This is a genomic window from Galbibacter pacificus, from assembly GCF_029603165.1.
GTDB classification, from domain to species: domain Bacteria; phylum Bacteroidota; class Bacteroidia; order Flavobacteriales; family Flavobacteriaceae; genus Galbibacter; species Galbibacter pacificus.
This window is the reverse complement of record NZ_JAQSVC010000006.1, coordinates 115,343-230,685: the sequence shown is the minus strand read 5'-3', so window position 1 is coordinate 230,685 and position 115,343 is coordinate 115,343. Positions and strand designations below refer to the sequence as shown.

Sequence of the window (115,343 nt, the reverse complement as noted above, 5' to 3'; positions counted from 1 at the left end):
AGGAAATAGTTGCATTATTGGCCCCGGCGGTCATATTTGGAAAGGTCCCGTTGAAAATAAAGAAACTATTATTTACTGTGATATTCTTATCAAGAATATAATCGAAGGCAAACGTATGTTCGACGTTGCGGGTAATTATTCCCGTCCCGATGTATTTAAATTTTCGGTCAAAGAAGATGAAAAATAAAGCCATAAACTATGGTAAATGCCATATTTTATAATTAAGAAGTATCTGGTGGTTTTTATTGATGATTTATTAGATATTTCTGATATGGATGAAAATTATAATTTTTTAAAAAATATCATACGCTTTTAATTTAAATGTCTTTTTACAGTATTTTCTCTACTACTCTTAATCAATTCTACATTTTTTATGCTTGCTTCATATAGAAAATCAATTTTTTAATATTCTCTTCCAAATAATTTATTGAACTCATTTTAATAAATTCACTTAAGGTTGTAAAATATTTCCACTTCTTCCGACATATCGTCCTAAATAATATAAGTAATTTTATATTTTTTTGGAACTCCTTCCAGTTTTATAAAATGACTGCAAACTTTTTAAACAGATGAAACGGATACTCATCTTATATATTTTTGCCAATTTGGGCATATGTACAAATGTAAATGCTCAACAAAATTATCAGCTTCCAGATAATGCTACCAGATGGCAAATGCTAAAATATGATACGGGAAGTATCTTTAAGGGCATTCTATATTCGTACAGTAGGCCTTTTCATTGGGAACAAAAACAATGGCTAGAATTTGGCGGTGTGGTTGCAGGAACTTCTGTTCTTTACATTTTTGACGATCAAACAAGTAAATATTTTAGGGATCAAAGCAATGATATCCCTCAACCCGTTAAGGATTATGGTTGGTATTATGGGAGCCCGCAAAATAATTATATGCTTACCGGAGCAGTATATTTAACAGGGCTGACCTTAAAAAACGAAAAGCTAAGGCGTACCGGAGTCCTTCTAATTGCCTCCGCCTCGGCTGCGGGGCTATTACAACAAACCAGCAAGTACATTTTTGGAAGGGCCCGTCCCAGAAGCGGGGACGATAAAAATACTTTCTATCCTTTTACTACCGATAAAGATTACCATTCGTTTCCTTCAGGGCATGCCATTTTGGCCTTTACCAATGCATATGCTATAGCCAAACAATTTAAAAGTCCGTGGATAAAAGGAGGGCTGTATACCATAGGCCTTGTTCCCGGGGTTTCAAGGCTATGGGAAGGAGCCCATTGGTTAACCGATGTTGTGGTGGGCGTTGCCATTAGTATTGCTACCGTTGAAGCCATTGACAAATATTTGGACAGCCGTTATGATGAAAAATACAATCAAAAGAACAAACAATATTCTTGGAACCTATCTTTTCCCCCTGGTAGATTAGGAGTTACAATAGTTTTTTAAGTCCGGCAATTAAAAAAGTAGTCCATCAGTTTTGGATTGCTAACGGAGCAGCTTCCAAATATGTTAAATATTTTTCATAATACAACTGTATTTCAGACATTTGCACCTTCACACTGTACATAGTGTATACCAACTACACTTTTCAAATTCGGAAAAACTGGCATCAGCTAGTTGTTACTTAGGGATTCCGAATGTAAAGAGCACAGTATTACCAACTTCATATAATAATCTATACTTATAATAATTAAATATGTTCTGTATACATATTCTACATTGGATATGGGGAAGTGTATCTTGAGTATTATTTAATAATCAACTTAGAATAATGTTTTGTTTGATTTTTTAATGTAAAAGTTGAGTTATGATTATTTTTATTATGTTAGTTTTTGGTTTAACCATTGGTTTGTTAGTTAGTACCGCTGTATTGGCCCTAATTAAAAAAGTTAGCCTTATTCAAGTTAAACACAGGTCTGATAATTAAAAGACACCTGCACTTTTAATGCGTTTATTAAAACTTCGGAAGTTTTTTATGCCGGTTTCAATAAGTTTACCGCAATAAGCATTGTGGGTATATCGCTATGTCTGTATTTCAAGGATTTATCCAAAATATTTTTTTCTGGTGTTCTTCTCTAAGCAGGTAGTTCTTGCGCAATTCCTTAACATTTTTTAGGGTTAAGGTCGTTGCCAGAGCTGTTTTGTCTATTGATGATTCACTGCCACAGGCAATAATGAGATAATTGATATTGGGCTCTTTTAAATCGAGTTCATCAATCCATCTGTACATGGCATTTTTAATTTGCAGTTCGTCTTTTGAACGGATTGCTTTTTTTAAACGATTGAAATAATACAATTCTGAATGTAAATATGCCTTTCTTCTTGCTTTTATGTATTTAAGCAGCCATTTGAAAAATCGAAAAAGCAAAAGTAACAGCAATAAAGCCCCCAATGTGGCAATAACAAATTGCTTGGGCGACAGGCCCAAAATTGTCAGTGTTTTTGTCTCATTTTTATTTTCGTTTGCTACTATTTCTTGTTGCTGAAACATTAACGAGTCCCGAACGCTCTCTAACATGCCTAAATCGGGGTTGGGACCTACATGCACCGTCATCCCTTTCAAAGTACGTTTGTACAGTTTTTTATGATACGAATTGTACCAGGTATATACTTTGTCCGGAATTGTTACATCTCCTTCTTCTTCAAAAAGATACCGCACTGTTTCTGTACGTTGTGCGCTTATGGCCGTTTTAGACTTATTACTATGTATCTCGCTCCTTCCGGGATAAATGCTTACATGAGGCAAACTGTCCCATTCGGTAGGCGGAATAAGCTCTGCAACTGTCCAACCGGCATTTCGGGTAATGGTACGCTCCAAAACATCGCCTACTTTTACATTCTTGGTGCTTCCAGACCATCTTTCGGACACATTTAAGCTCGTGGCTACCAACCATTCAGAATGTTTAAAGTTGGCTGGAATCGGTTTTACATTAATGGTCACCGCTTTACTTTTAACTACTCTTTTTACACCTTTATATCCTCCCGGGGGCGGTGTTTCAACTTCAATGTCCAACGAAGGGAATTGAATGTCATCATCGCTGAAAGGGAATACATGATAAATAAGCTCCACACCCGAATAATTTTTGCCATTTTGCATAAAAGACCTGCTTACGGGCCTAAAATAAACCGTAAAAGCCCCATTAACTGTTATGTTGCCTAAATCCAATCCTTTAGTAAACCAAGTAGAAGTATATACCGTAATACTTACTTGTACAGGCTCGCCCACATAAACACTTTTTTTATTGACCTGTACACTGCTCCATACGCTTTGCGCCTGTAAGCATTGGGTTCCCAAGAAAAGGAACGACAAAAACAATATGTAATTTACCTTACCAAGCCGTTTCATTTCCCGTTGGTTTTATATTGTATTTCTTTACCTGGTACCTAAACTTCTTTTGCAGGAAAATAGAAGGGTCATCGTCTACTTTTCGCATAAGGAGGTTATTGTTTTGTTTTTGAATACTGGCCTCGATATTATCGGGCACCTCATTGAGCTCTTTTCCTTTATGGATATTAGAGGCAACATCTTCTTCCAGACGCTGTTTCTCCATATCTTTTTTTGTGGCCTCCTGTCCCCCGCCGCTTAAATCTTCCATGCTATTGTTTTGTTTATTTTTCGCCCTTTTATCTGGTGCGGCTTCTTGGGCATTATCTGGTGTCATTCCATCTGTTTGTGGCAACAATCGCATTAACTGCTGTTGATTTTCCTTGGCATTCTCCAGAGAAGGATCTTTTTCGACCGCTTGGTTAAAAGCAAAAGCAGCCGCTTCATAATCGCCGTTCTTAAAATATGCAAGCCCTAAATTATAGGCTCCCATTGCCGTAGTATCCATAGAAAATTCATCAACGGCCTTTTCATAATCTCCAGCTTTAAAATAGGCCACTCCTTTTCGCATGGGATCTGTATATGTTTTGGCAGCATCTTCAAAATTGTTTTTATCGCTCAACCGTTGCCCTTGATAATCTGGCGTAAACCATACATCTTTAAATGAAGTCCCTTCACCGGAACATGATGTCAAAAACAAAAATACGAGCGTATAAAGTACCCAGCCCCTTCTAAACCACAATAACATAAAAAAGGCCATTGGAATTACCGCCAGCAAGCCCAAATCGCGCCAATCGTTCTCTTTTTCCTGTTTTTTCTCTATAAAAACCAGATTTTCCTTTATGGTTTTGGCTATTACTTCAACATCGCTATCGTCTAAGGTAAGCGGTTGCACCGTAATTCCCTCTATGGCATTCATGCTTGCCATTACATTGTTGTCTAGGTAAGAACGAACCACTTCTCCTTTACTATTTTTTACCTCACGGCCCCGTATATCTTTTACATTGGCCCCACTTGGTGTGTTCATGGCGAGAATAACCACCTTATTTTTAGAGTTTTGAACAAACGTATTTAAAATGGCACGTTCTTTTTCTCCAAAATCGTCAGAAAACACTACAATGGTACCCGGGGCCTTGGTTACTTGTGTAAGGGAATCGCCCAGTTTCAATGCCGCTTGGAGATCGGAGCCCGGATAAGGCATTACCGATGGCTTTAACCCCTCTATATGACTGTTGATTATTTTATAATCTTTTGTTAGCGGAACAATAGTATGTGCCGTTCCCGCAAAACCTATCAAGGCCATGCGTGCACGGGGATTGTATTTTATTAAATCTTTAATTTTAAACTTGGCACGCTCCAAACGATTGGGCTGAATATCTTCGGACATCATACTTTGCGATAAATCCAGCAAAACAACCATTGGGGTCTCCAGTTTTTGCCCCGGTAATTCTATTTTTTTCCATGTAGGCCCAGACAATCCCATAATCCCAAACAAAAAAGCTATTAATAGTACTATATGCATCCATATTTTTATGGCATTGCTCCCTTTTGATATTACATAAGCACGAAGGTGAGGGGCAATAATCTTTTTCCATTTTAATTCTTGACGCATTGATAATAAACTGATAATGATAAGTACTATTACAGGCACCATCAACCATAAAAATTGTGGCCTCAGAAAGTGAAAATCACTCCAGTTTATAGGGAGCAGGTCTTTATACATACAATTCTTTTCTTTGGTTGAACAGTTTTATAAAGTTTACTATGGTCAAGATTACCATCATTACCAATAAAACCCCGATGGCTGCCCCCAACGGATAATAATACAATAAGGTAATGGGTTTGTTTTGCTCCTCCACATATTCTATGGGCTCCAATGTATCCAGTTCGGTATAAATTTCTTCAAGGCGGGCTTTATCTTTTGCCCTAAAGTATTGTCCGTTGGTTACTCTTGCAATTTCCTGTAGTGTGCGTTCGTCCAAGTCTACGCCTGCTTTCCCGGGGTCGCCAATTCCTATGGTATATATCCTTACCGTATCCCTTTTTGCCAAATCGGCGGCATCTAAAGGTAAAATATCCGATCCTGCATCTACACCGTCTGTTAAAAGCAACATTACTTTTGTTTTAATGGTATCCCGTTCAAACATTTCTACCCCTTTGGTAATGGCTTTCCCAATGTAGGTTAATTGTCCGGCCATACCAACATCGGCTTCTTCCAGCATTTGGTCCACCACTTGTAAATCGGGTGTAAAAGGCGCTTGTATATAGGCGTTGGAAGCAAAAAAAATGAGCCCCATCCTGTCTCCTTTCCTCTTTTTTATAAATTCGTGCATTACCTGCTTCACGGCGTCCCATCTTCTGGCTTTTTTACCATTTATTGTCCAATCGCTTTGTGCCATGCTAAAAGAAATGTCGGCCGCTATTAAAAAATTCCGGGACGTTTTTACTTTCATCTCGGGTTTTCCAACCAATTGGGGAGAAGAAATAGCTACCAATAGCAGTACCCAGCACAAGAATAGCCCCAACCAGACCAAGAAGTTGCGCCGCTTTACCAAAGCAGACTTCCTTGGCTTTTGGCGGGTATAATCCAAAGCTTTGTTGAATACCGGCAGGAATAGCGAAGCACTTTTTATGCGCAATGCCGGAAGAAAGAAGTATATCAACAAGGGCAATGGCACTAAAAAGAAGACCCATGGGTATGCTATTTCAAAATTATCGGGCATGAGTACGTATCCACTTTTTTGAGTTCAACAAGATTAGCTCCCGTGTTTCGGGGGCCAGTGTATTGCTTCTATAAGTTACCTCTTCTATATCTTCTTTATAAGGAGCAAACAAGGGTTCGTCTACGGCATCGTCTAAAAATTCGAGCCACTCCCTTCCGTAAAGCGGGCCCACCGTTTCCCTTCCAAAAGTTTGCATTGCTACAACCTTTACTATTACCAATATATCTAATACCGACCCTGCCTGGTTTAATTTTGTTATGGCCTCGCGCCTGTATGCATTTTTATAATACCGTTTTATTAAATAATAAGCAATAAGGCATGCCAAAACAACCAAAACGATGGCAAGGACTTTCCATCCTATGGTTTCGAAGGTAAACGGCACCCTTTCCGGCTCGTACAGTGGTGCGAGTTTTAAGTCTGCTGGCTTTATTGCAAGCGTATCTTGCATTTTTAGTGCTATTGGCATCAACTTTTTGTATTTATTTTCCCAAAAACGTCTTTCAGTTGGTCCTCAATGGGCGTAATGGTATCAATCATAAAAACAGGAATTCGGTATTTCTTCATGGTATCTTGAAAAAAGAAAAAATCTTTATCAAATCCCTTTTTAAAAGCTTCAGAAATTTTTTTGCTCCTTCCGTCCACGGAAATTTGACGCTCCATGTTCCCGGCCACGAACTTTGTATTGGGGATGGAGTGTTCCATGGGGTCGTTTATTTTTGCCACAATTAAATCGTTATGTCGCGAAATGGCAGCAATGGCACGGATAATCCCTGGATCGTACCGAACAAAATCGCTTATAATAACAACTAGGAAATCGTGCGTTACTATATTGCGTATGCGTTGTGTTATATTCTTTAGTGTATCGTCTATAGCTACAGGCCTGGCATCTTTTAACTTGTGGTTTCGCTGTACAATTTTTTCAAGTAGGTGAACAATGTTCTTCCTGTTACGTTTGGGGGCAATTACATCATATCCATCATCAGAAAAAATAACCCCGCCTACCCTATCGCCTTCCTTAAAGACCCTAAATGCTGTAATGGCGGCCAGTTCTGCGGCAACAACGGCTTTTGTCTTGTTTACCGAGCCAAAAAACATGGAATACGATTGGTCTACGACGATCAAAACGGGTTTTTCTTTCTCTTCGGTATACACACGGGTATGTGTTTTTTGTGTCCGGGCAGTAACTTTCCAATCGATGTTGCGTATATCGTCTCCTTTGACATAATTTCTAACTTCTTCAAAGTCCAAACCCCTTCCGCGGAGCTTGGAAGCATGTTTTCCCGAGAGCACACTGTTTACTTTGTGCTTGCGTGCCAACAGACTAAAGTGATGTGCCATATGTTCCTTTTTGAGCAGTTCGCCCAAAGAGATAAACACATTTTTAGGATATGCTTCTGCCTTTGCCATTGTTTGTTTTTATGCGGTTACTGCCACTTGCTTCAACATGGCATCTATTACCTCGTTGGCCGATACCCCATCGGCATTTGCCTCGTAGCTCAAGATAATGCGGTGGCGCAGACAATCGTGTACCACGGCCCGAATGTTTTCGGGAGTTACCGTATTGGCGCCTTGCATCCAGGCATGCACCCTGCTGGCCCTATCTATGGCAATAGAGCCCCGTGGACTTGCGCCATAATCCAGCCATTTGTCTATTTCTTCACTGTATTTTGAAGGGTAACGTGTTGCCGAGATAATATCTACTATGTATTTTTCCATGGTCTCAGAGATATTCACACTGGCTATTTCCTTGCGGGCATCAAAAATAACCTTGGGGTCTAAACGTTCATGCTTTTCTTCCTTTTCTTTTTTCTGCTCCTCCCGGTTAAGTTTAATAATCTTAAGTTCGGAGGCATCGTCGGGATAATCGATCATGACATGCATCAGGAAACGGTCCATTTGTGCCTCGGGCAATGGGTAAGTACCTTCCTGCTCTACCGGGTTTTGTGTTGCCATTACCATAAATAGCGGATCCATTAAATAAGTTTTCCCGGCTACCGATACCTGCCGTTCTTCCATGGCTTCCAACAATGCCGATTGTACCTTGGCCGGTGCCCGGTTAATTTCATCGGCCAATATAAGGTTGCTAAATATGGGCCCTTGCTGAAAAACAAACTTTTCCTTGAGCTCGGGCTGGTATATCTCTGTTCCGGTAATATCCGAAGGCAATAAATCGGGCGTGAACTGTATCCTGCTCAATCCACAGTTCAATTCTTTGGCCAGGGTCTTGATTGCCCTTGTTTTTGCCAGTCCCGGCAGGCCTTCCAACAACATGTTCCCATCGGCCAGTAATACCAATATAAGTCGCTCTATTAAAGTATCCTGCCCAATGATGGCCTTGTTCATTCGTTCGTGCAAAGATGCAATGGCTTCATGTGTGGTCATATATTATATGTTTTTAAAATTAATTATACATAAGGGCAAAGGGTAAAAAACAAGGATGGCCATAGATAACCACCCCTGTAATTTTCTTGTTGATATGTTTTTTTATGCCTAATTAATTCCTAGGTGGTGATGCTAATTGCTGAACTACCTTATCTATAGACAGAGAAGACCCCGTTTGTGGCGGAAACTCTTTAAAAGTTGATAAAAACTCGGCGGCATAGCGTTGCGCAGGCACAAACAGCCACATATTCTCACCATACCAACGTACATACATCCTGGCATCTGGCGACACTTCATATGGGTCTGCCCTAAGGTTAACAATTAAGGGCCAACTTGGAGATTTACGGTATGCTTGAGAAATATCCCCCTCCATAATGGTAAAATGAACCTTCCACATTTCATAACGGATGGCATTTAGGTTTCCTCCTGCATCAAAATAGAAAATTTCTTTCCGGGGTGCCTCTTTTACTTCACCCTTTAAATAAGGGAGGAAGTTATAACCATCTAGGTGCTGCTTAAAGGTCTTGCCATTGGCACTGTAGCCTTTTAATACCTTCTCTTTTATATTGGGCTCCCCAGCAGCAGCCACAAGTGTTGGCATCATGTCTTCATGAGAGAAAATATCGTTGTATACGGTCCCCGGTTTTATAACCCCCGGCCAGCGAATGGCACATGGCACACGAAAACCGCCTTCCCAGGTAGTCCCTTTTTCTCCACGGAATGGGGTGCTTCCCCCATCGGGCCATGTAACCTTCTCGGCACCATTGTCTGTAGAATACATTACTATGGTATTGTCTGTTATGCCAAGTTCATCCAGCTTATCGAGTATCCTACCCACAGCTTTATCATGCTCTACCATTCCATCGGGGTAAATACCTATACCTGTAACCCCTTGACTTTCTTCTTTTAGATGTGTCCATATGTGCATACGTGTGGCACTTAACCATACAAAGAAGGGTTTACCATCTGCATGTGCCTTTTCAATAAATTTAATGGCTGCATCTTCAAATTCCTCGTCTACAGTTTCCATTCGTTGTTTCGTTAATGGCCCCGTATCTTCTATTTTTCCATCGGCAGTACTATGAATTACACCACGCGGACCAAATTTTTTACGGAAGTCTGGATCTTTTGGATAGTAGTATCCTTCCGGCTCTTCTTCTGCATTTAAATGGTACAGGTTACCAAAAAATTCATCAAAGCCATGGTTGGTTGGCAAGTGTTCGTCCTGATCGCCCAAGTGATTTTTACCAAATTGCCCTGTGGCATAGCCCTGAGGTTTTAAAAGGTCGGCTATTGTTGGTTGAGAGGCCTCTATACCGTGTTTGTCTCCCGGCATACCAATGGTTAACAACCCTGTCCTGAACGGGTGCTGCCCTAGAATAAATGCTGCACGCCCTGCGGTACAGGATTGTTGCCCGTACCAATCAGTAAATACAGCTCCCTCATTTGCAATACGGTCTATGTTCGGGGTTTTGTACCCCATAAGCCCATTGTTGTTAAAACCTACATTGGACCAACCAATATCGTCACCCCAAATCACTAGAATATTGGGCTTGTCTTGAGCAATTAGAAAATTAACCAATAAAAAGGCTATTGGTAAAATAATAGATTTGTTTTTCATAATTATTTTTAGTTTATATTAAAAATGTATAGGTACAAGGGGGACTTATATGGCTATAATTTTATCCAGCTATAAACTTTAATTTTCTATAATCTATAAATGTAGTAATGCAATAATACCTTTATATAAAGGTATTATAAACATAGGTGGGGAAGACTCATCTTTTATAAATGTAATAAATAAAAATATAATTGACATTATATTTTAGGACATAAATTTTTATTTTTTTTTGCACTGCTATAATTTTTCGGCATCTACTGTTATTTATTAAAATCATAAAAACCTAATAATCAGGTATTAATATATATAATCAATACTTCATTCTATGTTTTGAATGCATAAATCTTATTTTTCAATGCTTCATTCTATGTGTTGTGTGCATAATATTGATTTACTAATATAAAAGTTATTTTTTTGATGGCTTCTTATTGATTTTTATATTTTCAGCAAGCAATGTATATATTACTTTCCTCAATATACACTATTAAAACTATCTTTTTCATCTAAAAAGTTTCAAAATTGTAATCTTAAACTTACATGCAATACATTAATTTTGTGTATTGAGATGAATTTTTTCATTATTTAACATCTTGTATAGTTATTATACTGTATATTGTCGATTATAAATTTTAAATACTATTAAAATGAAAGCAAAGACTTCTTTGAATGACCGATTGAAACATTTTGAAACAGCATTAGACAATGCAATGAACAGCCATGAAGTAAGAACGGCACTTGCCAAATCCGGATATGATAGTAAAAAGATATCTGAAGGTAAAAAGCTGGTAGAAAACACCTATGCTGCTTATCGCGACCTTGACAAAAGGAAAAACGATCTAGATAATGCCTCTATAACCTATAAAAAAATGTATAAAGAGGTAGATACCACTTATAGGGAACACCGCCTAAAGGCAAAAGTTTTGTTTAATAAGGATGAAAATATATTAAAAGAACTTCGTATTGATAGGAGCATCCCAAATAAATATACCGATTGGCTTTCTAATGTAGAAAAATTTTACAGCATAATACTGGCAAGTGAAGATCTGTTACAAAAATTAAGTGCATTAAAGCTTACTAAAGCAAACATAGACATGACTTACAGTAAGGTAATGGAAGCAAATCGTTACCGCAAGCTACGGATTGAACTTGATGGTAATAAACAGGATGCTCCTAAAGAACGTAATAAAAATTTAATGGACCTAAATACATGGATGGGCCATTTTTATACTATTGCGCGAATAGAACTTAAGGAACACCCCCAATTATTAGAATCTTTGGACAAGGTGGTTAAAAGTTAGCTGTCAATTTTTGTGCATACCGAAGAAAACGGGACACAGAAAAGTAAAAAACAAAGAATGCCCAACATACTACGGCCCTAAGTCTTTTTAAGCGTTGTGCTTATAAGATATATTAGGGTTTTTTATGGGGACATTCTTTAATTTTATGGGCATTTCTTGTATTTTCTATGCCATGGAATCCAGTATTGCTTTAATATCGGCTTCGGTTGTATCTGGATTGATAAAGCAAAAGCGTGAAACGGTCTCAAAGCTATCGCCCTGGCGCCATTTGGTAGGCGTTACCAGTGCAAAGCCATCGCGGTGGTTTTTATAGGTCCAATTCCTGTAATCGTCGGGGGTCCATCCTTTGCGCCTATATAGTACACAGGATAAACTTGGCTCGCGCACCAGTTCTACATTTGGGTCTTCCTCGATTAGCTTCCCCGCAAGCTTGGCAAGCTTGATGCCCTGTTCTACCGCCCATTTGTATTTATCGGTTCCGTGCATGGCTAACGAAAACCATAAAGGCAACCCCCTTACACGGCGCGTTAATTGTATTTGGTACTCAGATGGATTGAAGCCATGTGCCCCTTCATCCTTAAATATATCCAGGTAAGAGCCTTCTTGTGCATGTGCATTTTTTGCCAATTGTGGATTTTTATAAATAATGGCCCCACAATCGTAAGGAGAGAACAACCATTTGTGCGGATCGATGGTAATACTATCGCAACGCTCCACACCCTTGAACAAATGCTTCACGGAATCGGCGGCAAGGGCACCGCCACCATATGCTGCGTCTATATGAAACCAAAGTTTTTCCCTTTGGCATATATTGGCTATACCGTCTAGGTCGTCTATAATACCTGCATTGGTAGTGCCGCCCGTGGCAACAACGGCAAATAAGCGTTTGCGCTGGTGCGGTGTAAGGCTTTTTATTTTTTCTTCCAGATATTGTCCTTTCATCTGGTCTTCGGTTTCTACCAACAGGACATCGGCATCTATTACTTTGGCCATTGACTTTATGGAGGAGTGTGCCCCGATAGAGGTTATTATCAATCCTTTTTCACCTTGGTTATTTTCATCCTTTCGCCACTCTTCACGGGCTGTTACCATTGCCGAAAGGTTGGCGGCAGTGCCCCCGCTGGTAAATACGCCAAAAGCTCCTCTGGGCATGCCCGTTAGGGAGACCAACCACTTCATGGCTTCGTTTTCGCAGTAGATACCGCCCGCACCTTCCATCCAATAAGCCCCGTGGATGCTCGATGCCGAGGTTACCAGGTCGAACATTATGGCGGCCCGTGTAGGCGATGCCGGCACAAATGCCAAATGCCTGGGGTGGTCTATGGGGACGGTGGCTTTTATAAGTACATCCTTAAATAGCTGGAAGGCCTTTTCGCCCCCAATACCTTTTGCTGTTACGGTCTCTCCTACCAATGCCTTTAGCTCTTCTTCCTTTTTAGGCTTTCCTAGCTCGGGGGAGATCATTGTAATCCTGTTCAAGGCGTACTTCATGACATCGAGTGTCATTTCTACGCTGTCCATATCTATATTGTGCATAAAATCTCTTTTTGGCAAAGGTATGCTTTTGTTCGGTTTTCAATAGAATTTGCTATCTTTATAAAAAGCCAATAGATGAAGACCAACGCTTATTTTAGAACCGCCAAGCAGGAATTGCTGGATGCCATTAAAGATGTAAAGCACCCTTTTAGGTATTTTACCATGGCTACCATTGGCATAAACCATAGTCCTAGGCTACGCACAGTAGTACTTAGGGAAGTACAGGACGATTTGGCCTTAACCATCTATACCGACAAGCGTTCTAAAAAAGTTACGCACCTAAAGGAAAACAATAATGTGTGCCTGCTTTTTTTTAACCATAACGAGATGCTGCAACTTAAAGTTGATGGCAAGGCTTTTCTGGAAGCAGATGAAAAAATAATACAGCATGGGTGGAAACAGGTTAAAGTTTCTTCTAAAAAAGACTATAGTACCTCAAGGGATCCCGGTACGAAGATTAAAGATCCCGAAATGATAGAGTATTTGGAGAATGTAAACCATTTTGCCATTATCCATATTATTCCCTCTAAAATAGAATACCTTCAATTGAAGAAAGATAAGCACATAAGGGTGCTTTATGCTAAAGAACCTACCGGATGGGAAGGCACTTTTTTGGTTCCATAAAACAATTGACGGTTGTTTGTTCCGGATCTCAGGTTTTAAATACTACTTTGCCTAATTTGGGTTGCCCCTTTTTCTTAGTTAGCTGTCCAGCAGGAATATTGTTACTATTTGTCTATGGTTCTAAAGGTAAGATTTACCCTTGGCCTATTTATTAGTTTTGTGGGCGGCAATCTATGCAGCCAATGCGCTTGCGTGGTGCCTTTCATGACCAGTAAACTTCCGTGGGCCAAAGTAATTGTTACTTTTTCTTTGGTTGTTTTGTGCTTAAAGGCAAATTTTCGTTCGGCGCCAAAGCTCAAGGAAGCAATGGCCCCGTTCTTTTTCAGGTCTTTTTCGGCATCGCTGTGCCATGCCATGCCTTCGCTGCCATCGTGATATAGGTTTAAGAGACAAGAGTTGAACGTTTCGCCGGTTCTTTGTTCTACCGTGCCTTTGAAGTCCAAAAGTGCTTGGGTCCATGGCAGCGCCCGCTTTGTAGTGTTGGAATAAGTGTAGGAAAAGGGTTTGTTTGCATACCAGGCCACCTTTCTTTTGGTAATTATCCTTTTTCCAAATACTATGGCCTCGTCGTTTTTCCATTGTATGGAGCTTAACAGCGTGTTTAAATAGCTATTGGCCTCTTGGGCGGCAAACAATTTACCATAGTAATTTACGGTTCCGTCTTTGGGCAATAGGTTTTGTGTTGTATCTATCTCGTTATTGAACAAGTCCATTTTTCCATGTTTTATATGCTTGCTTCATACAATGCCCGCATGGGCGGTAGTTGTTTATGACAGCTTCTTTTTCTGTTTTGAAAAACACGCGGTTTTCTTTTTGCATGCGTTTTCCCGATTTGCAGTTTAATGTGCCATAAATTTTAAGTCTTTTGTTTCCTGCAAGACATATTTGTCCATTTTTTATCATGCCATGCAAAGTTAAGGATGTTATTTGTTGATGCTGTACCATGTTATTATCTCTTTTATTTAATGCCTCTTTTAATTGTTCGGGCAGGGATAGCAGCGTAAATCCTTTTGTGAGGCACGAACAAAAGATTGCAGTGGATAGCCCGGCCGGAATGAAATGGAGGGCCCGCCAAAATAGTATTAGCTAAGTGCATCGTGAAAAATAATGCCCAATGTATGCCTTTGGCCATGGTGCAATTGGCTAACCCCGTGCTTTATGCGGGCACGGTAATAGCCTTTTGTGCCCTTTATGGGCCTAAAGTTGGTGGTAAAGATAAGCATATCTCCTTTTTGGGGCCTTAAAACCATTGCCTTGGATTGTGCCCTTGGCGTTTGCTGGGTAAGCACAAACTCGCCGCCCGAATAGTCAATATCGGGTTGGTCTAAAAACAGGACTGCTTGCAGGGGGAAGTATATGTCTCCGTACAAATCCTGATGCAAGGTGTTAAAACCTCCTTTGCCGTATTTTAATATAAGGGGCGTTGGCTTTAATTGATTGTTTTTGTGGCACTGTTCAAGTAATTCCTGTAATGTTTCCGGGAATTTTCTGTCAATCTTTAAAACTTTCATCCACAAATTGGCAATTGGCGCTAATTTTGGGTATAATCCTTGGCGTATTTCCCGTACAATTTTGGGCAAAGGGTAATTAAAGTATTTGTATTCGCCCAAGCCAAAACGGTAACGTTCCATGACCACGGTTTTTCGGTATGCACTTACCGATGGATATAGGCCGGTTAAGGTATTGCATTGCTTTTGGTTTATAAATTTGGGCACAATTGCATAACCTTTTTCGTGCATTTGGGCAGTTACCGTATTCCAATCTATTGTTTCTATTTTAGTGTTGATGCTTTCCATTTATTCTACGTTTGTTTTAGCGGCCTCCCAGCCAATTATGGCAGATTTGCGGGTGCTTCCCCACATATAGCCCCCCGTGTTCCCGGTAGACTGTATAACCCGGTGGCACGGGATTAAATATGCTACGGGATTGTTACCAATAGCGGTCCCGATGGCCCGTGATGCCTTTGGCATGTCTATTTTTTTGGCAACGGCCCCATAGGTCGAGAGGTTTCCCTTGGGGATTTTTAAAAGGGTTTCCCAAACTTTTAGTTGAAAGGGAGTGCCTTTTAAATGCAACTTTATTTGGTTGCCCTTGCTCCAATCTTCACGGAAAATGAAAAGTGCATTTTGTTGGATTTTATCCACCATTTGATGGTATTCGGCATTAGGGAACCTGCTTTTTAACGTATAAAAGGCTTCTTCCTTGTTGTTTAAAAAAGCCATATGGCAAATTCCCTTTGGCGTGGAGGCTACTATAATTTTCCCGAACGGGCTCTCGGCAAAACTGTAGTTTATACGTAGGTTTTCGCCTTTGTTTTTGTACTCGCCGGGCGTCATTCCCTCTATGTTTATAAATAAATCGTGTAAACGGCTAGTACCCGAAAGTCCGGTTTGGTAGGCAGTGTCGAATAAAGTGGCCCGACCTTTGTTTAACAACCGTTTTGCATATTCAATGCTTAAATACTGCATAAATTTTTTTGGACTTACCCCCGCCCAATAGGTAAACAACCGTTGAAAGTGAAACGGACTTAAATGTACCTGCCCCGCTATATGCTCTAAAGAAGGCTGTTCCTTAAAATGCGCCTTAATATACTGTATGGCCTCGGCAATTCTATTGTAATTGAGTTCTTCTTGCGGTGTCATTTTTCTTTATGTTTAATAGAAGCAAAAATATATTGCTTTTGAAGGCCTTAAAACCTGATTCTTGCTAAACATATATGTTTTTAACTGTTGGTATTGTTCATCTCTTATAAAAGTAACTCTATTTTAATTGCCAAAAACAAGTAATCCCTTCGGATTATCTTGAAAAAAGAACAGCTATCCCACTGGCCTGTACACAAATATTGTAACAAATGTGGTCCTGGCTAGTCTTCATAATAAACAATAGCCTTATGAAGCCATTAACGGTGTTATTTTTATGCGTAACATTCGCCATTCAAGCACAGAAAAGCGAAAATGAAAACAAAATTGAAGTACTAACACTTGCCACGTTCCATTTTAACTTCCCAAACCTAGACGTGCAACAGGTTGAAGATTCCGACAAAATAGATATTTATGAGAAGCGTTATCAAAAAGAAATAAATGAGATTGTTAAAAAACTAAGCGCGTTTAAGCCTACTATTATTGCAATAGAACTTCGACCTGAAGAGCAGGCAAAAGCCGATTCGCTCTATAATTTATTTCTTGAAGGCACCTATAAATTGCAAAGAGCCGAATACCAACAAATAGGATTTAGGCTTGCCAAACAATTAAAGTTAAAGAAACTGTATTGTGTAGATGAGTGGGGCAACTTTACCCAGTCCGTTGAAAAAGTAATAAATGGAAATGACTCCATTAACCGTAAGAAATTTGTAAAATATGTTGAAAACAATCCGGATGCCCCGCTAAAGAACATAAGAAAAGACATATATAAGTCTGAAGGTATTCTGGAAGAACTAAAAATGCTGAACAACCCCGAGGTTATAAAGAAAAGTTTGGGAAATTATCTATTGGGCCCTTTTAAATATGAAATAAATGAAGGTGACTTTTTTGGAGTTGATTTTGAAACGGGAAGATGGTTTAGTAGAAACCTGAAAATATTTAGAAATATACAGCGCATAAAAACCGATCCGTCTGATCGGATTTTAATAATATTTGGGGCAGACCATATGAATCTATTAAACATTTTCTTTGACAGTTCTCCTGAATTTAAGCTCGTTGACACGAACGTTTATTTAAAGTAAGGTTACAAAAAAAACCGCAAAATAAGTACTTTGCGGTTTTTTCTATATCAACATTGGGGTTGTTTGGTATAAAACCCTTTATTTTTTTACCGAAAATTTATATACAGAAACTGTATGGTATTCTTCTCCCGGATTTAAGGTAATAGATGGGAAGTCTGGTTGATTGGGCGCATCTGGAAAATGCTGGGTTTCCAGTGCAAAAGCAGTTCTAAAATCGTCTTTAGCCCCCGACTTGAAGGTGTTTTTGCTTTGCATGAAATTTCCGCTGTAGAATTGTACGCCCGGTTCCTGGCTTACAACATCCATTTCAATTCCAGATTTATCCCCAACAATGGTTGCCACATGGTTCATACTATCTTCCTTGGCACCAGTTAACACATAATTATGGTCGTAGCCCATTCCGTTTTTTAGTTGCTCGTTATCGGTTTCTATGCGTTCCCCAATAGTATGCGGATCGGTAAAATTGAACGGGGTCCCGGCTACCGGTTTTAATTCTCCCATGGGAATCAACCCTGCATCGACCGGAGTGAACTTATCGGCATAAATTTGAACTTGATGATCTAGAATAGTCCCGCTCCCCTCACCATTTAAATTAAAAAAGGCATGGTTGGTTAAATTTACCACCGTGGGCGCGTCTGTAGTTGCGCTGTATTCCATCTTTACGGCATTATCGTTGGTAATGGAATAGGTAACCGTTACGTCCAGGTTCCCCGGAAAACCTTCTTCCATATCGGGGGAATGGTATTTAAGTACCAATGTATGTTCGTTTACCTTTTCGGCGTCCCAAATAACATCCTGAAAACCTTTGTTTCCTCCATGAAGGGTATTCCCATTGTTATTGGTGGGAATTGTATATTGTTTTCCGTTTAAAGTAAACCTTCCCTTTGCAATTCGGTTGCCAACCCTTCCAATAGTAGCTCCAAAATAGGGTTCGGTAGATTCCATATACCCTTTAGCGCTGTTCATGCCCACGACAACATCGGTCATTTTACCATTTTTATCGGGCACCCATAAACCTACTATACGCCCACCGTAATTGGTAAAGGCCGCTTTTAGGTTTTTATTCTGAATCCAATATAATTGTACTTTTTTCCCGTTTACAATAGTATCGAAAGCTTCTGAATTGATTAAAGTTGCAATGGAATCCTTGGTGACTACCTCAATGGTTTCTCCTTGAGATGCTGCCGCTTCTTTTTTGTTTTGCTTACACGCCACTACACTGATTATTCCTGCCAGCAAAAGAGCCATGAATATTTTTGACTTGTACATGTTTATTTATTGTTTAGTTTTTTTATTAAATCTACTTCATCCTGCCTGTAAGGAGTTCCGTCTTTTCTAAATATATCGTGGAACCACTCAATAGGTTCTTCTCCACTGCTTATGGGCGTGTCCCAAGCATAAATGGTATTTGTTTTACCATTTACCAATCCCCAATTTATGGCCCCGATGTTATGCTCTTTAAGCATTGGCAGTATATTGGAAAAACGACTGTCTCTGGTTCTTGCCATGTATTCGGTACAAATAAGCGGACGTCCAAAGGATTCTAATAATTGTATTACGCGCAAGTGCCATTCGGGTGCTTCGTAATCATGGTAGGTAACAATGTCGGAGTTTGTTACCTGAAATTCGTTAAGTTCTTTTTCGTTCCATTTCCAGATACCTACACTTATAGGTTGCGATGGGTTTACCTCGCGTGCCCAGGTAAAAACTTGTTTTAGCAATGGCAAAGACTCGCTGCTTTTGCCGTTGTTTCCGGGTTCGTTGTACAAATCCCACAGCAATACGCGATTGTCGTTGGCAAAAGTTTTTATGATGTCTTTTACATACGTTTCCAGTTCAGGAAAATTTGCCTCGTTTTTTGATGCCGGATATCCTGGGTCCTGCATCCACCCGGAATTATGGGTTCCCGGCTTTGGTTCGCGCTGCTTCCCTATCTTTGGGTTGGCGTCCCAAACGTCATCAAAAATAACCAAGATAGTTTGTATGCCGTGTTTATTTGCTATTTTTAAATATTGGTCTACCCTTTTCTTAAATCCTTCTTTGTCTGCCTTATACGCCAGACTGTGCAAATAGACACGCATGGTGTTAAATCCAATTCCTTCGGCATAGCCTAGTTCCCGGTCGATGGTTTCGGGGTCGAAAGTATCTTCTTGCCACATTTCTAATTGATTAATGGCCGTACTCGGGATAAAGTTGGCACCACTTATCCATTTATGCTGTGCATACCAGTTATTGGCTTTCTCGGCAGACCATTTATTTTTTATAAGCACATCTTTTTTCTGGGCCATCCCCAAGTTGCACATAAGAAGCGTTACAGCTACAATAAGTATTTTTTTCATTGTTCTCTATTTTTATAATTAGTGTTCTTTTTTTAACTATTTGACCACGGGAAATGCAACAATTCTAAGCTTTGTAAAACCAATGGGCACCAAACTGATGGATTCTTCCTTTTTGGAAACTTCGCCTTTATAAAAACCTTCCCTTCCCGTTACCGGTAAATACGCCAAACCGTTAATGGCCTTCCAATCGGGGATTTGTTTTGCATTTACTTTTATTTCAAGTGGTGCATTTTCCAAATTCCATTTAAAGTCATCGTTCAGTCCTTTTGCAATTACTTCGGTATTGTTTGCAATTGTTTTTAATTCTTCTTGAAGCAAACCATAATTCCAGTTAGAATCGGTATGGACGGTAAAATATTTACCTTCATGTTCCTCGTTGCCTTCGTTCCACTTTTCATTTAATTTCAATCCGTAAACCAAGGGGCCACGCTCAATGGCACGCGTGTTTTCTGCCCATTCAGAAGCACGTACTTCCATAGGGAGCTTTAGTTTTACCACATCGCCGTTTTTCCAGCTTCTGTTAAGAGTTACAATTTCTTTGTCCTTCTCGAAAGATACTTTTTCACCGTTAACGGTTATTGAAGGTGCTGTGCACCATTTTGGGATTCTCAACTCAAAAGGAAAGGTTATTTCATCTTCAACAGAAATTTTAAAATCAATTTCGTCTCCAAAAGGATAAGCAGTATCTTCCTGTACGGTTACCGTTTCATTTTTAATAGTGGTCGAAATTGTATTTGGACTGTAAACCAGCGCCGCCAAGCCGTCCTGCTGATTTTTATACCACAAATGTTGTGTAAATTTGGTCCATCCTTGGTGCATGTTAACATAGCAACAGGTATAACCGCTTTTTGCTCCCAAAACATTGTTCATTTCGCGGTTAAACGGCAAGGTAAAAGCATATACGCCCCTGTCTATTTCAATTTGGTTGGCTATTTGGAAGTATTGTTTTTCGTTAAAATCGTCGGTAGTTTGTGCCGGAAGCGCATTAAACGTTGCCTGCTCTAATGCATCCATATAGAATGGGTCTCCGGTAATCCCTATAATTTCTTCCAATGAAAACATGGCCTCGACTATGGCACAAAGTTCGGTTCCCTGTATGGGCGCATTCCCGTGCAGGTCTTCATCGGCAGAAAAAATTCCGTTGGGAAGCCCATGGAGGGTCATTAAATCGCTAAATCCAACTTTGGTAGCTTTTAAGTAAGCCGAATCGCCCGTACGCTGGTAATTTTCGGCAGGTTCCTTTATGGCCATTCCAACATTTACACCATGGCGGTGCATCCAGCTTTCTCCATTGGGGTGCGCAGCAGCGTTTATTACCCAATCGCGGTTGCCCAGCCATTCGCTCCATGCAAAAGACTGTTCTTTAATTTTATTGGCCAGTTGCAACAGTTTTTCATCTTTGGTAATGGTATACAACCATTGTGCAATACGCATGTTTTCAACACCGCGGGATTGTGCCCATTCTGTCCACTTTCCAATTGGGCAGGTATCTAAGGTAGCCCATTGATAGTCGAAATATTTTTTCATGAACGGAATTACACGTTTGTCTTGCGTTGCCGTATAATATTGCTGAATCACTTTTAGCATTACCATTCTCGGCCACCAATCTTCGCCTTTATCGCAATGGGCTATATCTACTTTGTTCCCTGTTTCCCGTTCCCACTCGGTTATGGGACCGAAATAACCGGACGGTCGTTGGTTTTCTATACTCCAATCGATGTACTTTTTTACTTTTTGCTGAAGTTTTTTATCATCCAATTGATAGGCCAACGGTACTGCGCCATCCAGCCAGTAAGGTGTTTCCTCCCAATCATCGCCCTTGCCGCCAAGCCAACCGTTATCAATTTTTATCTTGTCGTAAATCTCGTCCATATGCCCGGTTGAATTATCGCGCATTATGGCTAGCTGGTCTTTAAGCCAACCTTTTGGTTGGATCTCTCCCAACGCGACTTCATTATAAACCGACGCTACATAGTTGGTTGTTTTTAATTCAACTTTATCCTTGCTTTTCGTTTCTTTATTGCACGATAGGAACATTAATGTTGCCAAAACTGAAACTGCAATGAATTTACTTTTCTCGATGTTCGTTTTCATAATTATTCTGAAGGTGTTGGTAGTTTTGTATCTTCTGAAACAGGCTCGCCTACATACGGGCTTCCATCTTCCTGCCAATGTACCCGTTGCATCCTCGGGGACCTGAAGCCACCGCATCCCTGTCCCGGCTCTGAATTGGCATGGTACAGGATCCAATCTTCTTTCCCGTCCGGTGATTTAAAAAAAGAATTATGTCCGGGTGCATACACTCCGTTTTTTGGAGACTGTGTTAACAGAGATTTTTTTTGTTTTTCCCAACTGGAAGGGTCCAGCAAGTTTTCTTGTCCCGTAAACTTGAGCACACCTAAGCTGTAATAATCGGTCCAGCAACCATTCGCCGAAAAGATTATAAAAATAGCATTGTTATGTTGAAGAAACTGTGGTCCTTCGTTTACATTTACATGCGGTGGGTTTATGGGGTCGTTTAAATCGCCGTGCTTTTCCCAATTAAAAGTCGGAGATGCAATTTTAACACGGTCTCCTTCAATTTCAAGCGGGTTCTTCATTTTGGCTATAAATATGTCCTGTTGTCCATTTTGGTCTCCTTCCCATCCGGACCAGATCATGTAATATTGGTCTTTATAATTAAAAACATTCCCATCTATTGCCCATTTATCTGTTTTTGCGGCTATTTTTCCTTTAAACTCCCAATTATCGGAAAAAGGATCCTTGCTCTCGTTCTCGATAACATACATTCTGTGCGTGTTATTATCTCCATTATCAGCAGCAAAATAAACATACCATTTACCTTCTAGGTAATGTACTTCTGGGGCCCATATATCTTTAGAGTAAAGCCCCGTTTTTGGCGGGGTCCAAATGGTTTTCTTTTCGGCTGAAGCCAAATTTGCCAAATTCTTTGTTTTCCAAAGCACTATTTTGTTTCCCATGGTATGGGTATAATAGTAATAACCATTTACGTGCACACTAAAGGGATCTGCACCCGACGGCAATAAGGGATTGGTAAATTCTTTTTGCTGTGCACATACGGTCAAAGAGCATAGCAGGAACAAAAAATATAATTGTTTCATGATTGTTACGGTTGGTTTTTCTATTTTTTTATTGATGTTATCCTGTTTTGTATATATAATTTGTTGCAACTTCGGTTTTGAACGATACTGTTGAAGTTTATCAAGGCCGTTTATGCTGTTTGGCTTCATTTAATCGCTATTCCTTACCTTTAATTAATTCATAATAATTTATCATCTAAATAATTTGGCGCATTGTACATTGCCATATCATTAAAAAAATACATTTGTTTTTATTGAATTCTCCGTTATATCAAAATAGGCTAAATTAACCGTGTTTATAGCATATCGATTGTGTCATTCTTTCGTAAAATTCGCCCAAAGTGCTACTAAATGTATACTTTTTATGATAGTTGAAACAAATTGAATGGTTATGAAACAAAATGTATAAGTATTATTAGTACATTTTGGCAAAATTTATAAAGTTGAAAAAAAGCCTGCTGTTTTCCATTTTTTTTATGCTCTTGAGCGCTGTTATTTGTGCCCAAGAATACTATTTAAAACATTATCAAGTAGACAATGGCCTGTCTCATAATTCCGTTATATCCTCCTTGCAGGATAACCATGGTTTTTTATGGTTTGGAACAAAGGACGGCCTAAACCGTTTTGACGGTTATTCTTTTAAGCTATATCAAAACGACCCGCAGGATACAACCAGCATAGGTAGCAATTTTATACAGACATTGCATCAATACAAAGGTTTTTTATGGGTTGGTACCGACAATGGTTTGTATAAGTTTGACGAACTGCATGAAACTTTCGAGCTATTGGAGCTTACCCAAAACCAATCTGTCCAGGATATAGAGACCGACGCACACGGAAATTTATGGTTTATTGCAGGTGCAACCTTGTATAAATACAATATTGAGAAGAAAAAATATACAGTTTTTGATCCCGCCGACTTTTTTGGGGCATTGAGCATTACCAAATCGCAGGACAATACGCTCTGGGTTGCTTCTTTTAACCAGCTGTATAAGTACGACCCCGATAAAATATCTTTTACGCCCATGGGAATAGCCCCCATAGAAAACACAATCTTCCCTTTTATAATATCGACCATATATGCACTTAACTCACACACCATTCTCATTGGTACACAAAATCATGGCGTTATAGAATACAACACCCAAAGTGGCACACAAAAAAGATTGCTAGCCAATGAGAGCGGCCCAGTTTATGTAAGGAACTTTGCCAAAAAGGGAGCGGGAGAATTGTGGATTGCAACCGAAAACGGGGTATATATATACAACATTCAAGATAAAACATACGACCATATACAAAAAAAATATACCGATGACTATGCCTTGTCCGACAATGCGGTATATACCATTACGGTAGACAATGAACAGGGCGTATGGATGGGCACCTATTTTAGGGGGATTAACTATTACCCAAAACAATACACGCCCTTTAAAAAGTATTTTCCAAAGCTTAATGAAAATTCTTTGAGCGGGAACATTGTTAGGGAGATTACCAAAGATAAATATGGCAACCTATGGCTGGGTACTGAAGATGCCGGCCTAAATAAATTTAACCTGAAAACCAAAAAGTTCACCAGTTACAATCCGCTTAAAAACAATACCGGGCTTGCCTATTATAACATTCACGGTATACTGCCCGATGGCGATAAACTTTGGGCAGGCACTTTTGAGCATGGCCTGGACGTGCTCGATATCACTTCTGGAAAAGTAACAAAACATTATGGAATGGGCAGTAAAGGTGGCCTGTTCAGCAATTTTGTCTATGCCGTGCACAAAACAAAAAGCAATGATATCGTTATTTTAACTACGGGCGGCATTCAACAGTACAATGCAGGAAAGGATACCTTTGAAGGCTTTAAGCCTATTCCTGAAAAATACTTTTTTAACTGCTTTATGGAAATTAGCGCTACCGAAGCCTGGGTTGGGAGCTATAGAAACGGGCTTTTTCATTATAATGAAGCTACCGGCAGAAAAGAAGTTTATACATACAACAACAAGAATGCAAATAGCATTAGCAGCAATGCCATAAACGATCTTTACAAAGACCACAAGGGAAACATTTGGGTTACTACCGAAAACGGTTTGAACAAATACCGGCCCGAAACAAACGATTTTGAACGTTTTAATACCAAAGACGGCTTCCCAAGTAACGTAATGTACTCCATTTTAGAAGATAACGATTTTAATTTATGGATTAGCAGCTCCAATGGCCTTGTAAAGTTTAACCCAGAAGACTTCAGCATAAAAACATACACCAAAGCAAACGGACTAATGACCGACCAGTTTAATTACCGCTCTGCATTTAAGGACGATAACGGAGACATGTACTTTGGAAGCGTGGACGGCATGGTGTCTTTTAACCCAGACAATTTTATAAAGAACACATACAACCCGCCTATTTTGTTAACCAACCTTAGGGTCAACAACAAAGAAGTTTCTGTAACAGAAAATGGATCGCCGCTCTCAAAATCCATTACCTATTCTGATGAAATCAACCTTAAACACACAGAATCATCGTTTAGCATTGATTTTTCGGCCTTGAGCTTCAATGCCTCGCAAATGACCAAGTATTGGTACCAATTGGAAGGCCTTAACGACGACTGGGTAGAACTTAACAAAAGCCGCACCGCCTATTTTACCAAGCTTCCGCCAGGAAATTACACCCTTAAATACAAAGCCCTTAACAGCAATGGTTCCTGGAGCCGGGGAAAAGACCTCAGAATTATAATTTCGCCCCCGTTTTGGGCCAGTAATACGGCATATGCTTTCTATTTTCTATTTATTTCAACCATATTGTTTTTTGCGGTACGGTTTTATCACAAACAAACCGAAGAAAAAAACAACCGCAAGATCCGCCAGCTCAACAACAAGAAGGAAAAAGAAATCTATCAGGCTAAAATCGAGTTTTTTACCAACGTGGCCCACGAAATAAGAACCCCGCTTACACTTATTAAAAGCCCACTGGAAAAAATACTAAAGACAACGCAACAAAATGGCTTCTTAAAAGAAAACCTCAACATCATGTCCAAAAACACCTCCCGGCTATTGGACCTTGTTAACCAGTTGCTAGACTTTAGGAGGACAGAAATAGAAGGGGTTGACCTTACTTTTGTAAAGGCAAACATAACCGCTATGGTAAAAAACACCCATACGCGCTTTAGCCAGGCCATTGAAGAAAAAAATGTCTTATTTGAATTTTCTTATCCCGATGAGCCCATACATGCTTATGTAGACAGCGAGGCTCTTAAGAAAATTTTAAGCAATCTCTTTAACAATGCCATTAAATACGCCAAAAACAAGGTATTTGTAACCCTAAAAAGAGACGAGGCAAGCTTTATCCTTATTGTTAAGAACGATGGAGAGCTTATTCCTGTCCATTTAAAAGACAAAATCTTCGAACCTTTTTTCAGGGCGCCCGAAGTAACGCACCAAACAGGAACGGGTATTGGCCTATCGCTGGCACATTCGTTAACCGAACTGCATAAAGGGACACTTTCCCTGGATAATACAGATGTGGCCATGAATACTTTTATATTGAAACTGCCCTTGTTCCAGGAAAAGAAATTTGAACTCTATTCATCAAACACCCTTCCTATAAAAGATACAGGGCTCCCTGCAATTTATCATGATGAAGATGATACAGAAGAAGTTAAAAAGACCACCATACTGCTTGTTGAAGACAATGAAGACCTTTTGGACTTTATAGCTAAGGACCTTCGTGAAGAATACTTTGTACACAAGGCCGCATATGCCGAAAAAGCACTGGAAATTATTCAGAACGACAACATACAACTGGTTATAAGCGATGTAATGATGCCCGGAATGGATGGTTTCGAGCTTTGCAAGAAAATAAAAACATCTTTAGAAACCAGCCATATACCCGTTATCCTGTTAACTTCCAAAAGTGCCATAAGCGCTAAGGTAGAAGGACTGGAATCGGGGGCAGATGCTTATATTGAAAAGCCCTTTTCGATAGAATATCTCCATATTCAAATTAAAAACTTATTGGAAAACAGAAAGCACATCATGCAACATTATTCCAGTACGCCATTGGCACATATAAGAAGCATTGCACACTCCAAAACCGATGAATCTTTTATAAAAGCACTGGACAAAGTAATCTATGAAAACATAGCCGACCATAATTTAAGCGTTGAAATACTAGCAGAAATCATGAACATGAGCAGGTCTACGCTCTATAGGAAGATAAAGGACATATCTAACCTTAGCCCTAACGAGCTTATTAACATTACCCGCCTTAAAAAGGCCGCCGAACTGCTCCGGACAGGCGATTACAAAATATACGAGGTATCCGAAATGGTAGGCTACAACTCCCAGACCAGTTTTGGCAGGAATTTTCAAAAACAATTTAACATGACCCCTACCGAATATATAAACAGCAAGGAAGTTTAGTCTATGCACGCTTCTTTTTATAGTAAATCAACCCATAAAATTGATGTTTGCACCCCGCTAAACACTATTCACCTATAAAAATTTAAAAAATTGAAAGCAAAACACCTTATCACAGTATGTTCCTGTGCACTATCTATAGCATTTTCGGCAACGGCACAACAACAGCCCCACACAGCTCCTTCTCCTGTTTACAACGACCCCATATATGATGGTGCTGCCGACCCGGTTATTATCTGGAACAGGCAAGAAAAGAGTTGGTGGATGCTCTATACGGCACGCCGGGCCAATATGCCCACCCCGGACGTATCGGCTTATTACGGCAACAAGGTGGGCATTGCCTCTACCAAAGATCATGGACAAACATGGGTGTTCAGGGGCTACCTAGACCTGGAATTCGAGCGGGGACAAAACACATTTTGGGCCCCCGATGTTGTATACCATAAAGGCACCTACCATATGTACGTGTCGTACATACAAGGAGCAAGGAGCCACTGGGGCGGAAAGTCCAAAATCGTGCACTTAACCAGCAAAAACCTATGGGATTGGAGTTATCAAGGAGGCGTAAGTGCATCTTCAGATAAAGTAATAGACGCTACCCTCTTCCAAAAGGAAGACGGCATATGGCGGATGTGGTACAAAGACGATTCTAAGGGAGGGATTACCATGATGTCGGAGTCCAAAGACCTAAAAACATGGGAAGCAGCACAAAAACCTACAATAGCAGGCGATGCCCATGAGGGACCCAATGTTTTTGAATATAAAGGATACTATTGGATGCTTACCGACGAGTGGCACGGGCTGCGCATATACCGTTCTACAGACCTCAACACCTGGGAAAAACAAGGCTTGATACTCGATACTCCTTCCAAAAGGAAGGACGATACCCCATCTGGGGCACATGGCGATGTAATTACCTTTAAAGACCGTGCTTATATATTTTATTTTACCCATCCGGGGCGTGACAAGCATGGAGTTACCAAACCAGAAAATTCTTTTTATCAAAACCATAGAACCAGCATACAGGTAGCACCAATTACGGTAGAAAATGGCACTTTGAAAGCAAACCGTGACCAACCCTTTGATTATTGGCTTCCCGATGCCGAATAAATAATAGAACACGAATACATATTTTTATAGTGGCCGTACATACATTTTCTCTTTTAGTGCTCCATTCTATGTTTTGTGTGCATAAATGTCCTTTTTTAGTGCCTCATTCTATATTTTGTATACATAAATGTCCCTTTTTAGTGCCTCATTCTGTGTTTTGTGTGCATAAACGTCCTTTTTTAGTGCCCCATTCTGTATTTTGTGTGCATAAATCTCCATTTTTAGTACCCTATTCTATGTTTTGTATGTGTAAATGTTCTTTTTTGGTACCCCATTCTATATTTTTTGTCCTTAAATATCTCTTTTTAGTGCTGCATCTGTGTTTTTCTATAATTTTTCTAATTATCTGCTATCGACCATAAAATATTATTTAATGCCTAGAACGCAGTAGAGACCCTATTTATAAAAGTGTTGGGCTTAACAACCTCATGACTATAATCAAGGTACAGCCATTGAGATTAATTACGGCTATATCTATAAAAAAAGGGTTTGCCACAACGGCAAACCCTTTCCACTATCAATCTAACAAACTAAATAATCAGTTATTCCATTTATCGTCTAAAAGTTTAATAAAGTAACCCCCTACAACGCTCCTTGCCTGGAAGCCCCTTTGATTTCCGTTGCTTGTAAAGTACCAGTCACTCATGGGAACGCGGTCTTTTGTTTCGGCCGCATAGGTATACACGGGGTTGGCCAGTTCTTCAAATGTATTTTTATCGTTGCTTAGGGTGGCTGTCCATAAAATCCAATCAGATTTGGTATAATCTGCCCTACTATCCAGAGGAAGACCGTACTTATTCTGTTTGGTTAAATAAAAATCGATTTCTTTTTTATATACTTCCTTAGGAAACAGGTCGAACTGCATCACTTTATCCCACACAAGGTTGTATTTTTGGCTCCAAGTGTTCATATCGTTAAACGTAAGTGCATAGTGATTGCCGGCATCTGCAAGTTCCATCCATTTTTTGGCCATGCTTTTGGCCATATCGGTATATTTCTTGGCTATATCGTCCTTACCTAACTGTTTTGCCAGGTAACCATAGCTTCCAATAGCTACAATTGCCTTAACAGATAGGTTTGCATTCCTTGCCAAGTGCCCAGCGAAGTCATCGGTACATAATTGGTTGCCCGGATCGAAACCTTTATCGGCCAAATAGTTTGCCCAAATGGTAAGCGTCTCCCAATGTTTTTTGGCATAATCTGCATTGCCTTCGGCTTTTGCTATGGCAGCTGTTAAGATAATCATGTTCCCAGATTCTTCAACTGGCATTGGCTCTCCGTATACGTGTCCGTTTGCCTTGGGGTATGTACCTATATCGTGTGCGGCAAAAGGCTTGTTATATTTGCCACTTTCAGAATAATAAAATATCCCTGTCAACATTCCCTTTAACAAATCTGGATTATATGTAAGGTACAATGGCGCAGATGGGTAGGTTACATCTACCGTATTGATACAGCCGTTGCTAAAGTTTTCTTTTGAAAGAAACAATATTTCTCCTTTAGGGCTTTCTACTAGTTTGTGGGCCGCAATACTTTGCCTGTACCCTATTTCGCACAATTTGGCATAGTCTTCCCCTCCGGAGGCCACTGCCTGTTCATGCAGGTTTTTATCGAAGGCGTTGCATTTGGCCATAATTTCTTTATAAGAAGTAGCAGCCTTGTCCAACTCGTTATCAATACTGTTTTTTCCATCCTTATTCCACCAAGGGCGTAGTTTATCGTGAAAGTATTCAATAGAATATTCATCATCGTAACCCAATAGCACCACATGGTCTTTGCTGTCCTTCACGGTTTCTTCGGGAAATACCGTACTAAGCATCAATTCTTTACCTTCTTTTACAAAATCGCTTTTTTTGCCCTGCATAAAATCTATTTTTGCATGGGTTACCGAGCTTACGTTTTGTGTAACGTTTGCCGATTTTGGCGCAGCCACATATAAATGCCCCCAATCTATGCGGAGATTATCTCCCTTTTTCTCCAAGACTGGCTGTTGTACGGTTCCAGTTTTAACATAGGCAACTTCTGAAGTGTTTCCTGTTGATGCCTGCATTAACTGGCTGGGTTCGTTGGCCGCCAAGGTAGACGAAGCTCCAAAATACACCTGTACCTTATGTTCGTTTCCGTCGTTTGACTTGGTTTTGAGGGAAATGTAGGACACCGGGCGCGAAAACACGTCCAGATTGTCCATTAAAAGTGGCGAGGTAAAGGTTAAGTTTACGTCCACGCCCCCGCACTCCAACACATATGAAGTTTGCGTAGCCGAAAGGTTCAATGATTTCTGTATGGCCACCTTGGCTTCTACCTCATCCTTTATTTTTTCTACAATACCGGCATCGAGCGCTTGCCCGCCCACATTGTTTTTTACATGAACCGCCAGGACATTGCCTGTTGCCTTTAAACTTTTAATTGCTTCTTGCGGAATGGTATAATATTCATAGCCATCGTTCCAGCATTTGCAGGTGTATACTTCGATCCCGTTGATGTATACCTCTACATCATCGTCATGGCGGAGTTTAAGGAAGATTTCGCCAAGGTCTGTAGACTTTAGGCTAAAGGTTCTTCGGTACCAGATGTGGTCGCTCGTCCATTTTGTATTGGCCATGTCCCCATCTCCATAAGGAGCGGGTGCCGATTTCCACGAAGTATCGTTAAAATTGTTTTTTTGCCAGTTCTCGCCGGGATTTTCTTCGGTTATCTTGGCACTGTATGCATTTTCTGTTCCTGTTGGGATAATTGTTTTATAGCTGGGGGCATCGTCTCCCAGTACACGGTATGTTTCGCCGTCTACTTTTACCATACCGATAAGGGATTGATTGGTGCCTGTCCAGTGTTTGGTGGGAGATTGGTTGATTTGGTCTGTAAACGACCAAATACTGAAATATGGATCGTGCGCTACCAATGGATAAGCCGGTGCCTGTCGTTGATCTTCAATACTTTTAACGGGCTGTTGTACAGTTTCGTTGTTTTTTTTCTTTGTTGTACAACAGACCAAAGACAATAAAGCAATTACTAAAAGGTTTTTTTTAAGCATTTGTTCCTGTGTGTTTTAAAAATTATAAAAACGAGTGCTTACATTCATAGTGTAAGCACTCGAAGCTAACCATAAATAAAAGATTTAAAGAATCATTTATTTAGTACTAATCAATAATAAATTATAAATCTATTTTTTCAACCTGCGAGTATATCATGTCTTCTACTCCAGCTATTTTAACACCTATCCTTGTATAGAGATACTCTTTAGATGCTAACATTTCGGGTATTTCAACAGTCATGCTCACAGCATTTGGATTGGTAAAATCTCCATCTATTCTGGCATCGTTATAATCACCGTTATCTGATACAAATTGTGTTTCGTTTACGTACAACGTTACACGCTCGATATTCTTTGCATCTGCATCGGTAATTATTTTTTCAAGCCTACATGTTCCTTCAATGCTATTTCCTGTTTTATTAAAAGAAGCATTTTGTATTAAGTAATATGGAGTAACTTCAATGCTAATTTCTTTATCTCCGTCTATATCTATAAAAATGGTATCTTGTTGTTGTTCATTTACGATATTGGTTCTAAAAGGGCCTTGTCCGTCAACAAACACTAGTTTATAATCCCCGTTATATAAGCGGGCACTAAACGAACCATCTTGTGCAATTCTAACCCCAAGCGGAGTAAGCGTTCCAAAACCCGGTTGCCATAATTGAAATTCAACTTCATTATTTCCAACGGGTACAGGATCTTGGTTATAGACAACGTTTCCTGTTAAAAAGGTACCGGGCTCGTCGAAATTATCTATATCATTACACGAAGCTAGAATGATAAAGGCTCCTATTAATATTATTAAATATCTTGCTTTCATGATTTCTGTTTTGATTTAATTATTGATTAGGGTTTCTAATAATCTTAGGGTTATTATTGATTACATCGTCCCCTATTTTAGAATAATAGTTCCCCAGCCTAAAACGATCGGCTCCTGTAACCCTAGCAGGCTTTACAATTTTATAGATATACTTGCCGTTGTTTGCACTGCCTGGGTCGTATATTTTGTAAGGCCACAAACCATAAGGTTGAGTCTTACGCTTTAGAGGGGCTCCAATGTTACCTGTCACTTCAGACGCTTCAATAGGAACCCCGTCAAGCACTTGATGTGCTATTCTCCAACGCTTTATATCGAAAAGGAAATGCCCCTCAAAAGCAAGTTCTATATAACGTTCGTGAACGATCCGATCGAAGGTTACGTCTCCCGCCGAAAGCGAAGTAGTTATTCCCGCACGGCTACGTATTTGGTTTAAATACCCTGCGGCAACATCGGCCTGGCCCAGCTCAAAGGCAGCTTCGGCAGCATTCAGCAATACCTCGGCATATCGATAACGCATTTGCCACAAATCGCTTTGCACACCTCTTTGTCCAGAAGCTGCCTTGGGGTCTTGAAACTTACGTATATAAAACCCGGTTTGCGCTGTAAATTCTAATCCGTCAATAGGACCGTCAAAACCAACAACCTGTACGGTACCCATGTCTCCCACTTCTTTTTGCTGTCCTCTGGAATCGCCAGAGATTACAGATCCATCCGGCATTTGGTAACCTGCCCAAATATCTACTTGGCGTCCTTTGAACGAGGATCCCGGTAAGATTACCGTTCCTGCCAAACGTGCATCCCTTCCTTCAAAAATATCGCCGATATTATCGTAATAAACAGGGTTTCCGGATGCGTCTTCTACAGGAATAGGCTCATATTGCCCATCTAAGGTTTCAAAAGATTGTACAAAGTTGAGTGATGGGTTGGTACGCCCGCCTTCTTCTTCTTCTGCACCAAATCGTGGCTGGTTTGATATGGTAAACCCATGTACTTTACCACTTTGTAATTTGTAATCTTCAACAAAAATAGCTTCGTTGTTTCCTATTTTGTCATAAAAAATACTGGCAAAGTTATCTGCTAAATCGGGTTTTTTCTGATACAATTCGTATCCGCCCGCTTCTCCATTAATGATTTCCTGTGCTGCGGTCAGTGCCGTTTGGTAATACCCATTAGCCTTGGAAGCAGGAATGCCTACCTCGCCGCCGGGCAAGGAAACTTGTGGGGTGCCGGCACCATATTTAGCAATAGATCCCGCGTAGAGTGCAGCCCTAGCTTCCATAGCCAGAGCGGCTCCTTTAGTAGCCCTTGACTTGGTGTCTATATCTGTTGGCAACAACTCTTTTACGGCCTCTGCCTCACTAATTACAAAGTCGTAAATTGCTGCTTCTGTTTCTCTTGGATGTTGTAAATAGGACGGATCTCCACTAAAATCATATTCTTCTGCTTCTAAAACCAATGGAACCCCCCCCATACGCTTTACCAGCTCAAAATAATAAGAGGCCCTTAAAAAGCGTGCTTCGGCCAAGAAACGTTGTTTGTCTGCATCGCTTAATTCGGTAGCGGGTTCGCATCTTTCAATAAATAAATTAATATCCCGAATGTATCCATAATCCCATGTGCCCCAGTCTCCATATCCATAATCGCTATTCTGGAAAGAACCATATCGACCGGCTTCAGACCAGAAGGCGATGTTAAACCGAGACATGGTGGACCAATCTTGAATCCAGGCAAAATCGTAATAACGGTCGTATAAATCTGCAATAACAGAAAGTGTTACTTCTGGGTCTGAAAAAACTTGCTCTTCAGTTAAAATATCGGTAGGCTCTCTATTAAGAAAGTCTTCATCATTGGCACAGCCAACACATAATAAAGCTGTGATTGTTGCTATATATATATACTTTTTCATCATTGTTGTTTTTTACGTTTAGATAGAAATATTAACACCAACATTCAATACTTTGTTCTGCGGATATTGTAAACCGTTATCATCTACAACCTCCGGATCGATTCCAAATTCTTTTAAGTTATCGAAAGAGAAATAGTTATACGCATTTACATACAACCTTAATTTCTGCAACTTTAACTTATCCAGTACTACTTGTGGCATGGAATATCCTAGCTCCATGGTTCTAATTCTAAATGAGGTGATGTTATGTAGCCAGAAAGTAGAATTCCAATTATTACTATGGCTACCATTGTTATAGCGAAGACCTGGATATTTTCCCGGAATCCATTCGCTATTTGGATCGAATGGGTCTTCGCGGTGCCATCTATCCAAAAATATTTCATTAAGTGCTCCTTCGTTTTGATAGGGTTTTCTCCCTTCCCAGTTTTGGTTCCAAGAATATCCTGAAGCACCTGAAAAATCGGCTGTAAAATCAAATCCTTTATAAGCTAACGACAAACTCAAACCATAATTTATCAAGGGTTGAGTATTATTGTACCCAATAGGGGTTTCGTCATACCAATCTATTTTGCCATCTCCATTAATATCTTCATAAATTAAATCGCCGGGATTCATTGTAATGTTTCCACGACCGTCAATATCTACTGGATAATTATCAATTTGTTCCTGCGATTCAAATTGACCTATCTGTGTATATCCCCAAAATAAATTGTTGTATCTCCCTTCAGAAGAGTTTCTATATTCATCGTACGAATTTCCAAAACGTGGTTTGTAACTTTCTAAGAATTTCGTTTTGGTATACGATACATTCCCCGAAACCATAATGTTTAAGTCACCAATATTTCCATAATAAGACAACATAAATTCCGAACCGTAAACAGCATCACTATTTACATTTTCGTCAGGCAAAGCATAGCCCAGCTCATTTGGCACCAATACATCATATTTCCTTCCTCTTAAGCCACTGCGCTCTCTGTAAAAATAATCGAAAGAACCGGTTAATTTACCATCGAACAAACCAAAATCTACACCAATATCGGTGATTTCACTTTCAAACCAAGAAATATTATCAATGGGTTGTCCTTTATCCCTACTTGGTATAATGGCTTCCCCGTCTATAATTACCGGAGTACCATCATTTGGATCGTACTCATATCCTGTAAGATAATCATATGGCCCTATGTATCTTGGATCGTCTGCATTAATTCCAAGATTAATATTATCATCTCCTAAAACTCCATAAGAAGCACGTATTTTAAAATCGCTTAAAATGGATTCTTCACCCAACCAATTCTTCATAAAAGGTTCTTCGGTAATACGCCATCCACCGGAAATAGAAGGAAATATACCAACACGCTTATTGGGTGCAAACTTCCAAGATGCATCTCTACGGATGGAAGAATTGATATAATATTTGTCCTTGTAATTGTATGTAAAGTTCCCTACGTAACCAATTCTTGCTTCTTCATATTCACTATCGTCATAGGTATCCATGTCTGGAAAGTAGATTAATGGCAATACGTTGGTTTTTGGTACCGAGTGCACCCATTGTGTTTGCTCATTAATATCGATACGCTCTACCAAGAACATAGCAGTCAAGGTATGTTCATCATTAATTACTTTTTTATAGCTCAACGATCCCTGAAATACGTTTTGTATTTTTTTATGGGTTCTACGCTCCCTCCATGGGTTGGTACTTCCTCCTGTAACACTATAGGTATCGTTAGCTGGGTCGTATGTATAAGCTTCGTAAGTATACTCATGCCCATTCATTACCTGATCTGCAATGTAATATGAATACATCCCTTTTGCTTTTAACCCTGGAATAAACCCGAAATCGTATTCAGCACTGAAGTTATTTTGAAGTACTCTCCAAGTAGTTTGGCTATATCCTCCAACTTCAAAATTATGTAATCCCCAGTTGGTTTCATTATGACCAATATCGTTTAAATATTCAGGATTGTCGTTTGCATAGGGACGCTCAAAAGGTCTGTTTCTAAGAATTGCAAACCGTGGCAACCAATAGTCGTCTGTACCTGGAATCCCTGGGTTTTTTCGTTCTTCAATCCTACCATTAATTTGAACCCCTACCTTTAAATTATCAGTAATTTGTGCATCTACGTTACTCTGAACGTTGGTTCTATCAAAAGTAAATTCATCTCCAAAAACAGCTTCCTGATTTAATTTTGTAAAAGATAAATAGTAATTAATTTTTTCGGATCCGCCGGTGGCATTGATGTTAATGTTTGAAACTGGGGCGTTTTTCTTTACAATAAAATCCCTCCAGTTAAACGACTGATAACCATATTCTTCCCCAATCCTGTATTTTTCGAGTTCTTCGGGAGTAATCGATGTAGACCCAAATTCGTTCACCTCTGCCTCGGCCTTCCCTAACATCCATTCATAAGAATCGTTTACGGCCTCTGGAAAACGTGTCCAATTTTGCCACCCAGTGTAAGCATCTATATTTACGGTGCTCCTACTTCCCTTTTTACCTTTTTTGGTAGTTACTACTACCACACCGTTGGCGGCACGGGAACCATAAATTGCCGCAGAACCATCTTTTAACACCGAGATACTTTCGATATCATTGGGCGACAAGTTATTAAACTGTCCCGCATCTTGCTGTACCCCATCAATAACATACAGAGGATTTCCCATATTACGGATTTGAATATTGGCAGAAGCTCCAGGACGTCCATCGGGCATTCTAAAACTTACCCCGGGCAATTTACCGGCTAACCCAGTACTTACGGTACTCCCTGCATGTACTTTTTCAATATCACTACTTGTTATGGATGAAATTGCTGCTGTTAAATCCTTTTTTTCTTGTGTTGAATACCCAACAACAATTACTTCGTCTAAAGCTTCAACATCTTCCAGCAATTGAACATTGATGGTTGTACGGCCATCAACTGAAACTTCATGTGATTTAAACCCGATTGAACTATAAACCAATGTAGCATCTGGACTTGCCGTTATTGTATAGTTTCCATCAAAATCGGTGGTTGCTCCATTTCCACTCGCTCCTTTAACGAGTACTGTAACATAAGGAATGGGTACTCCATCATCTTTTCCGGTAACGGTACCGCTAATCGTTACCTGATCCTGCCCGTATGAGTATAAACTCACCAAACCGCAAAATAGCGTCAGGATCATTTGTTTAATTAGTTTTTTAGAGTTTGTTTTCATTGAATTTCATTTTTTTGAAACATTTTGTTTTTAGTTAGCATTTCATTCAAATCAGTTTTACATTTTTTTAACAAAATCGTTTAAATAAAAGTAAAAAACACCTTAATAAAATTTTGTAAAAAAATAAAGGTCGATTATAGATTAGACAATGAGTTAGGGTTTAAATTGTCAAATACTAAAAATTATCTTCCTTTTTTTGCTGATTTGATTATTTCAAAATACCATAATATATATGTGACTCACCCGTTTGTTTTGTTTCAATCTTTCGTACAAACTGTTCAAATTCTAATTTTACGTTAAAAAATGGATAGGAATAAGACATTATGCATAGGTATGAAACATAATGAATAGTTGTTTGTTTGATAAATATTTATGTTTTCTATTGCCTAAAATGCATTTTTTTTATAAAAACAGACCTTATCCTCGACGTTGAAATAATAATCGTATCAAAATCCTTTCAGCTTACGGATAAAACATAAGCAACAGATGGTAATTGTTGCCTATGCAGAATGGAAAAAATTAGGGTTAACCCGATAGGCTTTCATATTTAAAACATGCATATGTCAAGCTCCCTTCATTAAAAGTACATATACAATATACCTCTAGATAAAAATGGAAAATTCGTTATACAACACTTTTTGACAAGCTCATTTTTTATACTGAGCAGCACCTGCAACCGGTTATTTAAATTAGTTCCTTGTTTATAAACAAAAAAGGCTTCCGGTTTCCCGAAAGCCTTTGCCAAAATCCATGAGATTTGACTAGCTGAAAATAATTACAATTAAACTAACTATATGAAAAAATAATATTATTCATTAATGCTGTTTATTACTTCTTGGTTTACATCATGTACCTTTTTAAAGTCCATTTTATCCACCTTTCTGTCGTAGGTCATAAATCCGTTTACCTCACCTTCAACATCGGTGGTTTGTGTATAAACAGCTGCGGAAAAACCGGTTTTTACAAAGCCCTTTAATTTGTTGGCATACTTAACATACTCCTTAGTGGTCTCGTTTGAGTTCTTGAACTTTACATACCCCCAATTGTTATCTGTTTTCCAAAGGTGGCCTTCAAGGGGCAGGCCAATCCCGCCATATTCCCCTAAAACGGTTACGCGGTTGGCATCGTACAAGTACATATCTGGACCAGGGTAATTGTGCAAATCCAAGATATCGCCGGTCTGGAAATGGTTTCCGCCACTCGCTGAATTTATAAGCCTTGACGGATCGTAACTTTGGGTCCATTCGGTAATTTCAACCGTTTTAAATTGCCCCCAAGCCTCGTTAAAAGGTACCCAAACCACAATACTTGGATATGAATACAGATAATCAATAATTTCTTTCCATTCTTTGCGGTAGATCTGTTCAGATTTATTGCTTCGCTTCAATTCGGTTCCGTCAAAATATTTTTTGTTTTGCCATATCGGAGCGGCATCACCGCTTGGCATGTCCTGCCAAACCAAAATACCAAGCTCGTCGCAATGCGTATACCAACGTGCTGGCTCGACCTTTACGTGCTTACGTATCATGTTGAAGCCTAATTCTTTGGTCTTTACAATGTCGTATTTCAACGCCTCGTCAGTTGGTGCGGTATACAAGCCATCGGGCCACCAGCCTTGGTCCAAAGGTCCAAACTGGAAATAATCTTTATTGTTCAATTGCATCCTTACGATTCCGTTCTCGTCTCTTTTTTTGGAAATTTTGCGCATTGCAAAATAGCTTTCTACTTCATCGGTGATAGCCCCGTTGCTTAACAGCTTAACGGTCATTCTATACAAAAATGGCGCCTCGGGCGACCACAATTTTTGGTTTTCAACATATATATCAAAAGCTTCAGCAGCATTGGCCTTGGTAACAGACAGCACTTTATCGCCATCTTTTACGGTAACCTCGATGACATCTCCATATGTGGCATTAGTCAAAACGGGTTTGATGGACACCGTGCTCTCATCGATATTTGGAGTAATCTTTAGTTCTTTTATACTTTTATCGGCAACGGGTTCTATCCATACCGTCTGCCAGATCCCCGTAACAGGCGTGTACCAGATACCTTCTGGTTTTTTTACTTGCTTTCCTCGTGGTTGCGGTCCATCGCTGGTTGGGTCCCAAACCTTGATTTTCAATTTTTGGTCGCCGCTCTGCAAAAACGGGGTTATGTTGAACGAAAACGGTGTATATCCTCCAGTATGGGAACCTATTTTTATACCGTTAAGCCAAATATCTGTTTTCCAGTCAACGGCCCCAAAATGAAGCAATATATTTTTACCGTTCCAGTTATCTGGCACCGTAAAAGAAGTTTCGTACCATAATTCTTTAGATGCGCCCACTTCTTTCATTACCCCCGAAAGGCTGGATTCTATGGCAAAAGGGACTAAAATTTTCCCATCGGCTTTTTTTGGGGCTCCCTTTCCGGCATCTTGAATGGCATAATCCCACAAACCGTTAAGGTTTTTCCACTCTTTACGTTCCATTATCGGGCGCGGATATTCGTTCAATACGTTTTCGGTATCAATCTGGTTGGCCCATTCTGTTTTAATTTTATTTCCGGCGGGCTTCCATTGTTGTGCAAACATTGCTGCGCTTCCTAACAATGCGGCGCCAATTAAAAAGCGGTTCTTTTTTCGTTTTAGTTGATTAATCATTATAATATAAAGGGTTAAAATATAGTTGTTAAAAAATTTTGTTCTCAATCATCATTCTACATTTTTTTATTGTGATTTTTATTAACCTCAATCAAAAAAACTTAATAATTTGCCATTTGTCCTGTTGAATGTTCTCAATTATTCAATAAAAACCCATTGAAAATGACAAATCATCGAAACCAAAGAGAGTGAATTTTAATTATTTTGAATATGCCATTTGTTTCATTATTTCGTTTTAATCATTCACAATGCGTTAAAAGCGCACAGATTGTATGTTAAATGAAACATTATGCACACAATAAAAACAAAATGATGGCTTTAGTTTTTTACGGAATACACGGGAAATTCGGTAATTCTTAAGGTTGTACATCCGTAGGGAATTAAAACAATGGGAGCTAATTTATCTTTTGGCCGTGCAGGTGCTCCCCAAAAGCCGGGGATAACCGCAACCCCGTTAACCGCTTTCCAGTTGTCGACCTGAACACCGTTTAATTCCAGTTGAATAGGCGCATTTTCAATATTCCAAGGATATACTTCATGCGTCCAATTTTTTTCAACTATTTTAATATTTTCCGAAGGGTTTTCAATAACGGTATTCAACAATGCCATGTTCCAATTGGTCTTGGGATACACTTCTGTAAAAGTTCCAAAGTGGTCTCCTCTGTTTTTTTCCGCAAGGCGATGGTCTATTTTTAATGAATACACCAATGGTCCCCTTTCAACTGTTTTTGTAAACTGGTACCAAGTAGAAATTTTAAGTTCCATGGGGAGTTTTAAGGTAATTTCGTCGCCGTTATTCCACTTCCTCTCCAAAACTACTATTTGGTTCTCTACGGAAAATTTAACTTCCCTGCCATTTATAAGAATAGAAGGCGTTTTTGCCCATTCCGGTATTCTAAGGTGAAAAGGAAAAAAGGCTTCTTTTGAAAGCTTCATTTTAAAATGTACGGTTTCCCTGAACGGATAGCCTGTTTTTTCTTCCATTTGAAGCAGGACGCCATTAGCCACTTTCATGGTAACTTCGCTGGGCGCATATTGCAAGGCCGCTATCCCACCGTTTTTGGTTGCATAAAACAGATTTTGAACAAATTTAGGCCACGACTGATGCATATTGGTCGTGCAACAAGGATACCCGGTGGTTGTACCGTATACAAAATCGGTATGTTGATGGTTATTGGATTCAAACGAAGTACCCAATTTATCGCTTAACTCAATTTGATTGGCTGCCTGAAAATATTGCCTCGACATATAATCGTCTGAAGCCTGTGTGGGCAATGCATTGTATGTTATCCGCTCCAATTGGTCTGCAAATTCCATATCGCCGGTAATCTTCAGCATGGTTTCCAACGAAAACATTTCTTCTGAAATGGCACAAAACTCGATTCCCTGCACCGGATTATTACCGTGCAAGGGCTCGTCTCCACCATACATTCCTTGCGGCTGACCGTGATATTTTTTTATATCGGCAAAGGCCTTTTTTACCGCTTTTAGGTGATCTTGATTTAAATCGGCCTGATAAGCTACCACTGGCTCTTTTATTCCTTGAGCCAGATTAACGGTATGGATACCTCCTATTTTTGATATGGTAAGGTTCTCTATTTCGGTTGTATCAAACGGGTATCTTTTCATCTGCCCATAATACCAAGGGTTTGAAGGGTCGTTATTATTTTCCGTATTCAAAAAAACTTCCGTCCACGGAAAAGTTTGTTCCTGAATAATTTTACCCAAATCCAGTAAAAACTTATCCCCGGTAATATTATAAAACCAATATACCACCTGAAGATTGTCGCCTCCCCGCCTGTTGCCCCAAAAAGAAAGATAATCGAGCGGTCTTTTTGGCAATTCTTGCAGTTGATACTTAAAATATTTGGTCAAGGCCGTAATTACCCTTTTATCTTCCGTGGCGTTGTAGTATTGCTGGAGAATTTTAAGCATCACCATTTTTGGCCACCAATCCATTCTATTGCCCCGTTGCAAACCTGGTTCGTATACAGGTTTTCCTTTAAATGGCACAGGTCCCAAGTACCCATTTTCGGCTTGATTGTTAAGCGTCCATTCAACCCACGGCCGTACTTTTTCCTTTAATTTTTCATCGTTAAGAATATAGGCCAATGGCAATAAGCCATCAATCCAATAAGGGCCCCTTTCCCAACCGTCGCCATCGCCACCCAACCAACCGTTACGTTTTCCTACAACATCTCCATAAATGGAATCCAGGTTTCCCGTCATTCCGTTTGCCATACGCTGCAACTGGTCTTCAAGCCATGCTTTTGGTTTTATGGCGCCAAGGGGTAATTCCAGATAAGGATTTTCTTTCAGCGGAGCCTTATTTTGAAGGTATAAAGCAAGTGTGCTCCTTTCTGTTTTTTTATCAGAAGTAGTTTCATTGGTATTGCAACCAAAAAACAACAATGCTGAAAAAAAGGCTAAAAGAACTCTCATGCATTTGGTTATTAAGATGCTTTTTCGGCTGAAAATTTATTGCGGTAAACTGCCGTTGCATATAAGGCAACCATTAAAAAGCAAATTGCCGGCAAAACAAACGAAAAATTAATTTCGGATATGCCCAGTATTTTAATATCGCTTACGCCGGCTCCGCCCAAATCGATCAATATGCCCTGTAATTGTGGCAATAATGCTCCTCCAACAATGGCCATAACAAGACCGGCAGCACCAATCTTAGAATCTTCTTCAGAAAGCCCGTCAAGGGCAATTCCATAAATCGTGGGGAACATAATAGAAAGAAAGGCCGATATCATCACCAAAAAGTAAAGTCCAATTTCATTTTGAACAAACATGGTACCCAAGCAGCAAATAATACCAAAAAGGGCAAAGTAAAACAACAGTTTGGAAGAACTCATAAATTTCAATAAATAAGTTCCAATAGCCCTTCCGATGGTAAAAAGAAAGAAAGCCGCTAATTGATAATTGGCTGCCGTTTCTGATGAAACCCCAATTCCTTCAGCATATTGATAAATATAGGTCCAGCACATAATTTGTGCGCCCATGTACATTACCAAGGCCAAAACCCCATAAACGTACCTTTTATTTTTAAAAAGGCTGGAGAAAGTTTTGGACAAGCTTGGAATGCCCTCTTCATCTCTAACCTGTGGCATTTTGTTAAGGAGTATCATTACCAGTACTGCCAAAACAACAATTCCTAAAATTACATAAGGATCACGGATTACCATTAAATCGGAGGTTCTTATCAATGTCTTTTTTGCTTCGGCCAGAGCACTGTAATTTTCGTAATCATCCGATTGAAGCTTTTCCAGTACAAAAAACTTGGCCACCAACAATCCCAGGACCAATCCTACGGGATTAAATGCCTGCGCTAAATTAAGCCTTCGGATGGCCGTTTTGCTATTGCCCATTGAAAGAATATACGGATTGGCCGTAGTCTCCAAAAATGCCAGTCCGAAAGTAAGCACGTACAAGCCAAGGCAGAAGAACCAAAACTGTTGGGTTGTAGCCGCCGGATAGAAAAGTAATGCGCCAACAGCATACAAAGTCAGCCCGATTATAATTCCGCTTTTGTAGGAGAATTTCCTAACAAAGAGTGCCGCTGGCAAAGCCATGCAAAAATAGCCCCCATAAAACGCCATTTGCACCCAGGCTGCCTGTGAGTTGGTTAACTCCAACACCTTTTTAAATGCCTGAACCATTGGATCTGTAACGGCATTGGCAAACCCCCATAATGCAAATAAAGAGGTGATTAAAACAAATGGAAGCAATATTTTTTTTGAAACTAATGGTGTTGTATCGTTTGTATTCATGGTATCAGGATGGTTTTATATTTTTGGTAATATGAGTTCTATTTTTTTCCAAAAGCTATCGTTAAGCGCATATGCAGCCCCAATAATGTTTGCTTCTTCTGTATTGCTTATAATTTGAATGGAAAGGTCCATACCAGCTTCGGAAAATGCTTCTTTTAAATCTGGCAGGAACAAAGAAGAAGATTTTGCAATGCTTCCGCCAATGATAAGTAAATCCGGTTGAAATTTATTTATATAAGGAAGCATGAACTCGCATAAATTAACTGTAAATTTTTTGAACAATACTTTAGCGACCTCTTTTTCTTCATCGATAATTTCTTTCACACCATAAATATCGTTATTTCCGTTGTATTCTTCATATGCATTTATGAACCATCGGGTTGAAAAATAATCATCTGAAATTCCATTTTTATATGGTTTATCCCAGAGACAGCCATTTTCGGGAACTTCATTGCCTGTAAGGATTGGCATATCACCATCAAAAAAAGCAGCACCAAAACCAGTTCCCAAAGTAATTGCAATTACTTTTTTATCGGTTTTGATTCCGCCGCACAACAAACTTCCCAGACCAAAAGAGGATGCATCGTTAAGAAAACGAAGCTTTATATTTTTTGCCGATACGTATTTTGGCAATTCATTTAAAACGGATACATTGTAAAGCGATTCGTACTTGTCGTTCACTTCAAACATGGCTATGCCTTCTTTGTACTTAAAAGGCCCGGGCATGGCAAAACCAATTCCTTCAATCTGTTTTCCTTTAAATATTTTTAAAACCTGGTTTATGGTATCTCCCCATGTTTGAAGAATTGTTTCTTTGCTCGCTTTCGAGTTTACTTCATTTTGAAAATATGTTTCCGGAAGAATGGTATTTGTGTTTGTATTTACAGCCGCACAAGACACATGGCTCCCCCCTATATCTACTCCAATTACTATTGGCATTCTATGCAATTTTTTGTTAATTAATGTATGTTGACCCCTGCTCTGTTTATAGCAGAGAGCACACTTATTCTGTTAATATGTTTATATGCCCGCCCTTTATAAATAAATCGTGTGGAACAAAATACCCTTTGGTTGGTTGATTGTCCACTTTAATTTCCTTCAGGCCTCTTTTTCCGGCATTTGTATTGATTTTTAAATGTTTGTTATTAAACAATGTTATGTCCACTTCATTAAAAACCGGCACCGTAACAAGATATTCGGGGTCGGCGGGAGACAACGGATAAATTCCCATTGCGGTGAAAACATACCAAGAAGACATCTCGCCTGCATCGTCCATTCCGGGTAATGCCAAGCCGTTTTCACCAATTCCGTAAAAATTGTTCAATATATTATCCAACACCTTTTGGGATTTTTCCGGTTTATCAACAAAATAATATGCAAAAGGAGCTTCGTGGTCTGGTTGGTTTCCTTGGCAATATTGACCAATAAAACTGGAAACATTTCTAGCAATATGCTCTGGGTTCCACGGCAAGGTAAACATGGAGTCCAGTTTAGCTTCAAAAGCATCCTTTCCGCCATAAAGCGTTACCAATCCCTGCATATCATGCGGCACATAAAAAGATACTTGCCATGCATTTGCCTCGCGGTACATGTATTCGTAATATGGATATTGCGGATTGAAAGGTGTTATCCAACTGCCATTTTTTAATTTTCCGCGCATAAAATTTGTAGAAGCATCAAAAACGTTCTTATAATTCTTGGATCGTATTTGCAAATCGTTGTAATGAACGGTATCGTTCATTTCTTGTGCCAATAGGGATAGCGCATAGTCGTCGTATGCATATTCCAGTGTTTTGGAGACCCCGGCCTTGGCCTTGGTTTCTACATGTGGATTTTCAACATCGGGATCGGCTATATACCCTTTCTCGATATATTCGGCAATATAGGGTCTGGTGCCTCCTTCTTTATAAGCATTGTTTAACAATAATTTGTATGCCTTATCAACATCAAAATCGTTAATTCCCCGCAAATAAGATCCGGTTATAAAAGAAGCGGCATGGTCTCCATGAAAAAAAGTTGGAACAAAACCCCTTATTTCACCACGGTCAACGAGCGAGTTTATTACGTCGTTTGTGACCTTTGGAGACAACAAGCCCAATAAAACCACTTTATTTCTGTAAGTATCCCATAGAGAAGGAATTGTGTAATACTTATATGCCTCGTTTCTTACTTTTCCCGATTCATCGGTAAAATCACCATTTATGTCACTTCGCAGGGCCGGCCATAAAAATGCCCTGTATAAAGAGGTATAGAAAAGTTCTTTTTCCCTTTTGCTTCCGCCCGATACTTTTATTTTAGACAAAAGGTCGTCCCAGACTTCATTGGCGCTATTTTGAACTTCGGTTATTGTTTTGTTGCCAATTTCGTTCTTGAGGTTTTCCTTTGCATTTTCTTCACTTACAAAAGACAATCCTATCCGTAATATTACCTTGTTTTCATCATCGTTTAAATGAACCAAAGCATAGCCTTTTGCCTTGCCTTCGTTAATTTTTTCTATCTGCTTAATTTCTTGGCTAATGGTTGCATAAAAATATATTTTTTCATTTCCCATTTTTTGGTAACCGGCCACTTGGTTTTCACCTGTTTTTTTCAGGGTCCAATCGTCAACATGATTATTAGCCCTTCCAAGATCGAACAAAATTTTCCTATCGGAATTATCTTTAAACGCATATTCATGAATGCCACACCGCAATGTTGAGCTTAATTTTACATCTACTCCATAATCGTTCAAGAAAACTTGATAATATCCAGGTGAAGCCTTTTCACGACCATGATCAAAAGAAGATTTATAAGGAAACGAAGCATTTTTTGATATTGGCAGTACCGGGATATTGCAAAGGTTCCAATGCCCTTTGTTGGTATGCGCAAAACCTAAAATTTCCTTATCTTCATATTCGTACCCTGCGCCTGTTCCGTATTGGGTTATGGGACTTAATTGCACCATGGCATTGGGCAAAGACGAGCCCGGATAAACAAGTCCGGCCCACACCCGCCAATCTTTTGGGGGCGTATAACCTATGGTTTTGGGGTCTGTAAGCGGTGCTGTTCCAATAAAGGGATTTACATACGATGTAAAATTAACATCATCTGCCACAACCGCTTTTTCCTTTTTGCCACAGGTAACCAATATGCCCAACAATGCCAAAAAAGGAAGTATTCTTCTAATTTTTTTATAAAGCAACGTCATTTTTAGCAGTTATTTTAATAGTTCGGGTTTTGTTACATAAGTCTCCCATAACAACTCTCCAAAAAGAGTATTTGCCCATGCAAACCATGACCTTGTAAAGTTTTTAGGGTCGTCTTTATGAAAAGATTCGTGCATAAATCCGGTACCGCCATGAGTTGTCTTTAAAGTAGCTATGCATTGCTTTATTTCATCAGGAGAAGTACTTGTTAAAGCCCTCATGGTAATGCCCATTGGCCAGATCATATCCATTCCCACATGTGGCCCACCAATTCCTTCGGCGGCCTTTCCTTTAAAGAAAAATGGGTTGTCCAGCGACCATACAAAATTACGTGTGTTCTGATAGATTTTATCGTTTACATCAATGGCGCCCAAGTAAGGCAGGGAAAGCAAGCTAGGTACATTGGCATCGTCCATTAACAAATGGTTTCCATAACCGTCTATCTCAAAAGCATAAATATCTCCATGTTTTGGATGATTTACAACCGCATATTTCCCCAAAGCAGTTTCAACTTCATTGGCCAATGCCAATAATTCGTTTGAAAGTTCGGCATCCGAATGGATTTCGGTTACCATTTCCGCAGCTTGTTTTAAACTCACCACTGCAAAGAAATTTGAAGGAACCAAAAATGAAAAAACCGTGGCATCGTCGCTAGGCCTAAAAGCCGAACAAATTAATCCAACCGGGTTTACGGGATAGCCGTATCCCTTTAAGGCCCTTGTGTCTGTAGCATGAGGTGTTTCGCGCATAAACGAATAAGGCCCCGGCCCTTCTTTTTGCTGTTGGTCCTTAAAAGTTTTTAGAACTGCCCGAATGGCCAATTTCCAATCGTTATCAAATAAATTGGCCTCACCTGTATTCTTCCAATAATTATATGCCAAACGAATTGGGTAGCACAAAGAATCTATTTCGTATTTGCGCTCGTGCACGCCGGGTTTCATGTCGGTATAATCGCTTGCCCACTCCCCTTTTTTATTGGGATCGTTGTAAAAAGCATTGGCATATGGATCTTTTAAAATATATGAAGTCTGCCTATTTATTACACCAGCAATAAGATCTTTTAAATGCTCATCCTTATCTATAAAAGCCATATATGGCCATACTTGCGCAGAGCTGTCCCTTAACCACATGGCATCAATATCCCCGGTGATTACATAGGTGTCTGGTTTGCCATTTTTTTTGGTAAACGTTACCGTTGTGTCCAATGTATTCGGAAAGCAATTATTAAACAGCCATACCAATTCGTCATCGTTTACGTTTTTTGAAAATTCTTTAATTGCCTTTTCTATGGCCTTGCTTGTAAAATTTCGCTGCGCTTCTGCAATTCTTACCGTTGGAAACTGTTTCTTTGAAGAAGCCACTATATCCATGGGGTTTATAAAAGCCAGCGACCCCGCCATAGCTGTATTTTGTATAAATTTTCTTCGTTCCATTTTCTAAAAACATATTAAGTTATAGGTGACTATTGTTGCTATTTTTGCCATGCAATATACTAAAACGTTTTAGTTTTTAAAAGTGAATTTAACTTTATTTTTTTATTAACATTTTTTCAATAATAAATTGTTAAGACTGACTTCTCTTTTTTGAAGATTCCCTGATTACTAATGATGATTTTAACACAATGTGCTTGTTGGGCAAGGCTTTTTCCTTATTCTTTATCAATTGAAGAATGAGTTCCATGGATTTTTCTGCCATCTCGGTTGTTGGTTGGGCCACAGCGGTTATTGATGGACTATATGTTTTAAACAATTCGTTATCGTCAAAAGTAATAATCCCTATCCTGTCTATTAAATCTGTATACTGCTCTTTAATAACTTTTAGGCCGGCCTGGGTTAAATAATTTGTAGCAAATAAAATGGCATCAATATCGGGGTGCTTTTTTAAAAATTCTTCAATATATACCTCACTATTATCACGTATGGCCTCATTAAAAGGTATTTCCAAGGTATAATTAGGCAAACTGTATTTATTAACAGCATTTTTATAGCCGGACAAACGATCGTCCATTTGTGATTGAGTGGCGTCAATGGTAATGTAAGCTATATTTTTAAATCCATTTTCAATAAAATGCATAATGGCCATAAAAGTAGCATCGCTATTATCGGTTATAACATAATTTGTATCAAGGGTAGGGAAATAACGGTCGAGCAAGACCAAAGGTATGTTTTCCTCAATTAACTGATTAATGGTGGTTTGTATGCCCGGCGAGGAAACAAGTATAAACCCATCTACCTGCCTAACCTTAAACAGGTTTATTAATTCTATTGTTTTTTTGTCTTCATTATCATTGCTACAAAACAATACCTTATACCCTTTTTTGTATGCCAGGTCCTCGATAAGGCGGGCCAGTTTGGCAAAGAAAAGGTTGGAAATGTCTTCTACCATAAAGACTAAAATTTTGGACTCTCCGGTACGCAGGCTCTGCGCTATTTGATTGGGCTTGTAGTTTACTTTTTTAACGTAGTCCAGAACTTTTTGTGTAAGCTCTTTGGAAATGTGTTTTTCTTCTGCTTTGTCGTTTAAAACAAATGAAACTGTAGTAACAGAAATATTAAGGTCGGACGCAATATCTTTTATTGAAACTCTTTTCTTTTTCATTATAATTTAATCATCTGTAGGGTAATTATTATGGTTTAGGGACATACTTATGCTAAAATAGCATGAACTAATATAGAAAAATATATTTTTAAACTTGTAAAAGATACCCTCAAACACAAAAAAAGACCGCCTAAAAGTAATAGGCAGCCTCTTATGTTCTCTGGATATAACAATATTTTTAATTGTTACCCCCTATTTGGTTATCGGGATCAAGATAGTCAGGGATTCCATCATCATCACTGTCGTCCGGAATGCCATCGCCATCGCCTTCGTCTATAACACCATTGTTGTTATTATCTGGCAATACATCATATTCATATTCGGTCAATATGCCATCTCCGTCATCGTCTGAGTCCATGTAATTAGGAATTCCATCTTCATCGGTATCGTCATCGCGGGGGTCTCCATTTTTATTAGGATCTTCCTTGCTCGACGGAATCCCGTCTGGAGTAGCTATATTTGACCCCGTTGTTGAATTATAGGTTACATCTTGATCGACCTCATTATATTGAAGCATATCTACTTTAAAAATCCAAGGATTATAATTTCCACTGGAGTAATATGCCAAACCTGCCGGCACAAAACAAGCTCCAATTCCATAATCTTGATTCCAAGTTAAGGTACCGTCTCCATTTTCTGCATATCCAGTACCAATGCGAAGCTTGGTTGTAAACCAAGCAAATCCTTCTGTTAAACCTCCTAAGGTAACAAAAGTAACTTCTACATCTGAAGCATCTTGTACAATTCCATTTGTATAACTTGCTTCGTATTTACATATTACTTCATCTCCCAACAAGGGGTGTTTCCCTTTATTCCCTTGCTCGTCTTCCCCTTCTCTAGCAATTAAATAATACATTTTTTGAGGAACATCCTGAATAGTAATAAGGGTATCCTTGATCTGATCGATCAAAGGGGTTTTATCTGCATTGTCGCCAGCTATCGTGTCAAAGACAATTTTATAGTCAAAATCTGCCGTAGGATTGGCAAATTCTTCATAATTATAAAAATGTGTTTTTAGGTAAGCTTGCAGTTCCACTTCATTTTCTGCCGTTACTTCTGTTAAGTCTCTTAAAACCGGTTCGTCACTCCCATCATCATCGTTGTTACATGAAATTATAAAAAGCGTTGCAATTACAACAGGTATTAAATATTTAATCTTCATCAATCTTGCTTTTATTATCAATATTAGTATATTCCACAAATTCAGGTGCGCAAGATACTATTTTCTAGTATTTTTGCTTTATCCATTAACGAAATTTTTTAATTACAGTTATGCGTATTGATAAGTATTTATGGTGTATTCGTTATTTTAAAACCCGAAATATGGCTACCGAAGCTTGCAAAAAGGGCCATGTTAGCGTTAACGAACAGACTGTAAAACCATCTCGGGAAGTATTTCCAACAGACAACATCAAACTCAGGAAAAACCAAATTAATTATCAGATTACAGTATTGGATATCCCGGAAAGCCGTGTAGGGGCCAAATTAGTAGATATTTACCGAAAAGACACCACTCCAAAAGAGGCCTTTGAACATGTTGACCTTTTAAAATATTCCAAGGACTATTACCGTAAAAAAGGGTCGGGGCGCCCTACTAAAAAAGACCGCCGGGATATTGATGATTATCTGGATGATGAGGAATGACAAACTGGACATGACCATTTTTCAACTTTAAGATTGGTCTGTCCTAAATTATAATCCTTAAATAGTATCTTTGACAAAAACTACACAAAAATGACGGCTCAACAGAATAAAATTTTAGGCCACGATGAAATTCAGCATAAAATAAAGCGAATTGCTTACCAGATATACGAAACCTATGTTGATGAAGAAGAAATTGTAATTGCAGGTATTGCCTCGGGCGGATTGGAACTGGCCAAAAAAATAAACGATGTTATATGTGAAATATCAGACATAAAAACTATTTTTTGTGAAGTCAGAATCAACAAAGAAAGTTTGCTGGAACCCGTAAACACATCACTTGCCGAAGACCTTTACAAAAACAAGGCCGTTATTTTGGTAGACGATGTACTAAACTCGGGCGGAACGCTTATCTATGCCGTGAAACATTTTTTAAATGTTCCCCTTAAAAAATTAAAAACCGTTGTTTTGGTTGACCGAAACCATAAAAGGTACCCCGTTAAAGCCGATTTTAAGGGCATTTCGCTTTCTACTTCGTTACAAGAGCACGTTTCGGTTGTTTTCAAGGCAGAAGAAGATGCTGTTTATTTAGGCTAGTTTTTCTTGTACCAATACCGCTATTTCTTCAGGCAGTTCATCGTTAACCGAAATTATGTTTGGTGACTTTAGATAAAAGAAATTTCGTTCGAACAAATGTTTCCTAATAAATTCCAGCATTTCTGCATTGGGAATATCTTTTACAAGTGGCCGTTGTTCTTTTTCGGGCAACAAACGCTCAACAAGCTTTTCGGCGGTTAGTTTTAGGTAAAAAACGTTGGGGGTTGCCTTTAATATATATTCCATATTGTTACCAAAACAAGGGGTGCCGCCACCTAAGGAAATTACTGCATCTTTATTGTCCTGCAATAACTGCTTTAAATAATTACCCTCTATTTTTCTAAAATAAATCTCGCCTTTCTGTTTAAAAATTTCCGGAATGGACAATTTCTCATTTTCAACTATATAGTCATCAAAATCTATAAATTCGAGAGACTGTTTTTTTGCCAGAATTTTACCCACGGTAGATTTTCCACTACCCATATATCCTAATAAAACTATCGTCATATATGTTACAAATTATTAATTTTCATTCAATTATATTATCCCCATAAAAAAAAGACAAATTTATATTAAAAATGGCTTGAATTATAAATAAATGGTCTTATATTTGCACCCGCTAACGGAAAAAGTTGGCACAATATTTTAAGCATTTATGCATTGACTCGATAGCTCAGTTGGTAGAGCACAACACTTTTAATGTTGGGGTCCTGGGTTCGAGCCCCAGTCGGGTCACTAAGCAAACTTTTTTAAAAATTTTTGCATTAAATAATTTTAAATAGCCTTTTTGGCTATTCTTTTTTTAGACTCGATAGCTCAGTTGGTAGAGCACAACACTTTTAATGTTGGGGTCCTGGGTTCGAGCCCCAGTCGGGTCACAAAAACTTAAAAAAGTTGAGCTTATCGCTTAACTTTTTTTATTTTAGCAAACCAAATACACCGGGGTGCTGGAACTGGTAGACAGGCATGGTTGAGGGCCATGTGTCCATTAGGGCGTGTGGGTTCGATTCCCATCTCCGGTACAAAGCGGGAGACAGCAATTATACTGTTTCCCGTTTTTTTATGCCATCTATTTATTAGAAGAATTATATAAAGTATTTTTGCAAAAGCAATCCTTGCTCCACTTATGGGAAATATTAAAACAAAACGTAAATTATTAAAATACCTTGACCAATTAGATCAACCTATCCGGTTTAATCCGTTTGTGTTTAGCAGGACTTTTTTATTATGGGCTCTTTTGGGCATCATTGGCGGGCTAATTGCCGGGATATATTGGGAAGTTTTAATTTATTTCACCCACATGCTGGCATATTTTCAGGGTTGGTACGTTATTCCTTTAATGGCAATTTGTGGGTTGATAGCCGGATTGATTATCCACTTTATTGGGGATCCCGGGGAAATACACCTTATTGTGGACAATATTAAGTTCAACAAAGGTAAACTTGACCCCAAAAACAATCCTTCCATGATTCTCTCGTCGCTCTTTTGTGTTGCATCGGGAGGGAGCTTAGGGCCAGAGGCCCCTTTGGTACAGGTTACCGGATCGACCGGAAGCTGGCTCGGAAAACTTTTCCGGTTGAAGGGAGAAGAACTCCGTTCCCTCAGTATTGCCGGGATGGCTTCGGGATTTACTGCTTTATTTGGCGCTCCCTTGGGCGGGAGTTTGTTTTCCTTGGAAATACTTAACCACAAACATGCTCTGGAATATTACAAGGCCATTGTTCCCGCTTTGGTAGCAAGCTGTTTTAGCTATATTGTCTTTGCTTTTATTGCCCATTTGGGTTTTGGGGCCACATGGAACTTTAATACATATCAAGTAACCAGTATTTTCGATTTTGGGTATGCCGTGCTCGTGGCCATTGCCGCAACCGCCATTGGATGGCTTTTTATTTATTGCACCAAGTTCTTTAAACAGCTTTTTAACAGGTTCCCGCTTCCTATTTTTATAAAAACCATGATCGGTGGCCTGCTACTGGGCATAATCGCTTTTTATTTGCCTATTACAAGATATTTCGGGCATCATCAAATAAATGAATTGCTAACTGAAAATTTTTCTTTGGCAATGTTATCCTGTATATTAATTTTCAAACTAATTGCAATTTCAATTACTGTTACTTCGGGATGGAGGGGCGGTTTTATTATCCCGCTATTTTTTGTGGGCTCGACATTAGGAATTATACTTCATCAACTTTTTCCAAACATAAACATGGCCATGGCCATGGTAAGCTGCATGGCAGCTATTAATGTTTGTGTTACCCGAACCCCCATGAGCACAACCATTTTATTGAGTACTTTAACGGGGTTCGATTTTTTTATCCCGATTCTATTTGCAAGTCTAACCGGTTATTTTCTTGCTCCTAAAATCCCCTTTATACATACTCAAATGGAAAAGAACAAAAAAGGATAAAAGCTATGAAAACCGATATTCAATCTATAGACGATATCAAGTTACTGGTAGACACTTTTTATGGCGAAATTCGTAAAGACCCTATTTTAAGTCCTATTTTCAATAATGTCATCCAAGATCAGTGGCCAAAACATTTGGAGAAAATGTACCGGTTTTGGGAAACTGTTTTATCAGAAAACCACACCTATTTTGGAAGTCCATTTGCCCCACATGCAAAACTCCCTGTTTCCAAGGAGCATTTTGACAGATGGAAATTCCTGTTCTTTACAACTGTTGACTCCTTATTTATTGGAGAAAAAGCTTCTGAAGCCAAATGGCGTGCCGAAAAAATGGCCGAAATGTTTCAACATAAAATAGCCTACCTTAGCAAACTATAAAAACAGCACATTTACCAAAATTGTTCCCAGCCAGCCCTTACGTAAGGTGCTTTAAAATATCCTCGGTCATTTCGTCCAGATTATAATCGGGTTGCCAATTCCAATCCAAACGGGCCTTTGTATCGTCTATGCTATCTGGCCATGTTGAAGCAATGTCCTGCCTAAAATCGGGCGTGTACGCTATTTTAAAATCGGGATAATGCTTCAATAATGAAGCATAAATTTCTTTTGGCGAAAAGCTCAAAGCAGAAATATTATAAGAAGACCGGACACTGACATCTTCCTTTGGTGCGTCCATGAGCTGAAGCGTTGCCTTAATTGCATCGGGCATGTACATCATGGGCAGATACGTATCTTCTTTTAAAAAACAATCAAAATCTTCTTTATTTATGGCTGCCCTATAAATATCTACCGCATAATCTGTGGTACCACCACCGCCTACAGATTTATAACCTATAAGCCCGGGATAACGAAGGCTTCTTACATCTACCCCATATTTTTCAAAATAATAGGCGCACCAACGCTCTCCTGCCAGTTTTGATATCCCGTAAACCGTTGTGGGATCCATTACACATTCCTGTGGGGTGTTGTCCATTGGGGTGTTCTTACCAAAAACCGCAATAGAGGAAGGCCAGTATATTTTTTCTATTTTACCGTTTTTGGCCATTTCCAGCACATTTAAAAGACTGTCCATGTTTAATTTCCATGTGAAAAGCGGATTCTTCTCCCCCACTGCCGATAAAATGGCCGCCAGATGGTAAACTGTAGACACGTCATACTCTTCAACAAGTTTTGAAAACCGATCAACATCTAAAACATCCAGCACTTCAAAACTACAAAAGGTATATTTTTCAGCAGCCTTTTCATTAATATCCGTTGCTATAACATTCTCGTTCCCGTATTTTTGCGCCAATGCCGCGGTTAATTCGGTTCCCAATTGTCCTCCAGCCCCAGTAATAAGTATTTTCCCCATATAAAAAATTAAAAGATTCCTAAAAAAACAAGACTTTGAAATGCTCTTTTTTTCACATTCGCAAATATCTTTATTTTTTGGTCAGGATTTAAATAAAATACCCGGTTTTTTTATAAGATTATTTTTTTTACTTTACTTGCCATAATTTCGTATATAGCATTTTTGGCAAACGACTTCCCTTAGACCTACAAAATTGCTATTTTTGTTTAAACAGTTTTCCCTTAAAATGAATGCCATAAAAGATCATTTCAGCATTAAAGACCTTGAAAACCTCTCAGGGATCAAGGCTCATACAATCAGGATTTGGGAAAAAAGATACCGTTTGTTGTCCCCTAAAAGGACCAATACCAATATTCGTTTTTACACCTTAAAAAGCTTGCAAAAATTATTGAACGTTGCATCGCTCTATAACCATGGCTACAAAATTTCTAAAATTGCCAAAATCCCCGAAAACGAAATACCTGTACTGGTCAGGGAAATAGCATCTATAAGCAACAACAAAGGGCATTCTTTAAACGATATAAAAATGGCCATGATGAATTTTGATCAGGCTCTTTTTTACAATGCATACAATAATTTAATTTCAGAAAAATCTTTTAGGGATGTGTTTTTTGAAGTATTTATACCTTTTTTAAACGACCTAGGTATTTTATGGCAAACCGATACCATTTCGCCGGCACACGAACATTTTATATCTAATTTGATAAAGCAAAAAATTATTGCCAACACAGAGAAACTTCAGCAAATAACCCCTGTTTACGAGGAGCCTGTTTTTGTTCTTTTCTTGCCGAACAACGAGGTGCACGAAATTGGGCTTTTGTATATAAATTACGAAATTATGCTGAGGGGGTATAAGTCTATTTATTTAGGTCAATCTGTCCCGATGGAAGGGCTGCAAAACATTGCAATGCATTACAGCAAGGTAATATTTATATCATATTTTACCATTGCCCCTTCTGCAAACGATCTTGCTTCTTATATAAAAAACCTAAATATGTGCGTGAACGCCAATACCCAGCACCCAATATGGGTTTTAGGAAGTCAAACAAAAAATGCTGATCTTTCTTTATTTAAAAATGTATCAAGGTTTAGTAGATTGGATGATGTTGTAAAAAAATTACAAGGCCAGTTTTAGTCAAATATATAAGCTTCAATAAAAATATTCGTACCCATAACTATTCAACTATCAACCCATCCAACAATTCCCGAACCTTTTTGCTGTTCCAGTCCGCAGCACCTGTTTTATCGATAATAATTTTTCCTTTTTTGTCAATAAGATAAGTTGTAGGCATTGAAGAAGCATTGATTTTATCGGGAACTGGAGAAAGCGGGATAAAGACCGGGAAGTTATAATGATGTTTGTCCAGAAACGTTGTAACGGCCTTTGGGTTTTCATTGGTAACAAATAAAAATAGTACGTCGTTTTTATAATCGGCATATAAATCTTGTAGGGAAGGCATTTCGGCAATACAAGGCGGGCACCAAGTTGCCCAAAAATTTATCAGCACAACTTTACCTTTGGCTTCATTGAAGTTATAATTTTCACCACTTATTGTTTGCAGCTTCCATTGATAATCCTCGATAATTTCCCGTTTATTTTCAGAAACTACAGACGGGGCAAAAGACAACCACCTGTTAATGTATACTTTTACCCCTGTTCCAACAGGCGTAAAAACCAACAAGGCTATTACCAGCAATAGGATTATATTTTGAACCTGATTTTTTGTTACTTTCATACCAAATCAACTCATCAAAAAAGAGCGCTTCATTATATACAAAGGTACGCCTTTTTAATTCAACCTTTTCTTTGCCTGTTTACGGTACCCGTAGGGAAGCTATAAAAATAAATTGCTAATACGTTTAATTCTCTTTTTTATTTTTTCTGAATTTTCCAAGCTTATTTTCAGTCATAAAAATTGAAAGTATTAAAAAAATTATCCATAAAAAAAACGTGCCCAAAATTGAAACAACAAAACCAAAAACAATGAACAATGCAAACCCTACAACTATAGACAAAACACTGAATTTCAATAAAACCCTTGGCCAATACGAGTTTGCCAACCGCCATGATTCAATGTTCGCCATCGATTTTTTAGTTCGGTACCCATATAAATAATTAATATTTTCTCGCATAAAATACGAAAACAAGAACAAAAAAAGCTCTCGAAAATTCGAGAGCTTTATATAATTATTTTAAAAAATCTTACTTATTAAGCATTTTGCTTTTTAATAAGGTTCAATGCAGAACCTTGATTAAACCATGCAATTTGCGAGTTGTTGTAAGAATGATTCAATTTTATAACGTCTTTAGACCCATCGGCATGGACAACTTCAACATTTAAAGGTTTGTCCGGAGCAAATTCATTAAGATCCAGGAAATTAAATGTATCGTCTTCTTGAATTAAATCGTAATCGCTTTCATTTGCAAAGGTAAGCCCTAACATTCCTTGTTTTTTAAGGTTTGTTTCGTGGATACGTGCAAACGATTTTACAATTACAGCGGCAACGCCCAAATGCCTGGGTTCCATAGCTGCATGCTCGCGGGAGGATCCTTCTCCATAGTTATGGTCTCCCACAACAATTGAATAAACACCCTTGGCTTTATAGGCACGTGCCACATCGGGAACTCCTTGGTATTCGCCTGTTAATTGGTTTTTAACAAAATTGGTTTTCTTACCAAAAGCATTTACGGCACCGATAAGCATGTTGTTTGAAATATTATCGAGGTGACCACGGTAACGCAACCAAGGACCGGCCATGGAAATATGGTCGGTAGTACATTTCCCAAATGCTTTAATCAATAGTTTAGCACCTTTAATTTCATCACCAATTGGCTCAAAAGGCGTTAACAATTGAAGCCTTTCGGATGTAGGGCTTACAACCACCTCTACCTTACTGCCATCTACAACTGGCTCTACATATCCTGCATCTTCTACTGCAAAACCTTGTGTTGGCAATTCTAAACCGTTAGGCTCGTCTAATTTTACTTCTTCTCCATTTTCATTAATCAATGTATCTGTCATCGGGTCGAAGTCCAAACGCCCTGAAATTGCAATTGCGGCAACCATTTCTGGCGATCCAACAAATGCGTGCGTATTTGGGTTACCATCGGCACGTTTAGAGAAGTTTCTGTTAAAAGAGTGTACAATGGTATTTTTTTCTTCTCCCTTTAAATCGCTTCTGTCCCATTGTCCAATACATGGTCCGCATGCGTTTGTAAATACGGTAGCGTCAAGATCTTCAAAAATCTTCAAAATCCCGTCACGCTCTGCGGTATATCTAATTTGTTCTGATCCCGGGTTGATACCAAAATCTGATTTAGGTTTTATTTTTTTATCAACGGCCTGTTTTGCAATGGAAGCCGCACGTGTTAAATCTTCATATGAAGAATTGGTACAAGAGCCTATTAGACCCCAATCAACTTTAATTGGCCAACCGTTTTCTTTTGCCTTTTCGCCAAGTTGCCCTACCGGAGTTGCCAAATCTGGCGTAAAAGGCCCATTTAAGTGCGGACGCAGTTCATCAAGGTTTATTTCGATCAATTCATCAAAATATTGTTCAGGTTTTGCATATACCTCGTCATCTCCGGTTAAATATTCGCGTACTTTATTCGCGGCATCGGCTATATCTGCTCTATCTGTTGCGCGAAGGTAGCGCTCCATGGAATCGTCATACCCAAAAGTAGAAGTTGTGGCGCCTACTTCGGCACCCATGTTGCAAATGGTCCCTTTACCGGTACAAGAAAGGTTTTTGGCGCCTTCGCCAAAATATTCTATAATAGCTCCGGTCCCTCCTTTTACGGTTAATATTCCAGCAACTTTCAGGATTACATCTTTTGCAGATGTCCAACCGTTTAGTTTTCCGGTTAACTTAACCCCAATAAGTTTAGGGAATTTTAATTCCCAGGCCATTCCTGCCATAACATCCACGGCATCTGCTCCACCAACTCCAATGGCTACCATTCCCAATCCTCCGGCATTTACCGTATGAGAATCGGTACCAATCATCATTCCGCCCGGAAATGCATAATTTTCAAGCACAACCTGATGAATAATTCCGGCTCCCGGTTTCCAGAAACCTATTCCATATTTATTTGATACTGAACCAAGAAAATCGAATACTTCATTACTTGTCTCGTTTGCACGTTTTAAATCTTGGGCAGCTCCTTGTTTTGCCTGAATTAAGTGATCGCAATGCACTGTTGTGGGAACTGCTACTTTAGCCTTTCCGGCCTGCATAAATTGCAACAATGCCATTTGTGCCGTTGCATCCTGACAAGCAATTCTATCGGGTGCAAAATCCACGTAATCTTTACCTCTTGTAAATGCTTTGGTTGGCATCCCGTCCCAAAGGTGAGCATAAAGTATTTTTTCTGATAAGGTTAACGGCTTACCTGTAAGCTCACGAGCCTTATCGACCCGCTCTGCCATGGAAGCATAAACCTCCTTAATCATATCAATATCAAAAGCCATATTATTGTATATTATTTAATTTGAAAGTCCTGCGAAAATACGAAAAACCCCAGAGTTATTAAAGTTTTTAAGAAAACATTCGGTTATGATGGAAGTTTTGAAAAAAAGTCAGCCAAAATTTAAAATCGGAGGATTTTATTTAAAATAAAAAGTTGATTTTTACGATTTAATCAATTTAATGATTCTAAAAAACAAAGCTCCTCAACAAAACATTTCTTTGATTATCAAAGTCGTAGTATTTTGTTAAAAAAACAGTGTTGCCAAGTGGAAGAATGACCGTTAAAAAAGGGATGAAATAATTTTTTCTACTGAAAGCCCTTCGGCATCGGCCTTGTAATTTTTTATCACTCGATGCCTTAAAATACCATTGGCCACCACCTGAACATCTTCTATATCGGGAGAGAATTTTCCGTTAATAACTGCATGTGCTTTGGCGGCCAAGATTAAATTTTGAGAAGCCCTTGGTCCCGCGCCCCAATCTACATAATTATTAACCAACTCGGTTGACAATTTACTATTAGGCCTTGTTTTTCCAACTAATTTAACAGCATATTCCACCACATTGTCTGCAACGGGAACACGACGGATTAAATGCTGGATTTCTACAATTTCGTTTGCCGAAAACAACGGAGTTACGTTTTTAACTTCGTCTGAAGTGGTGGACTTTACCACGGCAATCTCTTCTTCAAATGACGGATAACCCAACTCTATGGCAAACATAAACCGGTCCAGCTGTGCCTCGGGCAATGGGTACGTACCTTCTTGCTCGATGGGGTTTTGGGTTGCCAACACAAAATATGGCAGGTCCAGTTTATAGTGGTTTCCACCAACCGTTACCGCACGTTCCTGCATGGCTTCCAATAGTGCGGATTGTGTTTTTGGCGGGGTTCTATTAATCTCGTCGGCAAGGATTATATTTGCAAAAACGGGGCCTTTTAAAAATTTAAAATTCCGGTCGTTGTCCAGCACCTCGCTCCCTAGAATATCGCTCGGCATTAAATCTGGAGTAAATTGTATTCTCTTAAAGTTTAAGCCCAATGCCGCGGCTATGGTGTTTACCATTAAAGTTTTTGCCAGACCGGGTACCCCTATTAAAAGGGAGTGGCCTCCGGAATATATGGACAAAAGTATTTCGTTAACAACTTTTTCCTGGCCAATTATAATCTTGGCAATCTCTTTTTTAAGGGCACTGTGCTTCTTAACCAGATTTTCTACGGCAGTAACGTCGGACATTCTTTTTTATTTTTTCAACCAATTATTGGCAAAATCGCAACCTTTGCTATCGGGGGCTACGCTTATATATGTATCTTTAATTTTTTCGTCCATCCATTCGGCAATCTCTTTAAACTGCTTTTCCTTTAAGGCCAGTTCTTTAATTTTTACATAATCTTGCGAATAATCTGCCTTATGCGATTTATATCTTTTTATAACTTTTAATAATTTAAATTGGATACCGGTTCTCGTTTCTTCCTGTAAAGGTTGGGAAATTTGATCTCCTTGCAAATCACTGATCTGGCTGTATAGGGTGGGATCCATTTTGGTGAGCTCGAATTTAGTATCGAATGTTTCTGGGTTTCTTAAAACCCCACCATCGAAACGGGTTTCTTTTTCATCTGAAAAATTTCTGGCTGCTTCAGCAAATGTAAATTCGCCGTCCAAAATCTTGGTACGTATTTTTGCCAGTTCGTCTTTGGTTTCCTCGATGGCTTCCGCAGAAATTTTTGGTCTTAACAGTATATGGCGCACATCGCGTTCTTGGCCCCTTATTTTTTCAACATAAATAATATGGTAGCCAAATTCGGTTTTAAAGGGCTCTGAGATTTCGCCTTCATTTGTACTAAAAGCAACGTCCTTGAATTCTTGTACAAAACCAGAGTTTTTGCTCAATTTATATATACCGCCATTACTGTTCTTCCCGGGGTCTTCAGAATAGAGTGTTTGCTTTATGGCAAAGCTGGAACCGTTTTCTTCAACATCCCTTTTGTATTCCTTTAATTTATCGATGGTTTCCTTAACTTCTGCTTCAGATGGTTCGGGGACTTTAACAATTTGCGCAATTTCTACTTCATCTCCAAAAACAGGGCGCTCATCTTCGGCAAGGCTGTTATACCATTGCCGTACTTCTTCTGGCGTAATCTCTATTTCTTCTACTACTTTGGCTTGCATGCGCTGCGACAATTGCTGAGATTTTACAATTTCAAACAGTTCTTCCCTAAAACTCTGTTCGTCGTCTTTTCGGTAAAATTCCAAAAGTTTTTCCATGGAACCGACCTGCGACACCAAAAAGTCCATTTGCCTGTCTACGGTACTGTTTACCTCGGCATCGGTAACCACAATACTGTCTTGAATGGCCTGATGTGCATATAGCTTGTCTTCCATTAATTTCCCAAGCACCTGGCAACGTGTTATGTTTTTTGTTGAGACACCTTGGGTTTGCATATCAATGAAGCTTTTATCGATATCGGATTCTAAAATTACATACTCTCCAACTACGGCCGCAACCCCATCTACTTTTTCCCGTGTATTGTCTATTTTTACGGTGTCTTTTAAACTGGCTGTTGCCGCCCCAACATTTGTTGTGTCGTTACTTACCAATAAATCGGGAGATTCCACAGCCACCGAATCTACTTGGGTTTCTTGGGCTAAAAGTGGATTTATTATAAACATCAACATACATCCTACAACATATAAAGCTTTGTTCATTTTTGTCATTTTATTTTTGCTTATTTTTTTTATTCTCAAATACTTCAAACTCTTTTTTTCGAGTAGCTTCATCCAAAAGATCTTTTTCAAGATTTTTTATAAATTCCAATTTTCTCTTGTTCAATATAATTTTTTTCACCGTTGGGATTACATATTCCAAAGGGGCTGTTTGGCTTCTATTAAGCACTTCATTTACAGTGACCAAATATACTCCTAAAGAATCGGAAAGCTCAAAAAAATGTGATTTTTTTAAATATTCGTCTTTGTTTTCGGGTGTAAGGCCGGGTATTTTTTTTACTACGGAAGACGATTTAACCCATACTGAATCGTTGAAGGAATAGGCCCTGAACTTCAGCTCTGAGTTTTGTAGGTACATGCGGCCATCTTCATCGTATTTTTTAAAAGCTTCCCGTACCATTTTAATATCGGGGTAATCTTCTGAAACGTTTACATACCTAATCTTGACCAGATCCTCGTTTAGTTTAAAATTGTTTTTATGGGCTTCATAAAAGCTTTCGGCAGCCTCTTCAGATACCGATGTGTCCATAGATTTTGCTACAATGCCCTCTTTGTAGGCGTTGGTGTATAGGTCTGCCCTGTATTGCTTTACCAGATCTTCGAACTGAGCCTGTTTCTCTTCCGTAAGGTTAATCTTAGCCCGCTCCAGCAATATTTGCTCCTGCGCCCAATTTTGGATATAGTTGTTCACCACAATCAAACTGTCTTCGGCCGTGATATTTTTATTCAGTATTTTTTGAAGATCAGATTTGTAGAGGTAATTTTCACCTACCCTGGCCACTGGCTCTTCAACAGGTTCTGAAACGAACAAATTACAAGAAACAAGAAGGGTTGCCGTTATAATTAAAATAAAAAATTTATGCATTATTAAGTACTATTCTTAAAGCTTATGCCCCATTCGGACAAAAATAACAATTAGCCTATATAAATCAAGGATTTTAACAACGCTATAAGATAGTTTTGGGATAGATTTTTAGCTACTTTTACCAAAAAAGATTCAGATAAACTATGGAACACATAAAAATGATATGGGATTTTAGAAGCCCCGCGGCATTAAAAACAGCCCAGCATTATGAAGTTCACCTAAAGGAATTCATGGAAATGGACAAAATCCCTTTTTTGAAGACCGGCCATGAAGTAATAACCCCCAACGAGCATGCCATTGCTTATCTTGTTGTGGAAAAAGAATATCTAATTCCGTTACGAAATAAGCTAAAACCACACCGCGGGGTATATTACAAAGAGGGGTAATTTTTTTTGGTTTTTGGTTTCAGGTTTTTGGTTGTTATGCTGTTATGTTGCTATCATGCTATGTTGTTGAGGGTAGTTGAGAGTCCAGAGTTGAGAGTTGTAGCCCCTAATAACCAATAACAGTTAACAAATAACAATTCCCCAATCCCTTTTCACTAATCACTATTTGAGGTTTCAGGTTCACAGGTTCAAACTTAAAGGCTCTTTTCCTTTTCCCCTAATAACAATTAACCATTAACAAATAACAATTCCCTAATCCCTTTTCACTAACAACTATTATCTAATAACATTTATCTGCTGTAATTGGGAGCTTCTTTTGTAATAGTTACATCGTGCGGATGGCTTTCATGAATTCCGCTTGAAGTAATCTTTACAAAACGTCCTTTGCTTTTTAATTCTTCTATACTGCCTGCTCCGCAATATCCCATTCCGGCACGAAGCCCGCCAATAAACTGATGCATGCTTTCAAACAGCTCTCCTTTGTATGGTACTCGTCCTACAATTCCTTCTGGCACAAGTTTCTTCAAATCGTCTTCCACATCTTGAAAATACCTGTCTTTACTTCCGTGCTGCATTGCTTCCACAGAACCCATTCCACGATATGATTTGTATTTTCTTCCGTCGTAAATAATGGTTTCTCCAGGCGATTCTTTGGTGCCGGCCAAAAGCGAACCAAGCATTACACAATCGGCACCTGCGGCTATGGCTTTGGGTATATCGCCTGTATAGCGTATACCACCATCGGCAATAACAGGTATCCCGGTGCCCTTAAGTGCGGCCGCTACTTCCAATACTGCGGAAAACTGCGGAAAGCCAACACCCGCAACCACTCGTGTTGTACATATAGAACCAGGACCGATACCAACTTTTACGGCATCGGCTCCATTTTCAACTAAATATTTGGCCGCTTCGGGGGTTGCAATATTACCTACTACTACTTCTAGGTCGGGAAATTCTTTTTTTACTTCTTTTAAAATAGTAACAACACCTCTTGTATGCCCGTGTGCGGTATCGATTACCACGGCGTCTACTCCAGCGTGTACCAATGCCCTTGCCCTGTCCAGTGCATCACCGGTAACGCCAATGGCTGCGGCAACGCGCAAGCGTCCAAAAACATCCTTATTTGCTATTGGTTTTTGGGTAAGTTTTGTAATATCCCTAAAAGTAATAAGACCAATTAGCTTGTTGTCTTTGGAGACCACCGGGAGTTTTTCAATTTTGTGCTGCTGTAATATTCCTTCGGCATCTTCCAAAGAGGTCCCTTCGGCAGCAGTTACCAAGTTTCCGCTGGTCATCACTTCAATTATGGGCCGGTCGTTGTCCCTTTCAAAACGTAAGTCCCTATTGGTTACAATTCCTTTTAAGTAGCCTTCATCATCTACAATGGGAATTCCGCCTATACTATGCTCCCGCATGCTGTTTTTGGCATCTTCCACCTTGGCATTTAAGGAAAGTGTTACAGGATCTATAATCATCCCGCTTTCAGCACGCTTCACCTTTCTAACCTTGAGCGCCTGCTGTTCAATGGTCATGTTTTTGTGCAGAACGCCAATCCCGCCTTCTCTGGCAATAGCAATTGCCATCCTACTTTCGGTAACGGTGTCCATTGCCGCAGAGACGATTGGAACGTTGATTTGTATGTTTTTTGTGAATTTTGTTTGAATGCTAACCTCGCGTGGTAATACTTCAGAGTAGTTCGGAACGAGTAGCACATCGTCGTAAGTTAAACCTTCGCCAACAAACTTTGCATTGTGAGCTTCCATATTGCAACTTCTAATTTAGTTGCACACAAATATACTGCTTTTTTCAGTAAGAATTAAGCCGATTTTCATTTTATGAATATCTTAACTTAATCAATAAAATAACGGTTTAAACTTCAATAAAAACTTTAAAAAATATGGTTTTTAATGATAATTATCGAAAATCTTGATAGCTTCGTTGTAGACACTTTCAAAACTCATGGCATTTATATTGGTATTTGCCTTGACGGCATTGGCATACGAAAGTAATTTTTCGGTGGGCATGTTTCCCGTAAGCTCATCGGCTGCCATGGGGCAACCACCAAATCCTTGAATGGCCCCGTCAAAGCGCCTACACCCGGCATTGTATGCGGCATTGACCTTTTCATGCCAACTTTGGGGCGTTGTATGCAAATGTGCGCCAAATTCAATCTTGGGGTATCTGGGAATTAAATTAGAGAACAAATAGTGAATGGTTTCGGGAGTTGAAGAACCAACAGTATCTGAAAGCGAGAGGATTTTTATGCCCATTGATGCAAGTTTTTCGGTCCACTTTCCTACAATTTCCACATTCCATGGGTCTCCATACGGGTTACCAAATCCCATGGACAAATAAGCAACCACTTCTTTTCCGGATTTAGTGGCATTTTCTAAAATTTCTGATAAAATATCTACGCTCTCTGCAATGGTTTTGTGTGTATTGCGCATCTGAAAGTTTTCGGAAATTGAAAACGGGTACCCCAAATAATCTATTTCGGGAAATTTACAGGCATCTTCTGCCCCACGAACGTTTGCCACTATTGCCAAAAGCTTGCTTTGGGTTTTGGACAAGTCCAGTTTGGAAAGCACCTGTGCGGTATCTACCATTTGCGGAATGGCCTTTGGGGAAACAAAACTTCCAAAATCTACCGTATGAAAACCGCAGCGCAATAGTGCCTGAATATACTGCGCTTTCTTTTCGGTAGGAATAAAGGCCTTTATTCCCTGCATTGCATCCCTTGGGCATTCTATAATTTTTACCGCTTCCATTTATTACGTGGCAATCAGTTTTATTTTTTCATCGGTTAATTTTGTAAAGCTAGTAATAATTATGTCGGCAGGCGATAAATCCTGATTTCCCGAATTCGGGTTCTTATAGCCAATGCATGTCATTTTGGCTGCCTTGGCGGCCCTCACCCCGTTATAGCTATCTTCTATAACCACAAATTTATCTGGGCTAACGCCATACTCATTGGCTACTTTTAAAAAAATATCCGGAAAAGGTTTGCTCCTCTCTATATTTTCCCCACTTATTAAATAATCAAAATAGCTTCTTATTTCTAGTTGGTCAATAAATAAATTTATCAATTTTAATGGAGAAGATGAAGCCAGGGAAATTGATATCCCCATTTTTTTCAATCTTAAAAGTAAATCTATCACACCCGGAACCGGGGCTATTTTTCTTTTGCCCATTTCAATAAACAAAAACTCCTTATGAAAGTTCATTAGCTCGCGGGCGTTTGTTTCGATACTGAAATCGGTCCGGATTTTTTCCCACATGGGAATTGCCGCCATCCCTACTAAAGTATGATGATATGCTACTGAAAATTCTAGGTTAAGTTCCTGAAAAACTTTATTTAATATTTCTTGATGCACCGGTTCACTGTCTACTATGACCCCGTCCATATCGAAGATAAAATGATTTTTAGTCAAAATTAATTACGTTTAAATCAAAGGTAAACATCCTCTATTGCTTACACAAGTGTTTTTAAATGGGCAATAAAGGATAATTAAGTTATAAAAAGGACAAAGAATAAAACGTTACTTTAATAAAAGGAAGGCTGCTATCCCCATAAAAACCACTATTTGAAGCCATTTTAGTACCAATCCGGTATTTTTATGTTGTTTTAAATATATAGAAATACGTCCGGCCAAAATTGCTATAAAAGCAAAAATAATAAAGGAAACCACTATAAATATGGCTCCAAGAATATAAAATTGCCATACACTATTCATTGAATCGCTAAATAGGAACCCCGGAAAAAAAGCCAGAAAAAAAATAGAGACCTTGGGATTGAGCACATTCATAAAAAAACCTTGAACAAAAAGCGACTTGTATGTTTTTTTCGGGACATGCCCTTCCCCCAATTGAATATGGGCATTGCCTTTAAAAACTTTATAGGCCAAAAACAACAAATAACCGGCACCAACAACCTTTAAACCCGTAAATAAAAATGGAGACTGCTTAATAAGTACCGAAACCCCAAAAGCCACCAAACTGGTATGCACAACACACCCCGACATTAAGCCAAAAACAGTAGCCAAGCCACTTTTTACGCCATGGACCATGCTTTGCATTAACACATATATATTGTCTGGCCCGGGAGCAAACGCCAAGGCCGCTGTAGCCAATACAAATGCATATAGAATTTCTAAATTCAACAACTACGATTTTAAAATAGTCTTATTGATTTTTTTTACCAATGACGGACCTTCATATATAAATCCGGTATAAATCTGTACCAACGATGCCCCTGCATCTAATTTTTCCAGAGCATCTTTTGCCGAATGAATTCCACCCACACCAATAATCGGGAATGACTTATTGCTTTTTTCGGACAAAAAGCGAATTACCTCTGTAGCTCTTCGTGCAAGCGGCACCCCACTCAAGCCTCCGTTTTCTTTTTTATTTTCAGAAGCAAGCCCTTCCCTGGAAATTGTTGTGTTTGTAGCAATAACCCCTGCTATTTTGGTTTCGTTCACAATAGCAATTATGTCCAGTAATTGATTGTTGGTCAAGTCTGGTGCTATTTTTAAAAGTATTGGCTTAGTCTTTTCTTTCCCCCGGTTTATTTCCTGAAGTGTTTGTAACAACTTGGTTAACGGCTCCTTGTCCTGAAGTTCGCGTAAATTTGGAGTATTGGGAGAGCTTACGTTCACAACAAAATAGTCCACATAAGGGTATAACGCCTCAAAACAAATTTTATAATCATCTACAGCATTTTCATTGGGAGTATTTTTATTCTTGCCAATGTTCCCGCCAATTAAAACCCCTTTATTTTTCTTTAAGCGATCAACAGCTTCCTGCACCCCGCCATTGTTGAACCCCATCCTGTTAATAATGGCCTTGTCGCTTTTTAATCTAAACAGCCTTTTTTTAGGATTTCCGGGCTGTCCTTTTGGGGTTAAGGTCCCTATTTCTACAAAACCAAATCCAAAATTATGCAATTCGTTGTACAGTTTGGCATCTTTATCAAAACCGGCGGCCAAGCCTACCGGGTTTTTAAATTTTAATCCAAAGACCTCTCGTCCCAATTTTTTATTATCCAAACAATAAATAGCCCTTGTTATTGCAGAAGCACCGGGAATTTTGTTCAGAAATTTAATTATGGAAAATGTAAAATAATGCACTTTTTCCGGATCGAACTGAAAAAGAATAGGCCTTATAAGTAATTTATACATGAAAAATGCTTGTTTGCGCAAAAATACTTGAAAGTTAAAAACTATGCCTTATTTTTTTCTTTATATTTTTTTGACTATCGGGGTTTAAGCTTCACAAAAAAACAACAACCCCATAAAAAACTTACGCAGCCAGCCAGCCCATTAAACCCAGTCTTCCCTTTTGGCCAATTCTTTTATATGCGCAAAATGATGCCTGCAATGCCAATCGTAAATTCCAATTAACTGCTTCAGCGATATTTCGGCTTTAGATTCCGGATGTATAAAAGTTCGGTTTAATTGCTTCGCTGTTAAATCTTTCAGCATGTATGCCCATCGCTTGTGCAAAGATTCTATCAAACTCAAGGAAAGATCAATATCTGCATGCGCTCCATCATCCAAAAGCGCCCATCTATCTTCATGGTATGCTTTTATGGTCGGTTTTTCCTCGGTAAGTGTCCATTTAAAACGCACATAACTGTTTATATGGCTATCGGCCAGATGGTGTATAACCTGACGTACTGTCCATCCGCCCGGCCTGTATGGCGTATCGAGCTGAAGGTCGTCAAAATCCTCCACCAGGCTTTCCAGCTTATCGGGGAAAAACTCAATGGTCTTGATCCACTTTTGTATGTCTTTTGAAGTAATATTGTCGGGAATTGTAAATTTCCCGATTGGATATTTTAGTTTTTCTAGCGCTTCAGTAGTCATGCGCCAAATATAAAAAATCCTGTTACACCAAGATGCAACAGGACCTTAAATTGTTATAATAATTTTATTATTTAACGTTTACCAGCTCAACATCAAAAATAAGTGTTGCATTTGGGGGGATTATACCTCCGGCGCCTCTTGAGCCGTAACCTAAATGAGCAGGAATTACAAAACGGGCTTTATCGCCTACCTGAAGCAAGGCAATCCCTTCGTCCCAACCAGAAATTACCTGACCAGCACCCAAAGTAAAATCTATTGGCTGGTTTCTGCTGTAGGAAGAATCGAAAACCTGGCCGTTTTCCAGTTGTCCTTTGTAATGAACCGAAACCGTTTTTCCTTTTTCGGCTTTTGCACCATTTCCTTTTTGAATCATTTTATATCTCAATCCGCTTTCGGTCTTTTCAAACCCGGCGGCCAATTTTTCCAATGCTTCTTCAGCCTTGGCCTTTTCGGCGGCTATTCTTTTTTCTCTTTCGCCTTCAAAGGTCCTAAACGCTTCAATGGCATTCCAATTTTTGGCTTCTTCACCTATACGGATAACCTCAACACTCTCCAATTTATCTCCCTGCTGTACGGCATCTACAATTTCCTGCCCTTTTTCAACAAACCCAAAAACGCTGTGCTTGTCGTCAAGCCATGGAGTTTCAACGTGTGTAATAAAAAATTGCGACCCGTTTGTTCCCGGTCCGGCATTTGCCATAGACAGTACGCCGGGCCTGTTATGCCTTAGTTCTGGATGAAATTCGTCGTCAAATTTATAACCTGCGTCGCCTGTACCGGTTCCCAACGGGCAGCCTCCTTGAATCATAAAGTCGTTTATTACCCTATGGAAAGTAAGTTCGTCGTAGTATGGTTTTCCTTGTGGTTTTACACTATTTTCCATGTTTCCTTCGGCCAGGGCCACAAAATTACCAACTGTTCCCGGGGTTTTGTCGTAAGTTAATTTTACAAGAATTTCTCCTTTTGAAGTATTAAACTTTGCATAAATGCCGTTTTCCATATCTTTCTAAAATCTATTAATGTTTAAAAAAGTCTAAAAAAAAACGCTCCACAAAATAGCAGAGCGTTTATAAATTATAGTATAAAACCAGATTATTAAAGAGCGTTCACTCCTTTAGTTAATCCAGATTTTAGGTTTCCAGCCTTATTGGCATGGATAATATTCTTCTTTGCTAATTTGTCTATCATACCAATTACAGAAGGTAATAAAGTTTCTGCTTCTTTTTTATCTTCAGTAGCACGTAATTTCTTGATAGCGTTACGTACAGTTTTATGTTGATATTTATTTCTTAGACGAACTGCTTCGTTTCTTCTGATTCTTTTTAATGCCGACTTGTGATTTGCCATCTCTCTAAACTTAAATTTTTTAAAAAAATGTAGAAATTACTTCTACTTTTATCATTATTTTTAAAGTAGTCCGTAGGGGAATCGAACCCCTGTTACCAGGATGAAAACCTGGCGTCCTAACCCCTAGACGAACGGACCAAAATACTCTTTTTCAAGAGTTACGGTAAAAACCGTGTATGTCAAATTGAACTTAATTTTAGTAGTCCGTAGGGGAATCGAACCCCTGTTACCAGGATGAAAACCTGGCGTCCTAACCCCTAGACGAACGGACCATTTTTTTCTCAATTGCGGATGCAAAAATACAACTATTTTTAAATCATACAATACCTGTAAATATTTTTTTTGGATTTTTTTGGATTAATACGCTTTGGCAAACAATACGCGCCGCTCTGAAGGCTTACCAGAATAGACACACTGCCCTTTTTCAGCTTTGGCATCTATAGGAATACAACGTATGGTTGCCTTGGTTAACTCTTTAATTTTATCCTCGGTTTGGGCGGTTCCGTCCCAATGCGCTGATAAAAATCCGCCTTTTGTTTCTAAAAGCTTTTTAAATTCCTCAAAAGTATCAACCTCGGTAATATGTGCATCTCTATATTCTTGTGCTTTTTTATATACGCTTTCCTGAATTTCCTCAAGCAGCCCTTGTATCTTTTCAACAACAGCTTCAGCGGCAACGGTTTCTTTGGTAAGGGTATCCCTTCGGGCAACTTCATATGTGTTGTTTTCCATGTCGCGCATCCCCAAGGCAAGTCGAACCGGGACCCCTTTCAATTCATATTCATTAAATTTCCAGCCCGGTTTGTAGGTATCCCTATCGTCGTATTTAACTGTAATGCCTTTAGAACGGAGTTCCTTCAGCAAAGGTTTTACTTTTTCGGTAATGGCATTTAATTGTTCTTCTCCTTTATGTATGGGCACAATTACCACTTGTATAGGTGCCAATTTTGGCGGCAGCACCAATCCGTTATCATCACTATGTGTCATGATAAGGGCTCCCATCAACCGTGTTGAAACCCCCCAGGAGGTTGCCCAAACATAGTCCTGCTTCCCTTCTCTGTTGGCATATTTTACATCGAAAGCTTTGGCGAAATTCTGACCCAAAAAATGAGATGTTCCTGCCTGCAAAGCTTTTCCGTCCTGCATCAAGGCTTCAATACAATAGGTTTCCAAGGCCCCGGCAAAGCGCTCGCTATCTGTTTTCACTCCTTTTATTACGGGAACCCCCATAAAATCTTCGGCAAATTCGGCATAGACATTCATCATCTGCTCGGCTTCGCGCACTGCTTCGTCTTTGGTTTCGTGGGCGGTATGCCCTTCCTGCCATAAAAATTCGGCAGTTCTTAAAAATAAGCGGGTCCGCATTTCCCAACGCACCACATTAGCCCATTGATTCACCAATATTGGCAGATCTCTGTACGATTGCACCCATTTTTTATACGTATCCCAAATAATGGTTTCCGATGTGGGCCTTACAATAAGTTCTTCTTCCAGTTTTGCATCTGGGTCTACAACCACCCCGCTACCATCTTCGGCATTTTTTAACCGGTAATGGGTTACCACGGCACACTCTTTGGCAAACCCCTCCACATGATCGGCTTCTTTGCTTAAATATGATTTTGGAATGAATAATGGGAAATATGCATTTTGATGCCCTGTTTCCTTGAACATCCTGTCCAGTTCGGCCTGCATTTTCTCCCAGATTGCATATCCATATGGTTTAATCACCATACACCCCCGAACAGCCGAGTTCTCAGCCAAATCGGCCTTAACAACCAATTCATTATACCACTTTGAATAATCTTCGCTTCTCTTAGTTAAATTCTTACCCATTATTTGTAGTTTGGCACAAAACTTGCACCTTAGTTAAATGTAATAAATAGTTTGACAAAACTAACTATTTTTGTTATGTTCAACAATAAATATTTGCAATGATGAAAACACTATACTTTTTTAAAAAAATAAAGGCTTTTACGGCCGTTTTGATCATTGGAATCCTTGTAGCTTCGTGCGGTTCTTATGAACAGGCATCTTATTATGACAGAGACGGAATCTATAATGACGATATTGCTTATTACGACGATACGCAAGCACCCAATGATAAAAAACAAGACGAAACAACCGAAAATGTGGTTGTTACCGATTATGAGACCTATTTTAACAGCAGGTCCCAAATGTTGGATAACGCTATAGAATACCAAGAACAAAACGACGTTTTTACCGATGTTGATGGATATTCCAGCTCTCAAGTAGACAGCACAGATGTTACCCAGGAATATGCACTAAACTACAACTCCGGAAATCCCGGCTGGGGAGAAAACCCGGAAAAAACAATAGTTAATGTATACAACAACAGTTGGGGCGGTTATTACGGTGGCTACTACGGCGGATGGTACGACCCGTTCTGGGGACCTTATTATGGTGGCTGGTATGGAGGCGCCGGATGGTACGGACCCGGATGGGGAATTAGCTGGGGTTGGGGATACAACTCATGGTACGGCCCCTACGGACCTTATTATGGTGGCGGATGGTACAGACCAGCATATTATCCTTATTATTACGGACACCGCTATGCATATACAAACTCAAGAAGAGGGTACTACGGAAGAACTACAGCCGCTGTTTCCAGAAGCAGCCAAGCAACAAGGCGTAGCAGTACAAGTGCCAGGACTTCCAGAGGGTATTCTAGAAATGCAAACGCAACCAGAAGCAGCAGAAGCTCTATAAGCCGAAACGGCTATTCAAATAGTGCACGGGTTGGTGTTGACCGCGATAGGTACACCAGGTCTTCGGGATACTCAAGAGGCGATAATTCTAGAAATTCAAATTCCAACTATTCAAGATCATCCTCAAATAGTAGTAGAAATAATTCTGGTTATTCAAGATCGTCGAGTTCCTCCAGAAGCAACTCCAGCTACTCAAGGTCATCAAGCTCATCCCGTAGCAGCTCCTATTCAAGACCTTCGACTAGCAGAAGTAGTAGCTCTTATTCAAGATCGAGCGGTGGAAGCAGGTCTTCTGGCGGTAGCTCAAGAAGTTCAGGCGGTAGAAGAGGCGGAAGATAAAAAAAACAACAATGTCTTGGGCTTACTTAAGCTCAAGACATTATTATATTAAATTTTACCTAAGCGTATAATTTAACGGCAATCAAACAACATAAAATAAGTTTTACTGCATTCTCAACTTTTAAACAATCAAATGAAAAATAGAGTTTTATTAATAGCGACCTTGTTCGTCGGCGTGATAGCCTTTGCGCAAAACAGAAACGATGTCGTGCTGTACGGAAACGACAACTTAAACGGTACGGCCCGTTTTCAAAGTATGAGCGGAGCCTTTGGTGCCCTTGGTGGGGATATGTCTTCCATCAATATCAATCCGGCAGGTTCGGCCGTGTTCACAAATACATTGTTCACTATTTCAGCAGCCAATTATCATGTAAAAAATGACACACGCTATTTTAACGGGGACAGCAATACCGATTTTTCCAATTTAAGGCTTAACCAAATTGGGGGTACCTTGGTATTCAACAATGGAAACACCAATTCTCCGTGGAAAAAATTTACCATGGCTTTTAATTATGAACTGAGCAATAATTATGAAAATGAATATTATGCCATTGGAGATGGAAATACCTCTATTGCGCAGTACTTCCTCAACAATGCAAACGGGTTTGCAGTGGGCGATTTAGAGCCTATTAACAACGAAACCATAACAGATGCCTATGTAAATATTGGTTACGATTTGGGGTACAGTGCACAACAAGGTTTTCTCGGGTACCAAAATTATGTTATAGACCCGGCCACGATGGACAATCCAGATGAAACAAACTATATTTCCAATGCCAAATTCTCTAACGGAATAGGCCAAGAGCAATTAGTGGTTACCTCGGGCTTTAACAGCAAGTACACGCTTAATTTTGCCTCTCAGTATTCCGACAATATTTATCTTGGTTTTGGGTTAAATTTCCATAGTCTGGAAAGGACAAAAAATACCCAATTTGATGAATATGGTTACGACAGCGATTCCAAACTTCAATATGTACAGTTTGACAACGAATTGTTTACCTACGGAAACGGATTCTCGTTTAATATAGGTGGAATAGCCAAGTTGAACGATATTGTTCGTGTGGGGGCCAGCTATCAATCGCCTACATGGTATACAATGACAGACGAACTTTTTCAAAGGATCAATACCGATTATTATGCCGATCCAAACGATGCAAACACAACTTATTCTGAAGCAACCCCAAATTCAACTATAGTTTTCCCAGATTATAAAATTCAAATTCCGGGTAAATATACCGGGAGTGCCGCCTTTATTTTTGGCCAGTCGGGGCTTTTAAGTGTAGATTACAGCTATCAAGATATGTCCAATGCTAAGATAAAACCTACAACCGACCCCTATTTTGCCGAAGAAAACAGAGCGATGGAAGAATTGTTCCAAGATGTTTCGACCATTAGGGTTGGTGGCGAGTACCGTATAAAAAACCTAAGCCTAAGAGGCGGATACCGATACGAAGGAAGCCCATACAAAGACGAATTTACAATGGGCGAACTCAATGGTTACTCTCTAGGGATAGGCTATAATTTTGGCCCAACAAAACTGGACCTTGGTTTTAGCCAAGCATTTCGCGATTATAATGTCTCTTTATATGACACCGGACTTACCTCTACGGCTGCAATAGACAATAAAAACACAAATGTTACCTTATCGTTTACGTTTAATATGTAAATTAAGCACAAAAAAACCTATCAATACAAAGGGTTATTTTTATCTTGGCTATACCACCAATAAATATATAGAGAAAAGCAACTTTTAACTAATAAAAAATTTCTTGAAACCGGCAAAAGTTTCCATATAATTCAACTTTTTTATTATCTTCGCTAAAGTATGACGACAAATATGCTGAATGAAACCAAAATTTGAGATAGTTTTTCTTGAACAAGCAATTGACTTCATGTCCAAATTGGATACTAAGGCAAAAAAGAAAATCTATTATAATTTGGATAAAGCTAAACTAGAAAATGACCCTAAATTGTTTAAGAAACTAACTGACGAAATTTGGGAATTTAGAACACTTTATCAAGGAATTCAATACAGACTCTTTGCTTTTTGGAATAAAACAGATAAAACCGAAACACTAGTGTTATCTACTCACGGAATGGTAAAAAAAGTTAGTAAAGTTCCAAAGTCAGAAATTGAAAAAGCATTGAAAATTAGAGCTGAATATTTCGACGAATAATTTAAAATTATGGCAACAAAAAATAAAAAGATAAAAATGATGACACTTGACCAAATGAAGGACAAGGACATTGGAAAAGTTGGAACACCAGAACGAGATAAATACGAATTTGACTTGCAAATGGAAGTACTTGGAGATATGATAAGATCTGTCCGAAAAGAACGAAATTTGACTCAAGAGCAACTCGGAGAATTAATTGGTGTTCAAAAATCACAAATCTCTAAACTGGAACGAAATACAAAAAATGTGACTATCGAAACAATTTTAAAAGTTTTTAGAGCTTTAAAAGCAAACGTTCGATTTAGTGTCGAAATGAATGAATCGGAATTTAAAGTTGTATAAATAATTGCGGGCGAAAATTTAACAAGTGTATTTCCCGCAATCAATTAACATTGTTTGTAGGCAGACGTTTTCCGTTGGAAAAGTCTTCAACTAATTACACACGAACGTAATAAAAATATGTTGAACTCCTATTAATTAAGGAAAATTAGGCGGAAAAAGACAATGCAGAAATTACTTCCCTAATAACGCTACGTGGTAAATCCGGGTTATCTCCTCCCCGGCCTTACTGGTTACTTTTTCTTCTTTTTGGTCGATTTTCAATAATTTAAACGGAGAGCCCAAGGCAAGTACCTCCATATCATCGGCACTGTATAAAGCAAATAATTCTTTTACAAAAGGAAGTTGCTGCATAAAAGTCTTATCGGCAAAACTAATGCTAAAATGCCCGCCGGGTTTTAATACACGATATACTTCTTCTAGAAATTCTTGTGGATTTTTCCAAAAATACACCGTGTTGACAGTAAATATTTTATTAAAAAAATTAGCTTCAAAAGGCATATTGACCCCATTGTACAAACAAAAGGAAACTTGATCTTTAAAAGGCAGGGCGTTTTTAATGGCTTCATTATGCATCGATTCAGAAATATCGATCCCGAAATATCGAAGTCCGTTAGCCTCATGCATCAAATTGCCTACATGCTTGCCATTTCCATGCCCTATTTCCAAAATATTGCATTCATCATAAATTTCAAGGGCATTTATGGCTGCCAATGTCATTCCTATATTGGTTGCATGCATGGCTTCGCCCATTTCTATGCCTTTTTCCCCTTTTGGGCAAAAAAGCTGTGCTTCAATCTCAGAGAGTTTTTCTTCTTCAATATTCATCTTAAGTATTTAAAATTCAAAATATTAAATTTAACCGTTACATAATGTACTCTCCATTAATGCTTTTAACCGGCGCTGGAATGTTGGTTTCCTTTAATGCTTCGAGAAGGTTAATTTCTATGGTCCTCGTTATTTGGTCAAGTGGAATCCCCGTTGGAATATTCTCGAACGGGTTTAACAGTGCCATTCCTATTTTATGGGTAGTCAAGAATATATAGCCCACCAATATACCTATCATAATAGACCATGCCCCCATTTCGTCTACCGAAGACCATGTTACGCTTATAATGAATATCCAGATGAACACCCGTGTATAAAAATTGTAGGTGGTAGGAAACACGGTATTCTTTATGCGTTCGGACATTCCCATTTCATCACAAAAATTAATAAGCATTTTATTGAATTCCAAAAACTTAAATCCGTCAATAGCATCTTGATTTCTAAGCTTTTCCAAATCTTCGGACTGCAAGTTTAAAATGGCGTTTGATTTGTTTGATTCTTTTTCGACCGCTATTATATCTTCTTTAGAAAGGTATGCCCTGTAATCTTGAAAATTAGAATTTCTTAAATTGTCCTTCAAAGCATATAAAAAAGCTATGTGGCGGTACACCATTGTATGCTTCAAGGTGTGCAAATCTACTCTATCTGCCGCCGGGGCTTCTTTTACGTAATAAATAATTTGCCTGGCCCAAGAACGGGAGTCGTTTACCAGAGAGCCCCATATTTTTCGTGCTTCCCACCAGCGGTCGTATGCCTGGTTATTGTTAAAACCAATGAAAAAAGCCAAGGCAGTACCCAAAATGGTCGGGATAATGCTGGAAACCAATATGGAATCGAACAAATGAATGGATTCTATGTATTTATAAAAAAAATAAGCGGCAACACATGCAATAATCTCAAAGAGAAAATGCCTCCATGTTCCGCTTAAAATTCTATAAACGTTTACTTTTTTAGAAATAAGCATTTACTATAAGTTTTTAATACTTATAAATATAATACTTCTTTCACAATTATACTTCACGATTGATTTGCTAAATAACCCGGTAGGCTTTTTTTTACGATTTCCTCCCATCCTGCCACAAAATTTTCGCGGGAAAGATCGCTGCCGGCATCCATAAAGTTTTCTATACCGCTATGCTTTAACCGCACCAAAGTTTTACCGTCTTGGGCTGCAAGTTGCCAACTTACAATGGAAACGCCATTGGAGTACTCGGGGTAGCTCCAACTGTAGCGTATCCGTTTTTCGGGAACAATATCTATAATTCGGCATACGTGTTTAAAATTAGTGCCATTGGGCTCGTAAAAATAAAACTCGTTTCTTTCGCGCAATTCAAAATTATTTACGGTAAAATACCAATTTTTCATTTTTTCGGGCACCGTAAGTGCTTCCCATACGCTTTTAACAGTTGCGTTAACTATAGTTTCTACAATAATTGTTTGATCTTTCATTCTTTATTCTTTTAATGAAATATCAGTTTAGGGCATTATCTTTTTAGGGTGAAATTACTTTTATAAATTTTTAATTCATTGTCTGCATTGGTAAACTCCAACCGAAACCAATAATCAGATGAAGGCATCATTTTTCCGTTGTAAGTTCCGTCCCATCCTATGGCGACGGTTGCTAATTGTTTCAATAATTTACCATAACGATCAAAAATAAAAACACGTCCCGTTGTATTTCCTTCCAACCCGACCACGTTCCACGTATCGTGTATGCCATCGCCATTTGGGGTGAAAAACTTTGGATACCCAGATACCATTACCGGGATTTCTGCCGTTCCGCATCCGCTAATATGGTTTATGGTAACAGTGTTTAAACCCACGGGGACATTTTTAAAATAACCGGATTCTTGAAAATTGCCATCGTTTAGTTGAAATTGATATTCACTGGCATCTTCAACGCTTATATCTATGGTATTATTGTTAGAAAATTCCACAAGGTCTATATTGGTAACAACAGGCGTATTTACAGGCAAAAATTCGAGTTCTACCTCATCGTATTCAGAAAAACCCTGCGGATAAATTGCCTCTACCCTGTATATACCATTTGAAGCAGCTTCATAAGTTGGACCGGTAGCCCCTGCAATAACGGTAAAATCATCGGTTCCATTATCGGGTGTACTGTCTACCGACCATCTATATGTGCTTGCGTTCTCGAAAGTCCCGTCAAGGATATAGGTTTCCCCTTCACATAAAACCTCTTCCGGCTCCTGCAAAAGATTGGGCACTAAAGAACAATCTAAGGCCTGGTTGCTACCAGAAAAAACATTTCCGGTAAATTCCAACTGAAAACCATTGGACTCCCCAAAATAGCTGTTCACCAAAAGTAGATATTCTTCGCCTTCCTGCACCTGCATAAACGGGGCATACGTAACGGTTTGGGTGCCCGTGGCCGGGTTAATCCCTACCCCCGTATAATCGTTATCGTTTATAAAATCTATGGCAATATTAGAAATTCCGCAATCTACCAAAGTACCATCGTTGCCAACTGGATTCCCCAAACTGCCACAAACCGGATTGGGGCCATATACCGCAAAATCAAGGTCCTGCCCCGCTTCATTTGGCAATATGTTAAATCCTAATTGTCCGGTAGCCGTTGCCCTAAAACGAAACCATACAGCGTTAGATTCTATGCCGTCGTTCTGTCCCTGCAATAAACATCCGCTTTGGGTAGCACCGTTAAAATCGTCTGTTCCGGCGCCATTTAAAACGCCGCTGTTGAGTATATCCTTGCATATAGGAACGGCATCAATACAATCTGGAGAAATAGATTGTGAAAAAATTTGAAAGTTTCCTATAAAAAATACAACTAAAAAGCATGGGGCTATTATCTTCATTTGTATTGGTTGGTACAGATTGAAAGTTAATAAATAAATAAAATGATTGCAACTTACTACAATATTAACGTTAATAGGGCATAAATATGTATCTTTGCTGTCAATTTTTTATTGATAGTAACATTGTTTACAATTAACATACGGCTATAGTCCCCGGTGTAGTTGACAGCAATAAAAAATATATTTTAAAGAACTGATAATGATTTAATTAAGAAAAGTCATTAACAGACTTTAAAACAAATAAAATTACTTATGAAAATAGATAAAGCTTTAGAAGATCACTTTGAAGAATTAGGAAACGATCATGCATCATCTGCAGCTGAAACTCCCATGAGGCCAGATGCCTTTGATATTTCAGATGACGAAAAAATAGAACAAATAGAATCCCAGGTATACAATATCATGGAGACTTTGGGGCTCGACCTTACAGACGACAGTCTTCGCGGTACCCCAAGAAGGGTTGCAAAAATGTTTGTTAAAGAAATTTTTTCTGGACTACATCCAGACAGGAAACCTAAAGCTTCTACGTTTTCCAACAAATACAAATATGGCGAAATGCTCGTTGAAAAAAACATTACGGTTTATTCTACATGCGAGCACCATTTATTGCCCATCGTTGGCCGTGCCCATATAGCGTATATTTCTAACGGAAATGTTGTAGGGCTTTCCAAAATGAACCGTGTTGTGGATTATTTTGCAAAAAGACCACAAGTACAGGAACGTATGACCATGCAAATTGTACAAGAATTACAAAAAGTTTTGGGCACAAAAGATGTTGCTTGCGTTATCGATGCAAAACACCTTTGTGTAAACTCGCGTGGGATAAGGGATATTGAAAGCAGTACCGTTACCGCAGAATTTGGCGGCAAATTTAAAGACCAGGCAGTGCGCAGGGAATTTTTGGACTACATAAAACTCGATACGGAATTTTAAGGAAAATTGAATAACCAAAACTATTTGCAAATTGGCAATGATTAATTTTAGGGTTATTATTGCCATACTAAAAGAAAACAGCCCGCATACATGTTATTTAAAGATCAAGAATTAAAAGTTTACAATTCGCTTACAGGAGAAAAAGAAATATTTAAGTCTATTACAGAAGGATATGTTGGCATGTACGTTTGCGGACCCACCGTATACAGCAATGTACATTTAGGAAATGTAAGGACTTTTATGTCTTTTGATATGATTTTTAGGTACCTTAAGCATTTAGGCTACAAAGTGCGGTATGTTAGAAATATTACCGATGCCGGGCATTTGGAGAACGATGCAGACCAAGGGGAAGACAGGATTGCAAAAAAAGCGCGTCTGGAGCAAATAGAACCCATGGAAGTTGTACAGCGCTACACGGTAGATTTTCATAACACGCTCAATAAATTCAATAATTTACCACCCAGCATTGAACCAACGGCCACCGGGCACATTATTGAACAGATCGAAATAATAAAAGAAATACTCGATAACGGCTTTGCCTACGAAGTAAATGGTTCGGTTTATTTTGATGTTTTAAAATTTAACGAAACAAACGAATACGGAAAATTAAGCAAGCGTAAGGTTGAAGACCTTATCCATAACACCCGCGAAACCGCCGGTCAGTCCGAAAAGAAAAACCCGCAGGACTTTGCCCTTTGGAAAAAAGCAGAACCTCAGCACATTATGCGCTGGCCTTCGCCATGGAGCGATGGTTTCCCTGGATGGCACCTTGAATGTACCACCATGAGCACCAAATATTTGGGCGAGCAATTTGATATCCACGGCGGGGGCATGGACTTAAAATTTCCACACCACGAATGCGAAATAGCACAAGCTGAAGCCTCTACGGGGAAAACACCCGTTAATTATTGGTTGCACGCCAATTTACTTACCTTAAACGGCAAGAAAATGGCAAAATCTACCGGGAACAATATATTGCCCAATGAAATATTTTCGGGCGATAACGATATTTTAAGCAAACCATTCTCCCCGGCAGTAACCCGTTTTTTCATGTTGCAAGCACATTACAGAAGTATTTTAGACTTTGGTAACGATGCCTTATTGGCTTCAGAAAAAGGGTTTAACCGATTAATGGATGCATACCATATGTTAGACTCCTTGGCAACGGGAGCTACGTCATCTTTTAACGTACAGGAATGGAAACAAAGTTGCTACGATGCAATGAACGACGATTTTAACACCCCTATACTCATTGCAAATTTATTTGAAGCCGTAAAACAGGTTAATTTAATAAAAGAAGAAAAAGCTTCCATTTCTGCCGAAGACCTTAAAGTTGTAAAAGAATCCATGCAGGCCTTTATTTTTGATGTTCTTGGCTTGCAAGACGAAAGAAGTGCCCAAGACAATTCTTCTGATAAATTAACAGGAACCATCGAGCTCCTTATACAGTTAAGGGCCGAAGCCAGGGCCAACAAGGATTTTGCAACTTCAGATAAAATCAGGGACGAACTGGCCTCCCTTGGAGTACAGCTTAAGGATGGAAAAGATGGCACTACTTTTAGTTTGAATTAATTGTTCGTTGATAATTGATAGTTGATAAGTGTTAATGGTTAATTGTTGAATTTATAAATCTTTGAAACTTGAAACCTTTGAACCTTTGAACTTTAAAAATTGTTTAAAAAAATCATTATAGCTCCTTTTATTTTTCTGGTGCGGGTGTACCAAACGGTTATTTCGCCGTTAACCCCTGCCACGTGCCGCTATACCCCTACATGCTCGCAATATACGGTTGAGGCTTTAAAAAAGCACGGCCTGTTTAAAGGTGGTTGGTTGGCCGTAAAAAGAATTGCCAATTGCGGCCCTTGGGGAGGTTCTGGCTATGATCCGGTTCCTTAAAATCTCTGAATTTTACTTTTTTATTGTTTCTTCACAAACTTTGTAAGTATCACAATCATTTGCCCTGCCACCTTTCCTTCTATTTGTTCATGATTGTCGTGAACTAATCTAATATTTCTAACAGCTGTTCCAATTTTTGCGTTTAGTGAAGATCCTTTCACATCCAAATCTTTTATAAGCGTTACAGTATCGCCATTTTGAAGGATATTGCCATTGCTGTCTTTATGCAACTGGATGCTTCCGTCATTTAAATGATCTCCAGATGCTTTTGCCCATTCCAACACATCATCTTCAAGGTATATCATATCCAGTGCACCGGCTGCCCAGCTTTCGTTTCTAAAACGGTTCAACATTCGCCAAGAAACCACTTGTACGGCAGGAATTTCGCTCCACATGGACATCGGTAAAATCTTTTCCCAAAATGCACTGTCCGGTTCTCCCCTTTTTTCTATTTGATCAAGGCATTTTTTTGTAATCAAAATAGCGTTTATGTCGTTGCTTTTATTGCTAAATGGAACTTCATAAACAACTAAATCGTTTGTACTACCACTTAATTCGCATGTATTTCCACTTCTTTCCTTTAAAAAGTCTTCCTGTTTCATAAATTCATATTATATTCTACAAAAATATAACATTGCGTTTATAGTGGCTCTCATATATCAATATAAATTTTAACCGTACATAAATTGACTTCAACCCATGCCCCTAAACTTTGTATCTTTGCACTATAAAATTTTCATCAATGGAATTAAATAAAATCCCACAAATAAAACATACCGATAAAAGCAACTTTTTTTTATTGGCCGGGCCATGTGCCATTGAAGGCGAAGACATGGCGCTTAAAATTGCCGAAAGAGTAGTTTCCGTTACCGATAAGCTACATATTCCTTATGTATTTAAAGGAAGTTTTAAAAAGGCCAATCGTAGCCGAATTGACTCTTTTACGGGAATTGGCGACGAAAAAGCCCTGAAAATCCTTAGAAAAGTATCCGAAACATTCAATGTCCCCACCATAACAGACATCCATGAAGTAAACGATGCCACTATGGCCGCCGAATATGTCGATATTTTACAAATTCCCGCTTTTTTGGTGCGTCAAACCGACCTTGTGGTTGCCGCCGCCAGTACGGGAAAGACCATCAATTTAAAAAAGGGCCAGTTTATGAGCCCCGAAAGCATGAAGCATGCCGTACAAAAAGTATTGGACTGTAATAACGAACAAGCCATTATTACTGACCGCGGAACCATGTTTGGCTATCAGGACATGATTGTAGATTTTCGCGGTATTCCAACCATGAAACAATATGCCCCCGTTGTACTGGACGTTACCCACTCCTTGCAACAGCCCAATCAAAGCAGTGGTGTTACCGGTGGAAGACCCGAATTAATTGGCACCATTGCCAAGGCTGGAATTGCGGCCGGGGTTGATGGATTGTTTATGGAAACCCACTTTGATCCTGCCAATGCAAAAAGTGACGGTGCCAATATGCTTCACCTCGATTATATAGAAAAACTGCTAACGCATTTAACAGAAATTAGGCAAATTATATACAAACAGAAATAAAAAATAGAATTTATTCCTTGTATATATTCTTATATTCTCTTATATTAAGCAAATTATTAATTTTAATCTAAATTAAATGCATAATATGAGAGAATATTTACAACCTTTTACCGATAAGGTTTTAGAATTTTTGCCTAGCATGGTAGGTGCCGTTTTGGTTTTACTTATCGGATGGCTTATTGCGAGGGGAGTTAAGGCTGTAGTTGTCATGCTTCTTAAAAAAACTACTGTCGACGATAAATTACTCGCAAAAACAGACATAGGAGACACCAATAAATTTATTGGCAACATATTTTATTATGTCATCATGATTATTGTAATTATGGTGGTCCTTGAACTATTGGGCGTAAGCAAAGTATTATCCCCATTAGAGCGTATGGTTGCACGTATACTTAGCTTTATACCTAATTTAATAGCAGCCTTTTTAATTGGTTTTGCGGGTTATTTACTGGCAAAATTTGTATCGAACCTTATTAACCTCGGCGGAACATTTTTGGATAAGATCATAGAAAAAACAGGGTTTAAAGACACCGATAGCCTTATTAACATAATCCAAAAAGTAATTTTCATTCTTATTTTAATTCCTTTTTTGATTCAAGCTTTAAATTCTTTGGGAATAAAGGCAATATCAAGGCCGGCAAACAATATACTTAACCAGTTTACGGTATAATTACAACGGTAGAAATTTTGGAGCTGGATAAGCTTACCAACATTTTAAACGAAATTCTAGAGCTTACCGCACAAATTTTATTCGGCCTGTTTATATTGGTCATAGGAAATTACATTTCACTCCTTATTTACAATATGGTAAACAAGTCGCAAAGCAACAAATTTGTAGCCGGGATAATCCGTGCGGCTTCCCTAGCATTATTTATTGCAATAGCATTGCGTACCATGGGGATTGCCAACGAGATTGTTGAAACGGCCTTTACCTTTATTATAGGCGCCATTGCTGTTACCGTTGCATTAAGCTATGGCCTTGGTGGCCGTGAAGCGGCTGGAGAACATTTTAAAGAGATTATTCAGAAACTTAAGGGCAAAGAGCCTTCAAAAGAAAAATAACTAAAAATAATTATATAACTACCCTAAACTGTTTAGGAGTTTTTCCATAAGCCCTTTTAAATGCCGCACTAAAATGTGTGGCATTTTTATATCCCACTTCTCCGGCAATTTCATAAATTGGGAGCTGAGTGACTTTTAATAATTCTTTCGCTTTGTTCATTTTTTTATCAGAATAAAACTCATTTACAGAACAACCAAAGACCCGCTTAAATTCTTTTTTGAATATATATTCGTTGAGCGCCATTTTTCGGGACATTTCCTTGATTGAATAATTCTGGTCCAAATTGTCCAACATAAATTGCTTAGCGGCATACAATTTCTTTAATATTTTATCCTGATTGACCCCCGATTTTTGTATTTGTCCATTTTTATAATTGTTTAATTGCAAGGCCAGCAATTCCAATAACTTTGCCTCTAGAAACAATCTTTTGCTCACCCCCTCAAGTGTTGTTTCTTGAATATGAGCCAATATTGTAAGTATCTCGTTAGACATAGGATGCACCAAATGATTATCGTTGTACGATTTAAAGTCGTTTACCTCCATAATGCCCCGCTGTTGCAAGTAAGAGTATGGAAAACTAATGTTTACCTCCCTATACGGCCGTTCTCCCGTTAGTCTGACATATCCTTTAAATTCTTCAACCCTTGCCATGTAACATTCCTGGCTTTCATTTAAAACATCGTTGTTGCCACGCAGGGAAATAATTTTTTCCCCTTCAATTAAAAAAGACATGTGTATAAAATCCTCGTTTGTTTCGTTATAAAAAACAAGGTCCTTTTCCAGTTCGAGATTACATGTTTGAATGGAAACACTCCCGATTTGAACATGTTTGATATCCCCTTTTCCATATTTACCATGGACTTTGTATACGGCATAATCGCAACCAACTCCATTAACCACTGAAATACAAGACCCTACAACTTCTTTAAAGCCGATGTCTCTGCCCTTGAGATTGATTAATTCACAGTTAATAAAATCGCGTCTTTTTTTTTCCATATCACGTCATTGCCATAGCATTTCCTTTTCTAAATTTGCCACTCGATTTATTTAGACCAAATATAAATAACTGATTTCATATGAAGAACATATTTACAGCCTTTTTGTTCCTATTCTCAACCTTATCTATTTTCGGGCAAAATGGCAGTATAAAAGGAAAAGTAATTTCCAATCAAGGTTACCCCATCTCAAATGCAAATGTATTAATATCCGGGACAAATATTGGTATAAACACCGATATCTCAGGAGATTTTCAAATAGACAATCTAGCCCCGCAAACTTATAAACTTAAAATTTCATATGTTGGCTATAAAGAAAAAAAAATAGAAGCCAAGGTATTTAGCAATCAAGTAACCACTGTTGCAACTATTGAATTAAAAGAAGTAAACGAATCTCTGGACGAAGTGGTCCTGAAAGCTAACAAAACAAACAAATTTTACAAGCCAGAAAGCACGGTCGTTTCCAAGCTCCCTCTTAAAGATCTTGAAAACCCGCAAGTATACAACACCATTCCTTCTCAGTTATTGAGCGAACAAGTAGTTACAAATTTTGATAATGCGCTAAAAAATGTTCCCGGTTTATATAAGTTATGGGAATCTACTGGAAGAGGTGCCGATGGAAGCGGTTATTACTCCCTTCGCGGTTTTGCCGTTCAACCAACCATGATTAACGGATTACCGGGATTAACCAATGGGACGCCCGACCCTGCTAATATTGAAAGTGTTGAAGTAATTAAAGGCCCTTCTGGAACACTCTACGGAAGTAGCTTGATTAGTTATGGCGGACTTATCAATATCAATACCAAACGTCCCTATTTTGATAAATTTGGCGGAAATGTATCGTATACGGCCGGAAGTTATGGGTTAAATCGCGTAACCGCCGATGTAAACACCCTCTTAAGTACCGAGAAAAACATTGCTGTTCGTATAAATTCGGCATACCATACACAAAACAGCTTTCAGGATGCAGGGTTTAAAAAGTCGTTTTACATAGCACCATCGTTGGCTTATGAGGTGAACGATCGTTTGTCGTTCTTTATCAATACTGAATTCTACAACGGTAAAAACACCAATCAAACCATGTTATTTTTAGATCGCGCTTCTGAGTTACGCGTTCACAATATGGATGAATTAGGTTACAACAACAACCGTTCTTATACAAGCAACGATTTGTATGTAAACAACCCTACTTATAGTTTGCAAGGTGAGATGCGCTATAAAATAAGCGACAATTGGACCTCTCAAACTGTTTTTTCACGCTCCAATGCTAAGTCAGATGGATATTATTCATATTTATATGAAATCACAAATACAGTTAATCAACAAGCTCCTATTAACGACGGCATCATTCTATCTCGATATACAAGCAAACAAAACTCTGAAACCTTAGGTACAGATATTCAACAAAATTTTATTGGCGAATTCAATCTAGGGAACTTCAAAAATAAAATGGTAGCCGGTTTAGATTTCTTCAATCAAAAAGTAATCAATAATGGTACCGGATATGGAAATCAAGGTTATGTATATATTGGTTCTAACAATGAAGAATTTCAAGCTGTCCTTCCGGCATTGCACGAGCAATCGGGCACTCCAATGGGAACATCGTACCCAGATGATTCGGGTGTGCTTACACAGGCAGGTGCCGATGCCGGTATTGCCCAATTAGCAAACCCCGGGGCTCAATATAGCGAATCGGAACAAAAAATATATAGTGCTTATGTGTCTGATGTAATCTACTTTATGCCTGAGCTTTCTGCAATGGCCAGTGTACGTCTTGATCATTTCTCGAATGACGCTCATGACCAAACAGCTTTTTCACCAAAATTCGGATTGATTTATCAACCAATACTCGATAAGGTTTCTGTTTTTGCAAATTATATGAATGGATTTACAAATGTAGCCCCTGTAACAGTAATTACTGATGGAAATCAATCAACACAAACCTTAGACCCAGAACATGCCAATCAGTTTGAATTTGGTACTAAATTAAACTTGTTCAACAATAAATTGGCTGCAACCATAAGCTATTATGATATTGAAGTGAGCAATAGAGCTTTAAGAATTGATATTGATGCAGATAATTATTACTACAATCAAGAAGGGAAACAAAGTAGCAAAGGTTTTGAGACCAGTATAACTGCCAACCCCATTGAAGGTTTGAACATTGTTGCCGGATACAGTTACAACGACAGTAATCTTGAAGAAGGTGATGCAGCTTTTGAAAATAGAAGACCGGAAGGTGCCGGACCTCAAAACTTAGCAAACCTGTGGGCTAGCTATCGTTTTCAAAACATATCTCTAAAAGGTTTTGGAGTAGGTTTTGGAGGAAATTATGCTGATGAAAACATGATTTTTAATAGAAATGTACTCGGTACTTTTACCCTGCCTTCTTATACCATCATCAACGCTTCTATCTTTTATGAAACCGAAGATTTTGGGATTACTTTAAAGCTTGACAACATAGCCAATGAAGAGTATTACGGAGGGTGGTCTACCATTAATCCACAAACCCCAAGAACACTTTCTGCTAATTTCACCTACAATTTTTAACATTAAAAAAACTATAACAACTTAAAAATTGATATGAAATGTCCATTAACAAATTGCAAACCCGCCGATATGATTAACGGAGCATTCTATCTGACCAATAAAAAATAAATATAAACTGATGAAAAGGATTTTATTAATACTACTCTGCATTATAGGATGGAGTGTCTCGGCACAACAAGGAAGCATTTTAGGAAAAGTAGTTTCAGAAGATGGTTCTTCTGTTCCTATGGCAACTGTTATGCTCAAAAAAACATCTAAAGGAACACAAGCCGACGAAAATGGTTTTTTCAATATTCAAGGAGTAAAACCCGGCAATTATACACTCGTAGTAACTAGCATTGGTTACAATAAACTTGAAACCAGAGTATCGGTAAAAGCAAACGAAGCAACACAATTAGGAATATTAAATATTGAAGAAGCTACTGAATCTTTAGATGAAGTAGTTGTAAATGGTAATGGTCATGCCAATTATCTTGTAAAGAACCCTTCGTCGTCACTTCGGTTAAAGACAGAAGTATTAGACTTGCCACAAAACATTCAAATCATCAGCAATCAACTTATTAAAAGTCAGAATTTGGTAAGCATGATGGAAAATGTTACTCGAAATGTCAGTGGTGCACAAATGATTGAACATTGGGGAACTTTTGCCCGCATCAATATGCGTGGTTTTAAATTACCTGCCTTCAGAAACGGAATGAATGTAGAATTGCCATGGGGACCATTATCAGAAGACATGTCGATGGTTCAAAATATAGAATTTGTTAAAGGCCCTGCCGGGTTTATGTTATCGGCCGGTGAACCAGGCGGCTTTTATAACGTGGTAACAAAAAAGCCCACCAAGCATAGCATTAACGAAATTTCACTTACAGCCGGAAGCTTTAACAGCTATCGTGCAACCTTCGATTCTGGTGGCGCTTTAACCCCCGATGGAAAATTACAATATCGTTTAAATGGGATGTACCAGAATGCAGACTCCTTCCGTGAGTATGAAGAAAGTAACCGTTTTAGCATTGTTCCTTCTTTAAAATATGAAATTTCAGATAAGACTTCTATTACTACAGAGTTTACCTATCAAGAATCTAATCAAATTACAGGTGCTGCTTATGTATTTGCCCCTGTTGAAGATGGTTTTGGCAGTTTGGACCGCGATTTTAGTTTTCTGGACGAAGATTTCCCTAAATCCGATATCGAAGAATTAAGCATTTTGGTAAACGCAACTCATAATTTTAACGATAAATGGTCTGTACAAGGTCAATATATGTACATGGATTATACGGTAGAAGGTTCTTCTACCTGGCCGAATGCGGCCCTTCCCGGGGGTGATTTTTACCGCGGGTTAAGCATTTGGGACGCCGTTAGTACCAACGAACTTGGACAAATATATGTAAATGGCGAATTCAATACCGGAGCTATAAAACACAAAGTAATGGGCGGTTTTGATTACCGATACATTCAATATTGGGCCGATTGGGGACAAAACGGAAGTATTGATGCTGAAGGCAATCCGTTTAATGTTTATAACCCCATTTATGGTAATGCCGTATATCCTGAATTTGACAGAAGTCAGCCTGTTAAAACACGTGGTGCAGCCAATTACCAAGGGAATAAATACAATGCTTTCTATTTGCAAGATGAAGTTTGGATGTGGAACGACCGATTACGTTTAACATTGGCCGCCCGATACAATGATGCTTCAATTTTTGCATACGGACAAGGAAGCCAAGATTCTAAGGTAACTCCAAGAATAGGTGTCAATTTTAGCATTCTTCCCGACTTTACTGTTTATGGATTATTCGATCAATCGTTTAAACCTCAATCAGGAAATAATATAGAAGGTACAGATATTCCCTTTGACCCTGAAGTAGCAACCGATATTGAAGGAGGAATAAAAAAGCAATGGTTTAACGGAAAGTTAAGTACCGGGCTAACCGCTTACCAAATAACAAAAGAAAACTATTTAGTGAGCGCAATAGACACCGACAATCCTTCCATACCATATCAAGCCCAAGTAGGCGAAGTACAATCAAAAGGATTGGAATTCGATATGCAAGGACAAATAACAGAAGCCATAAATGTGGTGTTAAACTATGCAAATACAAATGTTGAAGTTACCGAAGATCCATATACACCAGAAAATGTAGGTAATAAAATTGCCGGTCATGCCAAGCATATGACCAACGGTTGGGTAAACTATTCATTCCTTCCGGGTACCGCTTTGCACGGTTTTGGCGTTTCTTTAGGCTACCAGTATCAAGCAGATCGTTCTACTTGGTCATGGGGAGCAGAAAACGAGGCCGTATTACCTAATTATTTCCGTATGGACGGAGGTTTATCATGGGCAAACGACCATTTTAGAGTAAATTTAAACATTAACAATATTTTAGACGAATACCTTTATTCCGGTGCTGCTTATCCTGGTTATGTATACTGGCAAAGTGAACCAGGAATCAACGGAAGATTAACAGTATCATACAGATTTTAGTAAACTAAATAAAAAACACATGAAAAAAATTATTGCATTAACGGTATTATTGTTATCCTCGGCGAGCACATTTGCCCATTATTTATGGATAGAAACCAATGCTCAAGGAGAAATTGGTAAAGAACAAGAAATAAAAGTACATTTTGGGGAATACACCTATGGGGTTATTGAAGAAGTGGAAGGCGAAGCTTTTTCAAAAGTCAATAAATTTTCATTATGGGTAGTGTCTCCCTCAGGAGAAAAACAACTTTTGGAAACTTCGGCAGAAAAAGACCACTACAAGGCACTTTTCACCCCAAAAGAAAAAGGGACGTACACCGTGCTTTTAAACAATAACGAGATTGACGTAATAGATTATACGCAATATGATTTTGGGATTTTTAAAACCCATTACCACTCGGTTGCCAATATAAATGTTGATAACAAGAACAACACGGCCACCCAAAATGAAACAGGGATTACCGTAAAGCGTATTGCTACAGACAACAATGAGGTTAAGCTACAGGTTTTGTACAAAAACGAGCCTTTGGCAAAAAATGAAGTACAAATATACGTTACCGATCTATGGTCCAAAACATTGCATACAGATGAAGAAGGCTATATCTCGTTTAAACAGCCCTGGGAGACAAAATACATTGTAGAAACAACCTACAAAGAAGAAGTTCCCGGTACTTATAATGATGAAGATTACGAATTTATATGGCATTGTGCCACGTATTGTATTCCTGAGTAGGCATACACAATATAACAGCATTGCAACTCTGACTTAACACATCAGAGTTGTATGCATTTAAAAAAACGAATAACCAAATTTAATTACAAAAATGGTAGCAACAACAATTTTACTAATGTTTATGGGGTTTTACGCCCTATATAGCAGTTCAAAAAGAGCCGTTCTCAATCAGTCAAAGTTCGATATTTGGTTGCAAGAAAAATACAGTCCGTTAAAAGCAACGGGGCTTTTATTAATAACAATTGCCTTGGGCGTTGCCATACTCCATAAAGGTTTTGCTTCGGGCATTTTTTATTGGTTTATTATTTTAATGACGTTGGGCAGCTTAATAGTTTTAGTCTCCCCGCTACGGGTATTTAATTACAAGGCCATTGCCACTACCCTTATATGCATCGTTTTTATAGAAAACTTTTTAATTTAGCACATGCCCGCCAATAAAAAGTATTTAACACAATCTCCATGGCAAAGAATTGCCAAGATAACCGCCGGCTTTATAGGTGGGTATATAGTTACCATTACATTGCATTTGGCATTGGCTACCTGGCTAAATCATGTTAACGTAATTATAACCCTTACCTATTCGGGGTTTATTTTATGGGCCACGTTAATGATTGTGGCCTTTCTAGCCAAAAGCGGATGGAAAATCTGGGCAATTTATTTAGCACTTGCCTTTCTTTTTTATGTTATTTTTTATTTTGGCAATATGTACAACCCCATTATCCAACCATAAATGAACCAACGCTCTTATAATATCTTTTTTCATTTACATACCATAAGCGGTATTATTATCAGTGCGGCCTTGTTTGTTATTTTCTTTGCCGGGTCGTTTGCTTTTTTCAGGGACGAGATTGCCAATTGGCAAAAAAACGAAGAAATTGCACTTACCGAGAACGGCATTACCGTAAATCTGGACACTGTTTTAGATTCATTAAAAAACAATTACAATTTATACGGAAGGGATATTGAAATAGCCAAACACTATAACGAAAGAAGGGTAAGTGTAAACTTAAGTGCTTCAAAAGATTCTTTAGCGACCAAAGAAGATAAAGCAGGAGCCTTTTTTTACCTGGACACGCAAACATACAATGCCTATACATACGTCCAATCGTATACGCTTGGCGAATTTCTATACCGTTTGCATTTCTTTGCACAAATAAAGTATCCTTTTGGGTATTACCTTTCGGGGTTTGTGGCCTTCTTTTTCCTCTTTGCCATTATTACCGGAGTACTTATTCATTGGAATAAAATTATCTCAAACTTTTACACTTTCCGCCCAAAGGCAAAGTTTAAAACCATATGGACCGATGCCCACACGGCCTTGGGCACAATAGGGCTTCCTTTTCAATTTGTATATGCCGTAACTGGTGCTTTTTTTATGCTGAGCTTACTCATGGCGGCACCAAATGTTATGTTTTTATATAACGGAAACCAACAAAAGTTATACGAAGACCTGGAATATTTTGATAAACCGGTTGCTCTCTCTTATCAAAAAATAGAAACAGTGCCATCTGTTGAAGTCTTTGTAGGCAAAACCAAAAAAGAATGGAACGGTTTTGAGGTTTCCCATATCCATATATATAATTATGCCGACAGTAATATGCAGGTTGCCGTTGAAGGCGAATTGGAAAAGGACATAAAATTTACGGGAACCGGAAAAGTTATTTACAATGCCATTTCTGGCGAAATTCTTTCCAAAAAGAACCCAATTACCAAAACATCCTATCTAGACGGTGTAAAAAATGCAATGTACAAGCTTCATTATGGCGATTACGGCGGACTTACATTACGCTTAATAAGCTTTGTTTTGGGGCTCATCTCCTGTTTTGTTATTATCTCGGGGGTATTAATATGGTTGGTTGCCAGAGATAAAAAAAATGTTCCCGAGAAAAAGCGGCGCTTTAATAAAATCTTGGTAAATATTTATTTGTCTATATGTTTAAGCATGTACCCAATAACGGCACTTGCCTTCATTGCCGTTAAAGTATTTCATCCGGTCGGGCAATCTTTTATTTACAAGTTCTATTTCATTGGCTGGTTGTTGCTTTCGGTATTTTTCTTCATAAAAAGGAGCAATTATTTCACTAATAAATATTGCCTTCTTTCAGGAAGTATCCTTGGACTGCTTATTCCAATTGCCAACGGTATAACAACAGGAAACTGGCTATGGAAAACATATGTAAACAATCAATTCCAATCGTTTTTTATAGACATATTTTGGATAATCTTGGCTTTCACCACACTTATAATTACTTTTAAAATAAAAAGAAAGCCTTTAAAACCATAATATTATAACCTCCACCAAAACAGTTTATTTAAAAAAAAACCTTATTTTAGTATTAAAATCTTTACATTATGAATAAGAGAATTATTGCTTCGCTTATAGTATTATGCTTAATCTATGCATGCGGAACCACCACCAAAATCACAGCTTCATGGGCCAACAAAGAAGCTTTTGCAACAAAAAAATATAAAAGCGTCTTTATTGCAGCCATTACCAGCAATGTACCCGCTAAAACTGTTATTGAAGACGAATTGGCATTTCAAATGCAGGAAAGGAGCATTAAGCCTACAAAAAGTCACGATGTATTTCCCGGTACTTTTACCAAAGACAACAAGCCTTCAAAAGAAACATTGTTAAAAGGCATTAAAGACTCGGGGAGCGAGGCAATACTTACGGTAACCCTCCGGGACGAAGAAACCGAATCCAGGTATGTGCCAGGAACCACAAATTATGCCATGTACAGCCCGCTAGGTTATGGCTACTACGGCAATTTCTATGGTTACTACAACTCTGTATATGGTTTTGGTTACGACCCCGGTTACTATACCACAGACAAGGTATACTATTTAGAGACAAACATCTACGATGCCAGCAGCGAAGAACTTATATGGTCTGCACAATCCAAAACGTACAACCCCACCGATATAGACAACTTTACAAAAGGCTATACAGAAGCCATTATTGGTAAATTGCAAGACGATGGTATTTTGGCCAAATAGCTAAAATATAGGCAACTTTTATAAAAAGTGGTTATGGAAATTTTTCTTCATAACCACTTTTTCTGTTTTAAAAAATAACTATCTTTATAATAAATAAGGATTTTTACTTCCCCATTCTCTACAAAAATTAGGTTTTCAAATAGTATTATATACAAGCCTATAATTTGTCTAATCAACAATTTGTACAGAATGTTTTACAAAACCAACCGCACTTTATTATTCCTGCTATTCACTTGTATTTTTTTTCAAAATGCCATGGCTCAAAACGATACCATCGTTATGGATAATGGCGATAAATTTATTGGAGAAATAAAAGAAATGAAAAACGGTGTCCTCACCATGGAAACCGATTACAGCGACAGCGATTTTACCATAAAATGGACACACATAAAAAAAATAGATAGCGACCAATATTATTTATTAACGCTTAAAGATGGGCTAAGGTTAAATAGCGACCTGCACACCAAACCAAAAGACACAGGGGTGGTAGATGTTAAAAACCTAGATAAGATAACCACCGTTAAAATTGAAGACATTGTATATGTCAAGGCCGTAAAAACCACTTTTTTTTCCAGGTTGAGCGCCTCTGTATCGGTCGGGTACAACTTTACAAAAAGCAACAGCCTAAGCCAGTTTACCGTCCGGAGTAACATTGGCTATATTGCCGACAAGTGGGGCTTTAACGGGAGCTACAACTCGGTAAGGAGCAGCCAGGAAGATGTAGACGAAACCCAACGTACCGATGCCAATATTGGCGCCAAGTATTTTTTAAAGAACGATTGGTTTGTCATGCTCTCGGGAGATTTCCTATCAAACGAAGACCAAAAACTTAAACTCAGGTCCACCATTAAAGGCGGTCTCGGTAAATACATTATTCATTCCAACAGGGTCTATTTTTCGGCCAATTCGGGACTTGCATGGAACAACGAGCGCTTTACCGACGCCGAAGAACAAAACAGAAACAGCTTGGAAGCATATCTAGGGCTCGAAATAAACATGTTCGACTTCGATGATATCAGCCTCTTTTCAAACATAACCGCATACCCGAGTTTAACCGAAAGCGGCAGGATAAGAACCGATTTTAGCCTGGACCTTAAATACGACCTCCCTTTAGACTTTTTTATAAAAGTGGGCTTAACGCATAACTTCGACAGCAAACCCGTAGAAGATGCGGCAAAAGTGGATTACATTTTCCAAACAACGTTTGGTTGGGAATTATAAAAACAGCAGGCACTTATAATTTTTATACACATGAAAAAACAAAAAGCAATCCCCTTAAAGCGCTTCCCCCTATTTATATTCTTGTTCCTTTCTTTTTCTGTCCTTGCACAAGAGGCAGCAAATACGGCAGGCGAACAAAACAGCAATGAAACCGAAACCTTTAAACACCATAAACCGGCAATCTTTACCGGCTATAGCTGGGTTCCACAGGGAAGAAATGAAAACACCGGGGAAAAAGAAACCATTTTTGTTCCATCTATTGGCTTTTCATACGAGTATTGGTTCTCCGAAAAATGGGCAATTGGTACCTATAACGATGTTGAAATTGTAAAATACGAAGTAGAACGCGACGATGAAGACATAGACCTAAAGCGGGAAAACGCACTATCCCTCTCCCTCGCAGCCGTGTACGAAGTATTGCCAAAATGGACCCTAATTGCCGGTGGCGGGCTGGATATAGATAAAAACGAAACCCTGCCCATTCTCCATTTGGCAACCGAATATGTTATTTTGGAAAAAAACGCTACCGAACTTTCCGTAAGCCTTTCATACAATAACAAAGAATATTACGATACCTTCTCCATAGGCCTTGTACTTGGTAAAAAATTATAAATAACCAGCATAAAGTTTAGTATCAACCATTAAAAATTAAATACACACATGAAAAAGATCAATTTATTCCACACATGCTATTGGCTATTGGCATGTTTGCTCATAACTGGCTGCGACCAAGACGGGCCGGATTATGTAGACGAACTGGACGTGGTTTATACCAACTACGACGACTCTTTTAATTTCGACGAACAACTCACCTATGCCGTTCCAGACAGTATTATAGAGGTAGACGATATCGATTTTGACGACGAACTTATTTCCCCAGATTTCATAGACCCCATTTATGGCGATGTAATCCTGGACAACATCGTGGCAAATATGGACAACAGAGGCTGGCAACAAGTAGACAAAGATGCAGATCCCGATGTAATTATCCTGGCAGCCGCCATGCAAACAACCAACCTGTATTATTATTACGATTGGGGCTACTGGGGCTGGTGGTATCCAGGTTTTTACCCAGATTGGGGCTGGTGGTACCCGGGTTATTACCCACCCGTGGTAAGCGCATACCGCTCCGGCACCCTTGTACTGCAAATGACCTATCCCGCCGGTATTGGCGTTAACGACAATATCCCGGTAGTATGGACATCAGCCATTAACGGCCTCCTCGAAGGAAGCACCAGCTCCATTAACGACAGGCTCAAGAACACTGTTGACCAAGCATTTATACAATCTCCATATTTAAGCAAATAAAAAACCGATATGAAAAAGTTAATTGCCATAATTGCATTGTGCATAGCCACCTATAGCGCCAAAGCGCAAGAACTCCAAATGGAATCTATTACCAGCTTTAATTACAGCATCGGTATCCCTGTGGGCAACCTAAGCGACTTTATCTCAAAAGTAAGCCCCCTAGGGTTTTCCATAGACTACAAAAGGGCCATTACACCCAATATATATGTTGGTGGAGAATTTGGTATGAACAATTTTTACGAAGAACGCTCCTACCAAACATACACAGAGGGCACGGCCTCCATTAGCGGTATCCAGACCCGGTACAACACAAGCATACCCATAACCATTACCGCCGATTATATCTATACTGCAAACAATCAGTTCAAGCCCTATTTTGGAATCGGTTTGGGCACCGTGTACAATTACCGCGAAATAGACCTCGGCCTATTCAATTCTACCATAAACACATGGTTCTTCACCATCAAGCCAGAAGCCGGCGTAATATTCAACCTAAATTCCTTCACGGGTATTAAACTTGGCGCACGGTATTTCCAGACGTTCAACACCAAAGATATAGATGCCTATTCTTACTTTGCCATCGATGTCGGTTTCGTGCTCATGCACTTCTAAAAAATCAAAAAGCGCATAGTGTTTATACATTATGCGCTTTTTTTAAACAACCTAACCAATAAATAAACTAATTACCTATAAGGGTATAATATATATCTTTTTCATAGCACTTCCCCCTACTAATAATATACAATATAGAAAATGTTTAAATAAAATTCTAATTTCTTAAACATAATTAATATTAAATTAACATCAAACAAACAGTATACTGCCCTTAACCATTGCTGTCATCTTGTCACAGAATCCTGATTGGTATTTTTTTTGAAACCTCCCTTTTAAACAATTTAAAATAAAAATACCAGAGATATGACTACCGGAAACATTAATGTATCTGTTGAAAATATTTTCCCGCTCATAAAAAAGTTTTTGTACAGCGACCACGAAATCTTTTTAAGGGAACTTATATCCAATGCTACCGACGCCACACTTAAATTAAAACACCTAACAAATATTGGTGAAGCTCCAGGCGTTGAATACGGAAACCCCGTAATAGAAGTAAAAGTAGACAAAGAAGGGAAAAAACTTCATATTATCGACCACGGTATCGGGATGACTGCCGATGAAGTTCAAAAATACATCAACGAAGTAGCCTTTTCGGGTGCCGAAGAATTCCTGGAAAAATACAAAGACTCGGCCAAAGACAGCGGCATTATTGGCCATTTCGGGCTAGGGTTCTACTCTGCCTTTATGGTGGCCAATACCGTCGAGATCATTACAAAATCATACAAAGACGAGCCCGCCAGCCATTGGTCCTGCGACGGTTCGCCTAAATATTCATTAGAACAAGCCGATAAAAAAGAGCGCGGCACAGAGATTATCTTGCACATCAACAAAGATTCCGAAGAATTTTTAGATGATGCCAAAATAACCCAGCTCTTGACCAAGTACAACAAGTTCATGCCAATCCCCATCAAGTTTGGCACCAAAGAAGAAACAAAAACCACAGGTCAAGGAGACAATGCCAAAGAAGAAAAAATCACGGTAGACAACATCATCAACAACCCAGATCCGGCATGGACAAAACAACCGGCCGATTTAAAAGAAGAAGATTACAAAAACTTCTACAGAGAGCTCTACCCCATGCAGTTCGAAGAGCCCCTGTTCCATATCCACCTTAATGTAGACTATCCGTTTAACTTAACGGGAATTTTATATTTCCCCAAGTTATCAAACGATATGAGCATGCAAAAAGACAGGATTCAACTATACCAAAACCAAGTATTCGTTACCGATAACGTAGAAGGCATAGTACCCGAATTCCTCACCATGCTAAAAGGAGTTATAGACTCCCCCGACATCCCGTTAAACGTATCGCGTTCTTATTTACAGGCAGACGGGAACGTAAAGAAAATCTCCAGCTACATTACCAGAAAAGTAGCCGATAAGCTTAAATCCATCTTCAACGAAAACCGTGAAGACTTCGAGAAAAAGTGGAACGACATTAAAATTGTTATTGAATACGGAATGCTTTCTGAAGATAAATTCTTTGAAAAAGCAGACAAATTCGCCCTTTACCCTACCGTAGACGGCACTTATTACACTTTTGAAGAATTACAGGAAAAAATAAAAGACGGGCAGACCGACAAAGACAACAAGCTCGTTATACTATATGCAAGCGACAAAGACGCACAGCACACCTATATAAACGAAGCAAAAGAACGCGGCTACGAAGTATTATTGCTGGACTCCCCCATTGTATCGCACCTGCTTCAAAAGTTGGAGACCTCCAAAGAAAACATTTCGTTTGCCCGCGTAGATGCCGATTCCATAGACAACCTCATCAAAAAAGACGACGAGAAAATCTCAAAACTCTCCGAAGAAGAAAAAGAAACATTAAAAACCACTTTAGACGAGGTAATCCCAAAAGAAAAGTTCACCGTCCAACTAGAGGCACTAGACAGCAATGCATCTCCGTTTACCATAACCCAGCCCGAGTTTATGCGCCGCATGAAAGAGATGAGCGCAACCGGTGGCGGTATGTTCGGCATGGGCAACATGCCTGAAATGTACAACCTGGTCGTAAACACAAACCACGAATTGGTAAACCAGATAGTAAACACCAAAACAAAAGCCAAACAAGAGCGCTTAATAAAGCAATCCCTAGACTTGGCACGCCTGTCTCAAGGGCTGCTTAAAGGCGAGGAGCTTACCAATTTTGTAAAGCGCAGTTACGAGATGATCAAGTAAACATCTATAACAACATACCCAATTATAAAAAAGCTGTTTGAAACATTTCAAGCAGCTTTTTTTTCGTTTATTATCACCCATGCCCAAACACAGATATAGGGCATGCATTAAAAAAATGCCATACACGTACATAAAAATAATAAAGGTACCCACAAAAAGCATTGGAGCATGTTCAATTAGCATTGGAATACATTCAAAAAGCGTTGGAGCAAGTTCAATTAGTATTGAAGCACAATAAATAGCTGTTTTAGCAGCAATGTTATCATTTATCAATTAATAATCAACTATCTCACTAACCACTTTTCCCTTATCACTATTAAAGGTCAACAGTTATATAATATTATATTTTATCTTTTTATTAATAGTTTTTTATGATGAAAGAATTAATTTGAAAGAAAAAGAATGGCCATAATTGGATCGATTATAAAAGGAATCATTGAGTTAGCCGATACGGTAACAACCGAAGAAAACCCAGTTGATGCACAACACAACGTTTTAATGAAACTGCTCGATACTGCCAAAAATACCCGCTTTGGAATGGATTATGGATTTGCTGAAATTTTAAAACATGAAAATCCCGAGCAGGTCTTTGCCAGAAACATACCTTTTTTTGATTATAACCAAATGCAAGAACAATACTGGAAACATTTGCACGAAGGCAAAATGGATATTAGTTGGCCCGGAAACCCGGAATATTATGCTTTGAGTTCCGGTACGACCGGAAAAACAAGCAAACGAATCCCAATAACCAATGAAATGCTGGAAGCCATAAAAAAAACGGGAATCAAACAAGTGGCTTCATTAGCTAATTTTGACCTTCCTGCCGAATTTTTTGAGAAAACCATAATGATGTTGGGCAGTTCTACAAATCTGGTCCATAAAAATGGGCATTTAGAAGGAGAGATAAGCGGTATAAGTGCAAGCAATATCCCATTTTGGTTTCGTGGATATTACAAGCCCGGCGAAGAAATCTCTAAAATAGACAATTGGGACGAGCGCGTGCAAAAAATTGCTGAAGAAGCTCCCAATTGGGATATTGGGGCTTTAAGCGGAATTCCTTCCTGGATGGAATTAATGCTTAAAAAAGTTATAGCCCATAATAAAGTGGAGGATATTCATGACATTTGGCCAAATTTACAGGTTTATGCCTCTGGAGGGGTCGCTTTTGGGCCATACAAAAAGAGTTTTAATGCCTTATTGAAGCATCCTATTACCATAATAGATACGTATTTGGCTTCCGAAGGCTTTTTGGCCTATCAAGACCGGCCCAATACCAATGCAATGAAACTGGTGCTGGATAACGGTATTTACTTTGAGTTTGTGCCCTTTAAGCCCGAATATATACATCCAGATGGCTCGATAGTTGCAAATGCTCCGTCCCTTACTATAAGTGATGTAAAGGAAGGCGTAGAATACATTTTGATTCTTTCCAGCGTTTCCGGGGCATGGCGCTATTTAATAGGCGACACTATAAAGTTTACCAATGTTTCCCGGGCGGAAATTAGTATTACCGGGCGTACCAAGTTTTTTTTAAATGTCGTGGGGTCGCAGCTTTCGGTTAATAAAATGAATGATGCCATTCAAAAAATAGAAAAAGAATTTAATACCGAAATCCCAGAATTTACCATTGCTGCCATTAAGTTCAACGGGGAGTTTTACCACAAATGGTACATTGGCACCCCAACTCCCAATATAGATGAAGAAAAAATAGCCAAGGCCCTTGACGAAGCATTGAAAAAAGCCAATAAAAATTACAAAGTTGCCAGGTCTAAAGCTTTAAAGGGTGTAAAATTGGTAGCTGTGCCACCAGCGGTCTTCCATGACTGGAACGAACACAATAAAAAGAAGGGCGGTCAAGTAAAAATGGAACGCGTTATGGACAAGGATAAATTTAAGGAGTGGGAAGAATTTGTAGGTAAAAAAGGCTAACCTATTGTAGAAATCAGGTTTTAATGTCCTTGGTTAACTCCATAATATCTTCTGGAGAAAGGTACAACCTTTTAATGCGGGCCTTATACTTTTCGGACAAGCTAGTATGGTTGAGTATAAAATTCTTGGTCTTCATGATATAATTTCCCATGCCGTGACTTACTGCATACATGTCGGCAGTTTTTTCGGCAGTGCGGATATGTTTTCCTATGAAAACATACTTCATTCCGAAGAAAAACAAATTCAAGCTACTCCTATGAAGGTAATCTACAATATGCCCGAGCTCATGGCCTATCCAACCTATAACAACATCTTCGGGAACATTATTAATACTAAATTTTTCTCCTTCAATATTAAAATGATTGCTTATAAAAATATAATAAGACCTCTTCCCCTTAGGTTTCCACAATGATTTAAAATCTGGCTGTGCCTGCATAAAAGAACGTTGTAGCTTATCTTTAAACCTATATTTAATAGAAACCCCGTTTAATTCCGGAAAATATTCCAACGCTTTTAGAACCTCTTTCCTTATGGCCAACGGTATTTCCTTTTTTGGGTATTTTGTTATCTTTTCCATTTATTATAATATAAGGAAAAGCCACTAATAAAGCAACCTTACAAGAAGAATTATTAAAAATGCTTTAAGAAGATTTCTTGATATATGGTGTTGATAATAAATAAGTTGGGCAAGTATTTTTTCTTTTGTTTAAAAAAAGTAGTATTTTCAAGATATGATTGTGCCACTACTTTTAGGATTGCCGGTTGTACTACTTTTTACGTACTGGGGGTTTAACCTTACAGACATTGCGTATTCTAAAATTTATGGCAAGCCAATGATTGTGCACGATCATTTGTATTTAAAGAATTTAAATACCGACGATATTAGGATAATAGCCAGGTATTCTTCTTTTTACAATAAGCTTGGGGCATACAAAAAACGTATTTTTAAACACCGTGTCCTGATGTTTATTAACGATAAGCAGTTTATAGGGCTCGATGGTTTTGAAGTTACCCGAGATGCCAAAGTATTGATTGCTTCTGTTGCGGTAATGCTGTCTTTTGGTATGCGCAACTACCTTATTGAATCGGTTAACAAAATTATTATTTATCCGAGTCCTTATTTTTCATCAATCAACCGGAAATATCATTTGGGAGAATTCAATCCGCTGTTAAAAACAATAGTTTTTTCCTGGAGCGATTTTTTGGCGGGCTTTCAGCATAACAAGTCCAATATTAACTTAGGGGTCCATGAATTTGCCCATGCCATATATTTTGGTTCTTTGCACTATAGCGATTCCAGTTCGGTATTGTTTTTCAACGGTATTAAAAAAATAGATGCTTTACTTCATACAGAAACATATATAGATAAACTTTCCGAAACAAATTACTTGCGGAAGTATGCATATACTAATAAATTTGAATTTTTTGCGGTATGTCTTGAGCATTTTATAGAATCTCCTTTACAATTTCAAGAACAAGCGCCCGAACTATTCGGCATTATAAAACAAATGATGAATTTCGAGGTCGTGGATGTCAGCAATGTTGCTTGACATATTATATAGCTACTTGTTTTTCTCTTTTTTGGCAATACTTTCAAGGATTATTTTAGCATGAACCCTTGAGTTTTCTATAAACCACAAATGTGTGTCCATGCCACCGCAAATAACACCGGCCAGATAAAGGTTTGATTGATTTGTTTCCATGGTATCTTCGTTGTACTGCGGATAAAACTTCCCATCGTCCGAGAGTTTTACGCCTATTTTTTCAAGAAAGCCGAAATTTGGTTTATAGCCGGTAAGCGCAAGGACAAAGTCGTTTTTAATTGTTTTTTCCCCTTCAGGCGTATCAAGGACCAGGCTATCTTCTTTCACTTCTTTTAAAGTGGTGTTAAAAAATGCCCGTATGCTTCCTTCGGCTATGCGGTTTTCAATATCTGGTTTTACCCAATATTTTACCCGTCTTCCAATTTCCGGACCGCGAACAATCATGGTAACATCGGCACCTTTTCGGTAACATTCCAAAGCAGCATCAACAGCAGAATTACTGGCACCTATAACGGCCAATTTCTGCATGGAATAAAAATGCGGGTCTTTGTAATAATGGGCCACTTTTGGCAGGTTTTCTCCCTTAATGCCCATTGTATTCGGCATATCGTAAAAGCCCGTGGAAACAATTACATATTTGCAGGAATATATCTCTTTTTCGGTTGTTACCACAAAAGAACCGTTTTCTTTTTTTTCTGTTGAAACAACTTTTTCAAAAAGATTGATACAAAGGTCGTTTGAGGTTACAATTCTTCGGTAATATTCAAGAGCCTCGTTTCGTTTTGGTTTGGCCTCCTTGCTAATAAAGGGAATATTGTCTATTTCTAATTTTTCTGAAGAAGAAAAAAACTGCATGTTCATGGGGTAGTTAAACAGCGAGTTTACTATGGTTCCTTTTTCTATTATTAAATAATCGATATCTTTTTTTTTGGCTTCTAATCCGCATGCAATTCCAATAGGGCCTCCGCCAATTATAATCAACTCCTTGTAAATCATTAAGCTATGCTGTTTTTTAGGTCGGCAATTGTTTTTGTAGGTTCTTTACTTCCAAAAATAAAACTACCAGCTACCAGGACATCGGCTCCGGCTTCAATTAGTTTTTTTGCATTATCGTTGTTCACGCCACCATCTACTTCAATAACAGTAGTTGCATTATGCGTAATGATAAGCTCTTTAAGCTGTTTTATTTTTTTATAGGTGTTTTCTATAAATGATTGCCCGCCAAATCCGGGGTTCACGCTCATAATAAGCACTAGGTCGATATCGTTTATTACCTCTTCCAAAACATATACACTGGTGTGTGGATTTAGTGCCACGCCCGCTTTCATGCCCTCAATTTTTATGGCTTGCAAGGTTCTGTGTAAATGCGTACAGGCTTCATAGTGGACCGTGAGACTGTTTACTCCCAAATTGGCAAAATCCTTAATATACCTATCCGGGTCGACAATCATTAAATGTGTGTCTAGCGGTTTTTTTGTATGTTTTGCAATAGCTTTTATAACAGGCATTCCAAAAGAAATATTAGGAACAAACAAACCGTCCATTACATCAAGATGAAACCAGTCGGCCTCGCTGTTGTTAACCATTTCAATATCACGTTGTAAATTGGCAAAATCGGCTGCCAATAAGGAAGGAGCAATTAGTTTCTTGTTCATTTTCATGAATTGTATAATTTACCAGTTTTGGTTCCATACAAAAATACTGGAAATATATTTTATAGTTGTACATGGTACAAATTAAGATTGCCGAAATAGGGTTCGGAAATCGATTTTAGTATAATAACTGTTTACTATTTTAAAGAAATGGCCTATTCCCCTCTTGTATACTGTATTTTTACCACCCTTGTTTTTATGTTTGGTTTGTTACTTTTGAAGTTATTGTTAATTTGTTGATACTATGGATAATAAAGTTTATTTTTTTATAAGACAGGGGCTTTTCGTGATATTGCTGTTTTTATGTTTTTCATGTAATAAAAAAAGTAATATAGATGAAGAATTTTATATTCCCGTAGAGGGTTCGCGACTTTATGTGCGGCTTGTGGGTAATGTAGACGGCCCTATAATACTCAATTTACATGGAGGCCCCGGGGCTTTTTCGGGTTTTGACCATGAACATAATAAAGAATATCTGGAGCATAAATATTTAATGGCATATTTAGACCAGCGGGGTGGTGGTAAATCTGATAAAGAACCTGACTCCACAATGTTTATCATGGATCAATTTGTAAAGGATGTCGATGTGGTTGTGGATACTTTGAAAAGTAAATTTATGAATAAAAAAGTTAACCTTTTAGGCTCTTCTTGGGGAGGGACGCTAGGATTACTATATTTAATAAAGCATCAAGATAAAATTAATTCATTTGCATGTGTAAGTGGTAAGGCCGATGGTGTGCACCCAATTATGGCAATCATTGAGCACGAAAAGAAAATAGTTGAAGATTTAATGAACACTTCACAAGATAGTACGGCCAAAAAACGATACAGAGAAATTTATAGCAAATTGGTTGCGGTAGAAAATAGTGAATTGGATCAGTTTTATAACGATATGAACCTGATTAAGCATACTTTTCCGAAAGAATTAGGGTTTGATGCATATTGGGCAAATCTGGAGGCAAGAAAAAGAGCTATTGAACTGGGAAAAGATTCCTCATACTACTCAAAGGCTCATTATACAAAAGAAGAATTTAATGAGGCTATGGAGAAATTTGAATATGTAAACCGGGTTTTTCGAAATTCACCGGCCTACAACCATTTAAATATACTTGAGGACATTTCAAAAATATCAAAACCTGTACTTGTGGTGCAAGGGCAATACGATTATGCAATTGGAATAGGGCAAGCCAAAATGATTTATGAAGCTTTAAAGTCGGTTCCGGTAGCCAAAAAAGAATTGATCATCATACCAAATGCAGCTCATAACCTTAATATGGAGGCGCAGGAGCAATATTATATGGCTATAAATTCTTTTTTTGCAAAATATAATGATTGAAAAGAAATCTTGACTATTTTTTTATACTACCCAAATAACAAACAAAAAGGCCGTTCAATAGTATGAACGGCCTTTTTTCCCTAAACTAATACCTACTACTAGTATGTAATGATATTCAAAGGTAGGAATTCAATTACAAATACAAAAGTTAAATAAAACAAAAAACTCCGGTAATCAGCCGGAGTTTATTCATCAATCAAAAAACGAACAGTTATGATAAACTGTTGTTGCTATCTATATTTTTATGTAATTCCTGTCGTAAAGATATGGTAAAGTACAAAAAATAAGTGTAAAAAACTACCCTAAATAGGTTTTAAGGATTTTACTTCTGGAAGTGTGCTTTAATCTCCTTATTGCTTTTTCCTTAATTTGACGCACACGTTCCCTTGTAAGATCGAATGTTTCTCCAATTTCCTCCAAGGTCATAGGATGTTGGTCGCCTAAACCAAAATATAGTCGGATAACATCGGCTTCTCGCGGGGTTAATGTTTCCAGGGCCCTTTCTATTTCGGTCCTTAATGATTCGTGCAACAAATCTTTGTCTGGGTTTGGAGATTCCCCGCTACGTAATACGTCGTATAGGTTAGAATCTTCCCCCTCTACCAAAGGCGCATCCATGGATACATGGCGTCCAGAGTTTTTCATGGATTCCTTTACGTCGTTTATAGACATATCCAGTTCTTTTGCAATTTCTTCTGCAGAAGGTACACGTTCGTGAGCCTGCTCTAAAAATGCATACGTTTTATTGATCTTATTGATAGATCCAATTTTGTTTAATGGCAAGCGTACAATACGGGATTGTTCTGCCAACGCCTGTAATATAGATTGACGGATCCACCATACTGCATAGGATATAAATTTAAAACCACGCGTTTCATCAAAACGTTGTGCAGCTTTAATTAGGCCTAAGTTACCTTCATTGATTAAATCTGGCAAGGTCAAACCTTGATTTTGGTATTGCTTGGCTACGGAAACTACAAAGCGTAAATTGGCCTTTGTAAGCTTTTCCAAGGCTATTTGGTCTCCAGCCTTGATTCTTTGTGCCAATTCTACTTCTTCGTCTGCTGTAATTAGGTCTACTTTACCAATTTCTTGAAGATACTTATCCAGGGAAGCGGTTTCCCTATTGGTTACCTGCTTCGTTATTTTGAGCTGTCTCATTCTTTTCTCTCCTGATTGTTTTAAATGAATAAATTGGGTGTACAAGTTATTATACGTAACAACTACTAAAAATGTTACAAGAAAATGATAAAAATGTTTTTTTAATGAAAAAGAGAGGGAGACAAATATTCTTTTTTTTTAGAAAAAGAAAGACCCTTATATGTAGTATTAATGGGACATATAGCACAAAAAGGGTCTTTGTATAAGCTATAATATAGCTTAATTTTTTTACATGTTACATTTTCATGAGTTCTTCAACGGCTTTTTCCATGGCCCTGTCTTTGTGATTGGCGTTGACTTTCATGTCCTGTCTTTCTTCTTGGGTAGGTGGTGCTACATACACGTCTGGTTCTACTCCAATTCCCTCAATAACTTTTCCTGAGGCATCTTTGGTTGCCATAAGAGGCATGTAAAACTTTAAGCGGTTCGCCACGGTAATATTTAAAGCACCTCCATTAAGTTCGTCGCCTGGGCCTAGCGCAGCAGTACCTCCATGCGTATAATCCCCAACGAATTTAACCATTTCTTGGCTTTTCAATGCCATAGTGGTCATTTCGGCCATGCTTACGCTTCCATAATCTGCTAAAACTACGATTGGAATTGGATTGGGAATTGCAAATGGGTGTGGTTTAACATACATAGGTACCCAAGGTGTATAATTAAAACGCCCGTTGCCTTCTTTTGTTCTTTGATAGCCTACTAAGGCTTCTTTACTGATAAACCGCTCTACAAAATCCCTCATGTCTATAACATCTCCGCCACCGTTATCTCGAACATCTATAATAAGCTTTTTAATGTCGCACTATGCAATGGGTTATAAAAAGACCTGTATAGTTCTGCTGCGTTATTTATATCGTTTATGTTATGTGAGTAGGTATCGAAGTTATACTTATTTTAGTTTTCTCGATTTGGTCATCAAAGGCATATGTAAAATTGAGTGCATTTTCATCACCTACAAGCATTCTGTCTAGCATGGAAGCCTCGCCGTTATTAAAACGGGATTGAAGGGTTTCTATGATAGTTGCAGGCAATTGGTCTATTATGTCTTGTAAACGCCATGTCTCATTGTATAAAGCATCCGTAACCACTTCGGTATTTTGGAACTTTTCTATTTCATTGGTAAGTACATCCGATTGCAATGTTGTAGTTAGTGCTTCATTCCAGTTATTATAAATATCAAAGGCCCAATCCATAATATATTGCTTTAATACATCATTTTCAATGGAGTTTAAATATTCGTTTTGTTCTATTTGCGAACGGTCAAGAATACCTTCGGTCCCAATATCCTTAAACAAAAAGTTATCCTTATCTTGTAAATGGATATCAAAACTGTTCATGCTAAATTGACTAAGAGAAAAGTAGTAGATTTCTGGGTTAGATGATAACCTTCCACCCAAAACCCTAAAGTTAGTATTGGGCTTTCTATACACATAAGGATTGTCCAACTTTGATGCCCGCATAAAATTCATTGTTGTTACCTTATTGTAATATAAAGGACTTTCTTTACCTTTTCCTACGAAAAAAAATTCTGCATTATCTTCTGTCCGTGTTGCAGGAAGATCAACTTGCAATATAAAATGCTTGTCGGAAATACGGTTGACAATATCTTTAAAATAAGACCTTGTCAGATTGGCCTCTTTTAATATTTCATCATTGCTATAATTTTCCCGGTCTTTCATGGTTTTCAATGCCTTAAACTTGGGTAAGTATTCCGCATAAACATTGTCCCAATCAAGTCCAGAGCGTTCCTTTTCTTCATAGAAGTAATTGTATTCATTGTCCATGACGCTCCAAAATACTGTAAAGAGATCTTCATAAGATTCTACGGCATCACTGGAATAACGGTTTGTTTCGGTTATAGATTCGTCGTCGTCCCTTGTACAAGATGAAAAGGAAATAACGGTCAATATAATTAGGCATAGCCTTAAAAAGGCCTTTGTTTATATTATTTTTTTTCATTTTATGATGTTTTAAAGATTACGGGAAATTCCTATGGTAAACATGGAAGTTGTATGGTACATATTCCTGTTGTTGATATTGTTTTTTTGCAAACCGGACAAACCGTATAGGTATGAATAAGAAGCATACATGCTGAACTTCTCGAAAGCATATCCGAACTGAAACTGACCTTGAAGTCCGTAATCGAAGCGGTTTAACTGGTTTTCGTTTCTTTTAAAATCATACTTTTCCTCAATTTCTTAGCTTATAGGGAAAATATATTCTTTAGTTAGTTCAAAGATTACAGGGTATTGTCCTTTTCTTTTCATGCTCAACCAATATCCTGTATATGCTACACCAGCAATTTTAATCCATGCGTCTTTTTCTTTAAAAGGGTTATTTATAAGGTAAGCCCCTGCCATAACAGGAACGCTGATGTAATTATTGGTAGACTTGGTATACCATCCTTCTCTGGCTCCGGTTCTTTCAAATTCAAAATTTTTCTGAACGAAAGAAGCACCTCCGGAAATAAAAAAAGATTGGTAAAAACGGTATTCAAGCGATAAATTAGTTGTATAACCCCAGCGACTACTATATTTGGAGTCTACACGATTTGATAAGTTGTAATCGAGTTCATTGTTTGTTACACCGACATCAAAATTAATTCTCAGCCTGTCCTGTGCCTCCGCATTATGCAGAAAGAGGAAAGAAAGTACCGTGAATAGGCAAAATAGTAAATTAGCTTTTTTCATAAGTGTTATATTTAAATTGTCATGTTTTGCGTTTAAAGATTATGCACGCTCCTATAGATAGTTGTTTTATAAAAAACTATTATATTTTATATATTGGACATTTATTGCTCTATTAATATAAATTATTTCTATTATTTCATAGAATTTTTATTATAATAATAAAATATTATTGATAATACATGTAGTTTATAAGCGATAACAATAAAAAGTTTGCCTTTTTTGACTTAAAATGAGGGGGAAATATTAGATTGAAGTATTGCTTGGCGGGAGGTGCCTTGAAGTATTTTTATGTTTGTTGTTTTTGTTACAACCAAAAAAAGGGCTGTCCTCGGTTTTTAAGAACAGCCTCAATTTATAAGTTATATATGTTTTATCACCCTTTTAACCAGGCTTCACGTAAAGTATCTTGTTGGGGGGTCGTGGTTTCCATTTTTGCTATTTTGTCCACTTCAATGCTAGGGGAGCCTACCTTTCCTTTAAGGGTCAACTCCTCTCCATCTCTATTTATAACCATGTTGACTTCGGTTTCGGGCTGCCATGACATAGAGCCAATTATAACGTTTCTTATGTTTTCCATTGTAAATTCTGTACCGTTAACCGATTTGATGACATCCCCGCTTTTAAGTCCCAATGCTTTCATGGAGCTATTAAGGGCTGTTTTTCTTACAAATATTTCATTATTTTGCGGATTTACATCTATATAAGGGATTTGCCCGTTTAAGAAAAACCCTGTTTCTTTTGCTTCGGTATGGAATGTTAACCCTGCCTTGTTTAAAAACTCATCATAAGGAATAGGAGTGTCGCCAATAACATAGGTGTTGAAGAAAGTTCTAACCTCGGGGTAGGTAAGCGAAACTATTTTATCGAATAATTCATCATCTTTAAAAGACTTGTCCATTCCATATTCCTTGGAAAGCTGTTTCATTAACCATAAAATTCCTTTTTCACCATTGCTTTCCTCGCGGATAATAATGTCGAGGCACATCCCGATAAGGGCGCCTTTTTCGTATACATTGGCATATTGGTCTTTGTAGGGTTCTACCAATACATTTTTGCTCATTTTTGTAAATGACAAACTATCGTTGTAACGCTTTGAGTTTTGAATTTTTGTGGCAATCCTGTCGTAAAAATCTTGTTCGTCAATAAGTCCTTGATTTATTTGGAACAGGTTGGCAAAATATTCGGTAACACCTTCGTACATCCATAAATGTTCGGACATTTTTGGGTTGTTGTAGTCAAAATATTGAATTTCTTCCGAATGAACCGTTAATGGGGTTACAATGTGGAAAAACTCGTGCGAAACAACATCTGTCATGGTTTTTACCATATCTTCCTTGGGCATGGTTTCGGGCAATACAACGGTGGTGCTCGTGTGATGCTCTAATGCTCCAAAACCTGTTGGGTCGCCTTTTTCCATAGCGCCTAAAAACAATAGGATGTTATAGGTTTTTGTTGAATTGATGTCCCCTAAAAATGTTTTTTGGGCTTTCATCATTTTTTCCATTTCGTTTTTTATGCTTACGGCAGAATAAACTTTATTAGGAGAATAGACCGACAAGGTTACTTCAATATCGTTTACCGAAAAAGTTTGGGAATCTGGTTTGGAGTACATTATCGGGTTATCCGTTACCTCAAAATAGCGGTTGGCAAGAAAAGTGTCGGTATTTGCTTCTTGTGCTTTGGTAGTAGCTTTATGTAGCGACGTGGAAGCTTCAAAACCACTTGGATGCTTAAAATGCAACAAATAGGATTGTTCTTTTAAATTATCAAAATACCCTACAAACATATGAAGGTTTAAAAAGAAGTCCTTATTGGCCTCGATATTGCTCCCTGCCGGGGAAAAAACGGGGTCTTCTACTTCGCCTTCGGTATCAAAAGAATCATTTACGTCGTATTCAATCCGGTCTAATTGTGTAGCATTGTCTATTTTCCACGTATTTACGTCCACACTGGTGGCCTGTAATGGTTTGTTGTTGTAATCGTAAGCGGTGAGGTTTTCTATAAACTGCCCATAATCGTTATTGCTGTATGTTCCGGGAACGGTTTTTGGGATATAAAAATTAATGCTTTCGGCAGTGAACCTTCCCGGGTCTACCGAAACATGTACCATATCGTTCTTTACATTTACCAAGTCTATATTGGTTTCTATGGGCATGCTGGTTGCAAGATCGTTTACTTTTGGGGTACAGGCCACGATAGAAGCGGCAAGCAGTGTAAAAATTAATTTCTTCATATTCTTATTTTCTTCAAATTTCTGTATAAGACCTTAATATTTTAAATTAGTTACCAATTTTAACTATTAAATAACTTTTTCAGGTAAATGGCAACGCCATCTTCTTTGTGGTGTTCTGTAACGGCTTTTGCCACAGATAGCACTTCTTTCCTTGCATTGGCAACTGCCACGCCACAACCAACGGCGGCAATCATCTCCACATCGTTATAATTATCGCCAAAGGCCACTGTTTCTTCCAGTGTAAAATCGGGATAGCAACAATTTAGCAGTTTGTTGATCCCGGTAAGCTTTGAAACTTCTTTATTGGCTATCTCAATATAGGTTTCTTTAGATCTGTACAGGTGCAAAACAGCACCGTAGTTTTCTTCAAGATAGGTGTAAATTGCATCAATTTTATCTTTATCGCCCATGCACATAATTTTATGGGCGCCTTTTCCTTTTGATTTCCATAGGGAAACAACATCTTTGTTTGTTTTAACTTCTGGAGACGTCTTGGTATTTGTTTCTTCTCTTAATGCCCAGTAATCCATACTATCTACATACCAATCGTCTGCATTAAAAAGACTTATATGAATTTTATCCGGACCGTTTTTTTCGTTTTCGTTAACCAATTTTTCTATGATGCCTACGGGGATTTCGGTAGAATGTATTACTTTTTTATTTTGAACCACATAAGCTCCGTTAAAAGCAATTAAGGGCAGTTCCAGAATATCTAATTCTTCTTGTAAATGATACATTTGCCTTGGCATTCTGGAAGATACAAGTATAATGGGGATTTTGTTCTTTAATTTTTGTATTTCTTTTATGGTGGGTTTTGTAAGTTCTCTTTTTGGGCCCAATAGCGTTCCGTCTATATCGCTAAAAATTATTTTGTACATTGAAATAGTTTAGGGATTTGTTTTTATAAAGGGAATTTCTTGTCCGTTTTGGTATAGTATTAAGCCCACGACCGTGTTGTTTTCATCGCGTTCAAAAACAATTTTGGCTTTAACAATTTTATAGAAGAAGGTAGATTCTCCTTGATAATACACAGGGAATTCCGGTTGATTGTTAAGTTGGGCATGCAGGGCATCTTCAACTAGAGAAAAATTATATGTCATGTTTAAGCCATCGTTTATATAATTCCCTTCAAAATCCATAAGTTCTTCGGCAGTAATGGGCATTTCTTCTTTGGCAAAATCCAACGGATTTTTATCCGGGTCCATTAAATATTCTGCAATGTCCTCGGCAGGGCTGGAACCGGAATTCGTCATAATGGCGACCACTTTTCCATGTTTGCCATCAATAGCAATAAAAGTCCTAAATCCGCCTGTGCCGCCCCCGTGAAAAATAATGCCCTCTGGATTGATAAACCAAGCAAGTCCGTGCAATTGGCCCTCTTGATCTTTAAACTGAACGGTTTTTGTGTATTCTTGGGCTTTATATAGCGGACTATCGTTTTTTAAATAGCTCTCTCCGTATTTAACAAGGTCTTTTATGGTGCTCCTTATACCGCCCGCAGCCGCCATGGCCTGAAATTTCCAATGTGGCACTTCTTTCTGGGAAAGGTATCCCTTTGCATAATTTTCTTTTTGGCTTTCGGGAACTTTAAAATATGTATTTTTTAAGTTTAATGGCGTCAAAATTTTCTTTTTTACCAAGTTTTGATAAGTATCGTTTTGGCTAATGGATAGGATTTCGCCCAAAAGTCCGGCCCCAAGATTGGAGTATTCAAACTTTTTCCCAACATTCCTGGGGATATAATGGCTTAAAAAAGAAAACATGTCCGACCGGGTATAATTGGCATATGGATTCATTTGATCCGTAACATTTATATTGTTTGGAATTCTTGGTAGGCCGCTCGAATGCGTAGAAAGGTTTTTAAGGGTCACGGAAACTCCTTTTTTATCGGTTAAATCAATAGAATCGGGCAAAAACTCATTGGCTTCATCATCAATGGAAATAATACTGCCCACAGCATATTTTGCCAGCAACAAGGAAGTAAAGGTTTTGGTAATCGAACCTATTTCATAAAGGGTGTTTTCGTCTGCCTTTATCTTGTTTTCGAG

99 protein-coding genes and 5 tRNA genes (2 of these 104 running past the window's edge) are annotated in these 115,343 nt (G+C 38.5%); 41 read left to right on the top strand and 63 right to left on the bottom strand.

What is annotated here, in order from left to right; translation table 11 throughout:
- Nucleotides 1-187, top strand: partial view of a carbon-nitrogen hydrolase family protein gene (locus tag PSF86_RS15955; protein ID WP_277901090.1) — the 3' end only. 830 nt of this gene lie to the left of the window's left edge; only the last 187 of its 1,017 coding nucleotides appear in the window; its start codon lies off the left edge, out of view; its stop codon occupies nt 185-187.
- Nucleotides 188-569: 382 nt separating this feature from the next.
- A complete protein-coding gene (locus PSF86_RS15950) occupies nt 570-1,415 on the top strand; it encodes a phosphatase PAP2 family protein (RefSeq protein WP_277901089.1) in 846 nt (281 codons plus the stop codon).
- Nucleotides 1,416-2,004: 589 nt separating this feature from the next.
- On the opposite strand, the gene PSF86_RS15945 is transcribed toward PSF86_RS15950, so the two are convergent.
- The 7 genes from PSF86_RS15945 to PSF86_RS15915 all read right to left on the bottom strand — a co-directional run bounded on the left by PSF86_RS15945 (nt 2,005) and on the right by PSF86_RS15915 (nt 10,020).
- Nucleotides 2,005-3,315 (bottom strand): BatD family protein, encoded by a 1,311-nt coding sequence (locus tag PSF86_RS15945; protein WP_277901088.1) that lies wholly within the window; start codon nt 3,313-3,315, stop codon nt 2,005-2,007.
- Nucleotides 3,299-5,017 carry a VWA domain-containing protein gene (locus tag PSF86_RS15940; RefSeq protein WP_277901087.1) on the bottom strand — a complete coding sequence of 573 codons (1,719 nt, stop codon included), beginning with the start codon at nt 5,015-5,017 and terminating at the stop codon, nt 3,299-3,301. Before PSF86_RS15940 ends, PSF86_RS15945 begins: the two co-directional genes overlap by 17 nt.
- Nucleotides 5,010-6,017 (bottom strand): VWA domain-containing protein, encoded by a 1,008-nt coding sequence (locus PSF86_RS15935; protein ID WP_277901086.1) that lies wholly within the window; start codon nt 6,015-6,017, stop codon nt 5,010-5,012. Before PSF86_RS15935 ends, PSF86_RS15940 begins: the two co-directional genes overlap by 8 nt.
- Nucleotides 6,007-6,483 (bottom strand): DUF4381 domain-containing protein, encoded by a 477-nt coding sequence (locus PSF86_RS15930; RefSeq protein WP_277901085.1) that lies wholly within the window; start codon nt 6,481-6,483, stop codon nt 6,007-6,009. The genes PSF86_RS15935 and PSF86_RS15930 overlap by 11 nt, the downstream gene beginning before the upstream one ends.
- Nucleotides 6,483-7,424 carry a DUF58 domain-containing protein gene (locus PSF86_RS15925; RefSeq protein WP_277901084.1) on the bottom strand — a complete coding sequence of 314 codons (942 nt, stop codon included), beginning with the start codon at nt 7,422-7,424 and terminating at the stop codon, nt 6,483-6,485. Before PSF86_RS15925 ends, PSF86_RS15930 begins: the two co-directional genes overlap by 1 nt.
- 9 nt (nt 7,425-7,433) lie before the next feature.
- Entirely contained in the window at nt 7,434-8,399 is a 966-nt protein-coding gene (locus PSF86_RS15920) for an AAA family ATPase (RefSeq protein WP_277901083.1), read from the bottom strand.
- A 112-nt stretch (nt 8,400-8,511) separates the two neighbouring features.
- On the bottom strand, nt 8,512-10,020 hold the full coding sequence (locus tag PSF86_RS15915; RefSeq protein WP_277901082.1) for an arylsulfatase: 1,509 nt from the start codon (nt 10,018-10,020) through the stop codon (nt 8,512-8,514).
- A 644-nt stretch (nt 10,021-10,664) separates the two neighbouring features.
- On the opposite strand from PSF86_RS15915, the gene PSF86_RS15910 reads away from it, so the two are divergent.
- A complete protein-coding gene (locus tag PSF86_RS15910) occupies nt 10,665-11,318 on the top strand; it encodes a PQLLE family protein (protein WP_277901081.1) in 654 nt (217 codons plus the stop codon).
- Nucleotides 11,319-11,483: 165 nt separating this feature from the next.
- Here PSF86_RS15910 and PSF86_RS15905 read toward each other — a convergent pair whose 3' ends face one another.
- The gene (locus PSF86_RS15905) at nt 11,484-12,854 is read right to left on the bottom strand and encodes a pyridoxal phosphate-dependent decarboxylase family protein (protein WP_277901080.1); all 1,371 of its coding nucleotides are present in this window, start codon (nt 12,852-12,854) and stop codon (nt 11,484-11,486) included.
- A 75-nt stretch (nt 12,855-12,929) separates the two neighbouring features.
- Here PSF86_RS15905 and PSF86_RS15900 point away from each other — a divergent pair, with 75 nt between their 5' ends.
- A complete protein-coding gene (locus tag PSF86_RS15900) occupies nt 12,930-13,478 on the top strand; it encodes a pyridoxamine 5'-phosphate oxidase family protein (protein ID WP_277901079.1) in 549 nt (182 codons plus the stop codon).
- 104 nt (nt 13,479-13,582) lie between these two features.
- Here PSF86_RS15900 and PSF86_RS15895 read toward each other — a convergent pair whose 3' ends face one another.
- The 4 genes from PSF86_RS15895 to PSF86_RS15880 all read right to left on the bottom strand — a co-directional run bounded on the left by PSF86_RS15895 (nt 13,583) and on the right by PSF86_RS15880 (nt 16,120).
- Nucleotides 13,583-14,191 carry an alpha-ketoglutarate-dependent dioxygenase AlkB family protein gene (locus PSF86_RS15895; RefSeq protein ID WP_277901078.1) on the bottom strand — a complete coding sequence of 203 codons (609 nt, stop codon included), beginning with the start codon at nt 14,189-14,191 and terminating at the stop codon, nt 13,583-13,585.
- On the bottom strand, nt 14,175-14,381 hold the full coding sequence (locus PSF86_RS15890) for an Ada metal-binding domain-containing protein (RefSeq protein ID WP_335966386.1): 207 nt from the start codon (nt 14,379-14,381) through the stop codon (nt 14,175-14,177). Before PSF86_RS15890 ends, PSF86_RS15895 begins: the two co-directional genes overlap by 17 nt.
- A 179-nt stretch (nt 14,382-14,560) precedes the next feature.
- The gene (locus tag PSF86_RS15885; RefSeq protein ID WP_277901076.1) at nt 14,561-15,274 is read right to left on the bottom strand and encodes a 2OG-Fe(II) oxygenase; all 714 of its coding nucleotides are present in this window, start codon (nt 15,272-15,274) and stop codon (nt 14,561-14,563) included.
- Complete coding sequence (locus tag PSF86_RS15880) at nt 15,275-16,120, bottom strand: bifunctional helix-turn-helix domain-containing protein/methylated-DNA--[protein]-cysteine S-methyltransferase (RefSeq protein WP_277901075.1); 846 nt, start codon at nt 16,118-16,120, stop codon at nt 15,275-15,277.
- Between the two features lie 248 nt (nt 16,121-16,368).
- On the opposite strand from PSF86_RS15880, the gene PSF86_RS15875 reads away from it, so the two are divergent.
- A complete protein-coding gene (locus tag PSF86_RS15875) occupies nt 16,369-17,199 on the top strand; it encodes a DUF5694 domain-containing protein (protein ID WP_277901074.1) in 831 nt (276 codons plus the stop codon).
- 78 nt (nt 17,200-17,277) lie between these two features.
- On the opposite strand, the gene PSF86_RS15870 is transcribed toward PSF86_RS15875, so the two are convergent.
- The 4 genes from PSF86_RS15870 to PSF86_RS15855 are packed head-to-tail and all read right to left on the bottom strand — an operon-like array spanning nt 17,278 to nt 22,660.
- Nucleotides 17,278-18,468, bottom strand: a complete 1,191-nt coding sequence (locus PSF86_RS15870; RefSeq protein WP_277901073.1) for an aldose epimerase family protein — start codon at nt 18,466-18,468, stop codon at nt 17,278-17,280.
- Nucleotides 18,469-18,470: 2 nt separating this feature from the next.
- Nucleotides 18,471-19,538 (bottom strand): cellulase family glycosylhydrolase, encoded by a 1,068-nt coding sequence (locus PSF86_RS15865; RefSeq protein WP_277901072.1) that lies wholly within the window; start codon nt 19,536-19,538, stop codon nt 18,471-18,473.
- Nucleotides 19,539-19,574: 36 nt separating this feature from the next.
- A complete protein-coding gene (locus PSF86_RS15860; RefSeq protein WP_277901071.1) occupies nt 19,575-21,632 on the bottom strand; it encodes a beta-L-arabinofuranosidase domain-containing protein in 2,058 nt (685 codons plus the stop codon).
- A 2-nt stretch (nt 21,633-21,634) separates the two neighbouring features.
- Entirely contained in the window at nt 21,635-22,660 is a 1,026-nt protein-coding gene (locus PSF86_RS15855) for a glycoside hydrolase family 43 protein (protein WP_277901070.1), read from the bottom strand.
- 422 nt (nt 22,661-23,082) lie between these two features.
- Between PSF86_RS15855 and PSF86_RS15850 the strand changes: the two genes are divergently transcribed.
- Both PSF86_RS15850 and PSF86_RS15845 read left to right on the top strand, forming a co-directional pair.
- Nucleotides 23,083-27,051 (top strand): hybrid sensor histidine kinase/response regulator transcription factor, encoded by a 3,969-nt coding sequence (locus PSF86_RS15850; RefSeq protein ID WP_277901069.1) that lies wholly within the window; start codon nt 23,083-23,085, stop codon nt 27,049-27,051.
- A gap of 90 nt (nt 27,052-27,141) precedes the next feature.
- Entirely contained in the window at nt 27,142-28,158 is a 1,017-nt protein-coding gene (locus PSF86_RS15845; protein WP_277901068.1) for a family 43 glycosylhydrolase, read from the top strand.
- Nucleotides 28,159-28,696: 538 nt separating this feature from the next.
- On the opposite strand, the gene PSF86_RS15840 is transcribed toward PSF86_RS15845, so the two are convergent.
- The 12 genes from PSF86_RS15840 to PSF86_RS15785 all read right to left on the bottom strand — a co-directional run bounded on the left by PSF86_RS15840 (nt 28,697) and on the right by PSF86_RS15785 (nt 50,469).
- Complete coding sequence (locus tag PSF86_RS15840) at nt 28,697-31,189, bottom strand: glutaminase family protein (protein ID WP_277901067.1); 2,493 nt, start codon at nt 31,187-31,189, stop codon at nt 28,697-28,699.
- A 121-nt stretch (nt 31,190-31,310) separates the two neighbouring features.
- Nucleotides 31,311-32,009 carry a DUF3823 domain-containing protein gene (locus tag PSF86_RS15835; protein WP_277901066.1) on the bottom strand — a complete coding sequence of 233 codons (699 nt, stop codon included), beginning with the start codon at nt 32,007-32,009 and terminating at the stop codon, nt 31,311-31,313.
- A 19-nt stretch (nt 32,010-32,028) separates the two neighbouring features.
- The gene (locus PSF86_RS15830; RefSeq protein ID WP_277901065.1) at nt 32,029-33,915 is read right to left on the bottom strand and encodes a RagB/SusD family nutrient uptake outer membrane protein; all 1,887 of its coding nucleotides are present in this window, start codon (nt 33,913-33,915) and stop codon (nt 32,029-32,031) included.
- Nucleotides 33,916-33,933: 18 nt separating this feature from the next.
- On the bottom strand, nt 33,934-37,107 hold the full coding sequence (locus tag PSF86_RS15825) for a SusC/RagA family TonB-linked outer membrane protein (protein WP_277901064.1): 3,174 nt from the start codon (nt 37,105-37,107) through the stop codon (nt 33,934-33,936).
- An 808-nt stretch (nt 37,108-37,915) separates the two neighbouring features.
- A complete protein-coding gene (locus PSF86_RS15820; protein WP_277901063.1) occupies nt 37,916-39,748 on the bottom strand; it encodes a glycoside hydrolase family 2 protein in 1,833 nt (610 codons plus the stop codon).
- 318 nt (nt 39,749-40,066) lie between these two features.
- Complete coding sequence (locus PSF86_RS15815) at nt 40,067-42,190, bottom strand: beta-L-arabinofuranosidase domain-containing protein (protein ID WP_277901062.1); 2,124 nt, start codon at nt 42,188-42,190, stop codon at nt 40,067-40,069.
- A gap of 11 nt (nt 42,191-42,201) precedes the next feature.
- Nucleotides 42,202-43,524, bottom strand: coding sequence for an L-fucose:H+ symporter permease (gene fucP, locus PSF86_RS15810; protein WP_277901061.1), 1,323 nt, complete (start codon nt 43,522-43,524; stop codon nt 42,202-42,204).
- 15 nt (nt 43,525-43,539) lie between these two features.
- Complete coding sequence (locus tag PSF86_RS15805) at nt 43,540-44,463, bottom strand: ROK family protein (RefSeq protein ID WP_277901060.1); 924 nt, start codon at nt 44,461-44,463, stop codon at nt 43,540-43,542.
- 64 nt (nt 44,464-44,527) lie between these two features.
- Nucleotides 44,528-46,711 carry a GH92 family glycosyl hydrolase gene (locus PSF86_RS15800; protein WP_277901059.1) on the bottom strand — a complete coding sequence of 728 codons (2,184 nt, stop codon included), beginning with the start codon at nt 46,709-46,711 and terminating at the stop codon, nt 44,528-44,530.
- Between the two features lie 9 nt (nt 46,712-46,720).
- The gene (locus PSF86_RS15795; protein WP_277901058.1) at nt 46,721-48,142 is read right to left on the bottom strand and encodes a glycoside hydrolase family 125 protein; all 1,422 of its coding nucleotides are present in this window, start codon (nt 48,140-48,142) and stop codon (nt 46,721-46,723) included.
- Nucleotides 48,143-48,272: 130 nt separating this feature from the next.
- Complete coding sequence (locus tag PSF86_RS15790) at nt 48,273-49,307, bottom strand: LacI family DNA-binding transcriptional regulator (protein WP_277901057.1); 1,035 nt, start codon at nt 49,305-49,307, stop codon at nt 48,273-48,275.
- Nucleotides 49,308-49,485: 178 nt separating this feature from the next.
- Nucleotides 49,486-50,469: an FKBP-type peptidyl-prolyl cis-trans isomerase gene (locus PSF86_RS15785; RefSeq protein ID WP_277901056.1), complete on the bottom strand. Its 984-nt coding sequence runs from the start codon at nt 50,467-50,469 to the stop codon at nt 49,486-49,488.
- Between the two features lie 110 nt (nt 50,470-50,579).
- On the opposite strand from PSF86_RS15785, the gene PSF86_RS15780 reads away from it, so the two are divergent.
- Nucleotides 50,580-50,951 carry an RNA-binding S4 domain-containing protein gene (locus PSF86_RS15780; RefSeq protein ID WP_277901055.1) on the top strand — a complete coding sequence of 124 codons (372 nt, stop codon included), beginning with the start codon at nt 50,580-50,582 and terminating at the stop codon, nt 50,949-50,951.
- Between the two features lie 90 nt (nt 50,952-51,041).
- On the top strand, nt 51,042-51,545 hold the full coding sequence (locus PSF86_RS15775; protein WP_277901054.1) for a phosphoribosyltransferase family protein: 504 nt from the start codon (nt 51,042-51,044) through the stop codon (nt 51,543-51,545).
- Here PSF86_RS15775 and PSF86_RS15770 read toward each other — a convergent pair.
- Nucleotides 51,537-52,052, bottom strand: a complete 516-nt coding sequence (locus PSF86_RS15770) for a shikimate kinase (RefSeq protein ID WP_277901053.1) — start codon at nt 52,050-52,052, stop codon at nt 51,537-51,539. The genes PSF86_RS15775 and PSF86_RS15770 overlap by 9 nt on opposite strands.
- 155 nt (nt 52,053-52,207) lie before the next feature.
- Here PSF86_RS15770 and PSF86_RS15765 point away from each other — a divergent pair.
- The 5 genes from PSF86_RS15765 to PSF86_RS15745 all read left to right on the top strand — a co-directional run bounded on the left by PSF86_RS15765 (nt 52,208) and on the right by PSF86_RS15745 (nt 54,329).
- Nucleotides 52,208-52,280: transfer RNA gene (locus tag PSF86_RS15765), tRNA-Lys, on the top strand.
- A gap of 70 nt (nt 52,281-52,350) precedes the next feature.
- Nucleotides 52,351-52,423, top strand: a tRNA-Lys gene (locus PSF86_RS15760).
- A gap of 60 nt (nt 52,424-52,483) precedes the next feature.
- Nucleotides 52,484-52,567: transfer RNA gene (locus PSF86_RS15755), tRNA-Leu, on the top strand.
- A 104-nt stretch (nt 52,568-52,671) separates the two neighbouring features.
- On the top strand, nt 52,672-53,952 hold the full coding sequence (locus PSF86_RS15750) for a chloride channel protein (protein WP_277901052.1): 1,281 nt from the start codon (nt 52,672-52,674) through the stop codon (nt 53,950-53,952).
- A gap of 5 nt (nt 53,953-53,957) precedes the next feature.
- On the top strand, nt 53,958-54,329 hold the full coding sequence (locus PSF86_RS15745; protein WP_277901051.1) for a group III truncated hemoglobin: 372 nt from the start codon (nt 53,958-53,960) through the stop codon (nt 54,327-54,329).
- A 37-nt stretch (nt 54,330-54,366) separates the two neighbouring features.
- Here the strand turns inward: PSF86_RS15745 and PSF86_RS15740 are convergent, their stop codons facing one another.
- On the bottom strand, nt 54,367-55,302 hold the full coding sequence (locus PSF86_RS15740; protein ID WP_277901050.1) for an NAD-dependent epimerase/dehydratase family protein: 936 nt from the start codon (nt 55,300-55,302) through the stop codon (nt 54,367-54,369).
- A gap of 226 nt (nt 55,303-55,528) precedes the next feature.
- Between PSF86_RS15740 and PSF86_RS15735 the strand changes: the two genes are divergently transcribed.
- Nucleotides 55,529-56,437, top strand: a complete 909-nt coding sequence (locus PSF86_RS15735) for a MerR family transcriptional regulator (protein WP_277901049.1) — start codon at nt 55,529-55,531, stop codon at nt 56,435-56,437.
- Between the two features lie 40 nt (nt 56,438-56,477).
- Here the strand turns inward: PSF86_RS15735 and PSF86_RS15730 are convergent, their stop codons facing one another.
- The 6 genes from PSF86_RS15730 to PSF86_RS15705 form a co-directional block, all read right to left on the bottom strand.
- The gene (locus tag PSF86_RS15730; RefSeq protein WP_277901048.1) at nt 56,478-57,038 is read right to left on the bottom strand and encodes a TlpA family protein disulfide reductase; all 561 of its coding nucleotides are present in this window, start codon (nt 57,036-57,038) and stop codon (nt 56,478-56,480) included.
- A gap of 124 nt (nt 57,039-57,162) precedes the next feature.
- Entirely contained in the window at nt 57,163-57,387 is a 225-nt protein-coding gene (locus tag PSF86_RS17905; protein ID WP_407933337.1) for an SdpI family protein, read from the bottom strand.
- A gap of 125 nt (nt 57,388-57,512) precedes the next feature.
- On the bottom strand, nt 57,513-59,774 hold the full coding sequence (locus tag PSF86_RS15720; RefSeq protein ID WP_277901046.1) for an aconitate hydratase: 2,262 nt from the start codon (nt 59,772-59,774) through the stop codon (nt 57,513-57,515).
- A gap of 279 nt (nt 59,775-60,053) precedes the next feature.
- Complete coding sequence (locus tag PSF86_RS15715) at nt 60,054-61,007, bottom strand: AAA family ATPase (RefSeq protein WP_277901045.1); 954 nt, start codon at nt 61,005-61,007, stop codon at nt 60,054-60,056.
- 6 nt (nt 61,008-61,013) lie between these two features.
- Nucleotides 61,014-62,477, bottom strand: coding sequence for a peptidylprolyl isomerase (locus PSF86_RS15710; RefSeq protein ID WP_277901044.1), 1,464 nt, complete (start codon nt 62,475-62,477; stop codon nt 61,014-61,016).
- A 10-nt stretch (nt 62,478-62,487) separates the two neighbouring features.
- Complete coding sequence (locus PSF86_RS15705; RefSeq protein WP_277901043.1) at nt 62,488-63,360, bottom strand: peptidyl-prolyl cis-trans isomerase; 873 nt, start codon at nt 63,358-63,360, stop codon at nt 62,488-62,490.
- Between the two features lie 143 nt (nt 63,361-63,503).
- On the opposite strand from PSF86_RS15705, the gene PSF86_RS15700 reads away from it, so the two are divergent.
- Nucleotides 63,504-63,746 (top strand): hypothetical protein, encoded by a 243-nt coding sequence (locus PSF86_RS15700; RefSeq protein WP_277901042.1) that lies wholly within the window; start codon nt 63,504-63,506, stop codon nt 63,744-63,746.
- Nucleotides 63,747-64,036: 290 nt separating this feature from the next.
- On the opposite strand, the gene guaB is transcribed toward PSF86_RS15700, so the two are convergent.
- From guaB to proS, 11 genes are all read right to left on the bottom strand, one after another.
- Nucleotides 64,037-65,509, bottom strand: coding sequence for an IMP dehydrogenase (guaB, locus tag PSF86_RS15695; protein ID WP_277901041.1), 1,473 nt, complete (start codon nt 65,507-65,509; stop codon nt 64,037-64,039).
- Between the two features lie 141 nt (nt 65,510-65,650).
- On the bottom strand, nt 65,651-66,514 hold the full coding sequence (locus PSF86_RS15690; RefSeq protein ID WP_277901040.1) for a hydroxymethylglutaryl-CoA lyase: 864 nt from the start codon (nt 66,512-66,514) through the stop codon (nt 65,651-65,653).
- A gap of 3 nt (nt 66,515-66,517) precedes the next feature.
- Nucleotides 66,518-67,177 carry an HAD family hydrolase gene (locus PSF86_RS15685; RefSeq protein WP_277901039.1) on the bottom strand — a complete coding sequence of 220 codons (660 nt, stop codon included), beginning with the start codon at nt 67,175-67,177 and terminating at the stop codon, nt 66,518-66,520.
- 108 nt (nt 67,178-67,285) lie between these two features.
- Nucleotides 67,286-67,906, bottom strand: a complete 621-nt coding sequence (locus tag PSF86_RS15680; protein WP_277901038.1) for a LysE family translocator — start codon at nt 67,904-67,906, stop codon at nt 67,286-67,288.
- A gap of 3 nt (nt 67,907-67,909) precedes the next feature.
- A complete protein-coding gene (locus PSF86_RS15675) occupies nt 67,910-68,926 on the bottom strand; it encodes a quinone-dependent dihydroorotate dehydrogenase (RefSeq protein WP_277901037.1) in 1,017 nt (338 codons plus the stop codon).
- 141 nt (nt 68,927-69,067) lie between these two features.
- Nucleotides 69,068-69,613 (bottom strand): YfiT family bacillithiol transferase, encoded by a 546-nt coding sequence (locus PSF86_RS15670; RefSeq protein WP_277901036.1) that lies wholly within the window; start codon nt 69,611-69,613, stop codon nt 69,068-69,070.
- A gap of 67 nt (nt 69,614-69,680) precedes the next feature.
- On the bottom strand, nt 69,681-70,613 hold the full coding sequence (locus tag PSF86_RS15665; protein ID WP_277901035.1) for a peptidylprolyl isomerase: 933 nt from the start codon (nt 70,611-70,613) through the stop codon (nt 69,681-69,683).
- A gap of 95 nt (nt 70,614-70,708) precedes the next feature.
- Nucleotides 70,709-70,960 (bottom strand): 30S ribosomal protein S20, encoded by a 252-nt coding sequence (gene rpsT / locus PSF86_RS15660; RefSeq protein WP_277901034.1) that lies wholly within the window; start codon nt 70,958-70,960, stop codon nt 70,709-70,711.
- A 66-nt stretch (nt 70,961-71,026) separates the two neighbouring features.
- Nucleotides 71,027-71,098: transfer RNA gene (locus tag PSF86_RS15655), tRNA-Glu, on the bottom strand.
- Nucleotides 71,099-71,160: 62 nt separating this feature from the next.
- Nucleotides 71,161-71,232: transfer RNA gene (locus PSF86_RS15650), tRNA-Glu, on the bottom strand.
- An 85-nt stretch (nt 71,233-71,317) separates the two neighbouring features.
- Entirely contained in the window at nt 71,318-72,793 is a 1,476-nt protein-coding gene (proS, locus tag PSF86_RS15645; protein WP_277901033.1) for a proline--tRNA ligase, read from the bottom strand.
- Nucleotides 72,794-72,891: 98 nt separating this feature from the next.
- Here proS and PSF86_RS15640 point away from each other — a divergent pair, with 98 nt between their 5' ends.
- The 4 genes from PSF86_RS15640 (at nt 72,892) to PSF86_RS15625 (ending at nt 76,544) form a co-directional block, all read left to right on the top strand.
- Nucleotides 72,892-74,025, top strand: a complete 1,134-nt coding sequence (locus PSF86_RS15640; protein WP_277901032.1) for a hypothetical protein — start codon at nt 72,892-72,894, stop codon at nt 74,023-74,025.
- A gap of 133 nt (nt 74,026-74,158) precedes the next feature.
- Nucleotides 74,159-75,691 carry an OmpP1/FadL family transporter gene (locus PSF86_RS15635; protein WP_277901031.1) on the top strand — a complete coding sequence of 511 codons (1,533 nt, stop codon included), beginning with the start codon at nt 74,159-74,161 and terminating at the stop codon, nt 75,689-75,691.
- A 178-nt stretch (nt 75,692-75,869) separates the two neighbouring features.
- Entirely contained in the window at nt 75,870-76,202 is a 333-nt protein-coding gene (locus PSF86_RS15630) for a type II toxin-antitoxin system RelE/ParE family toxin (protein WP_277901030.1), read from the top strand.
- Nucleotides 76,203-76,211: 9 nt separating this feature from the next.
- Entirely contained in the window at nt 76,212-76,544 is a 333-nt protein-coding gene (locus tag PSF86_RS15625) for a helix-turn-helix domain-containing protein (protein WP_277901029.1), read from the top strand.
- A 171-nt stretch (nt 76,545-76,715) separates the two neighbouring features.
- Here PSF86_RS15625 and PSF86_RS15620 read toward each other — a convergent pair whose 3' ends face one another.
- Genes PSF86_RS15620 through PSF86_RS15605 form a run of 4 tightly spaced genes read right to left on the bottom strand, consistent with a single transcriptional unit; the run spans nt 76,716 to nt 80,206 of the window.
- Nucleotides 76,716-77,369, bottom strand: a complete 654-nt coding sequence (locus PSF86_RS15620; RefSeq protein ID WP_277901028.1) for a class I SAM-dependent methyltransferase — start codon at nt 77,367-77,369, stop codon at nt 76,716-76,718.
- Nucleotides 77,370-77,406: 37 nt separating this feature from the next.
- On the bottom strand, nt 77,407-78,333 hold the full coding sequence (locus PSF86_RS15615) for a bestrophin family protein (RefSeq protein WP_277901027.1): 927 nt from the start codon (nt 78,331-78,333) through the stop codon (nt 77,407-77,409).
- A gap of 53 nt (nt 78,334-78,386) precedes the next feature.
- Nucleotides 78,387-78,818, bottom strand: coding sequence for an SRPBCC family protein (locus tag PSF86_RS15610; protein WP_277901026.1), 432 nt, complete (start codon nt 78,816-78,818; stop codon nt 78,387-78,389).
- A gap of 35 nt (nt 78,819-78,853) precedes the next feature.
- A complete protein-coding gene (locus PSF86_RS15605) occupies nt 78,854-80,206 on the bottom strand; it encodes a T9SS type B sorting domain-containing protein (RefSeq protein WP_277901025.1) in 1,353 nt (450 codons plus the stop codon).
- 252 nt (nt 80,207-80,458) lie between these two features.
- On the opposite strand from PSF86_RS15605, the gene folE reads away from it, so the two are divergent.
- The 3 genes from folE to yidD all read left to right on the top strand — a co-directional run bounded on the left by folE (nt 80,459) and on the right by yidD (nt 83,035).
- Nucleotides 80,459-81,139, top strand: coding sequence for a GTP cyclohydrolase I FolE (folE, locus tag PSF86_RS15600; protein ID WP_277901024.1), 681 nt, complete (start codon nt 80,459-80,461; stop codon nt 81,137-81,139).
- A gap of 90 nt (nt 81,140-81,229) precedes the next feature.
- On the top strand, nt 81,230-82,711 hold the full coding sequence (cysS, locus tag PSF86_RS15595) for a cysteine--tRNA ligase (RefSeq protein WP_277901023.1): 1,482 nt from the start codon (nt 81,230-81,232) through the stop codon (nt 82,709-82,711).
- Between the two features lie 99 nt (nt 82,712-82,810).
- Complete coding sequence (gene yidD / locus PSF86_RS15590; protein WP_277901022.1) at nt 82,811-83,035, top strand: membrane protein insertion efficiency factor YidD; 225 nt, start codon at nt 82,811-82,813, stop codon at nt 83,033-83,035.
- A gap of 20 nt (nt 83,036-83,055) precedes the next feature.
- On the opposite strand, the gene PSF86_RS15585 is transcribed toward yidD, so the two are convergent.
- Complete coding sequence (locus PSF86_RS15585) at nt 83,056-83,637, bottom strand: PhnA domain-containing protein (protein ID WP_277901021.1); 582 nt, start codon at nt 83,635-83,637, stop codon at nt 83,056-83,058.
- Nucleotides 83,638-83,777: 140 nt separating this feature from the next.
- Here PSF86_RS15585 and kdsA point away from each other — a divergent pair, with 140 nt between their 5' ends.
- From kdsA to PSF86_RS15570, 3 genes are all read left to right on the top strand, one after another.
- Entirely contained in the window at nt 83,778-84,599 is an 822-nt protein-coding gene (gene kdsA / locus PSF86_RS15580; RefSeq protein ID WP_277901020.1) for a 3-deoxy-8-phosphooctulonate synthase, read from the top strand.
- 85 nt (nt 84,600-84,684) lie between these two features.
- Nucleotides 84,685-85,269 carry a mechanosensitive ion channel gene (locus PSF86_RS15575; protein WP_277901019.1) on the top strand — a complete coding sequence of 195 codons (585 nt, stop codon included), beginning with the start codon at nt 84,685-84,687 and terminating at the stop codon, nt 85,267-85,269.
- Between the two features lie 17 nt (nt 85,270-85,286).
- The gene (locus PSF86_RS15570) at nt 85,287-85,661 is read left to right on the top strand and encodes a hypothetical protein (protein WP_277901018.1); all 375 of its coding nucleotides are present in this window, start codon (nt 85,287-85,289) and stop codon (nt 85,659-85,661) included.
- A 10-nt stretch (nt 85,662-85,671) separates the two neighbouring features.
- Here the strand turns inward: PSF86_RS15570 and PSF86_RS15565 are convergent, their stop codons facing one another.
- Entirely contained in the window at nt 85,672-86,658 is a 987-nt protein-coding gene (locus tag PSF86_RS15565) for a helix-turn-helix domain-containing protein (protein WP_277901017.1), read from the bottom strand.
- 80 nt (nt 86,659-86,738) lie between these two features.
- Here PSF86_RS15565 and PSF86_RS15560 point away from each other — a divergent pair, with 80 nt between their 5' ends.
- From PSF86_RS15560 to PSF86_RS15500, 13 genes are all read left to right on the top strand, one after another.
- Entirely contained in the window at nt 86,739-89,207 is a 2,469-nt protein-coding gene (locus PSF86_RS15560; protein WP_277901016.1) for a TonB-dependent receptor, read from the top strand.
- Between the two features lie 118 nt (nt 89,208-89,325).
- The gene (locus PSF86_RS15555; RefSeq protein WP_277901015.1) at nt 89,326-91,689 is read left to right on the top strand and encodes a TonB-dependent receptor; all 2,364 of its coding nucleotides are present in this window, start codon (nt 89,326-89,328) and stop codon (nt 91,687-91,689) included.
- A gap of 19 nt (nt 91,690-91,708) precedes the next feature.
- The gene (locus tag PSF86_RS15550; RefSeq protein WP_277901014.1) at nt 91,709-92,422 is read left to right on the top strand and encodes a DUF4198 domain-containing protein; all 714 of its coding nucleotides are present in this window, start codon (nt 91,709-91,711) and stop codon (nt 92,420-92,422) included.
- Between the two features lie 91 nt (nt 92,423-92,513).
- On the top strand, nt 92,514-92,843 hold the full coding sequence (locus PSF86_RS15545; RefSeq protein WP_277901013.1) for a hypothetical protein: 330 nt from the start codon (nt 92,514-92,516) through the stop codon (nt 92,841-92,843).
- Between the two features lie 3 nt (nt 92,844-92,846).
- Entirely contained in the window at nt 92,847-93,152 is a 306-nt protein-coding gene (locus tag PSF86_RS15540) for a hypothetical protein (RefSeq protein WP_277901012.1), read from the top strand.
- A complete protein-coding gene (locus PSF86_RS15535) occupies nt 93,153-94,706 on the top strand; it encodes a PepSY-associated TM helix domain-containing protein (RefSeq protein WP_277901011.1) in 1,554 nt (517 codons plus the stop codon). It begins immediately after the preceding gene.
- 68 nt (nt 94,707-94,774) lie between these two features.
- The gene (locus tag PSF86_RS15530) at nt 94,775-95,422 is read left to right on the top strand and encodes a hypothetical protein (RefSeq protein ID WP_277901010.1); all 648 of its coding nucleotides are present in this window, start codon (nt 94,775-94,777) and stop codon (nt 95,420-95,422) included.
- A 255-nt stretch (nt 95,423-95,677) separates the two neighbouring features.
- A complete protein-coding gene (locus PSF86_RS15525) occupies nt 95,678-96,643 on the top strand; it encodes a DUF481 domain-containing protein (RefSeq protein ID WP_277901009.1) in 966 nt (321 codons plus the stop codon).
- Between the two features lie 30 nt (nt 96,644-96,673).
- Nucleotides 96,674-97,255, top strand: coding sequence for a transporter family protein (locus PSF86_RS15520; RefSeq protein ID WP_277901008.1), 582 nt, complete (start codon nt 96,674-96,676; stop codon nt 97,253-97,255).
- Between the two features lie 48 nt (nt 97,256-97,303).
- Nucleotides 97,304-97,951, top strand: coding sequence for a DUF4136 domain-containing protein (locus PSF86_RS15515; RefSeq protein WP_277901007.1), 648 nt, complete (start codon nt 97,304-97,306; stop codon nt 97,949-97,951).
- A 9-nt stretch (nt 97,952-97,960) separates the two neighbouring features.
- Nucleotides 97,961-98,563 (top strand): outer membrane beta-barrel protein, encoded by a 603-nt coding sequence (locus PSF86_RS15510; protein ID WP_277901006.1) that lies wholly within the window; start codon nt 97,961-97,963, stop codon nt 98,561-98,563.
- 306 nt (nt 98,564-98,869) lie between these two features.
- Nucleotides 98,870-100,750, top strand: coding sequence for a molecular chaperone HtpG (gene htpG / locus PSF86_RS15505; protein WP_277901005.1), 1,881 nt, complete (start codon nt 98,870-98,872; stop codon nt 100,748-100,750).
- Between the two features lie 402 nt (nt 100,751-101,152).
- Nucleotides 101,153-102,679 (top strand): GH3 family acyl-acid amido synthetase, encoded by a 1,527-nt coding sequence (locus PSF86_RS15500; protein ID WP_277901004.1) that lies wholly within the window; start codon nt 101,153-101,155, stop codon nt 102,677-102,679.
- 13 nt (nt 102,680-102,692) lie between these two features.
- Here PSF86_RS15500 and PSF86_RS15495 read toward each other — a convergent pair whose 3' ends face one another.
- Nucleotides 102,693-103,256 (bottom strand): hypothetical protein, encoded by a 564-nt coding sequence (locus tag PSF86_RS15495; protein WP_277901003.1) that lies wholly within the window; start codon nt 103,254-103,256, stop codon nt 102,693-102,695.
- A gap of 154 nt (nt 103,257-103,410) precedes the next feature.
- Here PSF86_RS15495 and PSF86_RS15490 point away from each other — a divergent pair, with 154 nt between their 5' ends.
- Entirely contained in the window at nt 103,411-104,229 is an 819-nt protein-coding gene (locus PSF86_RS15490) for a zinc-dependent peptidase (protein WP_277901002.1), read from the top strand.
- 12 nt (nt 104,230-104,241) lie between these two features.
- Here PSF86_RS15490 and PSF86_RS15485 read toward each other — a convergent pair whose 3' ends face one another.
- Both PSF86_RS15485 and rpe read right to left on the bottom strand, forming a co-directional pair.
- On the bottom strand, nt 104,242-105,219 hold the full coding sequence (locus PSF86_RS15485; protein ID WP_277901001.1) for a YpdA family putative bacillithiol disulfide reductase: 978 nt from the start codon (nt 105,217-105,219) through the stop codon (nt 104,242-104,244).
- Nucleotides 105,219-105,878 carry a ribulose-phosphate 3-epimerase gene (rpe, locus tag PSF86_RS15480; RefSeq protein WP_277901000.1) on the bottom strand — a complete coding sequence of 220 codons (660 nt, stop codon included), beginning with the start codon at nt 105,876-105,878 and terminating at the stop codon, nt 105,219-105,221. The genes PSF86_RS15485 and rpe overlap by 1 nt, the downstream gene beginning before the upstream one ends.
- 241 nt (nt 105,879-106,119) lie before the next feature.
- On the opposite strand from rpe, the gene PSF86_RS15475 reads away from it, so the two are divergent.
- On the top strand, nt 106,120-107,211 hold the full coding sequence (locus PSF86_RS15475) for an alpha/beta fold hydrolase (RefSeq protein WP_277900999.1): 1,092 nt from the start codon (nt 106,120-106,122) through the stop codon (nt 107,209-107,211).
- Nucleotides 107,212-107,508: 297 nt separating this feature from the next.
- Here PSF86_RS15475 and PSF86_RS15470 read toward each other — a convergent pair whose 3' ends face one another.
- The 7 genes from PSF86_RS15470 to PSF86_RS15440 form a co-directional block, all read right to left on the bottom strand.
- Nucleotides 107,509-108,372: a sigma-70 family RNA polymerase sigma factor gene (locus tag PSF86_RS15470; protein ID WP_178951504.1), complete on the bottom strand. Its 864-nt coding sequence runs from the start codon at nt 108,370-108,372 to the stop codon at nt 107,509-107,511.
- Between the two features lie 235 nt (nt 108,373-108,607).
- Entirely contained in the window at nt 108,608-109,168 is a 561-nt protein-coding gene (locus PSF86_RS15465; protein ID WP_407933338.1) for a S41 family peptidase, read from the bottom strand.
- A 61-nt stretch (nt 109,169-109,229) separates the two neighbouring features.
- The gene (locus tag PSF86_RS15460; protein WP_277900997.1) at nt 109,230-110,279 is read right to left on the bottom strand and encodes a hypothetical protein; all 1,050 of its coding nucleotides are present in this window, start codon (nt 110,277-110,279) and stop codon (nt 109,230-109,232) included.
- Between the two features lie 291 nt (nt 110,280-110,570).
- Nucleotides 110,571-111,062, bottom strand: coding sequence for an outer membrane beta-barrel protein (locus tag PSF86_RS15455; protein ID WP_277900996.1), 492 nt, complete (start codon nt 111,060-111,062; stop codon nt 110,571-110,573).
- A gap of 373 nt (nt 111,063-111,435) precedes the next feature.
- Nucleotides 111,436-113,295, bottom strand: coding sequence for a M61 family metallopeptidase (locus PSF86_RS15450; protein ID WP_277900995.1), 1,860 nt, complete (start codon nt 113,293-113,295; stop codon nt 111,436-111,438).
- Between the two features lie 59 nt (nt 113,296-113,354).
- The gene (locus PSF86_RS15445; protein WP_277900994.1) at nt 113,355-114,173 is read right to left on the bottom strand and encodes an HAD family hydrolase; all 819 of its coding nucleotides are present in this window, start codon (nt 114,171-114,173) and stop codon (nt 113,355-113,357) included.
- Between the two features lie 9 nt (nt 114,174-114,182).
- Nucleotides 114,183-115,343 carry the 3' portion of a serine hydrolase domain-containing protein gene (locus tag PSF86_RS15440; protein ID WP_277900993.1) on the bottom strand. Its footprint extends 186 nt past the window's final position, so only the last 1,161 of its 1,347 coding nucleotides appear in the window; its start codon lies beyond the right edge, outside the window — the gene reads right to left on this strand; it ends in the stop codon at nt 114,183-114,185.

Excerpts from the sequence above, each read along its gene's own strand:
- PSF86_RS15950 (WP_277901089.1), top strand. The coding sequence starts at position 570 with ATGAAACGGATACTCATCTTATATATTTTTGCCAATTTGGGCATATGT.
- PSF86_RS15945 (WP_277901088.1), bottom strand. The coding sequence starts at position 3,315 with ATGAAACGGCTTGGTAAGGTAAATTACATATTGTTTTTGTCGTTCCTT.
- PSF86_RS15940 (WP_277901087.1), bottom strand. The coding sequence starts at position 5,017 with ATGTATAAAGACCTGCTCCCTATAAACTGGAGTGATTTTCACTTTCTG.
- PSF86_RS15935 (WP_277901086.1), bottom strand. The coding sequence starts at position 6,017 with ATGCCCGATAATTTTGAAATAGCATACCCATGGGTCTTCTTTTTAGTG.
- PSF86_RS15930 (WP_277901085.1), bottom strand. The coding sequence starts at position 6,483 with ATGCCAATAGCACTAAAAATGCAAGATACGCTTGCAATAAAGCCAGCA.
- PSF86_RS15925 (WP_277901084.1), bottom strand. The coding sequence starts at position 7,424 with ATGGCAAAGGCAGAAGCATATCCTAAAAATGTGTTTATCTCTTTGGGC.
- PSF86_RS15920 (WP_277901083.1), bottom strand. The coding sequence starts at position 8,399 with ATGACCACACATGAAGCCATTGCATCTTTGCACGAACGAATGAACAAG.
- PSF86_RS15915 (WP_277901082.1), bottom strand. The coding sequence starts at position 10,020 with ATGAAAAACAAATCTATTATTTTACCAATAGCCTTTTTATTGGTTAAT.
- PSF86_RS15910 (WP_277901081.1), top strand. The coding sequence starts at position 10,665 with ATGAAAGCAAAGACTTCTTTGAATGACCGATTGAAACATTTTGAAACA.
- PSF86_RS15905 (WP_277901080.1), bottom strand. The coding sequence starts at position 12,854 with ATGCACAATATAGATATGGACAGCGTAGAAATGACACTCGATGTCATG.
- PSF86_RS15900 (WP_277901079.1), top strand. The coding sequence starts at position 12,930 with ATGAAGACCAACGCTTATTTTAGAACCGCCAAGCAGGAATTGCTGGAT.
- PSF86_RS15895 (WP_277901078.1), bottom strand. The coding sequence starts at position 14,191 with ATGGACTTGTTCAATAACGAGATAGATACAACACAAAACCTATTGCCC.
- PSF86_RS15890 (WP_335966386.1), bottom strand. The coding sequence starts at position 14,381 with ATGATAAAAAATGGACAAATATGTCTTGCAGGAAACAAAAGACTTAAA.
- PSF86_RS15885 (WP_277901076.1), bottom strand. The coding sequence starts at position 15,274 with ATGGAAAGCATCAACACTAAAATAGAAACAATAGATTGGAATACGGTA.
- PSF86_RS15880 (WP_277901075.1), bottom strand. The coding sequence starts at position 16,120 with ATGACACCGCAAGAAGAACTCAATTACAATAGAATTGCCGAGGCCATA.
- PSF86_RS15875 (WP_277901074.1), top strand. The coding sequence starts at position 16,369 with ATGAAGCCATTAACGGTGTTATTTTTATGCGTAACATTCGCCATTCAA.
- PSF86_RS15870 (WP_277901073.1), bottom strand. The coding sequence starts at position 18,468 with ATGTACAAGTCAAAAATATTCATGGCTCTTTTGCTGGCAGGAATAATC.
- PSF86_RS15865 (WP_277901072.1), bottom strand. The coding sequence starts at position 19,538 with ATGAAAAAAATACTTATTGTAGCTGTAACGCTTCTTATGTGCAACTTG.
- PSF86_RS15860 (WP_277901071.1), bottom strand. The coding sequence starts at position 21,632 with ATGAAAACGAACATCGAGAAAAGTAAATTCATTGCAGTTTCAGTTTTG.
- PSF86_RS15855 (WP_277901070.1), bottom strand. The coding sequence starts at position 22,660 with ATGAAACAATTATATTTTTTGTTCCTGCTATGCTCTTTGACCGTATGT.
- PSF86_RS15840 (WP_277901067.1), bottom strand. The coding sequence starts at position 31,189 with ATGCTTAAAAAAAACCTTTTAGTAATTGCTTTATTGTCTTTGGTCTGT.
- PSF86_RS15835 (WP_277901066.1), bottom strand. The coding sequence starts at position 32,009 with ATGAAAGCAAGATATTTAATAATATTAATAGGAGCCTTTATCATTCTA.
- PSF86_RS15830 (WP_277901065.1), bottom strand. The coding sequence starts at position 33,915 with ATGAAAAAGTATATATATATAGCAACAATCACAGCTTTATTATGTGTT.
- PSF86_RS15825 (WP_277901064.1), bottom strand. The coding sequence starts at position 37,107 with ATGAAAACAAACTCTAAAAAACTAATTAAACAAATGATCCTGACGCTA.
- PSF86_RS15820 (WP_277901063.1), bottom strand. The coding sequence starts at position 39,748 with ATGATTAATCAACTAAAACGAAAAAAGAACCGCTTTTTAATTGGCGCC.
- PSF86_RS15815 (WP_277901062.1), bottom strand. The coding sequence starts at position 42,190 with ATGAGAGTTCTTTTAGCCTTTTTTTCAGCATTGTTGTTTTTTGGTTGC.
- fucP (WP_277901061.1), bottom strand. The coding sequence starts at position 43,524 with ATGAATACAAACGATACAACACCATTAGTTTCAAAAAAAATATTGCTT.
- PSF86_RS15805 (WP_277901060.1), bottom strand. The coding sequence starts at position 44,463 with ATGCCAATAGTAATTGGAGTAGATATAGGGGGGAGCCATGTGTCTTGT.
- PSF86_RS15800 (WP_277901059.1), bottom strand. The coding sequence starts at position 46,711 with ATGACGTTGCTTTATAAAAAAATTAGAAGAATACTTCCTTTTTTGGCA.
- PSF86_RS15795 (WP_277901058.1), bottom strand. The coding sequence starts at position 48,142 with ATGGAACGAAGAAAATTTATACAAAATACAGCTATGGCGGGGTCGCTG.
- PSF86_RS15790 (WP_277901057.1), bottom strand. The coding sequence starts at position 49,307 with ATGAAAAAGAAAAGAGTTTCAATAAAAGATATTGCGTCCGACCTTAAT.
- PSF86_RS15785 (WP_277901056.1), bottom strand. The coding sequence starts at position 50,469 with ATGAAGATTAAATATTTAATACCTGTTGTAATTGCAACGCTTTTTATA.
- PSF86_RS15780 (WP_277901055.1), top strand. The coding sequence starts at position 50,580 with ATGCGTATTGATAAGTATTTATGGTGTATTCGTTATTTTAAAACCCGA.
- PSF86_RS15775 (WP_277901054.1), top strand. The coding sequence starts at position 51,042 with ATGACGGCTCAACAGAATAAAATTTTAGGCCACGATGAAATTCAGCAT.
- PSF86_RS15770 (WP_277901053.1), bottom strand. The coding sequence starts at position 52,052 with ATGACGATAGTTTTATTAGGATATATGGGTAGTGGAAAATCTACCGTG.
- PSF86_RS15750 (WP_277901052.1), top strand. The coding sequence starts at position 52,672 with ATGGGAAATATTAAAACAAAACGTAAATTATTAAAATACCTTGACCAA.
- PSF86_RS15745 (WP_277901051.1), top strand. The coding sequence starts at position 53,958 with ATGAAAACCGATATTCAATCTATAGACGATATCAAGTTACTGGTAGAC.
- PSF86_RS15740 (WP_277901050.1), bottom strand. The coding sequence starts at position 55,302 with ATGGGGAAAATACTTATTACTGGGGCTGGAGGACAATTGGGAACCGAA.
- PSF86_RS15735 (WP_277901049.1), top strand. The coding sequence starts at position 55,529 with ATGAATGCCATAAAAGATCATTTCAGCATTAAAGACCTTGAAAACCTC.
- PSF86_RS15730 (WP_277901048.1), bottom strand. The coding sequence starts at position 57,038 with ATGAAAGTAACAAAAAATCAGGTTCAAAATATAATCCTATTGCTGGTA.
- PSF86_RS17905 (WP_407933337.1), bottom strand. The coding sequence starts at position 57,387 with ATGGCGAACATTGAATCATGGCGGTTGGCAAACTCGTATTGGCCAAGG.
- PSF86_RS15720 (WP_277901046.1), bottom strand. The coding sequence starts at position 59,774 with ATGGCTTTTGATATTGATATGATTAAGGAGGTTTATGCTTCCATGGCA.
- PSF86_RS15715 (WP_277901045.1), bottom strand. The coding sequence starts at position 61,007 with ATGTCCGACGTTACTGCCGTAGAAAATCTGGTTAAGAAGCACAGTGCC.
- PSF86_RS15710 (WP_277901044.1), bottom strand. The coding sequence starts at position 62,477 with ATGAACAAAGCTTTATATGTTGTAGGATGTATGTTGATGTTTATAATA.
- PSF86_RS15705 (WP_277901043.1), bottom strand. The coding sequence starts at position 63,360 with ATGCATAAATTTTTTATTTTAATTATAACGGCAACCCTTCTTGTTTCT.
- PSF86_RS15700 (WP_277901042.1), top strand. The coding sequence starts at position 63,504 with ATGGAACACATAAAAATGATATGGGATTTTAGAAGCCCCGCGGCATTA.
- guaB (WP_277901041.1), bottom strand. The coding sequence starts at position 65,509 with ATGGAAGCTCACAATGCAAAGTTTGTTGGCGAAGGTTTAACTTACGAC.
- PSF86_RS15690 (WP_277901040.1), bottom strand. The coding sequence starts at position 66,514 with ATGGAAGCGGTAAAAATTATAGAATGCCCAAGGGATGCAATGCAGGGA.
- PSF86_RS15675 (WP_277901037.1), bottom strand. The coding sequence starts at position 68,926 with ATGTATAAATTACTTATAAGGCCTATTCTTTTTCAGTTCGATCCGGAA.
- PSF86_RS15670 (WP_277901036.1), bottom strand. The coding sequence starts at position 69,613 with ATGACTACTGAAGCGCTAGAAAAACTAAAATATCCAATCGGGAAATTT.
- PSF86_RS15665 (WP_277901035.1), bottom strand. The coding sequence starts at position 70,613 with ATGGAAAACGGCATTTATGCAAAGTTTAATACTTCAAAAGGAGAAATT.
- rpsT (WP_277901034.1), bottom strand. The coding sequence starts at position 70,960 with ATGGCAAATCACAAGTCGGCATTAAAAAGAATCAGAAGAAACGAAGCA.
- proS (WP_277901033.1), bottom strand. The coding sequence starts at position 72,793 with ATGGGTAAGAATTTAACTAAGAGAAGCGAAGATTATTCAAAGTGGTAT.
- PSF86_RS15640 (WP_277901032.1), top strand. The coding sequence starts at position 72,892 with ATGATGAAAACACTATACTTTTTTAAAAAAATAAAGGCTTTTACGGCC.
- PSF86_RS15635 (WP_277901031.1), top strand. The coding sequence starts at position 74,159 with ATGAAAAATAGAGTTTTATTAATAGCGACCTTGTTCGTCGGCGTGATA.
- PSF86_RS15630 (WP_277901030.1), top strand. The coding sequence starts at position 75,870 with ATGAAACCAAAATTTGAGATAGTTTTTCTTGAACAAGCAATTGACTTC.
- PSF86_RS15625 (WP_277901029.1), top strand. The coding sequence starts at position 76,212 with ATGGCAACAAAAAATAAAAAGATAAAAATGATGACACTTGACCAAATG.
- PSF86_RS15620 (WP_277901028.1), bottom strand. The coding sequence starts at position 77,369 with ATGAATATTGAAGAAGAAAAACTCTCTGAGATTGAAGCACAGCTTTTT.
- PSF86_RS15615 (WP_277901027.1), bottom strand. The coding sequence starts at position 78,333 with ATGCTTATTTCTAAAAAAGTAAACGTTTATAGAATTTTAAGCGGAACA.
- PSF86_RS15610 (WP_277901026.1), bottom strand. The coding sequence starts at position 78,818 with ATGAAAGATCAAACAATTATTGTAGAAACTATAGTTAACGCAACTGTT.
- PSF86_RS15605 (WP_277901025.1), bottom strand. The coding sequence starts at position 80,206 with ATGAAGATAATAGCCCCATGCTTTTTAGTTGTATTTTTTATAGGAAAC.
- folE (WP_277901024.1), top strand. The coding sequence starts at position 80,459 with ATGAAAATAGATAAAGCTTTAGAAGATCACTTTGAAGAATTAGGAAAC.
- cysS (WP_277901023.1), top strand. The coding sequence starts at position 81,230 with ATGTTATTTAAAGATCAAGAATTAAAAGTTTACAATTCGCTTACAGGA.
- PSF86_RS15585 (WP_277901021.1), bottom strand. The coding sequence starts at position 83,637 with ATGAAACAGGAAGACTTTTTAAAGGAAAGAAGTGGAAATACATGCGAA.
- kdsA (WP_277901020.1), top strand. The coding sequence starts at position 83,778 with ATGGAATTAAATAAAATCCCACAAATAAAACATACCGATAAAAGCAAC.
- PSF86_RS15575 (WP_277901019.1), top strand. The coding sequence starts at position 84,685 with ATGAGAGAATATTTACAACCTTTTACCGATAAGGTTTTAGAATTTTTG.
- PSF86_RS15565 (WP_277901017.1), bottom strand. The coding sequence starts at position 86,658 with ATGGAAAAAAAAAGACGCGATTTTATTAACTGTGAATTAATCAATCTC.
- PSF86_RS15560 (WP_277901016.1), top strand. The coding sequence starts at position 86,739 with ATGAAGAACATATTTACAGCCTTTTTGTTCCTATTCTCAACCTTATCT.
- PSF86_RS15555 (WP_277901015.1), top strand. The coding sequence starts at position 89,326 with ATGAAAAGGATTTTATTAATACTACTCTGCATTATAGGATGGAGTGTC.
- PSF86_RS15550 (WP_277901014.1), top strand. The coding sequence starts at position 91,709 with ATGAAAAAAATTATTGCATTAACGGTATTATTGTTATCCTCGGCGAGC.
- PSF86_RS15545 (WP_277901013.1), top strand. The coding sequence starts at position 92,514 with ATGGTAGCAACAACAATTTTACTAATGTTTATGGGGTTTTACGCCCTA.
- PSF86_RS15540 (WP_277901012.1), top strand. The coding sequence starts at position 92,847 with ATGCCCGCCAATAAAAAGTATTTAACACAATCTCCATGGCAAAGAATT.
- PSF86_RS15535 (WP_277901011.1), top strand. The coding sequence starts at position 93,153 with ATGAACCAACGCTCTTATAATATCTTTTTTCATTTACATACCATAAGC.
- PSF86_RS15530 (WP_277901010.1), top strand. The coding sequence starts at position 94,775 with ATGAATAAGAGAATTATTGCTTCGCTTATAGTATTATGCTTAATCTAT.
- PSF86_RS15525 (WP_277901009.1), top strand. The coding sequence starts at position 95,678 with ATGGCTCAAAACGATACCATCGTTATGGATAATGGCGATAAATTTATT.
- PSF86_RS15520 (WP_277901008.1), top strand. The coding sequence starts at position 96,674 with ATGAAAAAACAAAAAGCAATCCCCTTAAAGCGCTTCCCCCTATTTATA.
- PSF86_RS15515 (WP_277901007.1), top strand. The coding sequence starts at position 97,304 with ATGAAAAAGATCAATTTATTCCACACATGCTATTGGCTATTGGCATGT.
- PSF86_RS15510 (WP_277901006.1), top strand. The coding sequence starts at position 97,961 with ATGAAAAAGTTAATTGCCATAATTGCATTGTGCATAGCCACCTATAGC.
- htpG (WP_277901005.1), top strand. The coding sequence starts at position 98,870 with ATGACTACCGGAAACATTAATGTATCTGTTGAAAATATTTTCCCGCTC.
- PSF86_RS15500 (WP_277901004.1), top strand. The coding sequence starts at position 101,153 with ATGGCCATAATTGGATCGATTATAAAAGGAATCATTGAGTTAGCCGAT.
- PSF86_RS15495 (WP_277901003.1), bottom strand. The coding sequence starts at position 103,256 with ATGGAAAAGATAACAAAATACCCAAAAAAGGAAATACCGTTGGCCATA.
- PSF86_RS15490 (WP_277901002.1), top strand. The coding sequence starts at position 103,411 with ATGATTGTGCCACTACTTTTAGGATTGCCGGTTGTACTACTTTTTACG.
- PSF86_RS15485 (WP_277901001.1), bottom strand. The coding sequence starts at position 105,219 with ATGATTTACAAGGAGTTGATTATAATTGGCGGAGGCCCTATTGGAATT.
- rpe (WP_277901000.1), bottom strand. The coding sequence starts at position 105,878 with ATGAACAAGAAACTAATTGCTCCTTCCTTATTGGCAGCCGATTTTGCC.
- PSF86_RS15475 (WP_277900999.1), top strand. The coding sequence starts at position 106,120 with ATGGATAATAAAGTTTATTTTTTTATAAGACAGGGGCTTTTCGTGATA.
- PSF86_RS15470 (WP_178951504.1), bottom strand. The coding sequence starts at position 108,372 with ATGAGACAGCTCAAAATAACGAAGCAGGTAACCAATAGGGAAACCGCT.
- PSF86_RS15455 (WP_277900996.1), bottom strand. The coding sequence starts at position 111,062 with ATGAAAAAAGCTAATTTACTATTTTGCCTATTCACGGTACTTTCTTTC.
- PSF86_RS15450 (WP_277900995.1), bottom strand. The coding sequence starts at position 113,295 with ATGAAGAAATTAATTTTTACACTGCTTGCCGCTTCTATCGTGGCCTGT.
- PSF86_RS15445 (WP_277900994.1), bottom strand. The coding sequence starts at position 114,173 with ATGTACAAAATAATTTTTAGCGATATAGACGGAACGCTATTGGGCCCA.